92 protein-coding genes, 1 pseudogene and 2 riboswitches (2 of these 95 cut by a window edge) are annotated in these 115,343 nt (G+C 69.6%); of the genes and pseudogenes, 55 read left to right on the forward strand and 38 right to left on the reverse strand.

What is annotated here, in order from left to right; genetic code table 11:
• Positions 1-450, forward strand: partial view of a response regulator gene (locus L0984_RS01535; protein WP_017757829.1) — the 3' portion only. Its footprint begins 183 nt before the window's first position; only the last 450 of its 633 coding nucleotides appear in the window; its start codon lies beyond the left edge, outside the window; the stop codon is at positions 448-450.
• Positions 451-471: 21 nt separating this feature from the next.
• Here L0984_RS01535 and L0984_RS01540 read toward each other — a convergent pair whose 3' ends face one another.
• Positions 472-1,707, reverse strand: a complete 1,236-nt coding sequence (locus L0984_RS01540) for a TIGR03862 family flavoprotein (protein ID WP_234192020.1) — start codon at positions 1,705-1,707, stop codon at positions 472-474.
• A gap of 149 nt (positions 1,708-1,856) precedes the next feature.
• On the opposite strand from L0984_RS01540, the gene trxA reads away from it, so the two are divergent.
• From trxA to L0984_RS01640, 20 genes are all read left to right on the forward strand, one after another.
• Positions 1,857-2,189, forward strand: coding sequence for a thioredoxin TrxA (trxA, locus tag L0984_RS01545; protein ID WP_017757831.1), 333 nt, complete (start codon positions 1,857-1,859; stop codon positions 2,187-2,189).
• A 199-nt stretch (positions 2,190-2,388) separates the two neighbouring features.
• Positions 2,389-3,654, forward strand: a complete 1,266-nt coding sequence (rho, locus tag L0984_RS01550; protein WP_017757832.1) for a transcription termination factor Rho — start codon at positions 2,389-2,391, stop codon at positions 3,652-3,654.
• A gap of 226 nt (positions 3,655-3,880) precedes the next feature.
• Positions 3,881-4,669 (forward strand): class II aldolase/adducin family protein, encoded by a 789-nt coding sequence (locus L0984_RS01555; RefSeq protein WP_234192021.1) that lies wholly within the window; start codon positions 3,881-3,883, stop codon positions 4,667-4,669.
• A gap of 49 nt (positions 4,670-4,718) precedes the next feature.
• Positions 4,719-6,284 (forward strand): ABC transporter substrate-binding protein, encoded by a 1,566-nt coding sequence (locus tag L0984_RS01560; protein WP_234192022.1) that lies wholly within the window; start codon positions 4,719-4,721, stop codon positions 6,282-6,284.
• A gap of 19 nt (positions 6,285-6,303) precedes the next feature.
• Positions 6,304-7,275 carry an ABC transporter permease gene (locus L0984_RS01565; protein WP_234192023.1) on the forward strand — a complete coding sequence of 324 codons (972 nt, stop codon included), beginning with the start codon at positions 6,304-6,306 and terminating at the stop codon, positions 7,273-7,275.
• A 22-nt stretch (positions 7,276-7,297) separates the two neighbouring features.
• Positions 7,298-8,143 (forward strand): ABC transporter permease, encoded by an 846-nt coding sequence (locus L0984_RS01570; protein ID WP_076504710.1) that lies wholly within the window; start codon positions 7,298-7,300, stop codon positions 8,141-8,143.
• Positions 8,140-9,795 carry an ABC transporter ATP-binding protein gene (locus L0984_RS01575; RefSeq protein ID WP_234192024.1) on the forward strand — a complete coding sequence of 552 codons (1,656 nt, stop codon included), beginning with the start codon at positions 8,140-8,142 and terminating at the stop codon, positions 9,793-9,795. The genes L0984_RS01570 and L0984_RS01575 overlap by 4 nt, the downstream gene beginning before the upstream one ends.
• Complete coding sequence (locus tag L0984_RS01580; RefSeq protein WP_234192025.1) at positions 9,792-10,724, forward strand: 2-hydroxyacid dehydrogenase; 933 nt, start codon at positions 9,792-9,794, stop codon at positions 10,722-10,724. Before L0984_RS01575 ends, L0984_RS01580 begins: the two co-directional genes overlap by 4 nt.
• Before the next feature lie 28 nt (positions 10,725-10,752).
• Positions 10,753-12,114: an aspartate aminotransferase family protein gene (locus tag L0984_RS01585; RefSeq protein WP_234192026.1), complete on the forward strand. Its 1,362-nt coding sequence runs from the start codon at positions 10,753-10,755 to the stop codon at positions 12,112-12,114.
• 14 nt (positions 12,115-12,128) lie between these two features.
• On the forward strand, positions 12,129-13,181 hold the full coding sequence (locus tag L0984_RS01590; RefSeq protein ID WP_234192027.1) for a histone deacetylase family protein: 1,053 nt from the start codon (positions 12,129-12,131) through the stop codon (positions 13,179-13,181).
• A gap of 43 nt (positions 13,182-13,224) precedes the next feature.
• A complete protein-coding gene (locus L0984_RS01595) occupies positions 13,225-14,148 on the forward strand; it encodes a DMT family transporter (RefSeq protein WP_234192028.1) in 924 nt (307 codons plus the stop codon).
• Positions 14,145-14,834, forward strand: coding sequence for a GntR family transcriptional regulator (locus L0984_RS01600; protein WP_234192029.1), 690 nt, complete (start codon positions 14,145-14,147; stop codon positions 14,832-14,834). Before L0984_RS01595 ends, L0984_RS01600 begins: the two co-directional genes overlap by 4 nt.
• Before the next feature lie 42 nt (positions 14,835-14,876).
• Positions 14,877-15,905 carry a histone deacetylase family protein gene (locus L0984_RS01605; protein ID WP_234192030.1) on the forward strand — a complete coding sequence of 343 codons (1,029 nt, stop codon included), beginning with the start codon at positions 14,877-14,879 and terminating at the stop codon, positions 15,903-15,905.
• 75 nt (positions 15,906-15,980) lie between these two features.
• Positions 15,981-16,580 carry a hypothetical protein gene (locus tag L0984_RS01610; protein ID WP_234192031.1) on the forward strand — a complete coding sequence of 200 codons (600 nt, stop codon included), beginning with the start codon at positions 15,981-15,983 and terminating at the stop codon, positions 16,578-16,580.
• Complete coding sequence (locus L0984_RS01615) at positions 16,481-17,515, forward strand: phosphotransferase (RefSeq protein WP_234192032.1); 1,035 nt, start codon at positions 16,481-16,483, stop codon at positions 17,513-17,515. Before L0984_RS01610 ends, L0984_RS01615 begins: the two co-directional genes overlap by 100 nt.
• A 22-nt stretch (positions 17,516-17,537) precedes the next feature.
• Entirely contained in the window at positions 17,538-18,812 is a 1,275-nt protein-coding gene (locus L0984_RS01620) for an aspartate aminotransferase family protein (protein ID WP_234192033.1), read from the forward strand.
• A 14-nt stretch (positions 18,813-18,826) separates the two neighbouring features.
• Entirely contained in the window at positions 18,827-20,131 is a 1,305-nt protein-coding gene (locus L0984_RS01625) for an ArgE/DapE family deacylase (protein ID WP_234192034.1), read from the forward strand.
• 125 nt (positions 20,132-20,256) lie between these two features.
• A complete protein-coding gene (locus L0984_RS01630) occupies positions 20,257-20,520 on the forward strand; it encodes a type B 50S ribosomal protein L31 (RefSeq protein ID WP_017762274.1) in 264 nt (87 codons plus the stop codon).
• Between the two features lie 139 nt (positions 20,521-20,659).
• Complete coding sequence (locus L0984_RS01635) at positions 20,660-22,396, forward strand: hypothetical protein (protein ID WP_234192035.1); 1,737 nt, start codon at positions 20,660-20,662, stop codon at positions 22,394-22,396.
• Positions 22,393-23,736 carry an MATE family efflux transporter gene (locus L0984_RS01640; RefSeq protein ID WP_234192036.1) on the forward strand — a complete coding sequence of 448 codons (1,344 nt, stop codon included), beginning with the start codon at positions 22,393-22,395 and terminating at the stop codon, positions 23,734-23,736. Before L0984_RS01635 ends, L0984_RS01640 begins: the two co-directional genes overlap by 4 nt.
• A gap of 27 nt (positions 23,737-23,763) precedes the next feature.
• Here L0984_RS01640 and L0984_RS01645 read toward each other — a convergent pair whose 3' ends face one another.
• The gene (locus tag L0984_RS01645) at positions 23,764-24,186 is read right to left on the reverse strand and encodes an FKBP-type peptidyl-prolyl cis-trans isomerase (RefSeq protein WP_234192037.1); all 423 of its coding nucleotides are present in this window, start codon (positions 24,184-24,186) and stop codon (positions 23,764-23,766) included.
• 192 nt (positions 24,187-24,378) lie between these two features.
• Between L0984_RS01645 and L0984_RS01650 the strand changes: the two genes are divergently transcribed.
• The 4 genes from L0984_RS01650 to L0984_RS01665 all read left to right on the forward strand — a co-directional run bounded on the left by L0984_RS01650 (position 24,379) and on the right by L0984_RS01665 (position 28,209).
• Positions 24,379-25,779, forward strand: a complete 1,401-nt coding sequence (locus L0984_RS01650; protein ID WP_234192038.1) for an ethanolamine ammonia-lyase subunit EutB — start codon at positions 24,379-24,381, stop codon at positions 25,777-25,779.
• A complete protein-coding gene (gene eutC, locus L0984_RS01655; RefSeq protein WP_234192039.1) occupies positions 25,776-26,615 on the forward strand; it encodes an ethanolamine ammonia-lyase subunit EutC in 840 nt (279 codons plus the stop codon). The genes L0984_RS01650 and eutC overlap by 4 nt, the downstream gene beginning before the upstream one ends.
• A gap of 299 nt (positions 26,616-26,914) precedes the next feature.
• Positions 26,915-27,529, forward strand: coding sequence for a peroxidase-related enzyme (locus L0984_RS01660; protein WP_234192040.1), 615 nt, complete (start codon positions 26,915-26,917; stop codon positions 27,527-27,529).
• 104 nt (positions 27,530-27,633) lie between these two features.
• Entirely contained in the window at positions 27,634-28,209 is a 576-nt protein-coding gene (locus tag L0984_RS01665) for a biliverdin-producing heme oxygenase (RefSeq protein WP_234192041.1), read from the forward strand.
• Positions 28,210-28,252: 43 nt separating this feature from the next.
• Here L0984_RS01665 and L0984_RS01670 read toward each other — a convergent pair whose 3' ends face one another.
• Positions 28,253-29,971, reverse strand: a complete 1,719-nt coding sequence (locus L0984_RS01670) for a phosphoethanolamine transferase (protein ID WP_234192042.1) — start codon at positions 29,969-29,971, stop codon at positions 28,253-28,255.
• Positions 29,972-30,017: 46 nt separating this feature from the next.
• Positions 30,018-30,716, reverse strand: a complete 699-nt coding sequence (locus tag L0984_RS01675) for a phosphatase PAP2 family protein (protein ID WP_234192043.1) — start codon at positions 30,714-30,716, stop codon at positions 30,018-30,020.
• A 102-nt stretch (positions 30,717-30,818) separates the two neighbouring features.
• On the opposite strand from L0984_RS01675, the gene L0984_RS01680 reads away from it, so the two are divergent.
• On the forward strand, positions 30,819-31,514 hold the full coding sequence (locus tag L0984_RS01680; protein ID WP_114804582.1) for a winged helix-turn-helix domain-containing protein: 696 nt from the start codon (positions 30,819-30,821) through the stop codon (positions 31,512-31,514).
• A 116-nt stretch (positions 31,515-31,630) separates the two neighbouring features.
• A complete protein-coding gene (locus L0984_RS01685) occupies positions 31,631-32,965 on the forward strand; it encodes an ATP-binding protein (protein ID WP_234192754.1) in 1,335 nt (444 codons plus the stop codon).
• 2 nt (positions 32,966-32,967) lie between these two features.
• On the opposite strand, the gene L0984_RS01690 is transcribed toward L0984_RS01685, so the two are convergent.
• Positions 32,968-33,390, reverse strand: coding sequence for an acyl-CoA thioesterase (locus L0984_RS01690; protein ID WP_234192044.1), 423 nt, complete (start codon positions 33,388-33,390; stop codon positions 32,968-32,970).
• Between the two features lie 161 nt (positions 33,391-33,551).
• Between L0984_RS01690 and L0984_RS01695 the strand changes: the two genes are divergently transcribed.
• Entirely contained in the window at positions 33,552-35,255 is a 1,704-nt protein-coding gene (locus L0984_RS01695; RefSeq protein WP_234192045.1) for an electron transfer flavoprotein-ubiquinone oxidoreductase, read from the forward strand.
• Between the two features lie 86 nt (positions 35,256-35,341).
• Here the strand turns inward: L0984_RS01695 and L0984_RS01700 are convergent, their stop codons facing one another.
• Positions 35,342-36,643: an MFS transporter gene (locus L0984_RS01700; protein ID WP_234192046.1), complete on the reverse strand. Its 1,302-nt coding sequence runs from the start codon at positions 36,641-36,643 to the stop codon at positions 35,342-35,344.
• 281 nt (positions 36,644-36,924) lie between these two features.
• Here L0984_RS01700 and L0984_RS01705 point away from each other — a divergent pair, with 281 nt between their 5' ends.
• The 6 genes from L0984_RS01705 (at position 36,925) to gcvP (ending at position 44,815) form a co-directional block, all read left to right on the forward strand.
• Positions 36,925-37,899, forward strand: a complete 975-nt coding sequence (locus L0984_RS01705) for a TRAP transporter substrate-binding protein (RefSeq protein WP_234192047.1) — start codon at positions 36,925-36,927, stop codon at positions 37,897-37,899.
• A 79-nt stretch (positions 37,900-37,978) separates the two neighbouring features.
• A complete protein-coding gene (locus L0984_RS01710; RefSeq protein WP_234192048.1) occupies positions 37,979-38,473 on the forward strand; it encodes a TRAP transporter small permease in 495 nt (164 codons plus the stop codon).
• Positions 38,470-39,747, forward strand: a complete 1,278-nt coding sequence (locus tag L0984_RS01715; RefSeq protein WP_234192049.1) for a TRAP transporter large permease — start codon at positions 38,470-38,472, stop codon at positions 39,745-39,747. Before L0984_RS01710 ends, L0984_RS01715 begins: the two co-directional genes overlap by 4 nt.
• 22 nt (positions 39,748-39,769) lie before the next feature.
• Positions 39,770-39,867: riboswitch (glycine riboswitch) on the forward strand.
• 12 nt (positions 39,868-39,879) lie between these two features.
• Positions 39,880-39,987: riboswitch (glycine riboswitch) on the forward strand.
• Between the two features lie 42 nt (positions 39,988-40,029).
• Positions 40,030-41,175, forward strand: coding sequence for a glycine cleavage system aminomethyltransferase GcvT (gene gcvT / locus L0984_RS01720; protein ID WP_234192050.1), 1,146 nt, complete (start codon positions 40,030-40,032; stop codon positions 41,173-41,175).
• A gap of 180 nt (positions 41,176-41,355) precedes the next feature.
• The gene (gcvH, locus tag L0984_RS01725; protein ID WP_017757696.1) at positions 41,356-41,736 is read left to right on the forward strand and encodes a glycine cleavage system protein GcvH; all 381 of its coding nucleotides are present in this window, start codon (positions 41,356-41,358) and stop codon (positions 41,734-41,736) included.
• A gap of 181 nt (positions 41,737-41,917) precedes the next feature.
• The gene (gene gcvP, locus L0984_RS01730; protein ID WP_234192051.1) at positions 41,918-44,815 is read left to right on the forward strand and encodes an aminomethyl-transferring glycine dehydrogenase; all 2,898 of its coding nucleotides are present in this window, start codon (positions 41,918-41,920) and stop codon (positions 44,813-44,815) included.
• 89 nt (positions 44,816-44,904) lie between these two features.
• On the opposite strand, the gene L0984_RS01735 is transcribed toward gcvP, so the two are convergent.
• Complete coding sequence (locus L0984_RS01735) at positions 44,905-45,339, reverse strand: winged helix-turn-helix transcriptional regulator (protein WP_234192052.1); 435 nt, start codon at positions 45,337-45,339, stop codon at positions 44,905-44,907.
• 109 nt (positions 45,340-45,448) lie between these two features.
• Here L0984_RS01735 and L0984_RS01740 point away from each other — a divergent pair, with 109 nt between their 5' ends.
• From L0984_RS01740 to L0984_RS01755, 4 genes and pseudogenes are all read left to right on the forward strand, one after another.
• Positions 45,449-46,066 (forward strand): FMN-dependent NADH-azoreductase, encoded by a 618-nt coding sequence (locus tag L0984_RS01740; RefSeq protein WP_234192053.1) that lies wholly within the window; start codon positions 45,449-45,451, stop codon positions 46,064-46,066.
• A gap of 4 nt (positions 46,067-46,070) precedes the next feature.
• The gene (locus L0984_RS01745) at positions 46,071-46,724 is read left to right on the forward strand and encodes an NAD(P)-dependent oxidoreductase (RefSeq protein WP_234192054.1); all 654 of its coding nucleotides are present in this window, start codon (positions 46,071-46,073) and stop codon (positions 46,722-46,724) included.
• A 148-nt stretch (positions 46,725-46,872) separates the two neighbouring features.
• Positions 46,873-47,785 (forward strand): annotated as a pseudogene (locus L0984_RS01750) (oxidoreductase).
• Between the two features lie 29 nt (positions 47,786-47,814).
• The gene (locus tag L0984_RS01755) at positions 47,815-48,450 is read left to right on the forward strand and encodes a DsbA family oxidoreductase (RefSeq protein ID WP_234192055.1); all 636 of its coding nucleotides are present in this window, start codon (positions 47,815-47,817) and stop codon (positions 48,448-48,450) included.
• Positions 48,451-48,483: 33 nt separating this feature from the next.
• On the opposite strand, the gene L0984_RS01760 is transcribed toward L0984_RS01755, so the two are convergent.
• The 3 genes from L0984_RS01760 to L0984_RS01770 all read right to left on the reverse strand — a co-directional run bounded on the left by L0984_RS01760 (position 48,484) and on the right by L0984_RS01770 (position 50,024).
• Positions 48,484-49,338 carry an alpha/beta hydrolase gene (locus tag L0984_RS01760; RefSeq protein WP_234192056.1) on the reverse strand — a complete coding sequence of 285 codons (855 nt, stop codon included), beginning with the start codon at positions 49,336-49,338 and terminating at the stop codon, positions 48,484-48,486.
• Positions 49,339-49,437: 99 nt separating this feature from the next.
• Positions 49,438-49,635, reverse strand: a complete 198-nt coding sequence (locus tag L0984_RS01765; RefSeq protein WP_234192057.1) for a YgaP family membrane protein — start codon at positions 49,633-49,635, stop codon at positions 49,438-49,440.
• A gap of 41 nt (positions 49,636-49,676) precedes the next feature.
• The gene (locus L0984_RS01770; protein WP_234192058.1) at positions 49,677-50,024 is read right to left on the reverse strand and encodes a carboxymuconolactone decarboxylase family protein; all 348 of its coding nucleotides are present in this window, start codon (positions 50,022-50,024) and stop codon (positions 49,677-49,679) included.
• A gap of 119 nt (positions 50,025-50,143) precedes the next feature.
• Between L0984_RS01770 and L0984_RS01775 the strand changes: the two genes are divergently transcribed.
• Entirely contained in the window at positions 50,144-50,455 is a 312-nt protein-coding gene (locus tag L0984_RS01775; RefSeq protein ID WP_234192059.1) for an ArsR/SmtB family transcription factor, read from the forward strand.
• Positions 50,456-50,468: 13 nt separating this feature from the next.
• Here L0984_RS01775 and L0984_RS01780 read toward each other — a convergent pair whose 3' ends face one another.
• Positions 50,469-51,368, reverse strand: a complete 900-nt coding sequence (locus L0984_RS01780; protein ID WP_234192060.1) for a LysR family transcriptional regulator — start codon at positions 51,366-51,368, stop codon at positions 50,469-50,471.
• Positions 51,369-51,495: 127 nt separating this feature from the next.
• Between L0984_RS01780 and L0984_RS01785 the strand changes: the two genes are divergently transcribed.
• The gene (locus L0984_RS01785; protein ID WP_234192061.1) at positions 51,496-52,767 is read left to right on the forward strand and encodes an alpha-hydroxy acid oxidase; all 1,272 of its coding nucleotides are present in this window, start codon (positions 51,496-51,498) and stop codon (positions 52,765-52,767) included.
• Here L0984_RS01785 and L0984_RS01790 read toward each other — a convergent pair.
• The 6 genes from L0984_RS01790 to L0984_RS01815 form a co-directional block, all read right to left on the reverse strand.
• Entirely contained in the window at positions 52,739-54,847 is a 2,109-nt protein-coding gene (locus L0984_RS01790) for a hybrid sensor histidine kinase/response regulator (protein WP_234192062.1), read from the reverse strand. The two genes, L0984_RS01785 and L0984_RS01790, sit on opposite strands and share 29 nt — an antisense overlap.
• A 153-nt stretch (positions 54,848-55,000) precedes the next feature.
• On the reverse strand, positions 55,001-55,921 hold the full coding sequence (locus L0984_RS01795) for a DUF2894 domain-containing protein (protein WP_234192063.1): 921 nt from the start codon (positions 55,919-55,921) through the stop codon (positions 55,001-55,003).
• Positions 55,922-55,935: 14 nt separating this feature from the next.
• Positions 55,936-56,604 (reverse strand): OmpA family protein, encoded by a 669-nt coding sequence (locus tag L0984_RS01800; RefSeq protein ID WP_370645868.1) that lies wholly within the window; start codon positions 56,602-56,604, stop codon positions 55,936-55,938.
• A 145-nt stretch (positions 56,605-56,749) separates the two neighbouring features.
• Positions 56,750-59,758, reverse strand: a complete 3,009-nt coding sequence (locus tag L0984_RS01805) for a DUF802 domain-containing protein (RefSeq protein WP_234192064.1) — start codon at positions 59,756-59,758, stop codon at positions 56,750-56,752.
• On the reverse strand, positions 59,755-60,486 hold the full coding sequence (locus L0984_RS01810; RefSeq protein WP_234192065.1) for a DUF3348 family protein: 732 nt from the start codon (positions 60,484-60,486) through the stop codon (positions 59,755-59,757). The genes L0984_RS01805 and L0984_RS01810 overlap by 4 nt, the downstream gene beginning before the upstream one ends.
• A gap of 171 nt (positions 60,487-60,657) precedes the next feature.
• Complete coding sequence (locus tag L0984_RS01815) at positions 60,658-61,908, reverse strand: hypothetical protein (protein WP_234192066.1); 1,251 nt, start codon at positions 61,906-61,908, stop codon at positions 60,658-60,660.
• Between the two features lie 182 nt (positions 61,909-62,090).
• Here L0984_RS01815 and L0984_RS01820 point away from each other — a divergent pair, with 182 nt between their 5' ends.
• The 5 genes from L0984_RS01820 to L0984_RS01840 are packed head-to-tail and all read left to right on the forward strand — an operon-like array spanning position 62,091 to position 70,201.
• Positions 62,091-63,701, forward strand: a complete 1,611-nt coding sequence (locus L0984_RS01820; RefSeq protein ID WP_255697169.1) for an efflux transporter outer membrane subunit — start codon at positions 62,091-62,093, stop codon at positions 63,699-63,701.
• Positions 63,702-63,722: 21 nt separating this feature from the next.
• Positions 63,723-64,958: an efflux RND transporter periplasmic adaptor subunit gene (locus tag L0984_RS01825; RefSeq protein WP_234192067.1), complete on the forward strand. Its 1,236-nt coding sequence runs from the start codon at positions 63,723-63,725 to the stop codon at positions 64,956-64,958.
• The gene (locus L0984_RS01830; RefSeq protein ID WP_234192068.1) at positions 64,955-68,131 is read left to right on the forward strand and encodes an efflux RND transporter permease subunit; all 3,177 of its coding nucleotides are present in this window, start codon (positions 64,955-64,957) and stop codon (positions 68,129-68,131) included. Before L0984_RS01825 ends, L0984_RS01830 begins: the two co-directional genes overlap by 4 nt.
• Positions 68,131-68,826, forward strand: coding sequence for a heavy metal response regulator transcription factor (locus L0984_RS01835; protein ID WP_234192757.1), 696 nt, complete (start codon positions 68,131-68,133; stop codon positions 68,824-68,826). The genes L0984_RS01830 and L0984_RS01835 overlap by 1 nt, the downstream gene beginning before the upstream one ends.
• A 4-nt stretch (positions 68,827-68,830) precedes the next feature.
• Positions 68,831-70,201 (forward strand): heavy metal sensor histidine kinase, encoded by a 1,371-nt coding sequence (locus L0984_RS01840; protein ID WP_234192069.1) that lies wholly within the window; start codon positions 68,831-68,833, stop codon positions 70,199-70,201.
• 215 nt (positions 70,202-70,416) lie between these two features.
• Here the strand turns inward: L0984_RS01840 and L0984_RS01845 are convergent, their stop codons facing one another.
• From L0984_RS01845 to L0984_RS01865, 5 genes are all read right to left on the reverse strand, one after another.
• Positions 70,417-71,664 carry a porin gene (locus L0984_RS01845; RefSeq protein ID WP_234192070.1) on the reverse strand — a complete coding sequence of 416 codons (1,248 nt, stop codon included), beginning with the start codon at positions 71,662-71,664 and terminating at the stop codon, positions 70,417-70,419.
• Positions 71,665-71,944: 280 nt separating this feature from the next.
• Positions 71,945-73,390 carry a carboxylesterase/lipase family protein gene (locus tag L0984_RS01850; protein WP_234192071.1) on the reverse strand — a complete coding sequence of 482 codons (1,446 nt, stop codon included), beginning with the start codon at positions 73,388-73,390 and terminating at the stop codon, positions 71,945-71,947.
• 58 nt (positions 73,391-73,448) lie between these two features.
• Entirely contained in the window at positions 73,449-74,441 is a 993-nt protein-coding gene (locus L0984_RS01855) for a Bug family tripartite tricarboxylate transporter substrate binding protein (RefSeq protein WP_234192072.1), read from the reverse strand.
• A 60-nt stretch (positions 74,442-74,501) separates the two neighbouring features.
• Positions 74,502-75,191, reverse strand: a complete 690-nt coding sequence (locus L0984_RS01860; RefSeq protein ID WP_234192073.1) for a TetR/AcrR family transcriptional regulator — start codon at positions 75,189-75,191, stop codon at positions 74,502-74,504.
• 169 nt (positions 75,192-75,360) lie between these two features.
• Positions 75,361-76,284 (reverse strand): LysR family transcriptional regulator, encoded by a 924-nt coding sequence (locus tag L0984_RS01865; RefSeq protein WP_234192074.1) that lies wholly within the window; start codon positions 76,282-76,284, stop codon positions 75,361-75,363.
• Positions 76,285-76,418: 134 nt separating this feature from the next.
• On the opposite strand from L0984_RS01865, the gene L0984_RS01870 reads away from it, so the two are divergent.
• The 6 genes from L0984_RS01870 to L0984_RS01895 all read left to right on the forward strand — a co-directional run bounded on the left by L0984_RS01870 (position 76,419) and on the right by L0984_RS01895 (position 83,866).
• A complete protein-coding gene (locus L0984_RS01870) occupies positions 76,419-77,630 on the forward strand; it encodes an MFS transporter (protein WP_234192075.1) in 1,212 nt (403 codons plus the stop codon).
• A 92-nt stretch (positions 77,631-77,722) separates the two neighbouring features.
• The gene (gene dkgB / locus L0984_RS01875; protein WP_234192076.1) at positions 77,723-78,538 is read left to right on the forward strand and encodes a 2,5-didehydrogluconate reductase DkgB; all 816 of its coding nucleotides are present in this window, start codon (positions 77,723-77,725) and stop codon (positions 78,536-78,538) included.
• Positions 78,539-78,817: 279 nt separating this feature from the next.
• Complete coding sequence (locus tag L0984_RS01880; RefSeq protein ID WP_234192758.1) at positions 78,818-79,816, forward strand: LysR family transcriptional regulator; 999 nt, start codon at positions 78,818-78,820, stop codon at positions 79,814-79,816.
• Between the two features lie 228 nt (positions 79,817-80,044).
• Positions 80,045-81,586 carry an AMP-binding protein gene (locus tag L0984_RS01885; RefSeq protein ID WP_234192077.1) on the forward strand — a complete coding sequence of 514 codons (1,542 nt, stop codon included), beginning with the start codon at positions 80,045-80,047 and terminating at the stop codon, positions 81,584-81,586.
• A 14-nt stretch (positions 81,587-81,600) separates the two neighbouring features.
• Positions 81,601-82,815, forward strand: a complete 1,215-nt coding sequence (locus tag L0984_RS01890) for an acyl-CoA dehydrogenase family protein (RefSeq protein WP_234192078.1) — start codon at positions 81,601-81,603, stop codon at positions 82,813-82,815.
• Positions 82,816-82,879: 64 nt separating this feature from the next.
• A complete protein-coding gene (locus L0984_RS01895; protein WP_234192079.1) occupies positions 82,880-83,866 on the forward strand; it encodes a tripartite tricarboxylate transporter substrate binding protein in 987 nt (328 codons plus the stop codon).
• 178 nt (positions 83,867-84,044) lie between these two features.
• On the opposite strand, the gene L0984_RS01900 is transcribed toward L0984_RS01895, so the two are convergent.
• The 4 genes from L0984_RS01900 to L0984_RS01915 form a co-directional block, all read right to left on the reverse strand.
• Positions 84,045-85,187, reverse strand: a complete 1,143-nt coding sequence (locus L0984_RS01900; protein ID WP_234192080.1) for a zinc-binding dehydrogenase — start codon at positions 85,185-85,187, stop codon at positions 84,045-84,047.
• Positions 85,188-85,426: 239 nt separating this feature from the next.
• A complete protein-coding gene (locus L0984_RS01905) occupies positions 85,427-86,950 on the reverse strand; it encodes a tripartite tricarboxylate transporter permease (RefSeq protein WP_234192081.1) in 1,524 nt (507 codons plus the stop codon).
• A gap of 16 nt (positions 86,951-86,966) precedes the next feature.
• Positions 86,967-87,392, reverse strand: coding sequence for a tripartite tricarboxylate transporter TctB family protein (locus L0984_RS01910; protein ID WP_114804351.1), 426 nt, complete (start codon positions 87,390-87,392; stop codon positions 86,967-86,969).
• Between the two features lie 369 nt (positions 87,393-87,761).
• On the reverse strand, positions 87,762-89,783 hold the full coding sequence (locus L0984_RS01915) for an ATP-dependent DNA helicase (protein ID WP_234192082.1): 2,022 nt from the start codon (positions 89,781-89,783) through the stop codon (positions 87,762-87,764).
• A 172-nt stretch (positions 89,784-89,955) separates the two neighbouring features.
• Between L0984_RS01915 and L0984_RS01920 the strand changes: the two genes are divergently transcribed.
• Positions 89,956-90,783, forward strand: coding sequence for a PP2C family protein-serine/threonine phosphatase (locus tag L0984_RS01920; RefSeq protein WP_234192083.1), 828 nt, complete (start codon positions 89,956-89,958; stop codon positions 90,781-90,783).
• Between the two features lie 119 nt (positions 90,784-90,902).
• Here the strand turns inward: L0984_RS01920 and L0984_RS01925 are convergent, their stop codons facing one another.
• From L0984_RS01925 to L0984_RS01955, 7 genes are all read right to left on the reverse strand, one after another.
• Complete coding sequence (locus L0984_RS01925) at positions 90,903-91,574, reverse strand: hypothetical protein (protein ID WP_234192084.1); 672 nt, start codon at positions 91,572-91,574, stop codon at positions 90,903-90,905.
• A complete protein-coding gene (zapE, locus tag L0984_RS01930; protein ID WP_234192085.1) occupies positions 91,571-92,677 on the reverse strand; it encodes a cell division protein ZapE in 1,107 nt (368 codons plus the stop codon). Before zapE ends, L0984_RS01925 begins: the two co-directional genes overlap by 4 nt.
• A 1-nt stretch (position 92,678) precedes the next feature.
• A complete protein-coding gene (gene lpdA, locus L0984_RS01935; RefSeq protein ID WP_234192086.1) occupies positions 92,679-94,106 on the reverse strand; it encodes a dihydrolipoyl dehydrogenase in 1,428 nt (475 codons plus the stop codon).
• 160 nt (positions 94,107-94,266) lie between these two features.
• Positions 94,267-95,532 (reverse strand): 2-oxoglutarate dehydrogenase complex dihydrolipoyllysine-residue succinyltransferase, encoded by a 1,266-nt coding sequence (odhB, locus tag L0984_RS01940; protein ID WP_234192087.1) that lies wholly within the window; start codon positions 95,530-95,532, stop codon positions 94,267-94,269.
• Between the two features lie 107 nt (positions 95,533-95,639).
• The gene (locus tag L0984_RS01945; RefSeq protein WP_234192088.1) at positions 95,640-98,513 is read right to left on the reverse strand and encodes a 2-oxoglutarate dehydrogenase E1 component; all 2,874 of its coding nucleotides are present in this window, start codon (positions 98,511-98,513) and stop codon (positions 95,640-95,642) included.
• A gap of 210 nt (positions 98,514-98,723) precedes the next feature.
• Positions 98,724-100,625 (reverse strand): propionate--CoA ligase, encoded by a 1,902-nt coding sequence (locus tag L0984_RS01950; RefSeq protein ID WP_234192089.1) that lies wholly within the window; start codon positions 100,623-100,625, stop codon positions 98,724-98,726.
• A gap of 150 nt (positions 100,626-100,775) precedes the next feature.
• Positions 100,776-101,378: an isochorismatase family protein gene (locus L0984_RS01955; RefSeq protein WP_234192090.1), complete on the reverse strand. Its 603-nt coding sequence runs from the start codon at positions 101,376-101,378 to the stop codon at positions 100,776-100,778.
• Between the two features lie 257 nt (positions 101,379-101,635).
• Here L0984_RS01955 and L0984_RS01960 point away from each other — a divergent pair, with 257 nt between their 5' ends.
• On the forward strand, positions 101,636-102,316 hold the full coding sequence (locus L0984_RS01960; protein ID WP_234192091.1) for an alpha/beta hydrolase: 681 nt from the start codon (positions 101,636-101,638) through the stop codon (positions 102,314-102,316).
• A 60-nt stretch (positions 102,317-102,376) separates the two neighbouring features.
• Here L0984_RS01960 and L0984_RS01965 read toward each other — a convergent pair whose 3' ends face one another.
• Entirely contained in the window at positions 102,377-103,489 is a 1,113-nt protein-coding gene (locus L0984_RS01965) for a PQQ-dependent sugar dehydrogenase (RefSeq protein ID WP_234192092.1), read from the reverse strand.
• 219 nt (positions 103,490-103,708) lie between these two features.
• Between L0984_RS01965 and L0984_RS01970 the strand changes: the two genes are divergently transcribed.
• Positions 103,709-104,251 carry a C40 family peptidase gene (locus tag L0984_RS01970; protein WP_234192093.1) on the forward strand — a complete coding sequence of 181 codons (543 nt, stop codon included), beginning with the start codon at positions 103,709-103,711 and terminating at the stop codon, positions 104,249-104,251.
• A 111-nt stretch (positions 104,252-104,362) separates the two neighbouring features.
• On the opposite strand, the gene ilvD is transcribed toward L0984_RS01970, so the two are convergent.
• The 4 genes from ilvD to aceE all read right to left on the reverse strand — a co-directional run bounded on the left by ilvD (position 104,363) and on the right by aceE (position 112,671).
• Positions 104,363-106,222 carry a dihydroxy-acid dehydratase gene (ilvD, locus tag L0984_RS01975; RefSeq protein ID WP_234192094.1) on the reverse strand — a complete coding sequence of 620 codons (1,860 nt, stop codon included), beginning with the start codon at positions 106,220-106,222 and terminating at the stop codon, positions 104,363-104,365.
• 174 nt (positions 106,223-106,396) lie between these two features.
• Complete coding sequence (gene lpdA, locus L0984_RS01980) at positions 106,397-108,226, reverse strand: dihydrolipoyl dehydrogenase (RefSeq protein WP_234192095.1); 1,830 nt, start codon at positions 108,224-108,226, stop codon at positions 106,397-106,399.
• 12 nt (positions 108,227-108,238) lie between these two features.
• The gene (gene aceF / locus L0984_RS01985; protein ID WP_234192096.1) at positions 108,239-109,912 is read right to left on the reverse strand and encodes a dihydrolipoyllysine-residue acetyltransferase; all 1,674 of its coding nucleotides are present in this window, start codon (positions 109,910-109,912) and stop codon (positions 108,239-108,241) included.
• A gap of 44 nt (positions 109,913-109,956) precedes the next feature.
• A complete protein-coding gene (aceE, locus tag L0984_RS01990) occupies positions 109,957-112,671 on the reverse strand; it encodes a pyruvate dehydrogenase (acetyl-transferring), homodimeric type (RefSeq protein WP_234192097.1) in 2,715 nt (904 codons plus the stop codon).
• 191 nt (positions 112,672-112,862) lie between these two features.
• Between aceE and L0984_RS01995 the strand changes: the two genes are divergently transcribed.
• On the forward strand, positions 112,863-115,343 hold the 5' portion of the coding sequence (locus L0984_RS01995; protein WP_234192098.1) for a PAS domain-containing sensor histidine kinase. 114 nt of this gene lie beyond the right edge of the window; the window shows 2,481 of its 2,595 coding nt (coding positions 1-2,481); the start codon lies at positions 112,863-112,865; its stop codon lies beyond the right edge, outside the window.

The following is a 115,343-nucleotide window of genomic DNA, read 5'->3' on the forward strand; positions in this document are numbered from 1 at the left end:
GGGCTGGACGTCCTGGCCGACCTGGTGGAGGCCGGCTCGACGGTCAAGGTGCTGGTGTATTCGGGCGAGCCGGAACAGCAGTACGCCGTGCGATGCCTGCGTGCCGGCGCCTACGGCTTCCTGTCGAAGGCGTCCGACCCGCGGCTGCTGGTCACGGCCGTGCGCATGGTGGGCCAGGGCCAGAAATACCTGAGCCCCGAGGCCACCCAGTTGCTGGCCGACACGGTGGCCCGCCCCGACGCCGAGGCGCCGGCCCACCAGTTGCTGTCGAACCGCGAACTGGAGACGCTGGTGCGCATCGCCTCGGGCAAGACCATGGCGGACATCGCGCGCGAGTTCATGCTCAGCCCGAAGACCGTCAACGTCTACCGCATGCGGGTGCGCGAGAAGCTGCACCTGAACAACGATGCGGCGCTGACGGCCTACGCCATCCGCAACCAGCTGATCTGAGACAGCCGTGGAGCGGCCAGGTCAGGCCTGGCGCCGCAACCAGGCCGAGGCGCCTTCGGCCGCAACCACGCCGCTGGCCATGCAGGCGTTGAGCAGATAGCCGCCGGTGGGCGCTTCCCAGTCCAGCATCTCGCCGGCGCAGAAGACGCCGGGCAGCCCGCGCAGCATCAGCCCTTCGTCGAGGTCGTCGAAGCGCACGCCGCCGGCGGTGCTGATGGCCTCGTCGACCGGGCGGGGCCGCAGCAGGGTCAGCGGCAAGGCCTTGAGCGTCGCGGCCACGCGTGCGGCATCCTGCATGGCCGCCTTGTCCAGCACCTCGTGCAGCAGCGCGGAACGCACGGCATCGAGGTTGAGCCGGCTCTTGAGATGGCTGCCCATGGAGCGGCTGCCGCGCGGATGGGCCACCGCGGCCAGCACGCGTTCGGGCGTCCAGTCGGGCAACAGGTCCAGGGTGGCCGTTGTCTGGCCGATGGCCGCGATCTCGTCGCGCAGCAGGGCCGAGGCCGCATAGACCAGGCTGCCTTCCACGCCCGTGGACGTCACGACGAACTCGCCCTTGCGGCGGAAGTGGCGGCCATCGCGGTCCCGCACGTCGAGCACCACCGACTTGAGCGGCTGGCCCGCGAAGCGCTCGGCGAAGAAGGAGGTCCAGGCCACGTCGAAGCCGCAGTTGGCCGGCCGCAGCGGCGCGGCGGTGACGCCACGCGCGGCCAGCGGACCGACCCACGCCCCGTCCGAGCCCAGCCGCGGCCAGCTGGCGCCGCCGCAGGCCAGGATGAGTGCATCCGCACGCACCGTCGTCCCGCTCTGCGGCGTGTCGAAGCGCAGCGCACCGTCGTCCTGCCAGCCCGTCCAGCGATGGCGCATGTGCAGGCGCACGCCGCTCGCACGCAGCCGATGCAGCCAGGCGCGCAGCAGCGGCGCGGCCTTCATCTCGCGCGGGAAGACGCGGCCCGAGGTGCCGACGAAGGTCTCGATGCCCAGCGCGTGCGTCCAGGCGCGCAGCGCATCGGCATCGAAGCGGCGCAGCAGCGGCTCGACCTGCGCACGACGCTCGCCATAGCGCGAGGCAAAGGCATCGAAGGGTTCGGCGTGGGTGAGGTTGAGGCCGCCGCGGCCGGCGAGCAGGAACTTGCGGCCCACGGAGGGCATGGCGTCGTAGAGGTCGACGGTGCAGCCGGCGGCGACGAGGCGCTCGGCCGCCATCAGGCCGGCCGGGCCGCCGCCGATCACGGCCACATTCGAAAGCTTGGTCATCGGCCGCATTGTCGCGTCGCGTGCCTCGGCTATCGGCGGCATAGCCGCAGCCTGCCACGCCGCACAGGCCTTTCTGTCACAATGAAATCAACCTTTCGCCGCTCCCTGCGAGCATCCCTTTCACCGCGAACGTAGCCAAGGCAGACATCATGGCCAGCGAACTCATCAAGCACATCTCCGACTCCTCCTTCGAAGCCGACGTCCTGCAGTCCGACAAGCCCGTGCTGGTCGACTACTGGGCCGAGTGGTGCGGCCCCTGCAAGATGATCGCGCCCATCCTGGACGAGGTCTCCAACACCTACGACGGCAAGCTGCAGATCGCCAAGATGAACGTGGACGAGAACCGCGAGATCCCCGCCAAGTTCGGCATCCGCGGCATCCCCACGCTGATGCTGTTCAAGAACGGCCAGCTCGCCGCCACCAAGGTCGGCGCCATGAGCAAGGCGCAACTCACCGCCTTCATCGACCAGCAGCTCGCCTGATCGCCTCCTGCTCCAAATGAAAAGGCCGACGCACCCTTGCGCCGGCCTTTGTTTTTTCCTGTCATAATTCCTGGCATTCGCCGGCCCCAACACAAGGGCACGGTTCGAGTCCAAGGCTTCCGGGGCATCTCTCTCGCCCTGACGCAAGCCCCCCTCCTCTCCCACCGTCACCAAGCATCTCCGCCCGCGGGGCCATTCCATGCACCTGAACGAACTCAAGGCACTGCACGTCTCCGAACTCCTGAAGCAGGCCGAAGCGCTCGAGATCGAAAACGTCGGCCGCATGCGCAAGCAGGAGCTGATGTTCGCCATCATCAAGAAGCGGGCGAAGGCCGGCGAGCAGGTGTTTGCGGACGGCGTGCTGGAGATCCTGCCCGACGGCTTCGGCTTTTTGCGCAGCCCCGACACCAGCTTCACGGCCAGCACCGACGACATCTACATCAGCCCCAGCCAGGTGCGGCGCTTCAACCTGCACACCGGCGACATGATCGAGGGCGAGGTGCGCATTCCCAAGGACGGCGAGCGCTACTTCGCGCTGACCAAGCTGGACAAGGTGAACGACGGCGCGCCCGAGGCGAACAAGCACAAGGTGATGTTCGAGAACCTCACGCCGCTGTTCCCCAAGGAGCAGATGAAGCTGGAGCGCGACAACTTCAAAAGCGAAGAGAACATCACCGGCCGCGTGATCGACATCATCGCTCCCATCGGCAAGGGCCAGCGCGCGCTGCTGGTGGCGCCACCCAAGAGCGGCAAGACGGTGATGATGCAGCACATCGCGCACGCCATCGCCGCCAACTACCCCGAGATCCACATGATGGTGCTGCTCGTGGACGAGCGCCCCGAAGAAGTGACCGAGATGCAGCGCTCGGTCAAGGCCGAGGTGATCGCCTCCACCTTCGACGAACCCGCCGCCCGCCACGTGCACGTGGCCGAGATGGTGATCGAGCGCGCCAAGCGCCTGGTCGAGCTCAAGAAGGACGTGGTGATCCTGCTGGACTCCATCACCCGCCTGGCCCGTGCCTACAACAACGTGGTGCCCTCCTCCGGCAAGGTGCTGACCGGCGGCGTGGACGCCAATGCCCTGCAGCGGCCCAAGCGCTTCCTGGGTGCGGCTCGCAACGTGGAAGAAGGCGGCTCGCTCACCATCATCGGCACCGCGCTGGTGGACACCGGCAGCCGCATGGACGAAGTGATCTTCGAAGAGTTCAAGGGCACCGGCAACTGCGAAATCCACCTCGACCGCCGGCTGTACGAAAAGCGCGTGTTCCCGTCCATCCAGCTCAACCGCTCGGGCACCCGCCGCGAAGAGCTGCTGCTGGCACCCGAGGTGCTGCAGAAGACCCGCATCCTGCGCCAGTTCATGTACAACATGGACGAGATCGAGTCCATGGAGATGGTGCTCAAGAGCATGAAGGCCACCAAGACCAACGTCGAGTTCTTCGACATGATGCGCCGCGGCGGCTGATTAGCCGGCCTTCCGCCCCCCTCCGAAACGCCGCGCCTTGCGCGGCGTTTTTCATTGGTGCGCGCGCTTCTTGACGGTGCGCCCGCGCACCACGCCACCTCACCCGCGCCCCCGCGTAGCCAGCCTTTCACGCCCCGTACTGAGGGAAATCAAGGATCTGCGAGCTGGCACGCATCGTGCGTAATGTCATCTGTCGACAGCTGACAGTAATTGACGGAGCGTTGTGATGCTGATGCAGGACCTGACCCCCAAGACCTTTTCCGATGCCGAGCGCCAGGTGCGCGAGGACCTGGCCGCGGCCTACCGACTGGTGGCGCACTACGGCATGGAGGACAGCATCTACACGCACATCTCCGCGCGGGTGCCGGGCACCGAAGGCGAATTCCTCATCAACCCCTTCGGCATGCTGTTCCGCGACATCACGGCCTCGTCGCTGGTCAAGATCGACACCGAGGGCCGCATCCTGGAGCCCTCGCCCTACGACGTGAACCCCGCCGGCTTCACGATCCACAGCGCGGTGCACATGGCCCGGCACGACGCCATGTGCGTGCTGCACACCCACACCGTGGCCGGCGTGGCCGTGTCCTCGCTCGCCTGCGGGCTGCAGCCGTGCAACCAGTGGGCGCTGCAGTTCCACAACCGGGTCGTCTACCACGACTTCGAGGGCATCGCGCTGGACCACGGCGAGCGCGAGCGCCTGATCGCCGACCTCGGCCCCACGGCCCGCGTGCTGATCCTGCGCAACCACGGCCTGGTGACGCTGGGCCGCACGGTGGCCGAGGCCTTCATCCTGATGCACAACCTGGAGCGCGCCTGCCGCGTGCAACTGGCCATCCAGGCCAGCGGCCAGCCGATCCATCCGGTGCCCGAGGAAGTCTGCGAGCTCACGGCCCGCCAGTACGAAAGCGGCGACAGCAACCGCCTGCCCGGCGCCACCGACCCCGATGCGCGCGAATGGCGCGCCCTGCTGCAGCGGCTGGAGCAGCCCACGGCCGCCGCCTCCTTCCGCGACTGACCCCATCCCCCACCAACGCCAACTTGCGCTGACTGAAAGGAAGCCTGACATGCAACGTCGTCGACTCATCCAACTGGGCGCCACCGGCCTGGGCGTCTCCATCGCGGGCGTGCCGCTGCACCTGCTGGCGCAGGAAAAGCGTAGCGGCACCATCAACGTGCTGGTGCAGCCCGAGCCGCCGGGCCTGATGCTGGGCATCGTGCAGAACGGCCCCACGCAGATGATCGCCGGCAACATCTACGAAGGCCTGCTGCGCTACGACGAGAAGCTTGATCCGCAGCCGCTGCTGGCCACCTCGTGGACCGCCAACAAGGAAGGCACGGTCTACACCTTCAAGCTCAAGCCCAACGTGAAGTGGCACGACGGCAAGCCCTTCACCTCGGCCGACGTGGTGTTCTCGGCCGACGTCTTCCTGCGCAAGACGCATGCGCGCTTCCGCGCCAGCCTGCAGCAGATCGACACCATCAAGGCGCTGGACCCGCTCACCGTGGAGTTCACCCTCAAGCAGCCCTTCGGCCCCTTCATGGGCATCTTCGAAACCGGCACCATGCCGATGATCCCGAAGCACATCTACGAGGGCACAGACTTCCTGACCAACCCGGCCAACGCCACGCCCATCGGCACCGGCCCGCTCAAGTTCAAGGAATGGGTCAAGGGCTCCTACATCCAGCTGGTGGCCAACGACCAGTACCACCAGCCGGGCGTGCCCAAGGTGGAGAACGTGTATTTCCACGTCATTCCCGACGCGGCCTCGCGGGCCGCGGCCTTCGAGTCCGGAAAGATCGACATCGCCCCCGGTGGCTCGGTGGAGTACTTCGACGTGGCACGCCTGTCCAAGCTGCCCGGCGTGGAGGTCACGACCAAGGGCTGGGAGTTCTTCGCGCCCCATTCCTGGCTGTGGATCAACAACCGCAAGGCGCCGATGGACAAGGTCAAGTTCCGCCAGGCGGTGATGCATGCCATCGACCGCGACGCCATCGCCAAGGTGGCCTGGCAGGGCTACGCCAAGGCGGCCACAGGGCCCTTCAACAGCCATATCAAGTTCTACAGCGAGGACGTGCCCAAGTACCCGCGCGACATCGCCAAGGCCAAGAAGCTGCTCGACGAGGCCGGCTACAAGGGCGAGACCCTGCGCCTGCTGCCCCTGCCCTACGGCGAGACCTGGCAGCGCCAGGCCGAGATGGTGCGCCAGCACCTGGGCCAGGCCGGCATCAAGATCGAGATGACGCCCACCGACGTGGCCGGCTGGAACCAGCGCCTCAACGAATGGGACTACGACCTGGCCTTCACCTACGTCTATCAGTACGGTGACCCGGCCCTGGGCGTGGCCCGCAACTACACCAGCAGCAACATCGCCAAGGGCTCGCCCTTCAACAACGTCGAGGGCTATTCCAACCCCAAGGTCGACGAGCTGTTCGCCGCCGGCGCGGTCGCGGCCGACCCCGAGAAGCGCAAGGCCCTCTACCTCGAAGTGCAGAAGCTGCTGCTGGAGGAAGCGCCCGTCGCCTGGCTGCACGAGATCAACTTCCCCACGCTCTACCGCAGCAAGGTGAAGAACCCGGTGAGTTCGGGCATCGGCCTGAACGACAGCCTGGGCCGCGCCTCCATCGGCTGAGCACGCAGCGCACGCACCCATGAAACGCCTGCAGTTCATGCTCACCCGTGTGGCGCAGGGCCTCGTGGCCCTGGTGCTGATCGCCACCGTCAACTTCATGCTGGTGCGTGCGGCGCCCGGAGACCCGGTGTCGGTGATGGCCGGCGAGGCCGGCGCCTCCGACCAGCAGTTCGTCGACCAGCTGCGCCGCGAGTTCGGGCTGGACCAGCCGCTCGGCACGCAGCTGGCCACCTACCTGGGCCATGTGGTTCGGCTGGACCTGGGCTTCTCGTACCGGCAGCAGCAGCCGGTGGCCAAGCTCATCGCCGACCGACTGCCGGCCACGCTGCTGCTCACCGGCAGCGCCTTCGCGCTGTCGCTGATCTTCGGCGTTGTGCTGGGCGCGCTGGCGGCGCGCAAGCCGGGCTCCTGGCTCGACAGCGCCATCACGGTGGTGGCGCTGGTGTTCTACGCCACGCCGCTGTACTGGCTGGCCATGATGGCGGTGCTGCTCTTCACCGTGCAGATGAACTGGCTGCCGGGCTTCGGCTACATGACGGTGGGCTCGGGCCTCTCGGGCCTTTCCCTGGCCTGGGACATCGCGCAGCACCTGGTGCTGCCCTCGCTGACGCTGGCCCTGTTCTTCATGGCCGTGTATGCCCGCATGACGCGCGCCTCGATGCTCGAAGTCGCGCAGATGGATTTCGTGAAGACCGCCCGCGCCAAAGGCGTGAAGCCCGGCCGCATCCAGCGCGCGCACATCCTGCGCAACGCGCTCCTGCCGGTGGTGACGCTGGCGGGCATCCAGGCCGGCAGCATGATCGGCGGCGCGGTGCTCACCGAGACTGTCTTCGCCTGGCCTGGCATCGGCCGACTGATGTTCGATGCCCTGCTGCAGCGCGACTACAACCTGCTGCTGGGCTGCTTCCTGGTGACGGCCGCCATGGCCATCCTGTTCAACCTGATCACCGACCTGGTCTATACCCTGGTCGATCCGCGCATCCGGCTGTGACGCCGACAAGGAGCCCACGGCAATGAACAACTCCGGTTTCTGGCGGCGCTTCTGCCGCAACAAGGGCGCGGTCTTCGGCCTCGTGGTGCTGGTGCTGCTGGCGCTGATGGTGGCCTTCGGCCCGTTGCTGGCCACCAACGACCCCTGGGACATGGTGCAGTCGCCCTTCCTGCGGCCCGGGCAGGAAGCCGGCTTCCTGATGGGCACCGACACCATGGGCCGCGACATCTTCTCGGGCGTGGTGCGCGGCGCGCGTATCTCGCTGCTGATCGGCGTTGTATCCACCGTGGTGTCGCTGCTGATCGGCGTGGGCCTGGGCGCCGTGGCCGGCTACTTCGGCGGCTGGATCGACGCGGCGCTGATGCGCTTCACTGAGCTGTTCCAGGCCGTGCCCAGCTTTGCGCTGGCCCTGGTGCTGGTGGCGATCTTCCAGCCCTCGGTGGGCTCGATCGTGACGGCCATCGCGCTCGTCTCGTGGCCACCGGTGGCGCGTCTGGTGCGCGGCGAGTTCCTCACGCTGCGCCAGCGCGACTTCGTGGCGGCGGCGCAGCTGGCAGGCCAGTCCACGCCGCGCATCATCCTCACGCAGATCCTGCCCAACGCCACCTCGCCCATCGTGGTGATGGCCTCGCTGATGATCGCCTCGGCCATCCTGCTGGAGAGCAGCCTGAGCTTCATGGGCCTGGGCGACCCCAACCAGATGAGCTGGGGCTACATGGTGGGCACCGCCCGCACCGTGCTGCGCCAGGCCTGGTGGATGGCGGTGTTCCCGGGCCTGGCCATCGTGCTGACGGTGCTGGCGCTGAACCTGGTGGGCGAAGGCCTGAACGACGGACTCAACACCCGGCTGGGAGGCCGCACCCGATGAACGCCCTGCTCAAGCCGCTGCCCGAACCCGAGGCCGAGGACGCCGTGCTGCGCGTCGAGGGCCTGGACATCTGCCTGCCGCCCGGCGGCGACCGCTCGCTGGCCGTGAAGGGCGCCAGCTTCGACCTGCTGCCCGGCCGCACACTGTGCGTGGTGGGCGAATCGGGCTCCGGCAAGTCGATGATCGCCAACGCCATCATGGGCCTGCTGCCCAGGCCGCATGTGGCGCCGGTGGCCGGCCGCATCCTCTTCGAGGGCACCGACCTGCTCACGCTCACCGAAGCCCAGATGCGCGAGCTGCGCGGCCGGCGCATCGGCATGGTGTTCCAGGAGCCGATGACCGCGCTCAACCCGGTGATGCGCATCGGCGACCAGCTGGCCGAGGTCTTCGATTCGCACCTCACGCTGCCGGCTGCCGAGAAGCGCCGCCGCATCGTGGCCGCGCTGGCCGACGTGGGCCTGCCCGACCCCGAACTGCTGGCCGACAGCTACCCCTTCCGCCTGTCGGGCGGCCAGCGCCAGCGCGTGATGATCGCCTGCGCCCTGCTGCTGGAGCCGCGCCTGCTGATCGCCGACGAGCCCACCACGGCGCTGGACGTGACCACCCAGGCGCAGATCCTCACGCTGATGCGCGAGCTGCAGCAGCGCAAGGGCACGGCCCTGCTCTTCATCACGCACGACTTCGGCGTGGTCTCCGAGATCGCCGACCACGTGGTCGTGATGCAGACCGGCGTGGCCGTCGAAGCCGGCCCGGCGCACGAGGTGCTGATGCACCCCAAGCACGAGTACACCCGCAAGCTGATCGCCGCCATCCCGCAGGGCCGCCTGCGCGAGCCGGCCGCGGCCACGCAGGAGGACTACGTGCTGCAGGTGCAGGACCTGCGCAAGACCTACGTGAGCGGCGGCGGCCTGTTCAGCAAGGGCCGCCGCGTCGAGGCGGCCAAGGGCATCGGCTTCCAGCTGCGCCGCGGCGAGACGCTGGGACTGGTGGGCGAATCGGGCTCCGGCAAGTCGACCGTCGGCCGCTGCATCGTGGGGCTGGAGCCCTTCGACAGCGGGCGCGTCCTGTTCAAGGGCAAGAGCCTGCTTTCCGGCGCGGCCATGCGCCGTCAGACGCAGGGCAAGGTGCAGATGGTCTTCCAGGACCCGTATGCCTCGCTCAATCCGCGCCACCGCATCGGCCCCACGCTGGCGGCCGGGCCCATCGCCCAGGGCGTGCCCAAGGCCGAGGCCATGGCCCGCGCGCTGGAGCTGCTGCGCCTGGTGGGCCTGGGCCCCGAGGCGGCCGATCGCTATCCGCACGAGTTCAGCGGCGGCCAGCGCCAGCGCATCGGCATCGCCCGCGCCCTGGCCATGGAGCCCCAACTGCTGGTGGCCGACGAGCCCGTGTCGGCGCTGGACGTGTCGGTGCAGGCGCAGGTGCTGCAGCTCTTCGCCGAGGTGCGCGAGCGCTTCAAGCTGGCCATGGTCTTCATCACCCACGACCTGCGCGTGGCCGGCGAGATGTGCGACCACATCGCCGTGATGCAGCGCGGCGCCGTCGTCGAATACGGCCCGGCCGCCCAGGTGCTGACCGACCCGCAACATCCCTACACCCGCATGCTGATCGAGGCGGTGCCGCGCCTGACGGCCGAGAAGGAGCCCATCCGTTGACCACCATCGCCCTCTTGAGCGCCAACTTGGACATGGGCTACCTGCTGCCCGCCTTCCGCGCGGAGTTTCCCGATGCCGAGCTGCGCACCATGGACGACCTGGGCCCACTGGACGCCATCGACGCGGCCGTCTGCTGGGCTCCCCCTGCGGGGTTGATGGCGCGCATGCCCAGGCTGGCGTTGATCCAGTCGCTGGGCGCCGGCATCGACCACATCACGGCCGACGCTGCCCTGCCCGACGTTCCGGTGTGCCGCATCGTCGACACCGACATGGCCTCGGGCATGGCGGCCTACGTGACCTGGGCCGTGATCCACGGCCAGCGCCACATGGGCCGCTACCTCGCGAGCGCGGCGGCCGGGCGCTGGGAGGAAGCGTCCGTCCAGCCACCGCGCGCCCACCGCGTCGGCATCGCCGGCCTGGGCACCCTGGGGCTGGCCTGCGCCCGCGCCCTGATGGCGCTGGGCTACAGCGTCCGCGGCTGGAGCCGCAGCCCGCGCGAGGTGCCTGAGGGTCTCGCCTACTTCCACGGCGCAGCGCAGCAGGCCGAGTTCCTGGCCGGCTGCGACACGCTGGTGTGCCTGCTGCCGCTCACCGAAGAAACAGCCGGCATCCTGGGCCGCGATCTCTTCGCACAACTGCCGCGCGGGGCGCACCTGGTCAATGTGGGCCGTGGCGCCCACCTGGTGGAGACCGACCTGATCCCGGCGCTGGACGCCGGCCACCTGGGCGCCGCCACGCTGGACGCCTTCGTGCAGGAGCCGCTGCCGGCCGAGCACCCCTTCTGGCGCGACCCGCGCATCGTGGTCACGCCCCACATCGCCACCCGCACCCAGCCGGCCGTCATCGCCCGGCAAACCCGCCTGAACCTGGAACGCATCCGCGCCGGCCAGGCCGCCGAAGTCGCCGTGGACCTCCAACGCGGCTACTGAGACGAACGAGCCAAGAGAAACCCAGACCATGAACGCCCGCACCCCCAACGCCGCCGCAGACGTCGCGGCCCATCTGCATTCGTACACCAACCTCGCCACCCACGGCCAGGTGGAGCCGCTGCTCATCACGCGCGGCGACGGCATCCATGTGGAGGACGAATCCGGCCGCCGCTATATCGAGGGCATGTCGGGCCTGTGGTGCGCCTCGCTGGGCTTCAGCCATCCGCGGCTGGTGCAGGCCGGCATCGATGCGCTGCAGACGCTGCCGTACTACCACACCTTCAACCACCGCAGCAATCCGGCCGCGGCGCAGCTGGCCGAGCGCCTCCTGGCGCTGGCGCCGGTGCCGATGGCGCGCGTGTTCTTCGCCAACTCGGGCTCCGAGGCCAACGACTCGGCGGTGAAGATGATCTGGTACTACTTCAACGCCATCGGCAAGCCGGCCAAGAAGAAGATCATCGGCCGCGACCGCGCCTACCACGGCGTGACGGTGGCCTCGGCCAGCCTGGGCGGCCTGGCGGCCAACCATGCGGACTTCGACCTGCCCATCGATCGCATCCTGCGCACCGGCAGCCCGCACCACTACCGCGACGCGCTGCCCGGCGAGTCGGCCGAGGACTTCGCCACCCGCCGCGCCGACGAGCTGGAGCAGTTGATCCTGAACGAGGGCCCGGACACCGTGGCCGCCTTCTTCGCCGAGCCGGTGATGGGCGCGGGTGGCGTGATCGTTCCGCCGCCCACCTACTTCGAGAAGATCCAGGCCGTGCTGCGCAAGTATGACGTGCTGCTGGTGGCCGACGAGGTGATCTGCGGCTTCGGTCGCACGGGCGAGATGTTCGGCTCCACCACCTTCGGTATGCGGCCGGACATCCTCACCTGCGCCAAGTCGCTGTCCTCGGCCTACGTGCCGATCTCGGCCGTGATGGTGTCGCAGCAGATCCACGAGGCCATGGCCGCCAACAGCGGCCGCATCGGCACCTTCGGCCATGGCTATACCTACTCGGGCCATCCCGTGGCGGCGGCCGTGGCGCTGGAGACGCTCAAGGTCTACGAGGACGAAGGCATCCTGGCCCGCACCCGCGCACTGGCGCCACGCTTTGCCCAGGGCCTGGCCACCCAGGCCGAGCGCCGCATCGTGGGCAACATGCGCGCCGTGGGCCTGATCGGCGCGCTGGAGCTGATGCTCGACGGCGCCGCCCGCACGCCCTTCGACCCGGCGCTGAAGGCCGGCTACCAGGTGGCGCAGTACGCGCAGGAGGAAGGCCTGATCGTGCGCGCCATGGGCGACACCGTGGCCCTGTGCCCGCCGCTCATCATCACGCCGGCCGAGATGGACGAGATGTTCGCCCGCCTGGGCCGCGCGCTCGACCGCTTCGAGAAGACGCTCTGAGCGAGGCCACGACGATGCAGGCCTTCTTCTGCCCCGACCAGCTGCTGCACCAGCCGCAGCAGTACATGCGCATCGGCCGCATCCACAAGCCGGCCGACCTGCCCGCCCGCGCCGAGGCGCTGCAGGCCACGCTGCAGGCCCATGGCATCGCCGTGCAGGTGCCGGCCGACGCCGGCCGCACGCCGCTGGAGGCGGTGCATGCGCCGCACTACCTGGACTACCTGGCCGGCGCCTACGAAGGCTGGCAAAAGCTCGCCCGCCCCGGGCTGGAGCCGGGCATCGAGGTGCTGCCCAACCTGTCGCCCTACTACGGCGTCGCGCCCGGCGAACGGCGCCCGCCCTGCCCCAGCCCCTCGTTGCTGGCGCAGACCGGCTACTACGTGGGCGACCTCGCCTCGCCGCTCGGGCCGCACAGCTGGCGCTCCATCCTGCGCTCGGCCCACACCGCGCATGCGGCAGCGATGGCTGTGGCCGGCGGCGAGCGGCTGGCCTATGCGCTGTGCCGCCCCTCCGGCCATCATGCGCACCACGACCGCGCCAGCGGCTTCTGCTACGTCAACAACAGCGCCGTGGCGGCCGAGGCGCTGCGCCAGCACTTCGGCAAGGTCGCCGTGCTGGACGTGGACGCCCACCATGGGGACGGCACGCAGAACATCTTCTATGCCAGCGCCGAGGTGCTGACCGTCTCGACGCATGCCGATCCGGCCGGCTACTTTCCCTTCTACACCGGCTATGCGCACGAGCGCGGCGCCGGGGCCGGCGAGGGCTTCAACCTCAACCTGCCGCTGGCCCATGGCAGCGGCAATGCCGAGTTCATCGCGGCGCTGGACCAGGCGGTGGCCGCCATCGAGCGCTTCGCGCCCCAGGCGCTGGTGCTGCCCATGGGCTTCGACACCTACCGCGACGACCCGATCAGCGTGCTGCGCCTGGACTTCGACGCCTACCGCGCCGTCGGCGAACGCCTGCGTGCGCTGGCCCTGCCGACGGTCATCGTGCAGGAAGGCGGCTACATGGTGGAGGCGCTGGGCCCGGGGCTGGCGGCGCTGCTGGCCGGGCTGAATCCGTGATCGCTCGCCAAGCCCAGTCGCAAGCGCTGCCGGGATCTGGCCGATGAGCGCCCTGGCCGCCACGGCCTCGCCGCTGCCCAACTGGCGCCACGGGCCGGGGGCGGGTGTGCTGCTCTTCCTGGGTGCGCTGCTGCTCTTCGCCTTCTACGACGCCTTCGCCAAGCAGATGGTCGCCAGCCATGCGCCGGTGGTCGTCAACCTGTCGCGCTACGTCTGCATCAGCACCGTGGGCCTAGGCCTGCTGCTGCGCCACGGCCAGTTGCGCTTCTGGCGCCAGCCGCACCAGGGCCTGCTGCTGGCGCGAAGCAGCATGCTGGCCCTGGTGGCCACCTGCTTCATGACGGCGCTGGTGACCATGCCGCTGGCCGAGGCCACGGCCATCTACTTCACGGCGCCGCTGCTGATGGTGGCGCTGGCGCCCAGCCTGCTGGGCGAGCGGGTGCGCCGCGCCCAGTGGCTGGCCGTGGCGGGCGGCTTCGCGGGCATGCTGCTGATCGTGCGGCCGGGGCACGATCTGCCGCTGGCGGGCACGCTGCTGATGGCCGTGTCGGCCGCAGGCTATGCGCTGTTCCAGGTCTTCACGCGCCGGCTGTCTGGCGTGGTGCCGGCACCGGTGCAGTTCGCGCATACGGCCTTCGTCTGCCTCGCCGTCACGCTGGTGCTGGCGGCACTTTCAGAGGACGTCCAGGTCCCGCCCTGGCCGCAGGCCCTGGTGCTGCTGGCGGGCGGCCTGGCCAGCGGCGGTGCGCAGTTGCTGCTGCTGGCGGCCTTCCGGCGCACCCAGGCCTCGACGCTGGCGCCGCTCAACTATGTGCAGTTGCTGCTGGCCGTGCTGATCAGCGCCTTTTGGTTCCAGCGCCCGCCCGATGGCCTGGCGATGGCGGGCATGGCCTGCATCGCGGTGGCCGGTGTGTATCTGGCACGATCCGCCGCAACGCCACGACAACGACATCCGGAGACTGCGTGAACGCCGCCCTGCCCACATCCGCCCCCGCCTTCGCCTCGATCCAGGCGCCCGACCTGGTCGGGCTGATCCAGGCCGAGCTGCAGCGGGCCATCCTCGAAGGCCGCATCGGTCCCGGCGACCGCGTGGTCGAGGCCGAACTGGCCCGCCAGATGGGCGTGAGCCGCGCGCCCGTGCGCGAGGCGGCGCGCCGGCTCGAAAGCCTGGGCCTGCTGGTTTCGCGCCCGCGTCACGGCTTCACCGTGCGCACGGTCAGCACCAAGCAGATCGACGACCTCTATGCCGTGCGCATCACGCTGGAGGTGATGGGCGCCACGCTGGCCTGCCGCCACGCCAGCGACGCGCAGCTCGATGCCATGGCCGGCCGCGTGGACGACATGGTCGCCCGCGCCGCCACACTGAGCCAGGCCGAGCGCGTGACGCTGGACCTGGACTTCCATGCCGCGCTCTGCGCCCTGTCGGGCAACGACTACCTGCAGCAGCTCTTCTCCAACATGGTCAACGAGGTACGCATGTTCCTCGCGCTGACCGAGGACAGCTATGGCGACCCGGCCTCGCTGGCCCAGACGCACGAACCCATCGCCAACGCCCTGCGCCGCCGCGACGCGCCGGCCGTCGAGCAGGCGCTGCGCTTCCACCTGGAGGACGCACGCGAGCATGTGGCGCGGCTGCGGCTGGCCACGCGCTGAACCTTCTTTTTTGTCTCTTGCTGCCCTGACGTCCCACCGCCCATGAAAGTCATCTACAGCGACCGCCACGTCGGCCACGATCCGCAGCAGTTCATCGTGCGCGGCAAGTTCAAGCGCAGCAACGAGCAGCCCGAGCGCGCCCATCTGCTGCTGCAGGCCGCACGCGAGCAGGGCCACGAGGTCGTCGCCCCCGAGGACCACGGCCCGGGCCCACGCGCGGCCATCCACACGCCGCAGTACCTGCGCTTCCTGGAGACGGCCTGGGCGCGCTGGCAGCAGCTGGACGATCCCTCCTTCGAGGTGATCCCCAATGTGCATCCCTTCCCGGGCCAGCCCTTCACCTATCCCGACAGCCTGGTCGGCCAGGCGGGCTACCACCTGGGCGACATGGCCTGCTCGCTGGGCCAGCACACCTGGGAGGCCGCCGTCTGGTCGGCCCACACGGCCACGCATGCGGCGCAACTGGTGCTGGACGGCGAACGCGCCGCCTATGCCCTGTGCCGTCCGCCGGGCCACCATGCCTATGCCGACCGGGCGAACGGCTTCACCTACCTCAACAACGCCGCCATCGCCGCGCAGCACCTGCGCCGGCGCTTCGACCGCGTGGCCATCGTCGATGTGGATGTGCACCACGGCAACGGCACGCAGGGCATCTTTTGGCGCCGGCGCGACGTGCTCACGGTCTCGCTGCACGGCGATCCGCATTTCTGCACGCCCTTCTTCACCGGCCATGCGCACGAGCATGGCGAGGGCGATGGGCTGGGCTTCAACCTGAACGTGCCGCTGGCGCGCGGCACCGACACCGAGGCCTACCTCGTCGCCCTGCGCAGCGCCCTGGACGCCGTCCGCGCCTATGCGCCAGGCGCCGTTGTGGTGGCACTGGGGCTGGACGCCCACGAGCACGACCCCTACCGCGCGCTGGCCGTCAGCACCGAGGGCTTCGCCCGCATCACCGGCGAGATCGCCCGGCTGGGCGTGCCCACGGTGCTGGTGCAGGAGGGCGGCTACCTGTCGCCCGACCTGGGGCCCAACCTGCGCAGCGCGCTGGGCGGTTTCGAGGCGGCGGCATGAGCCTGCAAGCGCCGCCGACCGCCCAGCCCGTTCGCCCTGCGCCCGAAGCGCCAGACGGTCCCCAACCCGTTTGCCTTGCGCCTGAAGCACCCGACAGCCCTCAACCCGTTCGTCCTGAGCCTGTCGAAGGGCGAAACGGCGCGCTGGTCGATGTGCCCCGGCTTCGACAGGCTCAGCCCGAACGGACAGTGGGCGATCCACTGCCAACAAACCCCGATCTCCAACCCGTTCGCCCTGAGCCTGTCGAAGAGCGAAACGGCGCACCGGCCGCTGCGCCCCGGCTTCGACAAGCTCAGCCCGAACGGACAGGGGGCGATCCATTGCAAACGAACCCCGGCCTCCCACCCGTTCGCCCTGAGCCCGTCGAAGGGCGAAACGGCGCACCGGCCGATGCGACCCGGCTTCGACAGGCTCAGCCCGAACGGACGGGGAGCGATCCACTGCAAACAGACCCCGCTTCCCAACCCGTTCGCCCTGAGCCTGTCGAAGGGCGAAACGGCGCGCCGGCTGATGTGCCCTGGCTTCGACAGGCTCGGCCCGAACGGACGGGGAGCGAAGACGACGCTTTCGAGCAGTTGCCCGAAGCTGCCGTCCTGTGCGCGCCTCCAGCGCCGGTCGGCCTGGACGACGCCACATCACTGCTTCGACGCCACTACGGACTCGCGGGCTCCCTGACGCCGCTGGGCGGCGAGCGCGATGCCAACTTCCTGGTCCAGCCTGCGGATGGCGGCGCGCCACGCATGCTCAAGGTTTCGCACCCGGTCGAGAGCGCCGTCGTCGCCGACTTCCAGACGCAGGCGCTGCTGCACCTGGCCGCGACCGCGCCGGACCTGCCGGTGCAGCGCCTCCTGCCCATGCGCAGCGGCGCGTTCTCTGCGGTGGACACCACGTTGGGCGACGCCCCGCGCGTCATCCGCCTCTTCAGCTACCTGCAAGGCCTGCCCCTGCCCAAGGCCCCGCCCACTCCGGGGCGGGCCGCCCATGCGGGCGCGCTGCTCGCGCGGCTGGATGCCGCCCTCGCCGGCCTGTCCCATCCCGCGGGCGAATTGCCCCTGCCCTGGGACCTTCAGCGCGCCCTCGGCACCCGCAGCCTGCTGGCGCATGTGGACGACCCCGCCCGCCGCGCGCTCGCCCAGGCGGCGCTGGACCGATTTGCCGTCGACGCGCTGCCGGTGCTGCGCACACTGCCGCGCCAGCCCATCCACAACGACTTCAATCCCTCCAACCTGCTGGTGGCCCCGCAGGCGCCCGAGCGCCTGGTCGGCATCCTGGACTTCGGCGACATGGTCGCCGCACCGCGGATCGTCGACCTGGCGGTCGCGGCCTCTTACCAGCTGGACGCGCAGGCGCCCGCCGAGAGCATCGCGGCCTTCGCCGGTGCGTACCACGCGGTCACGCCGCTTTCGACGCAAGAGCGGACGCTGCTGCCAATCCTGGTCGCCACGCGCCTGGCCATGGTGGTCGCCATCAGCGGCTGGCGGGCGGCGCGGGAGCCGGCCAATGCGGCGTACCTGCTGCGCAACAACGGCGCCTCCTGGGCACGACTGGCGGCGCTGGCTGCCCTGCCTGCCGCCGCGCTCGACGACGCGCTGCGCCACGCCTGCCCCTGACTCGCCTCTACGCGCCCTGCCCATGCCCGCCACCACTGCCGACCTGATCGAACGCCGCGCCCGTCTGCTCGGCCCCAGCTACCGCCTGTTCTACGACGAGCCGCTGCACCCGGTGCGCGGCGAAGGCGTGTGGCTGTTCGACGCCGAGGGCCGCCGCTACCTGGACGCCTACAACAACGTCGTCTGCGTCGGCCATGCACATCCGCAGGTGGTCGAGGCCATCGCGCGGCAGGCCGCCACGCTCAACACCCACACGCGCTACCTGCACGAGGGCGTGCTCGACTATGCCGAGCGCCTGCTGGCGACGATGCCCGCCGAACTGGGCCATGCCGTGTTCACCTGCACCGGCAGCGAGGCCAACGACCTGGCGCTGCGCATCGCCCGCACCCACACCGGCGGCGAGGGCGTGATCATCACGAGCTTCGCGTACCACGGCGTCACCGCCAGCCTGGCCGAGGCCTCGCCCTCGCTGGGCCGCTATGTGGAGTTGGGCCGCGCGGTGCGCACCGTGCCCCCACCGGATGGTGACGACCTGGACGCCGAAACGCTGGGCCGGCACTTTGCGGATGGCGTGCGCCGCGCCATCGCCGACCTGCAGGCCGCCGGCATCCGGCCCGCCGCGCTGCTGGTGGACACCGTCTTCTCCAGCGACGGCATCTTCACCGGCCCACGCGGCTTCCTGCAGGAAGCCGTCGCCGCGATCCGCGAGGCCGGCGGCGTATTCATCGCCGACGAGGTGCAGCCCGGCTTCGGCCGCACCGGCGAGGCCTTCTGGGGCTTCGCCCGCCACGGCGTGGTGCCGGACATCGTCACGATGGGCAAGCCCATGGGCAATGGCCATCCGGTCGCTGGCCTGGCCGTGCGGCCCGAGGTGATGGCGGCCTTCGGCCGGCAGTGCCGCTACTTCAATACCTTCGGTGGCAATCCGGTCTCGATGGCGGCTGCAAGCGCGGTGCTCGACGTGCTCCAGGACGGTGGGCTGCAGGCCAACGCGCAGGCGGTCGGCGACCATCTGATGGCGGGCCTGCGACAACTCGGCGAAAAACATGCGCTGATCGGCCAGGTGCGTGGCGCGGGCCTGTTCATCGGCGTCGAACTGGTCACCGACCGCGCCCGCCGCACGCCGGCCACAGCCGAGGCAGCGCGCGTCGTCAACGGCCTGCGGCAGGCCGGCGTGCTGCTCAGCGCCACGGGCGAAGCGGCCCACATCCTCAAGCTGCGGCCGCCCCTGGTCTTCGAACGCGCCCATGCCGACCTGCTGGTGCAGACGCTGGACGACGTGCTGGCCCGACTCTGAATCTGGAACCGCCCATGGCTGCCATCCCGACCCCCGACCAACTGCGCGACGCGGCCCAGGCCCTGACGCCCTGGATGATCGACACGCTCAGCGCCTTCGTCGCCGCGCCCAGCCCCTCCGGCGCCGAGCAACCGGCTGCCGACTTCCTGGAAGGCCTGATGCAGGACATGGGTCTGGACTGCGAGCGCATCGTTCTCGACAGCCGGCAGATCGAGGGCTTGGCCCTGTTCTCCTGCCCCTGCGATCCGGACGGCGGCCGGCACAACCTGCTGGCCCGCCACCTGCCGCCGGCAGGCACGAAGGGCCGCTCGGTGCTCTTCAACGGCCACCTGGACGTGGTGCCGACCGGCCCGGAATCGCTCTGGACCACCGGCCCCTACCTGCCGCGCGTGGAAGACGGCTGGCTCTACGGCCGCGGCGCCGGCGACATGAAGGGCGGCATCGTCTGCGCGCTGGCCGCGCTCCGGTTGCTGCGCACGCTGGGCTTCACCCCGGCCGGCACGGTCGGCTTCAACGCCGTGCTGGACGAAGAGAACACCGGCAACGGCACGCTCGCCACCCTGCATGCGCTGCAGACCGCCCGGGCCAAGGCGAAGCTCACCGACTTCGACGCCGTCATCATTCCCGAGCCCTTCGGCGAGACGCTGATGAGCGCCCAGGTGGGCGTGAGCTGGCTGTTCGTCACCCTCACCGGTCGGCCCGCCCACGTCGCCTACATGGGCCAGGGGCTCAACCCCATCGAGGCGGCGATGGCGATCATGGCCGACCTGAAGGAGCTGGAAGCCGAGTGGAACCGGCCCGAGAACCGCCACCCTGCCTTCGCCGACGTGGCGCACCCGGTCAACTTCAACCTGGGCCGGATCGAGGGCGGGGAATGGAATTCCTCCGTGCCCTGCACCTGCACGCTGGGTCTGCGCATCGGCTACTACCCCGGCATGGACCCGGCGGACGTGGAGGCCCAGGTCGGCGCGCGCATCCGCGCCAAGGCCCACGCGCTCAACCCAGCCCTGGTGGTCGAGATCGACGCACGCGGCCACCGCTCGCCCGGCTGCGTCTACGACCTGGAGGCGCCCGCCATGCGCACGCTGGCCGACGCCCACGAGAAGATCGCCGGTCAGCGGCCTGCGCGCCTTGCCTGCACGGCCACCACCGATGGCCGGCACTTCCGGCTGATGAGCGACATCCCGGTGACCAACTACGGGCCCGTCGCGCGCCACATCCACGGCATCGACGAGGCCGTGTCCCTCGAAAGCATGCAGCGCGTGACGGCCGCCATGGCCCAGTTCATCGTCGACTGGTGCGGCGTGGTGAAGGCCTGAATGCCCCGTCGCGCCCTGCACTGGCGCTCTGTGAACTGCCGCGCTAGAATCGAGGGCTTTTCGCGGCAAGTGCTGGCACGATGGTTGTGCACAGTGGCTCCCGCATCGACGCTCAAGGAATCACCATGGCCAAAGAAGGCATCCATCCCGACTACCGCGAAGTCCTGTTCCTGGACCTGTCCAACGGCTTCAAGTTCGTCACCCGCTCCTGCGTGAACACGCGCGAGACCGAGACCTTCGAAGGCAAGGAATACCCCCTGTACAAGCTGGACACTTCCAGCGAGTCGCACCCCTTCTACACCGGCACCCAGAAGTCGGTGGACAACATGGGCGGCCGCGTCGAGAAGTTCCGCAACAAGTTCGGCAAGAGCGCGCTGTCCTCCAAGTAAGCCGTCTTTGCACACAGCGCCGCCCCGTGCGGTGCACCGAGGGCAGCCCGGATCTCCGTGCTGCCCTTTGTTTTTTCTCCCATGCGCCGCCCGATGATCCGGGCCGCACGCCCGCCCGCCAGACCGTGAGCCCCGCGCATTGAGCCCCCCCAATCCCGCCATCGTTGCCCAGAACGCCGTGCGCCGCCTGCCCCGAGCGGCGCTGTTGCTGCTGTGTGCCGCCTACCTGATGCCCGGCCTGCTCGGCCGGGGGCCGTGGAAGAGCGCGGATGTCGCCTCCTTCGGCTACATGGCGGCGCTGGCCGAGGGCGGCGGCGGCTTGGCACGCTGGCTCGATCCGCTGCTGCTGGGCCTGCGGCCGGAGATTCCGGCCCTGCTGCCCTACTGGATCGGGGCCTGGGCGATCCAGCTCTCGCCCTCGTGGCTGCCGCCGGACTTGGCGGTGCGCATCGTGTTCGCGTTGATGCTGTGGTGCACCTTCACCGCCACCTGGTACGCGGTCTATTACCTGGCACGGACGCCGCGGGCCCAGCCGGTGGCCTTTGCCTTCGGTGGCGAGGCCCGGCCGACCGACTATGCGCGCGCGGTGGCCGATGGCGGCCTGCTCGCGCTGATCGCCAGCCTGGGCCTGGCCCAGTTGGGCCACGAGACCACACCGGCGCTGGCACAGCTCTTTTTCGCCTCGCTGCTGTTCTATGGCGCCGCGGCGCTGCCCTATCGGCGCGCGGCGCCCCTCACCGCCTTCGGCATTGGCGCGCTGGGGCTGTCGCTGAGCGGTGCGCCCTCCATGGGCCTGATCCTGAGCGGTGGCTGCGCGGTGCTGGCCTGCCGCGAATGGCTGCTCGGCCAGCGTGAGCCCGACGGCGACGCCAGCCCGGTGTACGACAGTACCGGCGTCCTGGGGCTGGCGGCGCTGGCGTTGATCGGGGCAGCCGTGGCGGCAGCCCTGGGCCAGTTCCACTGGAACCTCTCCCTGCCCGGCAGCGACCCCAACGAGCGCCTCATCGCCGAGGCGCGCGGGCTGCTCAAGCTCTTCCTGTGGTTCACCTGGCCCGCCTGGCCGCTGGCGATCTGGACGCTGTGGCGCTGGCGCCGGCAACTGACGGCCCGGCATGTGGCGCTGCCGCTCGGCTTCATGCTGGCGGCGTCGTTCTCGACCATCTTCACCGACTTCGGTGAACGCTCGCTGCTGATCGGCCTGCCCGCCTTCGCCACGCTGGCGGCCTTTGCGCTGCCCACCTTCCGGCGCAGTGTCTCGGCGCTGATCGACTGGTTCACCCTGCTCTTCTTCAGCGGCGTGGCGCTGTTCATCTGGGTGTACTGGATCTCGCTGCACACGGGCGTGCCCGCCAAGCCGGCGGCCAACGTCTACCGCCTGGCGCCGGGCTTCGTGCCCGACTTCTCCTGGATCGGCTTCGGCCTGGCGCTGGCCGCCACCATCGCCTGGGCCTGGCTGGTGCGCTGGCGCACCGGGCGACACCGCGCCGCGCTCTGGAAGACGATGGCCCTGCCCGCCGGTGGCGCCGCGCTGTGCTGGCTGCTGCTGATGACCCTGTGGCTGCCGCTGCTCGACTACGCCCGCAGCTACGAGCCCCAGGTGCGCGCCCTCTCGCAACGCATGGGCGCGCAGCCCGGCTGCGTGGACGAGCTGGGCCTCAACCGCGCCCAGATCGCCGCACTGCGCCACCACGGCCGCATGGCGCTGCAACCGCTGGCCGACGGCAGCCAGTGCACCTGGCTGCTGGTGCATCCGGACTACCTGTTCAGCCTGCCCAACCGGGTCCGCATGGCCGACTGGCATTTCGAGGGCACCTTCCGCCGGCCCACCAGTCCCAGCGACGACCTGCTGCTGTTCCGCCGACAGGCACCGCAGTGAGCGAGCGGCGCCTCATCGCCCGCCACGCCGGCACGGTGCTGGTCGGCCAGATGGCGACCATGGCCTTCGGCGTCACCGACACCGTGGTCGCCGGTCGGTTCGATCAGGAGGCGCTGGCGGCGCTGTCCATCGGCGCGGCCATCTTCATCAGCGTCTTCGTGGCGCTGACCGGCACCCTGCAGGCCCTGCTGCCGGTCTGGGCCGAGCTGCACGGCGCCGGCCGGCGCGAGGCCATGGGCCGCTCGGTGCGGCAGGCGCTGTACCTGTGCGCGGCCGCCACGGCGGTCGGCGCGACGCTGCTGCTGTCGCCCGGCCCGCTGCTGGCCTGGACCGAGGTGCCGCCCGCCATGCGCGGCGCGGTCGGCCAGTACCTGGCCGTGCTGGCCGCGGCCCTGCCGGCGGCGCTGCTCTTCCGCATCTACGCCACCCTGAACCAGTCCATCGGCCGGCCCAGCTTCGTCACCTGGCTGCAGGTCGGGGCACTGGCGGTCAAGGTGCCGCTGTCGATCTGGCTGACCTTTGGCGGCCTGGGCGTGCCGGCGCTTGGGCTGATGGGTTGCGCGCTCGCCACGCTGACCGTCAACTGGCTGATGCTGGCCGTTGCGGTGTTGATGCTGCGCCACCGCCCCGAGTACCAGCCCTATCGCCTCTGGCGTCGGCCCGAGCGGCCGGACTGGCCGCAACTGGGCACCTTCGCCCGGCTGGGCGTGCCGGCGGGCTTGTCGGTGATGGTCGAGGTGAGTTCCTTCACCTTCATGGCGCTGTTCATCGCGCGCCTGGGCAGCACGGCCACGGCTGCGCACCAGATCGCGTCCAACCTCACCGCCGTCGCCTACATGGTGCCGCTCTCGCTGGGCCTGGCCACCAGCGCCCGGGTCGGCTACTGGATGGGTGCCGGGCGGCCGGACCAGGCGCGGCGCGCCTGCTGGCAGGGTCTGGCCATGGCAGTGCTGGCCGCGTTGATGATGGCCGGCCTGCTGCTGGCCTTGCGCGGCACCATCGTCCAGTTCTACACGCGGGAGGCCGCGGTGGCCCATCTGGCCGCGGGGCTGCTGGTGGCCTGCGCCGCCTACCACCTGGCGGACGCGATGCAGACGCTGTGCATCTTCGTGCTGCGCTGCTTCCGCATCACGGTGGCGCCCCTGCTCGTGTATTGCGCCCTGCTGTGGGGCGTGGGGCTGGGCGGCGGCTACCGGCTGGCCTACCACGGCCTCGGGCCCTGGCCGGCGCAGCATTCGCCGCTGGCGTTCTGGATCATGGCGGCCGCGGCATTGGGCGCCGCGGCGTTGATCCTGCTGGCCCTTCTGCGGCTTGCGGTGGGCCGGGCAGGCCGCCGCTGAGCCGGCGCGTCGGCGGGCCGCCGGGGCTCAGCGGCCCTGGATGCCCAGCAGCTCGACCTCGAAGTTCAGCGTGGCATTCGGCGGGATCACGCCGCCCGCGCCGCGGCTGCCGTAAGCGATGGCCGGCGGGCACACCAGCTTGGCCTTGCCGCCCACCTTCATCTTCTGCAGGCCCTCGGTCCAGCACGGGATCACGCGGTTGAGGGGGAACTCGGCCGGTTGGTTGCGGGCATAGGAGCTGTCGAATTCCTTGCCGCTGTCCGGGAAGGTGCCGCGGTAGTGCACCCGCACCGTGTCGGTCGCCGAGGGGCTGGGGCCGGTGCCCTCCTTGACGCTCTGGTAGACCAGCCCGCTGGGCGTGGTGACGGCGGCGCCCTGGGCGTGAACAGCGCCACAGGCGACGAGAAGGGTGGCGGCAGCAGCGCCGAGGGCACGCGAAACGATGGTCATGGGCTCTCCCGAGGTGGAAAAGCGGCGGATCATAAGCCGCGCCCCTGACGCGCCCTGCGCCCCCGCCGCAGCAGGTCGGGCCGCGCGCGGGCCCGGAACCTGCATCGCTTGTCCTACCCGGTAGCCGGGCGGCGAGCGCGATCATGCGTCGGTCTCCCGCCACGGCCGGCCCCTCGCCCACCGACACCGCCCATGCGCTACCGCACGACGATCCAGCATCAGGTCTTCGACTTCGGCGATCTCCGCCAGGTGATGGCCTGCGCCAGCCCCGCGCGCTCGGGCGACTACCTGGCCGGCGTCGGCGCCGCCACCGCGCAGCAACGCATGGCGGCGCGGCATGTGCTGGCCGACACGCCGCTCGGGCAGTTCCTCAGCGAGGCGCTGGTGCCCTACGAAGAGGACAACATCACGCGGTTGATCCTCGACGGCCATGACGCGGCCGCCTTCGCACCGGTGGCGCATCGCACCGTGGGCGATTTCCGCAACTGGCTGCTGTCCGATGCGGCGGACACCGCGACGCTGACCGCGCTGGCGCCCGGGCTCACGCCGGAGATGGTGGCCGCCGTCTCCAAGCTGATGCGCAACCAGGACCTGATCGCCGTCGCCCGCAAGTGCCAGGTCACGACCCGCTTCCGCAACACCCTTGGCCTGCCCGGCCAGCTGGCCGTCCGGCTGCAGCCCAACCATCCGACCGACGATCTGCGCGGAATCGCCGCCTCCACCCTGGACGGGCTGCTCTATGGCGCGGGCGATGCGGTGATCGGCGTCAACCCCGTCTCGGACAGCTTGCCGGTGCTCGAGCGGCTCCAGCACATGCTGGCCGAGGTCATCGAGCGCTTCGCCATTCCCACCCAAAGTTGCGTGCTCACCCATGTGACCCACACGATGAAGCTCATGGAGCGCGGCGCGCCGGTGGACCTGGTCTTCCAGTCCATCGCCGGCACCGAAAAGGCCAACCTCTCCTTCGGCGTGACGCCCGAACTGCTCGACGAGGCCTGCGACGCCGCCCGCGCGCTGGGCCGCGGCACGCTGGGCGACAACGTCATGTACTTCGAGACCGGCCAGGGCAGCGCGCTGTCGGCCAACGCGCACCATGGCGTCGACCAGCAGACCTGCGAGGCGCGGGCCTATGCGCTGGCGCGGCGCTACCGGCCGCTGCTGGTCAACACCGTCGTGGGCTTCATCGGGCCGGAATACCTGTTCGACGGCAAGCAGATCATCCGCGCCGGCCTGGAAGACCACTTCTGCGGCAAGCTGCTGGGCCTGCCCATCGGCTGCGACGTCTGCTACACCAACCATGCCGAGGCCGACCAGGACGACATGGACACGCTGCTGGTGCTGCTGGCCACGGCCGGCCTCACCTTCCTGATCGGTGTGCCGGGGGCGGACGACGTGATGCTCAACTACCAGAGCACGTCCTTCCACGACGCCCTCTTCCTGCGCGACACGCTGGGCCTGGCCCGGGCACCCGAGTTCGAGGCCTGGCTGCAGCGCATGGGCATCACCGGCGCCGATGGCCGGCTGCAGCCAGGCAGTGCACCGGCGCTGCAGCAGGGCATGGCGCGGCTGCGCCTTCTGGGAGCCTCCGCATGAACGCCCTGCCGACCGATCCGGTCCAGGCCGGCACAGGAAACGGCCCGGCGGAAGACCGATCCTCCCCGCCCGTCACGCCCGACGCCTGGCAGGCCTGGCGCGCCGCCACGCCCGCCCGGCTGGCCCTCGGGCGCGCCGGCAGCGGCATGCCCACCGACGAGACGCTGCGCTTCGGCTGGGCGCATGCCATGGCGCGCGATGCCATCCATGCGGCGCTGGACGCCGACGCGCTCGCCCGATCGCTCGAAGAAGACGGCTGGTCCGTCCTGCGGGCCCGCAGCCAGGCGCCCGATCGGGCGACTTACCTGCGCCGGCCCGACCTAGGACGCAGCCTGGACCCGGCCGACGCCGAGGCCCTGCGCGGGCGCCCGGAACGGGGATGCGATCTCTGCCTAGCGGTGGGCGATGGCCTGTCGTCGCTGGCCATCGAGCGCCATGCGCGACCGCTCCTGGCTGCCCTTCGCGCGCAGTTGCCGGCCGGCCTGCGCATCGCACCCATCGTCGTGGCCACGCAGGCGCGCGTCGCGTTGGCCGACGAGGTGGGCGAGGCCCTGGGCGCCCGCCTCGGCGCGATCCTGATCGGCGAGCGGCCCGGCCTTTCCAGCCCGGACAGCCTGGGCATCTACCTCACCCACGAACCGCGACGCGGGCGTCACGATGCGCAGCGCAACTGCATCTCGAACGTGCGTCCGGAGGGCCTGGGCTACGAGGCAGCCGCCTTCAAGCTCGGCTGGCTGGTGCGTGAAGCGCTGCGCCGCGGCCTGACCGGCGTTCAGCTCAAGGACGAGAGCGACGACGCGGTGCTCGACGACGACCGCCTGCCGCGCATCGACTGATGCAGAGCCTTGTCCGGCGCCTCAGCGCAGCAGGCTCAGGCCATGCGCGATGCCGACGGCAAGGCCGCCGGCATTGATGACGAGACCGAGGAGGCGACGGGGAGCGGTGATGGCGGTGTTCATGGCCGTCAATGCTAGGCAGCATGCCCTTTGCTGTGAATTCGAACGTCCTCATCGCAGCCATAGCCAACGCCGCAGGCCATGCGCCCCGGCGCAATCCGCGCGAGCACGGCCCCGGTCTGCGCTGCCTATGATCGAACGCTGGACCACACAGCCCACCAAGACAGGAGACATCCGCCATGAGCCAACGCTACCCGCTTGCCGAACTCGACCAGGTCCCCGAAGACATCCGTGCCCGCATCCTGGCCGTGCAGGAAAAGGCGGGCTTCGTGCCCAACGTCTTCCTGGCGCTGGCCCGCCGCCCCGCCGAGTGGCGTGCCTTCTTCGCCTACCACGATGCACTGATGGAGCCCGAAAGCGTGGGCCGCGCCAGCGCGCTCAGCAAAGGCGACCGCGAGATGATCGTCACCACCACCAGCGCGGCCAACCAGTGCCTCTACTGCGTGGTGGCGCACGGTGCGCTACTGCGCATCTACGAGAAGAAGCCGCTCGTGGCCGACCAGGTGGCCGTCAACTGGCGCAAGGCCGACATCTCCGAGCGCCAGCGCGCCATGCTGGCCTTTGCGATGAAGGTGTGCGAGCGGTCGCACGAGGTCGACGAGGCCGACTTCGCCGCCCTGCATGCCCACGGCTTCGACGACGAGGACATCTGGGACATCGCCGCCATCACCGCCTTCTTCGGCTTGTCGAACCGGCTGGCCAGCTTCAGCGGCATGCAGCCGAATCCGGAGTTCTTCCTGATGGGTCGGGTGCCGCGCGAGAAGCCGGCCGACAAGCCCGCACGGCCGGGGTGAGATGGCCGCCTGCCTATGATGGCCGGCTGCCTTTCCTGTCCTCCATGATTCCTGCGCCTCCCCCCGCTCCAGCCGCTTCCCCATCGGCTGCAGCCACCGACCCTTTGCAGCGCCTGCGCGACGCGACGTCCGCCCTGCACGCCCGGCTCGACACCGGATTGCCCATCGCACGCGAGGGTGCCGGCCCCGCCGACTACCTGCGGCACCTTGCCCTGCTGCGCAGTTGGGTCGGCGTTCTCCAGGAATCGGGCGCCCGCGGCCCGCGCCTGGCAGCGGAGCGAGACGCCCTGGAGGCGGAATTGGCCGAATGCCAGCAGCGGCTGGGTCTGCAGGCGCCGCGCATCGCATTGGCGGCGACACCTGATCCCGTCTTCCAGGCCGACGGTGCGGAATGGGGACTGGCCTATGTTCTGGAAGGCTCCCGCCTGGGCGGTCAGGTGCTGCACAAGCGGCTGGCGCCGGCCATGGCACCCCTGTCGCTGGACTACCTGCGCGGCGCAGGCTCCGCCACGGGTGCGCGGTGGAAGCACTTCGTCGCCGAGCTCCAGACCGCACTGCAAGGCGCCGCCCGGCAAGAGGCCGCGGCGGCAGCGGCGCGCCGCGCCTTCGAACTCCTGCTGCGGTGCCACGAGGCGCTGCAGACCGGCTCGCCCGAACCGGCCTGCTCTGCTCGCGGCTGAAGAGGCCCACTGGTGATCCCAGGGCGAGGTCGCCCTGGAGGAATCAACCGGCCGACGCCTGCCGGCACCCTTCGAAGGCGTCCAGTGTGGGCTTGTAGGTGGGGCTCTTCACGTCCACCAGGCCCATGACGGTGTGAAAGAGGTTGTCGTGAGTCAGCGGCATGTCCACCGACTTGCGCAGGCAGGCGTCCTGCACACCGGTGCGCCCGCCGAGCCCGCCATCGAGCCAGGCCACGAAGGGCACATGCTTCTGAACGTCCGGCGCAAAGGCATAGGGCACGCCGTGCAGGAAAAGGCCGTACTCGCCCAGCGATTCGCCATGGTCGCTGAGGTAGAGCATGCCCGTGTCGAAGCGGCTGCGGCGGGCCTGGAGCCAGTCGATGGCCTCCCCCAGGAAGCGGTCCGTGTGCGCGATCGAGTTGTCGTAGGCATTGATCAGCTCGCTGTGCGCGCAGTCGGACAGCGTCACCGTGCGGCACTCGGGCTGGAAGGGCTTGCCGTCCGGCGGCGAGCGGCGGAAGTAGGCGGGGCCGTGACTGCCGATCTGGTGCATCACCAGCACCACACCGCGCGCCACACGCTCGGGCGGCAAGGCCGCGATGCGCGCGTCCAGGCCCTTGAGCATCACGTCGTCCAGGCATTCGTCGCCGCTGCACAGCGTGGGGTGGGCCGCAATCTCCTTGGCGTCGTTGGCCTCGACATGGGGCACGCGCTCGCACACGCCCTTGCAGCCGGACTGGTTGTCGATCCAGAGCACGGCCAGCCCGGCCGCCTGCACCACGTCGAGCAGGTTCTCGTAGTCCTGCTTGCGGCCTTCGTAGCCCTGCTTGCCCAGGTGCGAGAACATGCAGGGCACGGACGCCGCGGTGTTGGTGCCGCAGGAGCGCATGTCGTGGAAGCTCACCACCTTGCGCGCCTTGAGCTCTGGCGTGGTGTCGCGGGCATAGCCGTTGATTCCGAAGTGGTCGGCGCGCGCCGTCTCGCCCACCACCAGCAGCAGCAGGCGCGGGCGGCTCTGCCCCGCATAGCTGGCGCCCAGCGCCGCGCCACCGGAAATCGGCACCAGCTTGCGGCTGCGATGCAGCAAGGGCCGCGTGGCCGCCATGCCGAAGGAATACACGCTGGCCAGCGGATTCATCATGTAGCGCAGATGGGGCTGGTTGCGCATGAGCGGTGCCAGTTGCCGCGACATGAGCATGCCGCCGCCCACGGTCGTGGCCACTGCCGCGACAAACAGCACCGCATTGCGCCACAGCGCACGCAGCGGCCGTTGCGGGATCACCGGCACGCACCAGAGCCACCAGATCGCGGGCACCGCCACGGCCAGCACCCGCAGCGCCATCGTCAGGCTGAGCAGATCGCGCGCCTCGCCCGGATCGGTCTGCAGCACGTTGAGCGCCATGGACGGGTCCATCACCATCCGGTAGGTGGCCATGTAGTGCTGCACCACCGCGGCCACCACCACCAGCAGCATCCACAGCGGTTTCATGAAGCGCGACCAGGCCGTGAGCGACAGCAGCGCCACCAAGCCCCCTCCCAGCAGCCAGGCCATACCGACGATGTTGGGCATGTAGAGGCTGGGGGCGCGGCCGAGCTCGGCGAGTTCCATCCACAGCGGCCAGTTGGCGGCCAGCAGCAGGTAGGCGGTGAGCACCAGGACGATCGTGCGCGGCGAGCGCGCGCGCAGCAGCCAGCCGCGGGGACCCGCAAAGTCGGGCGCGGAATACGCGCCCAGACGCGGCGCGGGAGAGATCAACGGCATGCCGACAGCGTAGGTGTCGGCACTGAAGTCACCCTGAACCTCTTCTTCAGGCTGCGTTCAGTTTGGCGTCAGTTGCGCGCCGGCGCCGGCCCGTCATGGCCATGTCCACTGCCCAGCCGGCCATCCAGCATGCCCAGCCGCTCCACAGCGTGTGGCTGAGAAAGTGCGCGCCACGCAGCTGCTGGCCGACGCCCAGCACCAGGCCAGCCACGACGGCCGCCAGGAGCCATCCGCGGGCGAATCCCGGCGAATGCCGCCGCCACACGAACCAGCCGCCGACGAAGCCGAAGGCCGCCGAGGCATGGCCCGCCGGAAAGCAGTGCCCCGGCCCGCCATCGGCCACGCCCCAGCGCCAGTGCGAGACATGCTCGGCCACGCCGCCGAAGACGCGCAGGTCCCACGGACAACTGGTCAGGCTGAACTTCTTGAGCAGGGTGACGGCGCCGACGGCCGCCAGCACCGACAGCACCAGCTGCCAGCGCTCGGGGCGGGACAGCCGGCGCCAGGGGCCCATGGGCAGCCACACGGCAGCCAGCATCCCCAGCACCAGGACCCAGCTGAGCGTCTTGCCCCCTTCGTGCATCAGGCTGGCCAGTGCCCAGTTGCTGCGCAGCGGAAAACCGAAAGGCGTGCCCGGCAGGCTGGCCAGCCACAGGTCGCCACCCCCCAGGTCCCAGCCGACGAGGGCCGCGGTGACGGCCAGTGTCGGCCAGAGGGGGGAAACGGAACGGGAAGACGCATCCATGGGCGGCGCGCAGCCTAAGCCCGGGCCGTGAATGCAGCCTGAAGCGGCCACCTCGGCGGCGGGCGCCGGCCCCGGACGGTGCCCCGCACTAGACTCCGCCCCATGCGCATCCTTCTCGTCGAAGACGACCTCAACCTCGCCGACGCCGTCTGCAGCTACCTGCGTGCGAAGGCCTTCATCGTCGACGCGGTGCCCAGCCTGGCGGGCGCGCGCGCGGCGCTGGCCAGCGCGCGCTATGCCGCGGTGCTGCTCGACCTGCACCTGGGCGACGGCGACGGGCTGATGCTCATGCCCGGCCTGCGCACCCTGCCCGAGCGGCCCATCGTCATCGTGCTGACGGCCCGCGACCAGGTCAGCGACCGCATCCGGGGCCTGGATGCCGGCGCCGACGACTACCTGACCAAGCCCTACGACCCCGCCGAACTGCTGGCCCGGCTGCGGGCCGTGGAGCGCCGGCGCAGCAGCGTCGAGTCGGCCACCGTGCGCCTCGGCTCGCTCGAGATCGACCTGGGCAACGACCAGGTCCGCGTGCACGGCGCGCCGGTCACGCTCACGCAGAAGGAATGGGCACTGCTGCGCGTGATGGCCAGCCGCCCCGACCGCATCCACAGCCGCGAGACCCTGCTCGATGCGCTGTACGGCTTCGACGACGACACCGACAGCAACACCCTGGAGGTTTTTGTCAGCCGGCTGCGCCGCAAGCTGGGCCGGTCGCACATCCAGACCTTGAGAGGCCTCGGCTACCGCCTGGTTCCAGGAGACGACGCGCCCGATGCGGGGCCGGAGACGGGCGCGTGACGACCCGCCCGGCCGCTGCCGAAGGCACTTTCACGCCGGGCGATGCCGTCAGTGGCGAGCGGCGGGTCCGCCCCGTCTCCGTTGCGGGCGCTCGCGCCGGCAGTGACACCGAAGGCATGCACAAACCCGGGCGCACATCGCTGGCCGCGCGCCTCACGCGCACACTGATCCTCTCCGTCGGCGCCATCTGGCTGCTGTGCGTGCTGGCCGTCGTCTGGTATGTGGACCGCGAGATCAGCTTCAACTTCGACAACGAACTGGTCGAGGTGTCGCACCGAATGTTCGACATCGCCGTGGAGCAGTACGACAGCCTCTCCGGCGGCAAGAAGCCCGAGCAGCCGCTGGTGGCGCCCGCGCCGCTGTTCATCCAGGACGAAGTGGTCTACCAGATGGTCGATGGCGGCACGCGACTGCTGCTGCATTCGTCCAACGCGCGGCCCGACTACTTCGACGTGCCGCTCGCGCCGGGCTTTGCCGACACGCCGGACTGGCGCATCTACACCGTCCGGCATCCGACGCGCGACCTCTTCCTGCAGGTGGCCGATCCCATCTCCGAGCGGCGCGAGGCGGTGGACCGCACGCTGTTCGGCCTGATGGTGCCGCTGATCACCGCCCTGCCGCTGCTGGGGCTGGTGCTCTGGCGCATCGCCCGGCACGAACTGCGGCCGTTGCAGACGCTGGCGGACGAGATCGCCAGCCGCAGCAGCACCGACCTGCGGCCCATCGAACTGGCGGGCCTGCCGCACGAACTGCGTTCGGTGTGCGACGACGTCAACCACCTGCTGGAGCGGCTGGCCCAGGCCCTGAACGTGGAGCGCGCGCTGGCCGCGAATGCGGCGCACGAGTTGCGCACGCCGCTGGCGGCGGCCCGCCTGCGCCTGCAGACTGCGCTGGACCACGGCCTCTCGCGCCAGGACGTGCAGGCTGCGCTCGATTCGCTGCGGCAGCTGAGTCACCGGGCCGAGAAGCTGCTGCAGCTCTCGCGCGCCGAATCGGGGGCTGCGCTGGCACGGCGGCCGGTCGACCTGGTCAAGCTCGCCGGCGCGGTGGCCGAGGAGTTCTGGCAGGACGCGCGCGCCGCCGAGCGGCTCACCCTGCATGTGCCCGAGGAGACGATGTCCCCCGTCCAGGGCGACGTGGACGCCCTGGCCATCGGCCTGCGCAACCTGATCGAGAACGCGCTGCGCTACGCCCCCGAGGGCGCGGTCGAACTGGAAGTGGTCGCGCCCCGCACGGTGCTGGTGCGCGACAGCGGCCCGGGCGTGGCACCCGACAAGCTGCAGGCGCTGCGCGAGCGCCACGTCCGGCAGACCGACGACCGCACCGGCTATGGCCTGGGCCTGTCCATCGTCACCACGATCGCCGAGCACCAGGGGGCCGAGCTGCAACTCCTGTCGCCGCCCCCCGGCCGCGCGCGCGGCTTCGAGGCGCGGCTGTCGATGCCGGGCTGAACTCAGCCGCCGACCAGGGCGCGCAGCCAGTCCGGCAGGGGCTTGGCCTTCTGCGCCGGAAAGTCCACCCAGATGGTCGTGGCGCCACCCGCGGCGCAGATCACATCGGGCGCCTCGGCGCGGGCCATGGTGGCCCAGCTCTCGAAGGTGGTGCGCGCCGGATCGCTCACGTACATGCGCAGCAGCACGTCGCCGGGGTACTCGATCTGGCGGTAGAAGTTGCAGAAGGCATTGACGATCACCATGCCCTCGCCCTTCGGATCGGGCTGGAAGCCGATGGAACGCATCCAGTCGATGCGGGCCGTCTCCATGTAGCGGAAATAGGTACCGTTGTTGAGATGGCCCATGGCGTCCATGTCGCCCCAGCGGACGGGGATGGCCATCTCGTAGACCAGCTTCTTCTGTTCGGGAATCTCGATGCGCATGGCGGCCCATCGTAGGGCCGTCCGCGGGAGCCGCGGGAGCGGTATCTCCCCGGGCCGGCGTCGCGCATGTGACCAGGGGCTGACCTCTAGAATGCGCAGTGCTTCACGGCGCGCCAGCCCCACGGCCGCGCCTCCTCGAACCCATCCTCCGATCCCACCCGATGACACAAGAAGAGATCCTCGCCCAGTTCGGCCCGCGCGAAGCCATGGAGTACGACGTCGTCGTGGTCGGCGGCGGCCCCGCCGGCCTCTCGGCCGCCATCCGCCTGAAGCAGCTCGCCGCGCTCAACGACAAGGAGATCTCGGTCGTGGTGCTGGAGAAGGGCTCGGAGCCCGGCGCGCACATCCTGTCGGGCGCCATCATGGACCCGCGCGCGCTCACCGAGCTGATCCCCGACTGGCAGGCCAAGGGCGCGCCGCTGAACCAGCCGGTCACGGCCGACACCTTCCTGCTCATGAGCGAAACGGGCGCCACCCGCGTGCCCAACTTCATGCTGCCGCCCAACTTCCACAACGAGGGCAACTACATCGTCAGCCTGGGCAACGTGGTGCGCTGGCTCGCCGCGCAGGCCGAGGAACTGGGCGTGGAGATCTTCCCCGGCTTCCCGGCCGCCGAAGTGCTCTACAACGACGACGGCTCGGTCAAGGGCGTGGCCACCGGCAACCTGGGCATCGGCAAGGACGGCGAGCCGACCGAGAACTTCCAGCTCGGCATGGAGCTGCATGCCAAGTACACGCTGTTCGCCGAAGGCGCGCGCGGCCACCTCGGCCGGCAGCTGATCAACCGCTTCAAGCTCGACGACGGCCGCGACCCGCAGAGCTACGGCATCGGCATCAAGGAACTGTGGGAGATCGACCCCGCCCGCCACGAGCCCGGCCTGGCGATCCACACCGCCGGCTGGCCGCTGCCCAATGACACCTACGGCGGCTCCTTCGTCTACCACGCCGAGAACAACCAGCTGATCATCGGCTACGTGGTGGGCCTGGATTACCAGAACCCGCACATGAGCCCCTTCGAGGAGTTCCAGCGCTTCAAGACGCATCCGAACATCCGCTGGTACCTCGAAGGCCAGGACCAGGGCCTCAAGCCCGCCAAGCGCATCTCGTACGGCGCGCGCGCCATCACGGCCGGCGGCCTGCTGTCGCTGCCCAAGACGGTGTTCCCGGGCGGCGCGCTCATCGGCTGCGAGGCCGGCTACCTCAACGCCAGCCGCATCAAGGGCAGCCACGCCGCCATCAAGACCGGCATGCTGGCCGCCGACGCCGCCTTCGAGGCGGTGCAGGCCGGCCGCCAGTTCGACGAACTGGCCGCCTACCCCGAGGCCTTCGAGAAGAGCTGGCTGCACACCGAGCTGTACAAGGCGCGCAACTTCAAGCAGTGGTTCAAGAAGGGCCTGACGGTGGGCACGGTGATGACCGGCATCGAGCAGTTCGTGCTGCGCGGCCACATCCCCTGGACCATCCACCGCACAGAGGCCGACCATGCGCGCCTGAAGCCGGCGGCCGAGTGCAAGAAGATCGTCTATCCCAAGCCCGACGGCAAGCTCACCTTTGACCGCCTGAGCTCGGTGTTCATCAGCAACACCAACCACGAAGAGAACCAGCCGGCGCACCTGACGCTGAAGGACCCGACGGTGCCCACGCGCATCAACCTGCCCCAGTACGCCGGCCCCGAGAGCCGATACTGCCCGGCGGGCGTGTACGAGTTCGTGCCGGACGAGGCGGCGGGCGGCGGCAAGGAGCGGCTGCAGATCAACGCGCAGAACTGCGTGCACTGCAAGACCTGCGACATCAAGGACCCCACGCAGAACATCGTGTGGGTCACGCCCGAAGGCGGCGGCGGCCCGAACTACACGGGCATGTAAGCAGCAAGGGCGCCGTCGGCGCCCTTCTTCTTTTTGGCAGGTTCACGGCCCGCGCGGCAGGCCGCCACTGCCTGCACCCACGAGCCTCAGGCGCGCACCGGCACCTGCTGCGCCTGCTCGGCCCGCGCGTCGTGGCCGACCAGCAGCACCAGCACGAAGGCCAGCACCGACAGCAGCGCCAGGAACATCACGGCGAACACGTCGTTGCCCATGCGGTCGCGCAGCATGCCGAAGATCGTCGGGCCGATGTAGCCGCCGAGGTTGCCGATGGCGTTGATCCAGGCGATGCCCGCCGCCGCAGCCACGCCGCTCAGGATGGCGGTGGGAAAGGTCCAGAACACCGGCAGCGCGCTGAAGATGCCGAAAGCGGCCAGCGTCACGGCCGCCATCTTGGGCACCGGCGCCGCGATGTTGGCCGCAGCGACCAGCCCGACGAAGATGCAGGCCAGCGGAATCAGCAGGAAGGCCTTGCGCTCGCGCCGGGCGTCCGAGGCGCGCGACCAGAACAGCATGGCGATGGCGCCCACCAGATAGGGGAAGGCGTTGACGAAGCCCACCTCCACATTGCCCAGGCCGCCGAAGCCCTTGATGATCTGCGGCAGGAAGAAGCCCAGGCCGTACAGCGGCACCGTGATGCCCATGTAGATGAAGCCCATGGCGATGACGCGCCAGTTGCGTAGCGACTGCGTCCACGAGATGGCATGCAGCGCCTCGCGGTTGCGGCGCTCGGCGGCCAGCGTGGTGGTGAGCCACTGGCGCTCCTCGCCTGTCAGCCACTTGGCGTCGGCCGGCCCATCGGGCAGGTAGGCCAGCACCACGCCGGCCAGCACCAGCGCCGGCAGCGCCTCCAGGATGAACAGCCACTGCCAGCCGTGCAGGCCCATCGCGCCTTCCATGTTGAGGATGTAGCCCGAGATGGGCGAGCCGATGACGGTGGAGATGGGCACCGCGAACATGAACCAGCCCACGATGCGCGCCCGGTACGCCGCCGGGAACCACAGCGTCAGGTAGAAGATGACGCCGGGAAAGAAGCCCGCCTCTGCCGCGCCCAGCAGGAAGCGCACGAGGTTGAAGCTGGTGGCGCCGCCCACGCCGGCCTGGATGGCCGACAGCAGGCCCCAGCTGAGCATGATGCGGGCGATCCACCGCCGCGCGCCGAAGCGCTCCAGCGCCAGGTTGCTCGGCACCTCGAGCAGGAAGTAGGCGACGAAGAAGATGCCGGCGGCACTGCCGAACACGGTGCTGGTGAAGCCCAGGTCCTTGGACATCGAGGCGCCCGCGAAGCCCAGGTTGACCCGGTCCAGGTAGGCGATGAAGTAGCTGACCATGAGCAGCGGCAGCAGCCGCCAGCTCAGCTTGGACACGGTGCGCCGTGCGATGTCTTCCATGCGTTGTCTCCTCTTGTCGTCGGATGCGCGGCCGCGCGCTTGCTGCTGCGGGCGCCTCGGACAGTATGGGCGCGCAGCGCGCCCGGCGTGCGGATGGCGTCAGCCCTCGGTCAGCCCCCGGAAGCGGCCTGTCGCCTGCACGACCGGGCGACGCGGTGTGCGCGGATGCCGCGTCCGTGAAAGTCCCGACTCGGTGAGCGGGGGTCGCGGGGCATAGTCAGCATCCCTTCAGGCGCTGGGCAATCCAGCCGCCTTGCTGCAGCGAATCAGGAGACTTCCCCATGAAACTCACCCGCCTGGCCGCCGGCCTCGCCCTGGGCCTCGGAATGGCTTGCGCCGCGCTGGCGCAGACCACCATGAAGATCAGCATCTCGGTCGCGCAGAACTCACACCAGGGCGTGGCCATCGACACCTTCGCCAAGGAAGTCGAGAAGCGCACCAACGGGCGCTACAAGGTCCAGACCTTCTACAACGGCGCCCTGGGCGGCGAACGCGAATCCATCGAGGCGGTGCAGCTGGGCACGCAGGAGCTGGCCTTCTCGTCCACCGGCCCGGTGCCCAACTTCGTGCCCGAGACCAAGATCCTCGACGTGCCCTTCCTTTTCCGGGACAAGGCCCACGCGCGCGCCGTGCTCGACGGCCCCATCGGGCAGGACCTGCTCAAGAAGTTCGACGCCAAGGGCTTCAAGGCGCTGGCGTGGGCGGAGAACGGCTTCCGCCACATGACCAACAGCAAGCGCGACGTGAAGGCCCCCGAGGACCTCAAGGGCCTGAAGATGCGCACGATGGAGAACCCGGTCCATATCGCCGCGTACAAGACCTTCGGCATCATCACCACGCCGATGGCCTTCCCCGAGGTCTTCACCGCCCTGCAGCAGGGCACGGTGGACGGCCAGGAGAATCCGCTGCCCGTGATCATCTCGGCCAAGTTCGACCAGGTGCAGAAGCACCTGTCGCTCACCGGCCACGTCTACTCGCCCTGCATCTTCGTGATGAACAAGGGCGTGTTCGACAAGCTCGCACAGGCCGACCAGCAGGCCTTCCTGGACGCCGCCAAAGAAGCCACCAAGGCCAACCGCGCCCGCGTGGACGAGGACGACGCCCGAGGCGTGGCCGACCTGCGCGCCAAGGGCATGACGGTGATCGACAACCTCGACAAGGCCAAGTTCGTGGCAGCGCTCGCACCGGCCCAGGCGCAGTTCGAGAAGGACTTCGGCAAGGCCAACCTCGACCGCATCCGCAACTACCAGCCCTGACCGCGCCCAGGCATCACGCCTGCGCCTTCGGCCCGCCCCCCGCCGGCGGGCTTTTTCATTGCGATTGAGCACCTGTGAGATGAAAGACAAGTTCCTGGCCTTCGAGCGCCGGACCACCGCGCTGTCCATGGCGCTGGCCTGCCTGATGCTGGTGGTGGCCGCGTCGCTCGGCATGTTCCAGATCGTCACCCGCTTCGTGCTGGAGCAGCCGGCGGAATGGAGCGAGATCCTGATCCGCATCAGCCTGATCTGGATGGTGTTCCTCGGCATTCCCATGGCCTTCCGCCAGGGGGCAATGGTGAGCGTGGACGTGCTCTACCGCTGGAGCCCGCCTGCGATGCGGCGGCTGCTCGATGCGGTGGTCAGCCTCGCGGCGCTGGCACTGATCAGCGTCATCCTGTGGTGGGGCTTCGACTATGCGATGCGCGGCCGGGTGCAGTCCATGGCCGGATTGGAGAGCCTGTCGATGGTGTGGGCCTACCTCGCCCTGCCTGTGGGGGCCGTCTTCTCCATCGTCGGCATCGTGGGCAATTACCTCGATCCCAAGCGGCTTGAACTGGAGACCGCGCAATGACGCCCATCATGGTCGGCACGATGGTGCTGTGCTTCGCGCTCTCTGTGTCGGTGGCGGTGTCCATCGGCCTGGCGTCCATCGTCGGCATCCAGGTCAACGGCGCCAACATGCTCATCTCCGCCAAGGAGATCTTCAACTCGATCAACAAGTTTCCGCTGGCGGCCATTCCCTTCTTCATCCTGGCCGGCAACCTGATGGAGACGGGTGGCATATCGCGCCGGCTGGTCGAGTTCGCCAAGAGCATCGTGGGCGGCGTGCAGGGCGGCCTGCCCATGACCTGCGTGCTGACCTGCATGATCTTCGCGGCGGTCTCCGGCTCGTCGGTGGCCACCACCTTCGCCATCGGCGCCATCCTGATCCCGGCGCTCATCAAGCATGGCTATCCCACCAACTACGCCGCCGCCCTGCAGGCGACGAGCGCCGAGCTGGGCGTGATCATTCCGCCGTCCATCCCACTGATCCTGTACGGCGTGAGCGCCGAGGTGTCCATCGGCGAGCTGTTCATCGCGGGCTTCGGCCCGGGCCTGCTCATCAGCGGGGCGCTGATGCTGTTCGTCTGGGCGTATTGCAAATGGAAGGGCTGGGGCAAGAACGACGGCGACGGACGCATGCCCTTCGGCCGTGCGCTGTGGCAGGCCGGCTGGGCCCTGCTGATGCCCGTCATCATCCTGGGCGGCATCTACGGCGGCGTGTTCACACCCACCGAGGCATCGGCGGTCGCGGTGTTCTACGCCCTGGTGGTGGGCCTCGTCATCTACCGCGAGATCCGCCTTGCGGACCTCTACGCCATCCTGCGCAAGTCGGTGCTGTCGTCGGCCGTGATCATGTTCATCATCGCCAACGCCGGACTGTTCGCCTTCCTGATCACCCGCGCCGGCGTGCCCGAGGCCATCGGCCACTGGCTCGAAGCCGTGCTGCAGTCGCCCACGATGTTCCTGCTGGGCGTCAACGCCGCCCTGTTCGTCATCGGCATGTTCATCGAGACCAGCGCGGCCATCATCGTGCTGGCACCGATCCTCGCGCCCGTGGCCCAGCACTTCGGCATCGACCCGGTGCACTTCGGGCTGATCATGGTGGTCAACCTGGCGCTCGGCATGATCACCCCACCCTTCGGCGTCAACCTGTTCGCCGCCTGCACGGTGGCGCGCATCTCGCTGGACAAGATCGTCACCCGGCTGATCCCGTTCATCCTCGTGGTGCTCGCCTGCCTGATGGTCATCACCTACGTTCCAGGACTCTCGCTGGGCCTGCGCGACCTGGTGTACGGCCGCTGAGCGGCTTTCTTCCACTACACTGCGCGCTTCGTCAGGAGAGAGCCCCGCGCGACGGGGCCGCCGAAGGCGCAGGACTCCAAAGAGTTCCGAACGCTCAGGCAAAAGGACTGGCGGCACGCCCCGTGTTCGGGGCGTTTCCCTGCTGGAGAGAGGCGTCGCGGCCCAGGTCGCGCGTCCACCGAAGGAGCAAGCCCCCATCGCGGGGTGAATCTCTCAGGTAAAGCGGACAGCCGGGGTGGACCACGACAGCCGTCGTGGCGCTGTACACCCCGTGAGATGTCCATGTCCGCTGCTGCTTCCTCTCCTGCCGCCCCCCTTCTCCACACCGCGCTGCACGGCCTGCATGTCGAGCTGGGCGCCCGCATGGTGCCCTTCGCCGGTTATTCGATGCCGGTGCAGTACCCCGCCGGCCTGATCGCCGAGCACCGCCAGACCCGCACGGCCGCCGGCCTGTTCGACATCTCACACATGGGCCAGTTGCGCGTCTCGGGCCCCGAGGCCGCCGCGGCGCTGGAGACGCTGATGCCGGTCGACGTCATCGGCCTCGCCCCCGGCAAGCAGCGCTACGGCCTGCTGCTGGACGAGGCGGGCGGCATCCTCGACGACCTGATGTTCTTCAACGAGGGCAGCGACTCCTTCTTCGTGATCGTCAACGGCGCCTGCAAGGCGGCCGACATCGCCCACATCCAGGCCCGCATCGGCCAGCGCTGCACGGTGCAGCCCCTGCCCGACCACGCGCTGCTGGCGCTGCAGGGCCCGCAGGCGGCGGCCGTGATGGCGCGCCTGGCGCCCGGCAGCGAGCGCCATGTGTTCATGACCGGCGGTGCCATGGCCATCGGCGGCATCCCGGCCTTCGCCACCCGCAGCGGCTACACCGGCGAGGACGGCTTCGAGATCTCCGTGGCCGCCGCCGATGCCGAGCGGCTGGCCCGCCTGCTGCTGGCCCAGCCCGAGGTGGGGCCCATCGGCCTGGGCGCGCGCAACTCGCTGCGGCTGGAGGCGGGCCTGTGCCTCTACGGCAACGACATCGATACCACCACCACGCCGGTCGAGGCCGGGCTCACCTGGGCGATCCAGAAGGTGCGACGCACCGGCGGCGAGCGCGCAGGCGGCTTTCCGGGGGCGGACAAGGTGCTGGCCCAGCTCGATGGCGACGAGCCGGTCACCCGCCGCCGTGTTGGTCTGATGGCGCTGGAGCGGGTGCCCGTGCGCGAACACACCGCCCTGCATGTGCCCGGCGGCGCGGCCATCGGCGAAGTGACCAGCGGCCTGCTCGCACCCACCGTGGACAAGCCCATCGCCATGGGCTACGTCGATGCGGCCCATGCCGCCGTCGGCACCCGCATCGACGCGCTGGTGCGCGGCAAGCCGGTGCCGATGGAGGTGGTGCCCATGCCCTTCGTGCCGGCGCGCTATTACCGCGGCTGAACCACGCCCGCCGTACGGCCCTTCGAGCACGCTTCGAGCCATGCCGCACGGCATCCCCACCGTCAGACAAATGCCGACGCGCCTGCGCCCCGGGCGTACACGCAGCCGCCCCGCCCTGCGCTGATACTCGTCGCTCGACCTTTTCCTTCAATCCCCCTCTTCTTCTTTCAGGAGCCCCGCATGACCATTCACTACTCCAAGGACCACGAGTGGATCGAGATCGCCGACCACGAAGCCGCCACCGTCGGCATCACCGTGCATGCGCAGGAAGCGCTGGGTGACGTGGTCTTCGTCGACCTGCCCGAGGTGGGCAAGACCTTCAAGCAGGGCGAAGTGGCCGGCGTGGTCGAGTCCGTCAAGGCCGCAGCCGACATCTACATGCCCGTCACCGGCGAAATCGTCGAAGTGAACGAAGCGCTGCGCGCCGACCCCTCCCTGGCCAACAGCGACCCGATGGGCGCCGGCTGGTTCTTCAAGGTGCTGCTGCAGGACAAGGACATGGCCGAGTTCGACCAGCTGATGGACGAGCCGGGCTACGCCAAGTTCACCGAAGGCGCCTGAGCCCTGCGCTGGCGCGTCCGCACCGACGCGCCGGCGTGACTCCCTCTCCCTCTGGGAGAGGGTTGGGGTGAGGGGCCACGGCCTGTCCTCCACCGCCTCGCTTCCATTGCCCTCAGGCCCCAGCTCCCGTTTCGCGAGAGCGCCCCGCTTCTTCTTCCCCTCACCCTGCCGGCCCGCTGCCATGAGCTCTTCCGCCCCGTCCCTGCGCGACCTCGAGAACCCCACCGAATTCATCGCCCGCCACATCGGCCCCGACGCCGAAGCCGAGGCGCGCATGCTGGCGAGCGTGGGAGAAAGCTCGCGCGCCCAGCTCATCGACAGCATCGTGCCGCCCTCGATCCGCCGCAGCCAGCCGATGCAGCTGCCGCCGGCCGTGACCGAGGCCGAGGCGCTGGCCGAGCTGAAGGCCATCGCCGCCAAGAACCAGCGCGTAAAGAGCTTCATCGGCCAGGGCTACCACGGCACGCACACGCCGGGCGTCATCCTGCGCAACGTGCTGGAGAACCCCGCCTGGTACACCGCCTACACGCCCTACCAGGCCGAGATCAGCCAGGGCCGCATGGAGGCGCTGGTCAACTTCCAGACCATGGTCACCGACCTGACGGGCATGGCCATCGCCAATGCCTCGATGCTGGACGAGGCCACCGCCGCCGCCGAGGCCATGACCCTGGCCAAGCGCAGTGTCAAGAGCAAGAGCAGCCGCTTCGTGGTGGCCGGCGACGCGCACCCGCAGACCATCGAGGTGATCCAGACCCGCGCCGCGCCGCTGGGCATCGAGGTGGTGCTGGCCAATTCGCTGCAGGAATGGAACGAGCTGCTGGCCGGCGACTACTTCGCCGTGCTGGCCCAGTACCCCGCCACCAGCGGCCGCATCGACGACCTGCGCGCCGACGCCGAGCTGATCCACGGCAAGCAGGCCGCGCTGATCGTCGCCACCGACCTGCTGGCCCTGACGCTGATCGCGCCGCCCGGCGAATGGGGCGCCGACATCGTGGTCGGCAGCACCCAGCGCTTCGGCATGCCCATGGGCGCCGGCGGCCCGCATGCCGCCTTCATGGCCTGCCGCGACGAGTTCAAGCGCTCGCTGCCCGGCCGCCTGGTGGGCGTGAGCGTGGACAGCCACGGCGCGCCCGCCTACCGCCTGGCGCTGCAGACGCGCGAGCAGCACATCCGCCGCGAGAAGGCCACGTCCAACATCTGCACGGCGCAGGTGCTGCCGGCCGTCGTGGCCAGCATGTATGCGGTCTACCACGGCCCCGCCGGGCTGACGCGCATCGCGCGCCGCGTGGCGGCCTACACCGCCATCCTGGCCGCGGGCCTGAAGCAGCTGGGCGCACCGCTGCGCGAGGTGCCCAGCTTCGACACGCTGTCGCTGCACACCCAAGGCCAGACCCAGGCGATCGTAGCGAAGGCGCTGTCGCTGGGCCTCAACCTGCGCGTGTACTTCGGCGAATACCTCTGCATCGCCCTGGACGAGACCACGACCCGCGCCGACCTGACGCTGATCTGGCAGGCCTTCGCAGCCGACGGCCAGGCGCTGCCGCGCGTGGAGGACTTCGAGGAGAACATTCCCTCGCTGATCCCGGCGCAACTGCAACGCAGCAGCCCCTTCCTGACGCATCCGGTCTTCAACACGCACCACAGCGAGACGGCCATGCTGCGCTACATCCGCAGCCTGTCCGACAAGGACCTGGCGCTGGACCGCAGCATGATCCCGCTGGGCAGTTGCACCATGAAGCTCAATGCGACCAGCGAGATGATCCCCATCACCTGGCCCGAGTTCGCCGACGTGCATCCCTTTGCGCCCGCCGGGCAACTGGCCGGCTATGCCGAACTCGATGCGCAGTTGCGCGAGTGGTTGTGCCAGGCCACCGGCTATGCCGGCATCAGTCTGCAGCCCAATGCCGGCAGCCAGGGCGAGTACGCTGGCCTGCTGGCCATCAAGGCCTGGCACGAGAGCCGCGGCGACAGCCACCGCAACATCTGCCTGATCCCCTCCTCCGCGCACGGCACCAACCCGGCCAGCGCGCAGCTGGCGGGCATGCAGGTGGTGGTGACGGCCTGCGACGCCAACGGCAACGTCGACATCGACGACCTGAAGCGCGCCTGCGAGAAGCATGGCGACAAGCTCGCCTGCATCATGATCACCTACCCCAGCACGCATGGCGTCTTCGAGACGCGGGTGAAGGAGCTGTGCGAGATCGTGCATGCCCAAGGCGGCCGCGTGTACGTGGACGGCGCCAACATGAACGCCCTGGTGGGCGTGGCGGCGCCGGGGGAGTTCGGCGGGGACGTGAGCCACCTGAACCTGCACAAGACCTTCTGCATTCCCCACGGTGGCGGCGGCCCCGGCGTAGGTCCGGTGTGCGTGGTGGAAGACCTCGTGCCCTTCCTGCCCGGCCATGCGACGGGCGGCATGCCGGCGACCGTGGGGGCGGTGTCTGCGGCGCCCTTCGGCAATGCGGCCGTGCTGCCGATCAGCTGGATGTACATCCGCATGATGGGCGCCGAGGGCCTGAAGCAGGCCACCGAGACGGCCATCCTCAACGCCAACTACATCAGCGCGCGGCTGGCCGACCACTACCCCACGCTCTACGCCAGCGCCAACGGCCATGTGGCCCACGAGTGCATCCTGGACTTGCGCGGCCTGAAGGAGAGCAGCGGCGTGATGGCCGAGGACGTGGCCAAGCGCCTGATCGACTACGGCTTCCATGCACCGACACTGAGCTTCCCCGTGGCCAACACGCTGATGGTGGAGCCCACCGAGAGCGAGCCGCTGGCCGAGCTGGACCGCTTCATCGACGCCATGATCGCCATCCGCGGCGAGATCCGCCGCATCGAGGAAGGCGTGTGGCCGCGCGAGGACAACCCGCTGAAGAACGCCCCGCACACGGCGGCCACGCTGGCGGCGACCGACTGGGCGCATCCCTACTCCCGCGAGGTGGCAGCCTTTCCGCTGACCTCTCTCAAGCAGGCCAAGTACTGGCCGCCGGTCGGGCGCGTGGACAACGTCTATGGCGACCGCAACCTGTTCTGCAGCTGCGTGCCGGTGAGCGAGTTGCAGGACGAATCGGCCTGAGCGGGGCTGCGTCGGCCTGATTCGGCCGACGATCCGCGCGGTCCTGCGTTGCCGCCGGATCAGACAAGCCCTGACGGCCCAGGGCTTGCCTACCGACGCTGGTACACCACGCCCTGAACCAGCACATGGTCCGGTTCCGGCGCCTCGTCGAAGCGCTTGTGGGCCTCGGCGATGGCGGCCTGGTTCTGGTCCGCCCAGTTGACCAGCGCCATGACCGGCGTCAGCAGCGTTCTTCCCAAATCGGTGAGCTCGTAATCGACGCGGGGAGGAATCGTCGGATACATCGTCCGTGTCACCAGTCCGTCCCGCTCCAGCCCACGCAGGGTCAGCGTGAGCATCCGCTGCGAGATGCCGTCGATGCCCCGCTTCAATTCGTTGAAGCGCCGCGAGCCATCGGCCAGCAGGGCGACGATGTAGAGGCTCCACTTGTCGCCGATGCGATCCAGGATTTCGCGGGTGGCCACACAGCCGCCCGTGTCGGGCGCAGGGGTGGTTGCAGGGAGCTTGCGGGAACCCGGTGACATGCGTGTGCCTTCTTGTGAGGAGATGGCAGGAACCATAGCATCCTTCGTACGAACTGGTAATTCAGGTTTGTCGGATTACCCAGTTCTCTTTAAGTACTTAGGAGCCGCCATGAGCCATGTCCTGCTTGTCACCTCCAGCCCCCGAGGGGCTGAAAGCCTGTCCACCCGCTTCGCCACCGAAATCGCCGAAGGCCTCCAGGCCCGCTCGGGCGGCGCGTTGACCGTGCGCGACCTCGCGGCGAATCCGCCGCCGCACATCACGCCGGCCTACATCCAAGGCCGGATCACGGCACCGGACCAACGCACCCCAGACCAGGCCGAGGCGGTGAAGCTCGCCCAGGCCTTCGTCGACGAGCTGAAGGCCGCCGACGTGATCGTGCTCGGCTCGGGCATGATCAACTTCGGTCTGCCCTCCCCGCTCAAGGCGTGGTTCGATCACATCACCTGGCCCGGCGTGACCTTCGGCTATGGCGACGCCGGACCCAAAGGGCTGCTGACCGGCAAGAAGGTCTATCTCGTGGCCGCGGCTGGCGGCGTGTTCTCGGAAGGGGCCTGGGCACCGTTCGACTTTCAGACGCCCTATCTGCTGCACCTGCTCGGCTTCATCGGCCTGACCGACGTCGAGGTGGTGCGCGTCGAGGGCACCGTGTTTGGCCCCGATGCGGCGAAGGCCGCCATCGCCAACACCCAAACAACCATCGCCGCCCTGCTGGCGAAGGCGGCGTGATCCCATGGCCGTCAAAAAGACCGTCGCGCTGTTCGGTGCGACCGGGCCGACCGGCAGGCACCTCATCGAGGAAGCCCTGAAGCAGGGCTACGCGCTGTCGGTCTACACGCGCGACGCCAGCAAGCTCGCAGCATTCGCGGGACGCATCGACATCGTGGTCGGCGACCTGCAGGATCAGCGTGCCATTGCGACATGCGTCCAGGGGGCCGATGCGGTCATCAGCGCCCTGGGGCCCAACAGCCTCAAGACGCAGGGCGACAAGCCGGTCATGCATGGCCTGACCCACATCATGGCCGCGATGAAGCACGCGGGCGTGCGCCGTCTGATCCAGATTTCGACGGCGGCCTACCGCGATCCCAAGGACGGTTTTGCCTTGAACACCCGTGCGTCCGCACTCTTGTTCAAGCTCATTGCGCGCAAGGGCTACGAGGACATCCAGGCCACTGGCGAATTGATCGCCAACTCGGACCTGGACTGGACGCTGGTCCGCATTCCGAACCTCCAGGACGGCCCCGCCAGTGGTGGCGTGGACGTGGGCTGGTACGGCAAGACCCCACTCGGCATGAAGCTATCCAGGGGCAATCTGGCGAAATTCCTGGTCGACCAGGTGACCGACCGGCAATTCCTTGGTGCCGCGCCGGGCATCGCCAACCATTGACGCGGGAACGGCTCGATGACTTCCGGACGAACGCGCCCATGACCCTCTCCGATACACGCCCTGCACAAGACAAGCCGGGTTGCCAATCGACCAGTCCATCTGAAGGTCTTCTCGTGAAGATCGACCCAGCCCTCCCGGAGCGCACGCCATGAGCGGATTCACCACGGCCGACGTCCCCGACCAATCGGGCAAGACCTTTGTCGTCACCGGCGCCAACACCGGGATCGGCTTTGAAATCGCGAGCGCGCTGGCGGCCCGCGGCGCCAGGGTGCTTCTCGCATGCCGTGACGAACAAAAAGCGGAAGCCGCCATCGGCCGGATCCATCGAAAGACCCCCGAGGCGCATCTGGCATTCCTGCCGCTCGATCTCGCAGACCTGGCGAGCGTGCGCAACGCCCGCAAGACTGGCGCAGAAGGAGCCGCGCATCGACGCGCTCATCAACAACGCGGGCGTGCAGGGGCCGAAGCGGAGGCACACGACGCAAGGCTTCGAGCTGACGTTTGGCGTCAATCATCTCGGCTGCTTTGCGTTCACCGTGCTCCTGCTGCCCAAGCTCGCGGAAACACCCGGCTCGCGCATCGTGGCCACGAGCAGCGGCCTGCACAGGAACGCGAAGATCGAATGGGACGATCTCGCTGCGCAGCAGCGCTATCAATGGATGCCGCGCTACGCGGCCAGCAAGCTCGCGAATCTGCTGTTCATCTTCGAACTGGATCGGCGACTGCGGGCGGCGGGCCTGCCCGTGACGGCCGCGGCCTGCCATCCGGGCCTGGCTGGAACCCACCTCGCGCGCGACAGTTGGTGGGGCGACATCGCCATGTCATTGATCGGCCTGCTCTTCAACACGCCGGCTCAGGGCGCGTGGGGTGCGTTGCAAGCGGCAACCGGCCCCGTCAAGCCGGGCGGCTATTACGGCCCGACGAAGTTCTCCGAACTCCGAGGCCCCTCGGGCGAGTGCACACCGTCTGCGGATGCGCGGAATCCGGAACTCGCCAGACGACTGTGGGACCTTTCGGTTCGACTGACCGGGATCGATGCCGACTCGCTCTCGCACACATGAAACCAACATCGGATCAAGAGGACATGGTCATGCAGATCGACCTCTACACGGAAATCACCTGCCCGTGGTGCATCGTCGGCCACCACCGCCTCGACAAGGTGCTGGCGGAGCGCTTCCCCGATCTGGCCGTCGATATCCGGCAGCATCCCGTCCTGCTGCTGCCGGACGCGCCGGCGGATGGCCTCTACATCCCCGACCTGCTGCGCTCGCGCTACGGCATCACCGATCCGAAGCTCGCATTTGCTCGGCCGGAGGGCGAGGCACGCGCTTCCGGCTTCGATCTGGATCTCGGTCGCCAGCTCTGGACCTATCCGACCCAGGCTGCGCATGCCCTGATCCTGGCCGCCGCCGGGCGCGACACGCAGCACAGGCTCGCCGTGGCGATCACCGACGCCTACTTCATCGGGGCGAAGAACATCGCCGATGCCCAAGTGCTGGCCGACATCGCGGTCGACCATGGGTTCGAGCGCGATCAGGCCCGCGCCATCGCCCGCGACCCTGGACAGCATCGGCGCGTCGAACAGGAGGCGGCCAAGTCGGCCAAGGCGGGCGTCCGCTCGGTGCCGCATTTCGTCTTCGGTGGAAGCATCGCGATCAACGGAGGCCGCAGCGAAGCCGAGATGGTTGCGGCCATCGAGATGGCATTGGCCGGTCGCGCCAGCTGATGCGGCTTCTGCGGCGACTCGGCCGACCACGTCTCAGCCGCCGATCGTGCGATCCAGGAAGCCCACGATCCGCGCCGTCACCTCGTCGCGGTTCGTCTCGTTCAGCAACTCGTGCCGGGCCTGCGGGTACAGCGTCAGTTCCACATCCTTGACGCCTGCATCCCGATAACGCCGCGCCACCAGTTGCAGCGCCGCGCCGCCACCGGCGATGGGATCGGCGTCGCCCGAGAGGATGAGGATCGGCAGGTCGGGCCGGATGCCGGCGAGCACGGCGGGATCGGCCGCGCGGGCCAGCGTCTCGATGCCCGTGAAGGGCTCCGGCACGAAGCCGCAGGCGGGGTCGGCGCAGTAGCGGTCCACCTCGGCCGCATCGCGGCTCAGCCATTCGAAGCCGGTGCGGTGCTCGAAGCCCTGGTTCAGCGAACTCAGGTCCACCGGTCCCGGCGCGGTCATCATCGCCACGATGCCGGAGACCTCGGTCGAGCCCAGCAGCACCGCCGCATCCACCTCCCGCGAATGGTCGAGCAGGAACTGCTGCGTGGCGAAGGAGCCCATGCTGTGGCCGATGAGCGCGAGCGGCAGGCCGGGATGGTCCTGGCGGATGCGGTGGTTGAGTTGCAGCAGGTCGTCCACCCAGCCCGGCCAGCCGTCCCGGCCCCAATGGCCATAACGGCCTTGCGCCGTGCGGCCCGATCCGCGGCCATCAGGCGCATAGACTAGGTAGCCCGCGGCGGCCAGCGCCTCGCCGAAGCGGCGGTAGCGCCCGCCATGCTCGCCCAGCCCATGCTGGACCTGGACGATGCCGCGCGGCGCGCCCTCGGGCGACCAGCGCCAGGCCTGGATGCGGATGCCGTCGCGCGAGTTGAACTCGATGCTGTCTTCTGTCATGGAACGTCTCCTGGATGAGGGCAACGGACCATTCTAGGAAGCGGCCCCGGCCGGGCCGGACGCGCCGGCGTCAGCGCGTCGAGCGCGCGCCGGCCGCCCTCAGCGCGACGAATTGGCCGGACAGGTGCGCAGGCCCAGCAGCGTGTAGGCCGGGCAGAAGCGCAGCAGCCCCGTGGCCAGCGGCACCACGCCGATCCAGCCCCAGGCACCGATCACACCGGCCAGTGCCAGGCCGATGAGCACGAGGCCTGCCACGATCCGCAGCACGCGGTCCAGGGTTCCGACATTGGGGGTCATGAGTGCTCCTTGACGAGTGAGATGAAAGAAGGCTTTGCGGCTCACGCGGAGGCCGTGGAGAACTGGCGGAAGGCCTCCACGGCACTGGCGGCGTACATGGCGGACGGCCCGCCGCCCATGTAGACGGCCACGCCCAGCGCCTCGTGCACCTCGGCCTCGGTCGCGCCCAGCCGGGCCAGCGCCTTGGTGTGGAAGCCGATGCAGCCCTCGCAGTGGGCCGCGACGCCGGCGGCCAGCGCGATCAGCTCCTTGGTCTTGGCACTGAGCGCGCCCTCGGCCATGGCGGCCTTGCCCATGTCGGCGAAGCCCTTCATCACGCCGGGCACGGTCTGCCGCAAGGGCACGAGTTGCGCGGAGATGTCGTGGGTGATCTGTCGGTAGTCGGTCATGGCGGATTCCTGCCCGGCGGGGCCGGCCACGAAGCCGTGACACTCGACCCTGCGCAAGATCGATCATATTAGTGAGTTCTAATATTTAGTCGCCCGGCCCTGCAGCGTTCGCACCATCCATGACCCACATCAACCCCGAGCACGCCCTGCTCCAGGAAGGCGCCCAGCGGGCCGCCGCCTTCCTGCGTGCGCTGGGCAATGAATCCCGCCTGCTGGTGCTGTGCCTGCTGGGCAAGCACGGCGAGCTGTCGGTGGGCGCGCTGCAGGCGGAGGTGGGCCTGGGCCAGTCGGCGCTGTCGCAGCACCTGGCCCGCCTGCGCGAGGACGGCCTGGTCGCCAGCCGGCGCGAGGGCCAGACGGTGTACTACCGCATCGACGATCCCCGGGCCGGCCGCATGATCGACCTGCTGGCCGAGCTGTTCTGCCCCTGAGCGCCTGGGAGCCTCAGAAGAAGGGCCCGGGCACGTCGAAGTCCGCCGTCTCCAGGCAGGCCTGCCGCAGGGCCGCCACCAGGGGCCTCGGATCGTCGTGGCGGAAGTGGAAGCCGTAGTCCAGCGTCGCCAGCGGCTCCGTGGCGGCCAGGCGGCAGAGCACGCCGCGCTGCACCAGTCCGTCGGCCAGCCCGCGCGGCAGCATGCCGATGCCCTGCCCCGCCGCCAGCAGACCGGCCACCGCGCCCCACTGGCTGCAGCTCAGCACCGCGCGCGGCCGGGCGCCGGCGCGGGCCATCCAGCCGTCCTGCAACTGCGTGACGCCGGAACCGCGCGGCAGTGCGACCAGCGTGTGGCGCGACCAGACCTCGGCATCCAGCCGCTCGATGCCGGCCGCGAGCCCGGCCGAGGCGCACCAGACGAAGGCCGCCTGCCCGATGGGCACCGCACTCAGCGCCGGCCGCGAGGCGGCACCCGAGATCACGGCGCCGTCCAGCTCGGCCTGCTCGACGCGCCGGGCCAGGTGCGCGCCGATGTCCACCTCGATGCGCAGTTCCAGCGCCGGATGCCGCGCCCGCAACCAGGCCACGGCGCGCGCCAGCCAGGTCATGGACGCGAGCTCGCCCGTGCCCAGGTGTGCAGTGCCGCCCAGCGCCGCGCCGGGCCCCACGGCCGTCCGGGCCTGCTCGGCGCGCTGCAGCAGGTCGGCCGCCAGCGGCAACAGGCGCTGACCGGCCTCGGTGAGCCGGGCGCGATGGCCCGCGCGGTCGAACAGCGGCGCGCCAAGGGCCGACTCCAGCTCGGCCAGCCGCTTGGAGAGCGACGACACGCTCAGATGCAGCCGCTCGGCTGCCAGGGCGAAGCTGGCGCAGGTCGCGGCCCAGTAGAAGGCTTCCAGTTGCTTGAGCGTCACTTGTTCGATTTCAGTGGAATGGGCTGAACCGGATTATTCGCTTTCACTCACGCGCGGGACTGCCTAAAGTCCAGCCTCATCGCCCGCGCGCCGATCCGGCGCAAGCCGACAGCTTCACCCTCTGCCCATGACCCAGCCCTCGACACCCGCCGCCGACGCCGGCCTCGCCCCACCCCCCGCCACCGCCCCGGCACCGGCCCACGACCCGTGGCGCGCCTTCAGCGGCGGCGCCGCGCGCGGCCCGCTGGCCGAGGTGCTGGCCCTCGACGACTTCCAGCGGCTGGCCGAGCGCCGCCTGCCGCGCGCCATCTACGGCTACGTCGCCGGTGCGGCCGAGACCAACAGCAGCCTGGACGACAACCGCCGCGCCTTCGCCGAATGGGGCTTCGTGCCGCGCGTGCTGGCCAACGTGTCGCAGCGCGACCTGGGCACCGAGCTCTTCGGCCGCCGCCACAGCGCGCCCTTTGGCATCGCGCCGATGGGCATCGCCGCGCTCTCGGCCTACCGCGGCGACGAGGTCATGGCGCGCGCGGCGGCCCGCGCCGGCATCCCCTACGTGCTGAGCGGCAGCTCGCTCACGCCCATGGAAAAGGTCATCGCCGCCGGCCCCGGCAGCTGGTTCCAGGCCTATCTGCCGGGCCAGCCCGAGCGCATCGACGCCCTGCTCGACCGCGTGGAGCGCGCCGGCTTCGAGACGGTGGTGATCACCGCCGACGTGCCCGTGGCCGGCAACCGCGAGAACAACATCCGCGCCGGCTTCTCCACCCCGCTGCGCCCCAGCCTGCGCCTGGCCTGGGACGGCCTGAGCCATCCGCGCTGGACGCTGGGCACGCTGCTGCGCACGCTGGCCGACGGCATGCCGCACTTCGAGAACTCCTTCGCCGAGCGGGGCGCGCCGGTCATCTCGCGCAACGTGGAGCGCGACTTCTCCAAGCGCGACCACTTCGACTGGTCGCACATCGCCCGCATCCGCCGCCGCTGGCGCGGGCCGCTGGTGGTCAAGGGGCTGGTCTCTCCGCAGGACGCCGCGCTGGCACGCCAGCATGGGGCCGACGGCATCGTGCTCTCCAACCATGGCGGGCGGCAGCTCGACGGCGCCGTCTCGGCCCTGCGCACGCTGCCGGCCGTGATGGACGTGGCCGGCGACATGGCCGTGATGATGGACGGCGGCATCCGCCGCGGCAGCGATGTGCTCAAGGCGCTCGCGCTGGGCGCGCGCTTCGTGTGGGTGGGCCGGCCCTTCAACTTCGCGGCGGCAGTGGCGGGCGAGGCGGGCGTGGCCCATGCCATCCAGCTGCTGTCGGCCGAGGTGGACCGCAACCTGGCCATGCTGGGCGTGACGCGGCCGGGTCAGCTCTCGCGCGACCTCCTCATGCCGCGGGGTCCGGTGCCGGTGTGACGGGCCAGGCCTGCTGCAGGCGCCGCAGCTCGCTGGTGAGCTGGTGCACCGAAAAGGGCTTGGTGAGCACCGCCATGCCCGGCTCCAGTTGGCCGTCCTTGAGCAGCGTGTTCTCGGCATAGCCGGTGATGAAGAGCACCGGCAGCGCCGGCCGCAGGCTGCGTGCCGCGTCGGCCAGCTGCCGGCCGTTCATGCCACCGGGCAGGCCCACGTCGGTGATCAGCAGGCGCACCTCGGGCGACTGGCGCAGCATCGCCATGCCGGCCAGCGAGTCGGCCGCTTCCAGCACCCGGCAACCCAGGTCGCGCAGCGTCTCGGCGACGATCTGGCGCACGGCCTCCTCGTCCTCCACCACCAGCACGGGCCAGTCGGCCTGCGCAGCCAGGTCGGGCACGGCCTGCGTGCCAGTCGACGCCACGGGCACCGCGCCCTCCACGGCGCGTGGCAGGTGGATCGACACCACCGTGCCCTGCCCCACTTCGGACGCGATGCGCACCTGCCCGCCGGACTGGCGCGCAAAGCCGTAGATCATCGACAGCCCCAGCCCCGTGCCCTGCCCCAGCGGCTTGGTGGTGAAGAAGGGGTCGAAGGCCTTGCCCAGCACGTTCGCCGGCATGCCCACACCGTTGTCGGTCACGCGCAGCAGCAGGTAGTCGCCCTCGGGCAGGTCGTGGGTGCGGGCGGCGGCGCCGGCCAAGTGCACGTTGAGCGTCTCGATCAGCACCTGCCCGCCATCGGGCATGGCGTCGCGGGCATTGATGCACAGGTTGAGCAGCGCGTTCTCCAACTGCGAGGGATCGACCAGCGCCGGCCAGGACGCGGTCTGCGCATGCGTCACGATGTGCACCTGCGGGCCCACGGTGCGCTGGATCAGCTCGACCATGCCGGCCACCAGCTCGTCCACCTGCGTGGGCCGCGGCGCCAGCGTCTGCCGTCGGGAGAAGGCCAGCAGCCGGTGCGTGAGCGCGGCCGCGCGGCGCGTGGCGTCCTGCGCCGTGCGGATGTAGCGGGGCAGGTGCCCGGGCTGGTTCTGCCGCAGCCGGATCTCCATCAGCTCCAGCGCGCCGGACACCGCCGCCAGCATGTTGTTGAAGTCGTGCGCCAGGCCGCCGGTGAGCTGGCCGATGGCCTCCATCTTGCGGGCCTGGTGCAGCGCCTCCTCGGCGGCCTCCAGCTCGCGGGTGCGCTCGCTCACCGCGTCCTGCAGGGCGTCGCGCGAGCGGCTCAGCACTTCGCGCGCGTCGATGATGGCGTCCATCTCGGTGCAGATGCCCACCCAGGCCATGGCGCTGTCGGCCTCGCCCATCACCGGGTGCGCGCGTGACAGCCACCAGCGGTAGCCCTCGCTTGCGCCGCGCATGCGGAACTCCGCCTCGTAGGGCATGCGCGCGTTCACCGCGCGCTGCCAGGCGTTCGACAGCGCCGGCAGGTCGTCCGGATGAACGAAGTTGCTCCAGCCGTCGCCCAGGAAGTGCTCGCGCGGCTGGCCGCTGAAGGCCGTCCAGCGCGGGCTGACGTAGCGCACCAGCCCGGCCCGGTCGGCCGTCCAGACGAAGCCGGGCAGCTCGTCGAGGATGCGTCGCTGCTGCTCGGCCTCGGCCGCCAGCTGCTGCTGGGCCAGCACACGGGCCGTGGTCTCGGTGGTGAAGCAGAACACGCCTCGCACCACGTCGCCGTCGTAGATGGGCGAGTACGAGTACGACCACCAGGTCTGCTCCTCGCGCCCGTAGCGCGCCATGGTGATGGGCACATCGACGAAGCGGCTGGCCTGGCCGGCCAGCGCCTGCTCCAGCGGGCCGCGCACGGCCTCCCAGGCGTCGGACCACAGCACGGGCAGCGACTGGCCCAGCGCGCCCTCCATCCGCGGCCCGAGGATCGGCCGGTAGGCGTCGTTGAAGAAGAAGGTCAGCGCGTCGCCCCAGACCAGGTACATGCTCTCGGGCGAATTGAGCATGAGCCCGAGCGCATTGCGCAGCGCGCCCGGCCATTGCTCCGCGGGCCCGAGCGGCGTCGCGGCCCAGTCATGGGCCCTCACCGCCGCGCCCATGGCGCCGCCGTCGACAGGAAGGGGGGAATTCATCTGCGCTGTGATCTGGTCAGGGCCCGTCGGCAAGACGGCGGGCGGTGGCCGCCGGGGCGACGGCCGACATTGTCGCGAACTGTGAATCGAAGCCTGCGAATCGCCCTGCTTTTCCGTCATCCCGCGCGGCAAGCGGCGCCGGCCTGCAGGCGTTCAACGGCCCCGCGCCGACTTGCGGCGCGGTGTCGCGGCGCGCAGCTCGCCCTTGACGGGCGGCGGCGGGGGCGGCGACTGCAGCTGCTCGATGGACAGCAGCGCATCCACGTGGCCGACGAAATGCTCCAGGTACCCCGGCGACAGCTGCTGCATCAGCGCCAGCGCCCGGTGGACCAGATGGTGGGAGTTGAGCGGCCCCGCCTGCGCCGGCACCTGGGCGGTGGCCTCGCGCAGCCGCTGCTGCGCCGACAGGCGCGACCAGGTGCCGCGGAAGCGCCGCAGGGCCTTGAGTTCCGGCGGGCGGGACTGCCCCTCGGCCGTCGCCAGCAGTGGGGGGCCGTCCTCGGCCGCGCCACGGCCGCGCTGCCCCAGCGCGTCGGCCAGCTGGCCCAGCGCTCCGCGCGGCGCCGTCGCGGCCGGCGTCGCCACTGCGGCCACTGCGGCCGTCGCGGCCGTGCCCCTGCCCGCGGCCGCGCCGGAAAGGGCCGGCGGACGGGAAGGCAGCGGCGCCCGCGCGGCCGTGTGGGCCGGCGCTGCCGCACGCGCTTCGCCGGCCGGGCCGGGCCACGCCGTCAGCTTGGTGGCGTACCGGTCGAAGGCCGCCTCCAGGCGGGGCAGCAGCAGTTGCTGGATCCGCTGCGGCTGCCCGGCGGTGCGCCGTGCCAGCGCGTCCATCGCGAGGAAGGCGGCGGGATCGGCCCGGTCGGCTCCGGCGTCGCGCCAGGCGGCAAGGCGTGCCTGCAGCGCGGCCATCGCCGATGCAGGTACCAGTGCCGTTGCCGTTGCCGTTGCCAGTGCAGCGGGCACATCGTCGGCAGAGTCCGTCTCCGCCGCGCCAGGCAGGGCAGCGGCGCCCACCGGCGTCTCCGAGGAGGCACTCGGCCGTGGGAAGGCATCGTCGGGCAGGACGTGGGCCATGACGCCGCTCCGGATCAGGGCTTGGCCGCGGCCTTGCCGGCCTCGGTGCGGGCGGGGCGCGGCATGGGCGCCATCTCGACCCGGCGATTGCGTGCGCGGCCGTCGGCGTCGGCATTGGAGGCCACGGCCTGCTGCGAGCCAAAGGCGGCGGCGAACACCGCGTCGGCCGGAATGCCCTCGTCGATCAGCGCGCGGGTCACGGTCAGCGCGCGCTGGGCCGACAGCTCCCAGTTGTCGGCGAAGCGGCGGCTGTCGCCACGCACCTGTCGGTCGTCGGTGAAGCCGCTGACCATCAGGATCTCGCCGCGCTCGCGCAGGTAGCGGCCCAGCGGGCCGGCCAGGGTCTTGAGCAACTGACGGCCTTCGGGCTGCAGCTCGTCGGAGGCGAAGGCGAAGAGCACGCTGCCGCTGATGCCGATGCGCCCGTCCGCCAGCGTGACGCGACCGGCGGCCAGCGGGCCGGCCAGGGCCTGCTCCAGCGTCTGCAGCCGGCGGGCAGCCTGCTCGCGCTGCTGCACCTCGGCCTTCAGGCGGTCGGCCAGTTCCATCTGCATGCCCATCGCCGCCACCAGGATCAGCGCGAAGGCGCCCAGCACACCGGCCATCAGGTCGCCAAAGACGGCCCACACCGGCACCGAGGGCTCGGCGCCGCCGTCGACGAGGTCGTCGTTCAGGGCTGCCATGGCGCGGCTCCGTGGGGCATGCCTTGCTCCCTCCCCCCCTGGGGGAGGGCTGGGGTGGGGGCCCACGGCGCTTCGGTGACCGCCTGCGTCGCGCCGGCCCCCATCCCTGCCTTCCCCCAGAGCGGGAAGGAGTTGGAACGGCCGGTCACGCGGCGGCCTCCACCCCGCGCTGGGCGGCCAGGTGCTGCAGGTCGTCGATGATCTGTTTCTGCGCGCCGATGCTCAGCTCGATCACCTCGCGGGCCTGGGCCACGTAGTAGTCCAGTTGCTCGTCGCTGCGGGCCAGGGACTTGGTCAGCGCCGTCTCGATGCCCTTGAGTTGCGTCAGCAGCTCGCCGTTGGCCTGGCCGAAGAGCTGCACCGCTCCGCCGAAGGCCTCGCCCAGGCTGGCCACTTCGACCGCGCTGGCGCCCAACTGCGTGCCGGCCTCGTCCAGGCGCGCGGCCTGGGCGTCCAGCGCTTGGCCGAAGCGCTCGACCTGGGCCTGCAGCGTCTCCCCAAACTGGCCGCTGGCGCGCTCCATCAGGCCGGCGGTGGTGTCCACCAGCGCGTCGATGGCGCCGCGCTGCTCGGTGGCCTGGCGGTTGAGCGCCTCCAGCAGCGTGCCCAAGGTCTGCATCAGGCGCTCGCGCTCCTCCAGCGTGGCCTGGTCGCGAGCCATGCTGTCGCTGATGCGCTCGCGCAGTTCGCCCATCACCTCGGCCGCGGCGCGCGGTGCCTCGGCGGCGGCCTGCACCAGCTGGCCGATCTCGGCCAGGGTGCGCCGGGCCTGCGCCTCCATCTGCGTGCTCATGTCGGTGGCGGTGCGCGCCAGTGCGGCGCCGGCCTCGCGCAACTGGCCGGTGGCCTGCTCGCCGGCCGCCTCCCACTGCGTGCGCAGGGTGACGACGGTGGCTTCCAGGGCGCCGGTCCAGGCCGCCTGACGCTCGGCCTCCTGCGTGGCGCGCTGCTCGATCTGCGCCAGCGTGCGCTCGGCCTGCGTCTGGGCGGTGCTGCCGATGTCGATGGCGGCCTGGCGCAGCTGTTCGCCCACCTGCTGCCATTGGCCCACGGCCTCGCCGGTGGCGCGCTGCAGGCCTTCGGCGACCTGGCCGGTGGCCTGCTGCAACTGGCCGGCGGCCTGGCTGCTGGCCAGGGCCAGGGCCTCGGCGGCGCCGGTGCTGGCGCGTTCGAGCTGGCCGGCGATCTGGCCGCTGGCGCGCTCCAGCTCGGCGGAGGCGGCGCGGCCGGCCTGCAGCCATTGGTCGGCGGCGGCACTGCCGGTCTGCTGCCACTGCTCGCGCAGGTTGGCGGCCATGGTCTCCAGGGCGGCCGTCCACTGCTGGAGGCGGCCGTCGTCCAGCGCGGCGCGGCGTTCCATCTCGGCCAGGGTGCGGCGGGCTTGCTCTTCGGCATGGCCGCCCACCTCGGCGGCGGTGTGGCGCAGGGCGTCGCCCAGCTGCTGCCACTGGCCGGCGGACTCGGCGCCGGCGGCGCGCCATTCCTCGCGAAGAGCGGTGGCGGTGGTCTCGAGCGCGGCGCGCCAGTCGGCCAGGCGGCTTTCGTCGGCGGCGGCGCGGCGGTCCAGGTCGGCCAGCAGGCGCTGGGCCTGGGCCTCGGCACCGGCGGTGATGTCGCGCACGCTGCGCGACAGGGTCTCGCCGACGGCCTGCCATTCGCCGGTGGCCTGGGCACCGGCCTGCTGCCATTGCTGGCGCAGTTCGTCGGCCAGGCTGCGCAGCGCGCCGGTCCAGGCGGCCAGGCGCGTGTCGTCCTGGGCGGCCAGGCGGCTCTGCAGGTCGGTGTGGGCGGCAGCGACGCCGTCGCGCAGGGCGACAGCCTGGCTGGCGAAGCCTTCGGCGGCGCGCTGCAGCGCGGCCTCGTGGCGAACGGCCATCTGCTCGGCACCCGCAGCCTGCTGGGAGAGGGCCTCCGCCCAGCGCTGGCCCAGGGTCTCGGACTGGCGGTCCAGCCGCGCGGCCAGGTCGTCGGCCAGCGCCAGGCTGTGCTGCTGCGTGTGCTGGGTGAAGCGGGTCAGGGCCTCGTCCAGCGCCGCATCGCGCTGCTGGGCATGGCCGGTGAAGCGGGCGAGCGCCTCGTCGAAGGCGCGGCTGCCCGTGGCCTGCGCGGCCTGCTGTTCGGCCAGAGCGCTGCGCCACAGGCCGGCGACCTCGGTGGTGGCCTGGCCGAAGCGCTCGGCCACGCCGTCGAGCTGGCGGCGCACCTGCTCGGCCATGACGGTCTGCAGGCGACCGCTTTCCTGGGCCAGGCCGGCCAGCGTGGCCTCGATGGCGGGCTGGATGGCGGCACCGCTCAGGCGTGCGCCCTCGGCCACGCTCTCCTTCAGGCTGCGCTCGACCGAGGCGGCCAGCGCGGCATAGGCCGACTCGGCCTGGGTGTGGAAGCGGGCCTGGTCGGCGGTGAGCCGCTCGTTCAGGGCCTGCTGCTGGCGCTCCAGCGCTTCCATGCTGGCCTGCAGCCGCTCGACCAGCGTGGGCAGCAGGCCGGCCTGCTGCTCCATCAGCTTGAGCGAGGCCTCGCGGTGGTGCGTGGCCGAGAAGGCGCGCAGCGGGCCGGCGATGGCGGCGTCCAGCTGCTGGCCCACCTGCACCCGCTCGCGGCGGGCCAGCGCGGACATCAACCCCAGCGCCGCCGAGGCGGCCACGCCGGCCACCGAGGTGCCGAAGGCCAGGCCCAGCCCGCGCACGGGGGCCGACAGCGCATCGCGGATGCCCTGCAGCTCGGTCGCGCCGGTGAGCGCGGCACCGGTGCCGTCCAGCGTGACGACCATGCCCATGAAGGTGCCCAGCATGCCCAGCAGCACCAGCAGGCCGGTGATGTAGGGCGCGAGCGCGGGTCCGGGCAAGGCGACGCGGCCGCCTTCGATGCGCTGGCGCACGGCGCCCTGCAGCGCGGGTTCGACCGGGGCCAGCCAGGCCTGGCGGGCATCGGCCGGCGCGCTGTCCATGCTGGCGAGTGCCGCCGCCAGCGTGCGGGTGGCGCGGTCGAAGCGCAGCAGCTCCACGCCGCCCACGAGGTAGAACACGCCGATCAGCACCATCACCGCCAGCGCGAGCGGCTGGCGGCCCAGGTAGCCGGCGCCGACCCACAGCACGGCGGCCAGTCCGGCCGCGAACACGGCCCAGAGCAGGGCCTTGGCAAACAGTCTCTTCATGCGTCCTTGTTTCCTGGTGTGGCCACGGCGGGCGCAGCGGCGCCCGGCGGCCGGAGGGCTTCGAGCAGGGCCAGCGCGGGCTGCAGGCGCAGCTCCAGCTCGGCCATCAGCACGGTGTGCAGGTCCTGGCGGAAGGGTTCCTGCCAGCTTTCGTCCTCGGGCCCATGCGCCTCGGCGAGGCGGCGGAAGTGCTTTTCGAGCATCGGCGCCACGCCGGCCATGAGCCGGTCTTCATGTAGGCCCAGGGTGTGGGCCATCACGGCATCGACGGCGGCGAGCCGCGCCAGTTCGGGCGAGCGGGCCGCCACCACGGCGCGCAGCCGCTCGCGCAGCAGGCCGATGGCCATCTCCATCGCCTGCTGGCGCGCCAGGTAGCGCTGCCGGTAGGGCGAGAAGCCGATGCCCTGCTCGAAGGTGGAGCGGCCGGCGGCGGCGGCCTCCTTGGCATGGCCATGGGCCAGCACGGCGCGCACGCGCTCCACCTCGGCCTGCTCCTGCGGCCAGGGATCGTCGGTGGTGGAAGGGGCGCCGGCAGCGCTCGGGGCCGGCAACGGCCGTTCGAGGGCCGCTGACAGCGAGATGGCGTCCGTCCAGCCGAGCCAGTGGCTCAGGCGGTCGGCGAAGGCGTCTCTGGAATCCCGGACCTGCGCCCGCGGACCGGCAAGGCCGGCCAGCAGTCGCACAAGCGCCGCACCGGTCAGGCCCGTGCGCACGGTGGTGAGCGCCATGGGGGTTGCCGGGTCGAAAAACCGCGCAGTCTACACCGGGGAATCTGCGGCGGGGCTAGACGACTGGAGCGCTGCGTGTCGTCTCAAACAGCGGATTTGCGCGTAGGCTGGTATCGGCGGAGCATGCTCCGTCGCCGACGGTACAGGGGCGCCCACCGACTGGACCGGCGGTCAGGAAGATCCGATTGCTTTCAAAATCTTTGCCCCCAGTTGGCGGGTGTTCAGGTCCTTGCCTTGGCCATTAACTGTCGACACTCCCAGTTCGCTAGCCAGTTGCCTCAGTACAGGCCGGGCCGGCTCAATCACCACACCATCCCTCTCGACTTCAATCGTGCCACTTGGCAACCGCCGAATGACAAAGCCGCGGATTTCAGCCTCCAGCTCGGCGCCGACGACGGGCTCATAAGAGACCTCTTCACCTGGGGGAAGCAAAGCAACGATGGCATCAAGAGCTTCGTGTGTGCGGTGCCCCCATTGGTTAGAGATGGCATACGTCCTGCCGTCTTTAAAAAACAATTCTCCTTCACCCATGAAGTAGCGCTCTCGGGACTTGCCAGAAGCCTGCTCGAGTTGCTCAGCTTCGAGTTCCCCCGCAGCCGAAGCAAATAGTGCGTCCTCCCGCCACGGAACTGCTTGAGCAACGTGGGGCGGCGATATGCCTCTTTTTAAAGCTTCTCTCACGATCATGAATACCAATCGCCGCTTAGGCAGATTTGGATAAATGACATCGCCAATGCTTAAGTCGTAGCGGGTGGTGTCGCGCGTCTGGCGATCTGCCGCCACCTGCTCTTGAGTTTTCTCCCTAAGAGCCACCTGATACTGCTCCGCGGCAGGCAACGGGATGATCTGTTGAATATCCAGAAAAACGCGGTCTTCCACGCCATAGGGACGCATCTGAATACAACGAATATCCAAGCCCTGCTTATTCAACCAGAGGACGGTCGTCGTAACTTCAGCGGTGAAATCAGCGGCGGCTAGGACGATGCGAACCTCGTTAGACAAGGCAACAGCACCGTCTGGCTGCTCCAAGAATAAGCGTATTTGAGTCTCAGGATCGTCGGTTGACCCGTTCGCCCGTAGGTATTTGCGATGTGCTTCCACGGCTTGCTCAAACCTCATTGCCGAAACCATGGCTGCATATCGAATTGCTTGAAGCTCCATGTGCACACTCGCGTCGCGCTTGAGTTCCACAACGACAAGCCGGGCTTGATCGTCCAGACACAGCAAATCGATGCGGCGGTTCGCGTCCACCCAATCGCTGAACTCTTCTGCCAGCACCATCGTTCTTACACCAGGCGTTATTGCCTCGATTCGCAATCGCAAAGCGCGCTGAATGTTCTCACGTTCACGAACGCCCAATTGCGTAAACGAAGCCTGGGCTATTTCCGCCAGACGGTTGTCACTGAGTTCGTAAAGAGCCATGCACTCACCTGTTCCTCTTCTTACATGCACCGCTTTGAGCATATCTGCAGTAACAGCAAGATCCGTGTACCAGCGCAAGGCTTCCTTGAATTTAGGAAGCTGCAGCCGTCCCTGACAGCTTTGTCATCTTGCCGTCAGCGAGGCGTCGGCACACGGCGCCCACAGTGGCTGCCGTGTCTGCCATGCTGCCCATGCCTTCCTTCGACCACGACCGCTTCCCGCGCCGCGAGCGCCCTGCCCTTGCACGGCGGCGCTCGCCCAAGCTCCCGCTGACCGCCCTGTGCGCCGCCCTGCTGATGGCGGGCTGCGCCGTCGGTCCCGACTACCAGCCGCCGCCCGTGCCCAGTGGCGCCAGCCAGGCCGCCTTCAAGGAAGACGGCCCCTGGCGCCCCGCGGCGCCGAAGGCGGCCGATGCCGACTCACCGTGGTGGAGCCAGTTCGGCGATCCGCAGCTGAATGCGCTGGTCGCCCAGGCCATGACGGCCAGCCCCACGCTGGCCCAGGCCTCGGCCACCTACCGGCAAGCGCAGGCGTTGGTGGACGGCGCCTCGGCCGGCTTCTTCCCGACCGTGGGCGCGAGCGCTTCGGGCGGGCGCGGGCGCAGCAAGAGCAACGGCACCTCGGTGCTGGGCGACACCCATGCCTGGTCGCTGCAGGCGGCCTGGGAGCCGGACTTCTTCGGCAAGGTGAGCCGCGGCGCCGAAGCGGCGGCCGACAGCGCCCAGGCCAGCGCCGCCGACCTGGCCGCCGCCCGGCTCACGCTGCAGGCGGCCGTGGTCAACGATTACATCCAGCTGCGTCTGGACGACCGCCAGAAGGCGCTCTACGCCCGCACCGTGGCGGGCTACCGCGATTCGCTGCGGCTGGCGCAGGCGCAGTACCGCGCCGGCACCGCATTGCGCTCGGACGTGGCGCTGGCCGAAAGCAACCTGGCCTCGGCCGAGGCTCAGGCCATCGACATCGACCTGACCCGCCGCCAGCTGGAGCACGCCCTGGCCGTGCTGCTGGGCAGGACGCCCGGCGAGTTCTCGCTGCCGCCGCTGACCGAAGAGGCGCCCTCGCCCCTCGCCCTTCCGGTGACGCCGCCCGGCCTGCCCTCGCAGCTGCTGGAGCGCCGGCCCGACATCGCGGGCGCCGAGCGCCGCGTGGCGGCCGCCAACGCGCAGATCGGCGTGGCGACGGCCGCCTACTACCCCGACTTCACGCTCAGCGCGAGCGGGGGCTTCTCGGGCGCCGGCCTCACGGCCTGGGCCCGCACGCCCGACAAGGTGTGGGCGCTGGGCTTCGCGCTGGCCGCGTCGATCTACGACGGCGGCGCCCGCAGCGCCAAGGTGGCCCAGGCGCGCGCCGCCTTCGACGGCGCCGCGGCCGGCTACCGGCAGACGGTGCTGGCCGCCTTCCAGGACGTGGAGGACAACCTGGCCGCCCTGCGCGAGCTGGCCCGCGAGCGCGAGGCCCAGAACCGCGCCGTGACGGCCGCCCGCGACTCGCTGCGCGTGGTGCTGAGCCAGTACCGCGCCGGCACCGCCAACTACACCACCGTCGTCACCACCCAGGCACTGGCGCTGACGGCCGAGCGCAGTGCGCTGCAGCTCGAAGGCCGGCAGTACGCCGCCAGTGTGGCGCTGGTCAAGGCGCTGGGCGGCGGTTGGGGCGCGGGCCAGTTGCCCGCCATTCCCCACGCCAGCGACGCGGCCGACGCCACGCCCGCCGGCACGCCTGCCGCGACGCCCACGGCGGCGTCGCCCCCCTCCGCCGAAATCGCCGCCTCCGCCGGCCCCGCCACGCGCTGATCCGTCTTTCCGTCGAACGCCATGTCCTTCCCCCATTCCACACCCCTCGTCCCCCGCCGCGGCCGCACGGCCGGTGCGGCGGTCGCCACCGTCGCCCTGCTGATCGCCGCCTGGCATCCCGGAATGCACCGCGACGCGCACGCCGCCGAGCCCGCCAAGGCGCCGCCCGCCGTTCCCGTGCGCCTGGCCACCGTCCAGCGCAAGGACATGCCCCTGGCCATGACCGGCATGGGCAGCGTGCTGCCCATGGCTTCGGTCACCGTCCGCACGCGGGTGGACGGCCAGTTGGAGGCCGTCAACTTCAAGGAAGGCCAGGACGTGAAGGCCGGTCAGGTGCTGGCGCGGCTCGACGCCCGCGCCCTGCAGGCGGCCCTGGCCCAGGCCCAGGGCACGCTGGCGCGCGACAACGCGCAGCTGACCAATGCCCGCGCCGACCTGCAGCGCTACACCGAACTGCAGCAGCAGGACGCCGCCACACGCCAGCAGCTGGACACCCAGGCCGCCCTGGTGCGCCAGCTCACCGCCACCGTGCAGAGCGACACCGCCGCCGTCTCGGCCGCGCAGGTGCAGCTGAGCTACGCCACGCTCGCCGCGCCGCTGTCGGGCCGCATCGGCGCCCGGCTGGTGGACCCCGGCAACATCGTCCATGCCACCGACGCGGCCGGCCTGCTGGTCATCAACCAGATCGATCCCATCGCGGTGCAGTTCACCCTGCCCGAAAGCGCCTTCCAGGCCATCAACACGGCACTGCACGGCACCGCGCCGCTGCAGGTGCAGGCCATCGACCGCGCCACGCACGAGGTCCTGGCCACCGGCGAGCTGACGCTGCTGAACAACCAGATCGACGTCACCACCGGCACCATCGCCATGAAGGGCCGCTTCGCCAATCCCGACCACAAGCTGTGGCCCGGCCAGTCGGTGGATGCGCGCCTCGTGCTGGGCCAGCAGCGCAATGCGCTGACCGTGCCGGTCGCCGCCGTGCAGCGCGGGCCCAACGGCCTGTTCAGCTACGTGGTCGACGCCGAGGGCAAGGCCCGCGTGCAGGCCATCGAGGTGGGCAGCAGCGAAGGCAACACGGCCGTCGTCACCAAGGGCCTGAATGCCGGTGACCGCGTGGTGACGGACGGCCAGTTCCGGCTGGCCCCCGGCACCGCCGTGCGCGAGGCCAAGGAAGGCGGCGACGCCAAGGGCGCCGACAAGCCGGCCGGCGCCAAGGCCGCAGACACCGCCAAGGGCGGCCAGGGAGCCGCCTCGTGAGCATCTCCGCCGCCTTCATCCGCCGGCCCATCGGCACCTCGCTGCTGGCCGTGGCACTGCTGCTCATCGGCCTGGTGGCCTGGCCGATGCTGCCGGTGGCACCGCTGCCACAGGTGGACTTTCCGACGCTGCAGGTCACCGGCCGATTGCCGGGCGCCAGCCCCGAGACCATGGCCTCGAACGTGGCGCAGCCGCTGGAGCGGCAGTTCTCGCTGATCCCCGGCCTGTCGCAGATGACGTCGACCAGCTCGCTGGGCCTGACGCAGATCACGCTGCAGTTCGACCTGGACCGCAACATCGACGGCGCCGCGCTGGACGTGCAGACCGCCATCAACTCGGCCACCGGCCAGTTGCCCAAGAACCTGCCCAGCCCGCCGAGCTTCCGGAAGATCAACCCGGCCGACGCGCCGGTGCTGATCCTCGCCGTGCAGTCGCAGGTGCTGCCGATGACGCAGGTGGACGACTATGCCGAGAACATCCTGGCGCAGCAGATCTCGCGCATCGAGGGCGTGGGCCTGGTCAACGTGTTCGGCCAGCAGAAGCCGGCCGTGCGCATCCAGGTCGATCCGGCCAAGATCCGCGGCCTGGGCCTGAGCCTGGAGGACATCCGCGGCGTGATCGCCAACACCACGGTGAGCGCGCCCACCGGCACGCTGGACGGCGCCTCGCAGGCGATGAACGTCTACACCAACGACCAGCTGCTCAAGGCCGCGCCGTGGAACGACATGGTGCTGGCCTACCGCAATGGCGCGCCCATCCGCGTGCGCGACGTGGGCGTGGCCGTGGACGGGCCCGAGAACGCCAAGATCGCCGCCTGGGCCTTCCCGGGCAAGGCCGAGCCCGAGGGCAGCCACATCGAGCCGGGCCAGGCAATTTCGCTGGCCATCACCAAGATGCCGGGCGCCAACGTGATCGACACCGTGGACCGCATCTTCGCGGCGCTGCCCAAGCTCAAGGCCTCGATCCCGCCGAGCGTGACGGTGAGCACCATCATCGACCGCACTCAGACCATCCGCGCCTCGGTCAAGGACGTGGAGTTCACCCTCGTGCTGTCGGTGGCGCTGGTGGTGGCGGTGATCTTCGTCTTCCTGCGCAGCCTGACCGTCACGCTGATTCCCAGCGTGACCGTGCCGCTGGCCCTGCTGGGCACGGCCGCCGTCATGTACGTGTTGGGCTATTCGCTCGACAACCTGTCGCTCATGGCGCTGACCATCGCGGTGGGCTTCGTGGTGGACGACGCCATCGTGATGCTGGAGAACATCTACCGCCACATCGAGGACGGCATGCCGCCGATGCAGGCGGCGCTGCAGGGCGCGCAGGAGATCGGCTTCACCATCGTGTCGATCTCGGTCTCGCTGGTGGCGGTGTTCATTCCGCTGCTGCTGATGGGCGGCATCGTGGGCCGGCTGTTCCGGGAGTTCGCGGTGACGGTGACGCTGACCATCGCCGTGTCGGTGGTGGTCTCGCTCACGCTCACGCCCATGCTGTGCGCCAAGTTTTTGAAGAACCCGCATGGCGACGGCGCCCACGCGGCGCCCAAGCACGGCAAGCTCTTCGACCTGTTCGAGCGCGGCTTCGAGGCCATGATCGGCGGCTACCGCCGCGCGCTCGAAGTGGTGCTGCGTCATCCCTTCATCACGCTGCTGAGCTTCATCGCGACGGTGGCGGCCACGGTGGCGCTGTTCATCGTGATTCCCAAGGGCTTCTTCCCGCAGCAGGACACGGGCTACATCTTCGGCACCGCAGTGTCCGGGCAGGATTCGTCGTCCGAGGCCATGCATGCGCGCATGCTGGCCCTGGCCGACATCGTGCGGCAGGACCCGGACGTCACCGCCTTCGGCCTGCAGGCCGGTGCCAGCACCTTCAACTCGGGCAACTTCTTCATCGGCCTCAAGCCCAAGGAAGACGGCCGCACCGAGACGGCCGACGAGATCATCGGCCGCCTGCGGCCCAAGCTGGCGCGCGTGCCGGGCATCACGCTCTACATGCAGGCGGGGCAGGACATCAACGTCGGCGGCCGGCTGGCGCGCACGCAGTACCAGTACACGCTGACCGACACCGACCTGGGCGAGCTCGACACCTGGACGCAGCGCATCACCCAGCGGCTGCAGCAGCTGCCGGCCCTGACCGACGTGAGCTCCGACCAGCAGAACGCCGCGCCCATGGCCAGCCTGACCATCGACCGGCAGCGGGCCTCCAGCTTCGGCATCACGCCGGCGCTGATCGACGCCACGCTGTACGACGCCATCGGCCAGCGCCAGGTGGCGCAGTACTTCACCCAGCTCAACAGCTACAACGTGGTGCTGGAGGTGACACCCGCGCTGCAGCAGGACCCGAGCCTGTTCGACCGCCTGTTCATCACCTCGCCCATCAACGGCCAACAGATCCCGCTGTCCACCTTCGTGAAGGTGGACACGACGCGCACCAGCTACCTGGCCGTGAACCACCAGGGCCAGTTCCCGGCGGCGACCATCTCCTTCAACCTCAAGCCCGGCTTCGCGCTGGGCCAGGCGGTGCAGCAGATCCAGCAGGCGCAGGCCGAGATGGGCGTGCCGCCCACGCTCACCGGCAGCTTCCAGGGCACGGCACAGGCCTTCAGTGCGTCGCTGCGCACGCAGCCCTACCTGATCCTGGCGGCGCTGATCGCGGTGTACATCGTGCTGGGCCTGCTGTATGAGAGCTACATCCATCCGCTCACCATCCTCTCCACCCTGCCCTCGGCCGGCGTGGGGGCGCTGCTGATCCTGATGGCGGGCGGCTACGATCTGAGCGTGATCGCGCTCATCGGCATCATCCTGCTCATCGGCATCGTCAAGAAGAACGGCATCATGATGGTGGACTTCGCCCTGCATGCCGAGCGCGACCGCGGCATGAGCCCGCGCGACGCCATCTTCGAGGCCTGCGTGCTGCGCTTCCGACCCATCATGATGACCACCATGTGCGCCCTGCTCTCGGGCCTGCCGCTGATGCTGGGCCACGGCGCCGGCTCCGAGCTGCGCCGGCCGCTGGGCTATGCCATGGTGGGCGGGCTGCTGCTGTCGCAGGTGCTCACGCTCTTCACCACGCCGGTGGTCTACCTCTACCTCGACCGCGCCCACTACTGGTATGTGCGCCGCAAGGCCACGCGTGCCGCCCGCGCCGCCACGCCGCGGCTGGAGGCCGCCCAGCCATGATGCGGGTGCTGATCGTCGAGGACGAGCGCAAGACGGCCGACTACCTCAGCCAGGGCCTGACCGAGCAGGGCTGCACGGTGGACGTCGCCTACGACGGCATCGACGGCCAGCACCTGGCCCTGCACCACGACTTCGACGTCATCGTGCTCGATGCGATGCTCCCGGGCCTGGACGGCTTCGAGGTTCTGCGCTCGCTGCGCGCCGTCAAGGGCACGCCGGTCATCATGCTCACCGCCCGCGACGGCGTGGAAGACCGGGTGCGCGGCCTGCAGGGCGGCGCCGACGACTACCTGGTCAAGCCCTTCTCCTTCATCGAGCTGCAGGCCCGGCTGCAGGCGCTGACGCGCCGCGGCCGCGCGCAGGAGCCCACGCTGCTGCGCGTGGGCGACCTGCAGATCGACCTGATCAGCCGCCGCGCCCTGCGGGCCGGCCAGCGCATCGACCTCACGGCCAAGGAATTCGCGCTGCTCACCCTGCTGGCGCGGCGCCAGGGCGACATCCTGTCGAAGACGGCCATCGCCGAGCAGGTGTGGGACATGAACTTCGACAGCAACACCAACGTGGTCGAGGTGGCCATCAAGCGCCTGCGCGGCAAGATCGACCTGCCCTTCGCCCAGCCGCTGCTGCACACCGTGCGCGGCATGGGCTATGTGCTGGAAGAGCGCGCACCCGGTGCCGCCAGCGGCGACGACTGAGGACATGCGCCGCGGCTCTATCGCCCTGCGCCTGGCGCTGATGTTCACCGCCGTGGCAGTGTTCATCTTCGCGCTGCTGGGCGTGGCGCTGCTGCAGGTGCTGCGCCACGAGCTGCGCCGCCACGAGCGCGAAGAGGTGCAGAGCCGCCTGGAAGACGTGCGCTACATGCTGGAGCATGGCCGTTCGACGCAGTTGGGCGTGCGGGTGCGCGAGAAGATCGCCGCGCTCGAAAGCCGCAACGGCGAGGTGCGCTACTGGATGTGGAGCGAGGCGCCCGCCTTCCGCTGGGCCGATGGCGCCCAGGCCATGACCGACTCCTTGAAGGACGAGGACGGCGTGGTCGAACTGCCCATCGGCCCCAACGGCCGCCCCATGGCGCTGATGTCGGCACGGCTTCCGGCCAACGACGTGCGGCCGGAGGTGCAGCTCATCGCCGGCGTGAGCGGCGCCGCGCCGCGCCAGACGCTGCACACCTTCGAGGCCGCCATGGCCCTGCTGGCCCTGACCGGCGCGGGCGTGGCCGCGCTGCTGGGCTATTGGGTGGCCCGCGTCGGCCTGCGGCCACTGCAGCGGCTGTCCGCCGAAGCCCAGGGCATCGGCCCCGACAACCGCGGCCAGCGCCTGCAGTTGCCGGCCCTGCCCATCGAGCTGACGGACATGGGCCAGTCCTTCAACGCCGCGCTCGACCGGCTGGACGGCGCTTACCGCCAGCTGGAGACCTTCAACGCCGACGTGGCCCATGAGCTGCGCACGCCGCTGGCCAACCTGATCGGCCAGACCCAGGTGACGCTGGCCCGCGAGCGCGACGCCGCCGCGCTGCGCGAGGTGCTGCAGTCCAACCTGGAGGAGCTGGAGCGGCTGCGCTCCATCGTGGCCGACATGCTCTTCCTGGCCCGCGCCGAACAGGGCGAGCGCGCGCGCCGGCTGGTCGACGCGCCGCTGGCGCTGGAAGTGGCCAAGACGGTGGATTTCTTCGACGTGCTGCTCGACGAGGCCGGCCTTCATGTGGACATGCAGGGCGACGCCATCGCGCCCATCGAAACCGCCCTCTTCCGCCGCGCGCTGAGCAACCTGCTGCACAACGCCATCCAGCACTCCTCGGGCGGCGACGTGATCGGCGTGCGCATCGAGCCGCTGGCCGGCGGCGCGCGCGTGAGCGTGAGCAACCCCAGCGCGCCCCTGGCGCCCGAGGCGCTCGCGCGGCTGTTCGACCGCTTCTACCGCGGCGACAGCTCCCGGCCCAACAGCGGCGAGAACCATGGGCTCGGCCTGTCCATCGTGCGCGCGGTGGCCGCCATGCATGGCGGGCAGGTGTTCGCGCAGTGGGCCGAGGGCGAGATCACCGTGGGCTTCACCGTGGCGCCCCGGCGATGAAAAAGGCCCGCACGCAGGCGGGCTGAAGTGAACCTGCAGGAGGTCCCTGGAGTCTTGCGGCTCGGGCGTGGACAGGGTCCGCGCCCGGCGGGAGACATCCCGCATGGGCAGACATGCCGCCATGCAGGATGGTGGCGGGCCCTGCGGCCCGTCCCCCGGACATCGTTGCCGAATGCGCCAGCAGGCCGCGGCGTCCGGGGCGGCTTGCGTCAGGCTCAGAAGGAGTGACGCACGCCGAACTCGTAGCCGGTCGAACTCTTGGCCTGGTAGCCCACGCCGGTCAGGCCGGCCGGGATGGCGGGGGCCACGAAGGCGGGGCCGCCGACCGTGACGTTGGCGCCGTTCTTGTTCGTCACGCGCGAGACGGTGGCGTACAGGGCGGTGCGCTTGGACAGGTTGTGCTGGTAGCCCAGGGCGAACTTGTTGGCTTCGCGCTTCTCGGGCTGGAACAGGGCCGCGCTGTCGTTGTCGTAGCGCACGTTGGCATACGACGCGCGGATGATGCCGGCACCCACGGGCACGCTCACGCCCAGCAGGTAACCCTGCGTCTTCACCGTGGGGCGCACGGTCAGCACGCCGGCCACGTAGTCGCGGGCCAGCAGTTCGCGGTCCAGCTCGCGGCGCGAATACTCGCCGAAGAGCTTGGCGATGCCGAAGTCCCAGGTGGCGCCGAGGCTGAAGATCTTGTCCTTGAAGCGGCGGTCGGTCAGCACGCTGATCGTGTCCTTGCCCTTGTTGGCGCCGTCCACGTTGTCCAGCTGGCCATAGGCCAGGGCCACGTCCAGCGGGCCGTTGGCGTAGCCGACGCGGGCACCGGCGTAGCGGCCTTCGTCGGAGTCGCGCTGGTTCAGGCCCAGGGGCGAGATGCTGGCGCGCTCGGCCATGCCATACATCACGTTGCCGTAGACGCCGGCCAGGCCGGCGGGCAGGTAGTACTGCAGCGCATTGCTGACGCGGCCGTGGCTGTAGGCCGAGGCGATGAGCGAACCGCCGACGCCCACGGCGCCGAAGGGATCGAAGGTGTCGTCGTTGACCTTGGCGGGCGAGTTGTCGCGGCCCAGGCGCACTTCACCGAAGCTGCCGGCCAGGCTCACGGTGGAGCGGCGCTGGAAGTTCAGCGCGCCACTGGCAGCGCCGGTGCCGTCGTCGTTGTTGAGGGCACCTTCGAGCCAGAAACTGGCGCTCAGGCCGTTGCCCAGGTCCTCGACGCCCCGGAAGCCCAGGCGGCTGGAGCTCAGGCCCGAATTGCGCAGCTCGGTGCGGCTGGCCTCGACCGACTGCGGCAGCAGCGCGAGCGAAGGGTTGACCAGCGTGGCCAGCGTGGGATTGGTCAGGACCAACTCGCCCTTGTTGCTGGTGTGACTGACGGCGGCGTCGAGCACGCCGAACAGGGTGACCGTCGACTGCGCGGACGCGGCGCCACACACCACCATGGCGGCCAGTGCCGCGAGACTCTTTTTCATGCGTTGAACTCCAGATGAAGCGTTTTGCTTCTCTTGACGGAAGCGGTTGGAAGCGCCCAGAAGGCCTGGGCTGAACGCGAGTCTGCAACGCCAAAAAGTCTCCCAAATTACATGGTATTAACCCTTAATTTCCAGTACTTTTTCGTGGATTCATCGCGCTTTCACCCCTGTCTGACAGCGGACTGACCGAAACGTAGGCCACGTCAGCCGCACGTTCATTCATGTACGCAGCGAATAGGACAGGGCCCAGAAGTGCTGCCACGCCCGGTACTCGCTGATCTCAGGGCGCCGCTGCCGCACCGCGCTCGCCGAAAACCTGCACGCAGGGCAGTTCCGGCTTGTGCGCGGCCCAGCCCGGATCGCCGGTCTTCGCGAAGCGCAGCCAGGCCTGCTGCATCTGCTGCGACAACGCACGCGGAGGCGAGGTGCCCGCCAGCTCACGCGCCGCCGCGTTGTCGAAGTTGCCGAACACGAAGGGCAGCTCGACGCCATGCGCTGCGCCCAGTTGCTCGTCGAAACCGGGCGACGGCCAGACGAAGCGGTAGCAATGGGCCGAAGCCGCGCGCGTGGCCGCCAGCTGTGCCAGCGCCGCCGCGGGCGCGGCGTAGTGGTAGTCGGACTGCAGGGCGCACAGGCGCTCGCCGGGTGTGCCCGCCTGCGGCGCAGGCAGCGCCACGCCGGCGCTGCGGGCGAAGTCCTCCACATCGGCCTCGGTGATGCGCGTCAGCCCGCCGCCGGGCACGTGGTACAGCCGCATCTCGTCGGCGTTGTGGCCCACCAGCAGTTGCAAGGGCGAGGGTTGCTGCCACGCCGTCTGCAAGGCCTGCAGGGGCGGCGCCACCAGCATCCGACCGTCGAGCACCGGCCGAAGCGGAAAGAGATGGCGACTCGCCAGCCCCATCGTCCGGCGCAGGCCGGCGTCCTGTGTCAGCCGCTGCACTGCACGCAGCAGCGGGGCCAGCCGCGCCTGGGCCAGGGCGGCCCGATCGGGCGCCACGCTGGCCAGTTCGCAGATGGCCGCAAGGGCGGCCTGGGCCTCTTCCACCGTCTGGCAAGCCACGCTGGGACTTTGCAGGATGACGCGCTGGAACAGCCCGCGGGCCTCGGGCAGGCCCATCAGGCAGGCGATGGCACCCGCCCCCGCCGATTGGCCGAAGACGGTGACCTGCCCGGCATCGCCGCCCCAGGCGCCGATGTGGTCCTGCACCCAGCGCAGGGCCATCAGCTGGTCGAGCAGCCCGCGGTTGGGCGGCGCATCCGGCAGGTACGCGAAGCCGTCGATGCCCAGCCGGTACTGGATGGAGACGAACACCACACCCTGCCGCGCGAAGGCCGCGCCGTCGTACAGCGGCTCTGACGCGCTGCCGCGCACGAAGCCGCCGCCATGCACCCAGACCATCACGGGCAGGTGCGCGTCGGCCGGCGCGTCGGGCGCGTCGGGCGCGTCGGGCGCCCAGATGTTGAGCGACAGCGCATCCTCGCCGCCCACCGGATCGGCGTCGGGCGCGGCATGGCGCGGCCAGTGGGGAAAGGCGGGGCCGAAGTCGACCGCCTCGCGCACGCCCTGCCACGGCGCAACGGCAACGGGTGGCGCGAAGCGACGCGTGCCAAAGGGCGGCAGCGCGTAGCGGATGCCCTTGAAGACGCGCAACCCGGCCTCCCGCCGGCCACGAAGGCGACCGCCGTGCGAAAGCTGCACCTCGGGCGCGTCGCGCGCTTCAGTCACGCTCGCCATTGCGCAGGGCGCTCGGGCCTCGTGCCAATCTTGCGACGCGGTCCTTCGCTCATTCGGTGGCCAGGCCCAGCTTGTCGATGAGCGGCCGCCACACCGCGGCGTCGCGCGCAGCCCAGGCGCGCACATCGGCCGGCTTGGAGGCCGTGAGCGTCACGCTCATCGTCTGCAGTCGCTGGAGGTACGACGCATTGCTGCGGCAGCCCTCGCTGACCGCATTGAGCCGCGCCAGCAGTTGCGGCGGCGTGCCGGCCTTGGCCACGATGGCGATCCACGAGGGCCGGGCCAGGTCGGCCGCGGCCGGCAGCAGTTCGGCGATGATGGGGACGTCCGGCATCAGCGCGGAGCGCTGGTTGTCGAAGACCGCCAGCGCCACCAGCTTGCCGGCCTTGACCTGGGGAGCCGCGGTGCCGCCGACCAGCGTCATGGCCTGGATCTGATGGCCCATCAGCGCCGCCATGCCTGCGCCCTCGCCCACGAAGGGCACATGGGTGCCGGCCACGCCCAGCTTGTCGAGCAGGGCCGCGGTCAGCAGGTGCGCGGGGCTGCCCTTGCCGGGCGAGCCGAAGTTCAGCCCACCGGGCGTGGCCGCCGCCAGCTTCTGCAGATCCGCCAGGCGGGCCACGCCCTCGCCGGCGGGCACGGTCAGCACCAGGGGCGAGGTGCCCAGCACGGCCACGCCGTCGAAGTCGGCCGACGGGTCGTAGGGATGCTGGCGGTAGGTGTAGGGCGTGATGCTCATCTGCGACATGCCGATGCTCATCAACGTGTACCCGTCGGCCGCCTGGCCCTTGAGCGCGCTGACGGCCAGGATGCCGTTGGCGCCCGGCCGGTTCTGCACGACGACGGGCTGGCCCAGCGCCTGCGCCGCGCAGTCGGCCCAGACCCGCGTCATGGCATCGGACCCGCTGCCCGGCGGCTGCTGGGCGATCAGCTGGATGGGCTTGGTCGGGTAGGCGGGCGCCTGCGCGCTGGCGACAGCGGCAATGAAGAGCGAGCCGAGGCCGGCCAGGGCGGCAAGCCGCCGGCGAAGGGAAATCTGCACGGTGTCTCCTGAGGTCTTGTGGGGGATCGGGGAAGGCAGCGGACGTACTGCGTCCAGGGGTCAACCGGGGGACGCGCGGCGGCGGCCGGGCCTGGCACTGCGCGAAGGTGGCTTGGCGGCCGGTGCCGCGCACCGCGCCGCGATCAGTTCCGCCAGCAACGCGAGCTGGGCCGAGGCGGAGGCAGAAGGCGGCGTGCGGCCGTGGCCCTCGAAGAGCTGCAGCAGGCCGAGCCCGCGCAGCGTCGAAAACACGAGGCCCAGCAGCGCCTCGCGGTCCGGCTGCGCCGCCAACTCGGGAAAGGTGGCGAAGAAGCCCTGCGACAGCTGCGCATCGAGCGCATCGCGCTGCCGGGCAATGTGGTCCAGCACCTCGGGCTGGCCGCGCGAGCCCAGGTAGATGTTCCAGGCCACCAGGAAGCGCGGCTGGGCATAGACCAAGGTATGGAGCGTCTGCAGGAAGCGCGCGGCTCGCTCCTGCGCGCCCAGCGCGACAGGCGGCCAGAACTCGCCGGCGTCGATGTGGCTGCGCAACAGCTCGTCGAGCACCTGCATCATCAGCACGGCCTTGGACTCGAAGTGGTGCTGTACCGCGCCAGAGGTCAGCCCCGCGCTGCGGGCCAGCGCGTGGATGGACATCTGCCCGAAGCCCTGCTGCCCGATCAGGTCGATGGCCGTGCTGATGAGGTGCTGGCGCGTCTGCGCGCTGCGCTCGGCATGGGAGCGGCGGCCGGGGCGTGACGATGCGGTCATGGAAGCGCCTTCGGATGGGTCAGTCGCACAAACGCCGCGGAGGTCGGCCACTGCGGCTGGCCTGCATTCACATTTTGCATTTCGAGCGTAATGTATTTGTGCGCCGAGGAGCCGCACCTTGGGGTATGCCCGCGTGCCCCCGGGCCGGCACGCACGAGCGCCGGTGCGTTCAGCGTTGCTTCGACGCCCTTTCCGCAGCCATCGGCGCGTCCGGCCAGTGGGCAGCCAGGTGGTCGATGAAGGACGCGATCCGCGCCGTGAGCGGTGTGTTGCGGTAGTACACCGCCTGCACGGCCTGCCGCACGTCGCGCGTGAGCCGCGGAAGCACCGGCACCAGTCGGCCTTCCGCAATGTCGCGCGCGGTCAGGAAGTCGGCCAGGCAGGCGATGCCCGCCCCCTCCAACGCCAACTGGCGCAGCGTCTCGCCGCTGGAGGCGGCCAGCGCGGGCTCGATGTGCAGCGGATGGCCTTCGGCATCCGCCACCGGCCATTCGTTCAGGCTGCTCGGCTGCGTGAAGCCCAGCAGCGTGTGCCGCGCCAGGTCGGCCACCCGGCGCGGCGTGCCGGCCGCGGCCAGGTAGTCCGGCGACGCCAGCAGCCGCAGCGCACTGCTGCCCAGCGGCCGCGCATGCAGCGTGGAGTCGCGCAGGCGGCCGATGCGGATGGCGACGTCCACGCGGTGCTCCAGCAGGTCGATCAGGCCGTCGTGGCTATGCAGCTCCAGCGTCACGTCCGGATAGCGCGCGCGGTAGCCGGCGACCAGCGGCACCACCACATGCAGCATGAAGGGCGAGGCGGCGTCCACCCGCAGCCGGCCGGCGGGGCGCTCGCGGCGGGCGGCCATGTCCTCTTCGGCGGCATCGACGCTGGCCAGGATGGCCCGCGCCCGCGCCAGGAAGGCGGCGCCCTCCTCCGTCAGTTCGAGCCGCCGCGTGGTGCGCCGCATCAGCGTGGTGCCCAGCTTCTGCTCCAGACGCGCCAGCGTGCGGCTGATGGCGGAGACGGTCATGCCGAGCTGATCGGCCGCCCGCGACAGCGCGCCGGTGTCGACCACGGCGGCCAGGGTCTGCATCTCGTCCAGCGTCGTCTTCATTCTTGATTCCAGATCAAAAGTGTTTGGTTTATAGACGGGTTTTTCGCAAGAGCGGATCGCAGGAGACTGGCGGCCTTCCAACGTGTTCGACCTGTTCGAACTGCTTGTGCGGCCCCGGCCGCGAGGTGCCTTCCATGCCCATTGCCCTGTTCGCGCTGACGCTCAGCGCCTTCGCCATCGGCACGACCGAGTTCGTGATCGTCGGCCTCATCCCCACCATTGCCGCCGACCTCGGCGTGACGCTGCCCTCGGCCGGGCTGCTGGTGAGCCTCTATGCCCTGGGCGTCGCCGTCGGCGCGCCGCTGCTCACCGCGCTGACGGGCCGCCTGCCCCGCAAGGCGCTGCTGCTGGGGCTGATGCTGCTGTTCACGCTCGGCAACCTGGTGGCCTGGCGTGCGCCGGGCTATGAGTCGCTGATCGTGGCGCGCGTGCTCACCGGCCTGGCGCACGGCGTCTTCTTCTCCATCGGCTCGATCATTGCCGCCAGCGTGGTGCCGAAGGAAAAGGCGGCCAGTGCCATCGCCCTCATGTTCACCGGCCTCACCGTGGCGCTGGTGACCGGCGTGCCGCTGGGCACGCTGATTGGCCAGCACCTGGGCTGGCGCGCCACCTTCCTGGCCGTGGCCGGCCTGGGCGTGGTCGCGGTGCTGGGCAGCGCCGTCTTCGTGCCGCGCAATGTGCCGCACAGCCCGCCGGCCGCCCTGCGCGAGCAGCTGGCCGTGCTGGCCCAGCCGCGGTTGCTGCTGGTCTATGCGATGACGGCGGTGGGCTACGGCGGCTCCTTCATCGCCTTCACCTTCCTGGCGCCGCTGCTGCAGCAGGTGACGGGCTTCTCGGCCACTGCCGTGAGCGGCGTGATGCTGGCCTACGGCCTCTCGGTGGCCGTGGGCAACCTCTGGGGCGGCCGGCTGGCCGACCGGCTGGGGCCGGTGCCGGCGCTGCAACGCATCTTCCTGGGCCTGGCGGCGGTGCTGGGCGTGCTGAGCCTGACGGCGCCGCATCCCGTGCTGATGGTGGTCACGGTGCTGGCCTGGGGCGCGGTCGCCTTCGGCAATGTGCCGGGTCTGCAGGTGTACGTGGTGCAGCAGGCACAGCGCTTCAGCCCCAAGGGCGCGGACGTGGCCTCGGGCCTGAACATCGCGGCCTTCAACCTGGGCATCGCCGGTGGCGCTGGACTGGGCGGCCTGATCGTCGAGCGCTTGGGCCTGGTGCACACCGCCTGGATCGGCGCGCTGGTGGTGCTGGGCGCCTGGGCGCTCACCACCTGGGCCGGCCGCCTGGACCGCCGCGACGCGCACGGCCGCGCCGCCGCCCGCCAAGCCGGCGACGACTGCGTCGCCTGCTGACGCACGGCGCCGTCGTCGGCCGCCAGCCGCGCATCGTGGGGGCGGCTAGGCTTCATCGCAACCCTTCAAACCTGTCACGAGGACATCCCATCATGAGCATCCCCGCCCCCATTCCCGCCTTCGGCCTGGGCACCTTCCGCCTCAAGGGCCAGACCGTCATCGATTCCGTCCGCAATGCGCTCGACCTGGGTTATCGCGCCATCGACACCGCACAGATCTACGGCAATGAGGCCGAGATCGGCCAGGCCATCGCGGAATCCGCCGTGCCGCGTTCGCAGCTCTTCCTGACCACCAAGGTGTGGGTCGACAAGCTCGGCGCCGACGCGCTGATCCCCAGCCTGAAGGAGAGCCTGCAGAAGCTGCGCACCGAGCAGGTCGACCTGACGCTGATCCACTGGCCCTCGCCCGGCCGCGCGGTGCCGCTGCGCGAGACACTGGAGGCGCTGGCCGAGGCGCAGAACCAGGGCCTGACGGCGCAGTTCGGCGTCTCCAACTTCACCATCGCGCTGCTGCAGCAGGCCATCGAGCTGGCCGGCAAGGGCGCCATCGCCACCAACCAGGTGGAGATCAGCCCCTACCTGCAGAACCGCAAGCTGGTCAACTACGCGCGCATGCAGGGCGTGCACCTCACGTCGTACATGACGCTGGCCTATGGCAAGGTGCTGCAGGAGCCCGCCCTGGTCGAGATCGCGCAGCGCCACGGCGCCACGCCCGCCCAGGTGGCACTGGCCTGGGCGCTGGCACAGGGCTTCTCGGTCATTCCGTCGTCCACCAAGCGCGAGAACCTGGCGTCCAACCTCAAGGCGAAGGACCTGAGGCTCACGTCGGAGGACATGGCCGCCATCGCATCGCTGGACCGCAACGAGCGGCTGGCCAATCCCGAGAGCCTGGCACCCGCCTGGGACTGACGCACCACCACGCACACGGCGGATGAGCCCCTCTCCCCTCGCGGGAGAGGGGTTGGGGAGAGGGGGTGGGCGAACCCCAAGCCGTTGACCAGCGGACGCCGTCGCCCCCTCTCCCCGACCCTCTCCCACAAGGGGAGAGGGAGCCAAGCCGTCAGCTCGGCGGTCGCAGGGCGCTGGATGGGCAGTGGCAGGTCGCCAGATCGGCATCGGCAGGTCGGCAGAGCTCCTCCGAGTGGCCGCGCGCGCGACATCGGGCCTGCAGCTATGCTGCCCCTCCCCATGGACCTGCGCAGCCTCCGCTACTTCATCGCCGTGCTCGAAGCGGGCAGCCTGTCGCGCGCGGCGGCCACGCTCTACATCGCGCAGCCGGCGCTGACGGCGCAGATCAAGAAGCTGGAGGCCGAGCTCGACACGCAACTGCTGGAGCGCTCGCATGCCGGCGTCACGCCCACCTCCGCGGGCCTGCAGCTCTACGAGGACGCGCGCCGCCTGCTGTCGGACGCCGAGGCCATGCGCGACCGCATCCGCCAGCTGCCGCAGGGGCCGGAAGGCTCGGTGACCATCGCCCTGCCCTTCCTGCTGGCCTCGCTGCTGATGGGCCCGGTGCTGATGGCCCTGCGCGAGACGGCGCCGCGGGTGCGGGTCTTCGTGCTCGACGACCTGAGCCTGATGGTCAAGAAGGCCATGCTGGACCGGCGCGCCGACTTGGGCATCCTGGTCGACACGCCGGCGGTCGAGGGGCTGGATTGCCGGCCGCTGGCCCGCGAGGCGATGTTCGTCTGCGGCCAGGATGCCGATGGCCGCGTGCGGGCGCTGCTGCAGCCCGCTTCGCCCAAGGGCCGGCGCAAGGCCGGCACGCCACCCATCCGCCCCACGCTGGATTTCGACCATGCGGCCCGCCTGCCGCTGGTGCTGCAATCGCGCCGCTTCTCGATCCGCCGCAGCGTGGAGGAAGCCGCCGCCGCACGCGGCACCGCGCTGCACATCGCCCATGAGCATGACTCGGCGCGCGTGATCCGCTCGCTCTACCTGCATGGCGCGGGCTTCACCTTCACGCCCGCCTGCGCACTGCACGACGCGCCGCCCGCCCGCCCCGACTGGGTGGTCGCCCGCGTGGTGCAGCCCGAGCTGGTGCGCACCTACAGCCTGGCCCTGCCCGCGGGCCGCGTGCGCGACGCGGCCACCCAGGCGGTGATGGACGCCCTGCTGCTGCAGGCGCGGCACCTGATCGACGACGGTGCATGGGAAGCCGAATGGCTGCACCGCGCGAGGCCCTGAACGGCTGAACGCGGATCGCCCGCGCTGCGCCGGCCCGGCCGTGTGCCCCGTTGGAGGCCATCACTTGCATTGATGCCCCGGCATCAGCAAACGGTATTTCCGCGATGACCGGCCTTCTGGAACAGTGACCGACACCGCCGTAGGGCATGCAGCCCCCGCGGCAGCCGGTCGAGATTCCAGGAGACAGCCATCAACAACGCCAGCCTTTCCGCGGCCAACATCCGTCCTGTGACGAACGTGGCCACCCTCGTCGCCCGCAGTGCCCGTGCGCACGCGCGGCAGATCGCCGTGCGCAGCGCCAGCCGAAGCCTCACCTATGCCGAACTGGAGCAGCGGGCCAGCCGCCTCGCCCACGCGCTCCTCGCCCTGGGCCTGGTGCGCGGCGACCGCGTCGGCATCTACCTGCCCAACTGCCCGGAGATCGTCGAGCTGGAGCTGGCCTGCTACAAGGCCGCGCTGGTCAAGGCGCCCTTCAACGCACGCCTGTCGCCGGCCGAGGTCGGCGAGGTGGCGGCCAACAGCGAGGCCACGCTGATCGTCACCACCACCGAGCGGGCCGAGGCCATCCGCCCGCACCTGCGCGGCACGCCGCGGCTGGTGCTGCTCGACGCCCCGGGTGACGAAGGCTATGAAGGCCTGCTGGCGCGCGCCAGCGACCGCTTCGAGGCGGTGCCGGTGCATGCCGACGAGCTGGCTGTCCTGCACTACACCTCGGGCAGCTCGGGCGTGCTCAAGGCCGCAATGCAGACCTTCGGCAACCGGCTGGCGCAGCTGCGCAAGTTCCTCATCCGCAGCGAAGGCATGCGCAGCGGCCATTCGCTGGGGCTGGTGGGGCCGATCACCCATGCCTCGGGCATGCAGATCGTGCCCGCGCTGTGCAGCGGCGTGCAGATCCGCATCTTCAACGGCTTCGAGCCCGGCCGCTTCCTGGCCGACATGCGGGCCGAGCGCATCACCCACACCTTCATGGTGCCGACCATGATCAACATGCTGCTGGCCGAGCTGGAGGGCCAGTACCGGCCGCTGCCCGACCTGCAGCGGTTGGGCTATGGCGCGGCGCCCATGGCACCCGCGCGCATCCTGCGGGCCATGGATGTGTTCGGACCCGTGCTGTCGCAAGGCTACGGCGCGGGCGAGACCACATCGGGCGTGTGCGCCCTCAGCACCGAGGACCACCTGCATGCCCGCGCCGCGCGGCCCGAGCGCCTGGCCTCCTGCGGACGTCCCTTCCTGGAGTGCGACGTGCAGATCCTGGACGACGCGGGCGAGCCGGTGGCCACGGGCGAGATCGGCGAGATCGTGGTCGGCGGCGACGACATCTTTGCCGGCTACTGGCGCGCACCCGAGCTGACGGCCGAGGTGCTCAAGAACGGCCGCTACCACACGGGCGACCTGGCCCGCATGGACGAGGACGGCTTCGTCTACATCGTGGACCGCAAGAAGGACATGGTCATCAGCGGCGGCTTCAACGTCTATCCCTCCGAGGTCGAGGCCGTGCTCTACCAGCACGAGGCGGTGCAGGACGCCTGCGTGTTCGCCATTCCCGACGACAAGTGGGGCGAAGCGGTGGCGGCGCATGTGGTGCTCAAGCCGGGCCGTCCCGCGGACGCGGCGCTGATCGATGCCTTCTGCAGCGCGCAGCTGGCCGGCTTCAAGCGCCCGCGGCACATCGAGTTCGTCGCTGCGTTGCCGCGCAACCCCAATGGCAAGGTCATGCGCCGGGCGGTGCAGGCGCCGTACTGGCAGGGCCAGTCGCGGATGGTCAATTGAAGAGGGCCGACGCCATGACGAACACCCCCCTGTCCGCCCCGCTGTTCCGCGGTCCCTTCGAGGGCAGCGAACGCGCTGCCGAGCTGATCGCGCGCATCCAGGACTTCCTGCACGGCGAGCTGGCCGAACTGGCGCGCGAACACCAGCTCGACCATGAGCACAGCCCCGACCGCGCCCTGCTGCGCCAGGTCTGGCGCCGCTCGCACCAACTGGGCTTCTACGGCCTCACGCTGCCGGAGCAACTGGGCGGCCTGGGCCTGTCGGTGCTGGACCACGTGCTGGTCAAGGAAGCCATCTACGCCACCGGCTCGCCCTTCGCGCCGCATGTGCTGGGCGAGCTGAGCGGCCCGCCGCGCGTCGGCGCACTGGTGCGCCATGCGACGCCTCAGCAGATGGCGCAATTCATCCTGCCGGTGGCGCAGGCGGAGATGGCGATCTGCTTCGCGCTCACCGAGGCCGAGGCCGGCTCGGACGCCGGCGCGGTGCAGACCCGTGCGGTTCGCGAGGGGGACGACTACGTCCTCACCGGCCGCAAGCGCTTCATCTCCGGCTCGCCGTTCGCGGATGCGGCGGTGCTGATGGCATCGACCGCGCCGGAAGGCAGCGCGCAGCGCGAGGTGACGGCCTTCTTCGTCGACCTGCGTGCGCCCGGCGTGCGCGTCGAGTGCAACTACAAGACCATGGCCGGCCAGAGCAGCACCGGCGACATCGTGCTTGAAGGCTGCCGCGTGCCCGCCGCCCAGCGCATCGGCGAACCGGGCCGCGGCCTGGCTTTGGCCCTGGGCCGCATCACCGTCAATCGCCTGCTGCATTGCCCGGCGATGGTGGGCCTGGCCCAGGTGGCGCTGCGCGACGCGCGCGACTACGCGCTGCAGCGCCAGCAGTTCGGCCGCGCCATCGCGCAGTTCCAGGCCATCCAGCACATGCTGGCCGAGGCCGCCACCGAACTGGCTGCGGCACGCGCGCTGATGATCGTCACCGCCCGCCAGCTCGACGCCGGCGGCGATGCTCGGGCCGAGGCCTCGATGGCCAAGCTTTTCTGCTCGGAGACCGCCTTCCGCGTGGCCGACAAGGCGGTACAGGTGCACGGCGGCGAAGGCATCGTGCAGGGCCGGCGCGTGGAGTTCCTGTTCCGCATGCTGCGCATGTACCGCGTGCTCACCGGCACCAGCGAGATCCAGAAGAACACCATCGCCAAGGAGCTGCTCGCGCCCGACACCGCCGCCTGACGCCCGGCACCCCGCCGACGCTGTGGACGCCGGCCTTCAAGAAGCACAAAAGGAGACAAGCAAGATGACCGACATGAACCGCCGCCGCCTGGTGGGCGCCGGCCTGGCCGCCGCCTTCGCGCCGCTGGCTGCACCGCTGGCGCGCGCTGCGGAGCCCTACCCCAACCGCCCCATCAAATGGGTGCTGCCCTACCTGGCCGGCACCGGCCCGGACAACACGGCGCGCATCCTGGCCGAGGCCGTCGGGCCGGCGCTGGGCCAGAGCGTGGTGATCGAGAACCGCGGCGGCGCGGGCGGCAACATCGGCGCCAAGCTCGTCGCCCGCGCACCGGCCGATGGCTACACCTGGATCTATTCGGCCGCACCCATGGCGGCCAATATGTTCATGTACAAGAGCCCGGGCTTCGATGCGCTCAAGGACTTCCGTCACATCATGCGGCTGACCAGCGCGGACGTGGTGCTGATCGTGAATGCCGACTCCGACATCCGCAGCGTGGACGATCTCGTCCGGCAGATCCGCGCCCGGCCCGGCAAGGTGGAGTACGCCTCGGGCGGCGTGGGCACGCCCTCGCACCTGGGCGTCGAGATGTTCCTGGACGCGATCAAGGGCAGCGCGCTGCACGTGCCCTACAAGGGCGCGTCGGAGCTGTGTACCGCGGTGCTCGGCAATCAGGTGGTGTTCGGCGCGCCGATCCTGGCCGTGGCCTATCCGCAGATCCAGGCCGGTCGCCTGCGCGCGCTGGCCGTGACCGGTCCGCGCCGCAATGCCGTGCTGCCGCAGGTGCCCACGCTGGCCGAGGCCGGCGTGCCCGGCGTCGAGCTGACCTCGTGGGGCGGCATCTCGGTACCGGCCGGCACGCCCGATGCGGTGGTCGAGCGCATCCAGGCTGCCTTCGCGCAGGCGCTCAAGCAGCCGCGCGTGATCGCCCAGTTGCAGGAGCAAGGCGGCCAGGTGGACATCCAGGAAGGCAGCGCCTATGTGGACGGCTTCAAGCGCGAGATGCGCTCGACGCAGGCCATGATGAAGAAGGTCGGCCTCGAACCCCTCTGACCTCCGAGGAGCCTCCGAGACGCCAAGAGCCCTCGGAGATGCAGGAAGCCCCTCTCCCCTCGCGGGAGAGGGGTTGGGGAGAGGGGCTGGGCGAACGCCCAAGCCGTTGACCAGCGAACGCCGTCGCCCCCTCTCCCCCACCCTCTCCCGCAAGGGGAGAGGGAGTAAAACCTGCGACTCAGCGCGACGGATCGATCAGCACCTTCGCGCCCGTGTTGCGCGCGCCATAGAAGGCGATGGCATCGGCACTCAGTGCGCCCGCCAGCGACACGGTCCGCGCGTAGTGGCTCGCAAACGTGGTCTTCAGCTCGGCCGCGACGCGCGCACGCAGCGCCTGCGCCGCCGGCTCGCCGATCTTCTGCAGGAAGGGAAAGAGCAGCCAGCCGCCCACGCCCCAGGCCATGCCGAAGCTGCGGTGGATCTCGGTGGGCCGCGTGTCCAGGCCGCCGTACAGATAGACCTGCTTGTGCACCGACGAGCCGTAGCGGCTGTACTCGCTGGGCGTGCGCCGCGCGATGGACGCTTCCATGCACTGCAGGATCTGGCCGGCCAGCGTGCCGCCGCCGGTGGCGTCGAAGCCGATGGTGGCGCCCGTGGCCACCAGCGCCTCGGTGAGCTGGGCCATGAAGTCCGGCGCGCTGCTGTCGCACACATGCATAGCGCCCTGCCCGCGCAGCAGCGCCGCCTGCTCGGGCTTGCGCACGATGTTCACCAGGCCGATGCCGTCTTTCAGGCAGATGCGGTTGAGCATCTGGCCCAGGTTGCTGGCGGCGGCCGTGTGCACCAGTGCCGTGTGGCCCTCGCGCTTCATGGTCTCGACCATGCCCAGCGAGGTGAGCGGGTTGACGAAGCAGGAGGCGCCGTCCGCCGCCGTCGCATCCTCGGGCAGCACCAGGCACTGGGCGGCCGCCATGGTGCGGTACTGCGCATACATGGCGCCGCCGATCAGGGCCACCGTGCGACCCAGCAGCGCCCGCGCGGCCGGCGACGAACCGGCCGCCACCACCAGGCCGGCGCCTTCGTTGCCCACCGGCAGGCTCTGGCCCACGCGGGCGGCCATGGCGGGCATGGCGCGCTCCGGGATGCGCGCCGTCACCACGGGGCGCTCCGCGCTGCCGGAGACCTGCACCGTCGAAAGGTCCGCAGGGCCGAGCAACAGGCCGATGTCGGAGGGATTGATGGGCGTCGCCTGCACGCGGATCAGCACCTCGTCGGCGCCAGGTTGCGGCACGGGCACCTCTTCCAGGCTGATCCGCAGCGTGCCGTCGGCCTGGACGAGCGAACGCAGTTGCAGGGCGGTGGCGGGGAGGGTTTCGGGCATGGGCGTCTCCGGAAGAGGGATCAAGGCGCCGCAGCGGATGGCAGCGGGCGACGGGGCGCCCATTGTGGGTGCCGCCAGCGAGCGCCGCTGTCGCGGGGCCATCAGAGCGGCACCGGTGTCATCGCGGGGATCGGCCCGCGCGAGGATGTGGACCTCGACCCGTCCGCAGGCACCGTGCGGCCCGGCCCAAAAAGCAGAAGGGGCCCGAAGGCCCCTTCTGCAGTGGATTGCACGCGCGCTCAGGCGGTCTCGTGCGCCGCCGGCAGTGCGGCGGCTCCGTTCTTCTGCTTCTTCGTCTTGATGAAGAAGGTGACGGTCTGCCACACGATGAACACGCCGATCAGCGACAGCAGCGTGCCGCTGATGGGCCGGTCGAAGAAGATGCCGAAGCTGCCGCGGCTCAGCAGCAGCGTGCGGCGGAAGTTCTCTTCCAGCATCGGGCCCAGGATGAAGCCCAGCATCAGCGGCGCAGCGTCCAGGTCGAACTTCATGAACAGGAAGCCCAGCAGGCCGAAGGCGGCGGTGATGTACAGGTCTTCCAGGTTGTTGTTGACGCTGTACGTGCCGATGCAACAGAAGAACAGGATGCCCGGGAAGAGCACGGCATACGGGATCTTGAAGACCGACAGCCAGTAGCGCACCAGCGGCACGTTCAGGATGATCAGGAAGCAGTTGCCGACCCACATCGAGGCGACCAGGCCCCAGAACAGTTCCGGGTGACCGGCGATCATGTTCGGGCCGGGCTGGATGCCCTTGATGATGAAGGCGGCCATCATCAGCGCCATCACTGCGTTCTCGGGGATGCCGATGGACATCAGCGGGATGAAGCTGGTGCGGGCGGCGGCCTCGTCGGCAGCGGCCTGGCCAGCCACGCCTTCGATACAGCCGGTGCCGATCTCGTGCTTGTACTTGCTGACCTTCTTGTCGATGGCATAGGCCGCGAACTGGGCGATGGCCGGGCCGCCGCCGGGCAGGATGCCCAGGAAGGAGCCGATCACGGAGCCGCGCAGGGCGCTGGGGATGATCCGCTTGAACTCTTCCCAGGTGGGCATCAGGTGGATCTTGCCGTTGAAGGGCGAGCGCTCTTCACCGCTGTCGAGGTTCTTGGTGATCTCGGCGATGCCGAAGCAGCCCAGCGCGATGCTGACCAGGCCCACGCCGTCGGCGAGGAAGGGCAGGTCCATGGTGTAGCGCTGCACGCCGCTGTTGACGTCGGTGCCGATCTGGCCGAGCAGCACGCCGATCAGGCACATGGCCAGGCCGTTGAGCAGGCTGCCGGTGGTCACGAAGCTCACGCAGACGAAGCCCACCATCATCAGCGCGCAGTAGTCCGCGGGGCCGAACAGGAAGGCCACCTCGCCCAGCTTGGGCGCCAGGAAGGTCAGCACGACGATGGCCACGGTGCCGCCGATGAAGCTGGAGAAGCCGGCCGTGAACAGCGCCAGGCCCGTCTTGCCCTTGAGCGTCATCGCGTAGCCGTCGATACAGGCCACGATCGAACTCGCGTGAGGGATCTTCATCGTGATCGCCGACACGCTGTCGCCGTACTGCGCCCCGTAGTAGATGCCGGCCAGCATGATCAGCGCGCCGGTGGTGTCGATGGAGTACGTCAGCGGCAGCAGCAGGCTGATGGTGGCCAGCGGGCCCAGGCCGGGCAGCAGGCCCACCAGGGTGCCGACCACGCAGCCGATGGCGCAGTACATCAGGTTGTGGATGGTCAGCGCGTGCTCGAAGCCGAACGCCAGGTTATGGAGAGCTTCCATGGTGTGCAGGCTCCGATCAGTACAGGGGAAGGTTCAGGCCCAGCAGCTTCTGGAAGCCGAAGGCGAAACCCACGAGCACCACCGCCACCTTGACGTTGCGTACCCAGGAATACTTGCCGCTGGCCGCCAGCGACGCGATGAAGACCATGACGACGATGCCCACGGTCATGTTCACGTAGGTGGACACGAGCGCGAAGGTACACAGGCTGGCCAGGATGATCGCGATGTTCTTGAAGTTGACCGACATCGGGATCGGCTTGACGAAGCGCGAGCGGATCACGGTGATGATCCCGATGGCCAGCAGCATGCCGCTGACCATGGCCGGGAACAGGCCCGGGCCGGCATGCGCGAAGCTGCCGATCTGGTAGTTGAAGGCCGGCACGCCGAACAGCAGTGCAAGCGCGATGAGGAACAGGCCTCGGTTGAGGTTGCGATCGTTCATAAGGGGAGGCGAAGCGTCGTCATGTTGATGTTGTGGATCGGTTGGTCCCTCTCGCGCCGGGGGATCCGGCGGGGTGCCAATGTCTCCTTTGCAGCCGCAGCTGCTGGGGCGGAGGGGATGCTCCGGCTGCCACACTGATCGGAATCTGACCGACTGCAGAGGGGAATTACGTACCGGAGGGCCCCTGCGGCGCGCAGGCGTCGCATCGGTGACTTTTCCTCCGGGTTAACACGAAGAAGCGGCTACGCAAATACACGTAGACGCCCGTTTTCCCGGGCTTCGCCGGGTCATCGACGGCGACCGAAATACCCATGAAAAAAGCCGCCCGAAGGCGGCCTCTGGAATATGGGCGCGCGGCCTTTTGTCTGTTCAGCCGGGGGGCTGCGTCAGGTCATCGAGCGCCTGCTCGAAGTCGGCCTCGGCCGCCAGCCGACGCATCGGCGGAAGCGCGGCGAGCAGCCGGCGGCCATAGCCCATGGACACCAGGCGCGTGTCGCACACCACCAGCACGCCACGGTCGCTTTCGCGCCGGATGAGCCGGCCCGCTCCCTGCTTGAGCGCCACGGCCGCCTCGGGGATGGAGTAGTCGCCGAAGCCGCTGCGGCCCTGCGCCTCCAGCCGGCGCGTACGCGCCTCCACCAGCGGATCGCCGGGCGGCGGGAAGGGCAGCTTGTCGATCACCACCAGTTGCAGCACATCGCCCGGCGCGTCGAAGCCTTCCCAGAAGGAGGCGGAGGCCACCAGCACGCAACCGGCCGCGCCCGCGTCGGCGCCCGCGCGGAAGCGCTCCATCAGCACGCGCTTGGGCCACTCGCCCTGCACCAGCACATCGACGTCGCTGCCGGCGGCGCGCAGGCGTTCGCGCAGGCCGTCGCCGATGCTGCGCAGCGCGCGCAGCGTGGTCGTCAGCACCAGCGTGCGGCCACCCAGCCGCAGCGCGCCCTTGGCCGCCAGCGCCGCCACGGCGTCCGGATGGCCCGCATCGGCCGGCCGCGGAAACTGCCGCGGCACATAGAGCGCGGCCTGCTGCGCATAGTCGAAGGGGCTGGCCACGCGCAGCACCTGCGCTTCGTCCAGGCCGCACGGCTCGGTGAACCAGCGCAGTTGCGGGTCGTCGCCCAGCGTGGCCGAGGTGAAGATCCAGGCACGGCTGCGCGACTCGCCGCCCTGCTCCTGCGGGGCCGGCGCCGGGCGGTCGGCCTTGAGCACGCGTTTGCGCACCGCATCGGCGATGTCCAGCGGTGACTGCACGAGTCGCAGCTGGGTGCCGATGTCCACCCAGCGCACCGCATCGGGCGGGCAAGGCTCGGTCAACAGGCCGGCCCGCTCGACCAGCAGGCCGGCACGCTCGGCCAGGCGGACGAAGTCGGGGGAAAGCTCGCTGACCGTGTCCAGCGCGACAGCGGCGTCTTCCGCGGCGCGCCGCAGGGTGTCCAGGCCAGCCTGCCACTGGGTGGCGCCGATGCCTTCGGGGGCGGCGCCGTTCCAGCGCAGCTTGGCGCCAGGCCAGCCCTTGCCGGCCACCATGCGCAGTTCGCGGGCCGCGTGCTCCAGCTTGCCGGCCACGTCCTGCCAGTCGGCCAGACCGCGGGCCTGCTGCAACCCGGCGGCGAGCAGGTCGCGCGCAAAGTCCAGCACCTGCCCGGTACCCAGCTGCAGGCCCAGGAACTGCACGCCCGTCTCGTTGAGTTGGTGCGCCTCGTCGAAGATCACCACGCGCACGCTGGGCAGCAGCTCGGCCATGCCCGACTCGCGCACCGCCAGGTCGGCGAAGAACAGGTGATGGTTGATGACCACCACGTCCGCCGCCAGCGCCTCGCGCCGGGCCAGGTTGACGTGGCAGGCCTTGAACTGCGGGCACTGCTGGCCCAGGCAGTTGTCGCGGGTGGAGGTGACCAGCGGAATGACCGGCGAGCGCTCGTCCAGGCCCGGCAGTTCGGCCAGGTCGCCGGTGCGCGTGGTGAGCGCCCAGCGCTCGACCTTGGCCAGCGCATGGGCCACGCCCCGCTCGCCGCCGGCGTCATGCCGGGCCTGGCCCATGCGGTGCAGACAGAGGTAGCTGCCCCGGCCCTTGAGCAAGGCGGTGCGCAGCGGCAGGTTGAGCGCCTCCAGCAGGCGAGGCAGGTCGCGCCCGAAGAGCTGGTCCTGCAGGGCCTTGGTGGCGGTCGACAGCAGCACCCGCTCGCCGCTCAGCAAGGCCGGCACGAGGTACGAGAAGGTCTTGCCCACGCCCGTGCCCGCCTCCACCACCAGTTGCCCCCCTTCGGCCACGGTGTGGGCGATGGCAAGCGCCATCTGCGTCTGGCCGTCGCGCACCCGGAACTGGTCCGCCGCCTGCGACAAGGCCCCGCCGTCGGCGAAGACATCCATCACCTCGTCAGCGAGCGCCATCTAGCCCTTCCTCCCGGTCGACGGGGGCCTGGGCGTCGCTCCTGGCAGACACAAGCTTTCGACAAAGGAGAAACTGTGAATTGTGTTTAACGGTGTCACTGGATCGCTCGATAATGGGTGTCAGACAGCCACATAGCCTTCTCGTTGGCGCGCCGCGGCGCCGACCGCGCCAATGCCTCACACCGGTTTCCGATTGTCCGCTGCCACGGGTCTCCACCAGGGAGACCGGCCTTACCAACAGGATCAGGTCGCCCTGATCGGGCATCCCCAGCGCCCGGGCTGCCTCCTCGCGGTGGTCGCCGACGGCATGGGCGGCCGTAGCGGCGGCCGCAAGGCATCGGAGCAGGTCATCATGACCGCGCAGCAGCTGTTCGCCCGCTATGCACCGGGCACGGACGATCCGGACCGGCTGCTGCGCCAGCTGGTCGACGAAGCCCACACCGTGATCCGGCTGACCGCCCTGTCGAGCGAACAGGAGCCGCACAGCACCGTGGCGGCCTTCCTGCTCGACCCCGATGGCCGGGGCGCCTGGATCCACGCCGGCGATTCGCGCATCTACCTGTTCCGCCGCGGCCGCCTGGTGCGCCGCACGCGCGACCATTCCTATGTCGAGGTGCTGGTGCAGCGCGGCGAGCTGGACGAGGACGAGGCCTTGCGCCATCCGAAGGCCAACATCCTCGTGGGCTGCCTCGGCATGCAATCCACCCTGCCGCCGATGGACCTCGAGGCCATCGACGGCGTCCAGCCCGGCGATGCGTTGATGGCCTGCTCTGACGGGCTCTGGCACTACTTCACGCCCGAGGAGTTCGGAGCGGTCATCGCGCGATACCCGGCCCGCGCAGCGGCCGAGATGCTGGTGAACGAGGCGCGCCGCCGCGCCGGCGGGGCGGGCGACAACCTGTCGCTGATCCTGGTGAAGGTGGAGGAACTGCCCGGCAAGCCGGCCACGCCCTCCTCCGCCGCGCTCGACGCGTTCATGGACAGCAGCCCGCAGCGCTGAGGGCGGCCGCCGATACGGCGGCTTCAGCCGCTCGCCGCCAAACTGGCGGCTCGCCCTGGGACCTGGTGGCTTTGCCTCCTGGGCAGGCGCACCCACATCACGCCCGCGCCAGCGCGGATTCAGGGCTTGACCGCCGGATCCGGCAGCGGCGCCGCCGGCGGCTTGGGGCGCTCGGCATTGCGGCGCTGGGCGTCTGTGCGGCGCTGCTCGGCGTCGACCTGCCGACGCTCGTAACGTTCGCGCTCCGCGGCATCCTGGGTGCGCCGCTGGGCCCGCTCGGCCGCCTTCTCGGCCTGTGCCTTCTGCCGGTCCTCGAACTGCTGCCGGCGCTGCGACGCCTGCGCGGCGGTGGCGGCCCGGCTGGCTGCATGGTCGGCGTTGCGCTGCTCGCGGTCCTGCTGAGCCTGCCGGTTCCGGTCGCGTTCCTGGGGCAGGTCGCGCGCAGGCGGGTTGGCCTGTTTGTCCTGGATGCGGCGCAGGGCGTCTTCGCCTCGTTGGCGGCGCTCCGCATCATTGAGCACGGCTTCACGCCGCTTGAGCCCATCCAGCGTCTCGCGGTGCAGACGGCTCTCGGCATTGAGGCAGTCATCGACGGCGAAGCGCTGGTAGCACTGGGCCCGGCGGGCCGAGTAGCGCAGCTCTTCGGCCTTGCGCTCGACGCCGATGCGCTCGCGTTCGTCGGCCGCCTGTGCCGAGCCGGGCTTGGCCGGCGGCACCGCGGATTGGGCCAGCACGGCGCCCGCCGGCACGGCAACCAGCATCAACGCGACAAGGCGAAGGGAAAAGCTCATGTAAGGCGGGTGTCCACGGTACGGCGCTCCAGCGCCAGGAACTCGGCCGACTGCATTTCGTTCAGTCGCGAGACGGTGCGTGGAAACTCGTGCGCCAGCGGCCCTTCGGTGTAGAGCTGCTCCGGCGGCACCGCAGCCGAGAGCACGAGCTTCACCCGTCGATCGTAGAACACGTCCACCAGCCAGGTGAACCGGCGCGCTTCCGAGGCCATGCGCACCGGCATCTCGGGCACGTCGGACAGCAGCACGGTGTGGAACTGGCTGGCAATCTCCAGGTAGTCGTTCATCGAGCGCGGGCCGCCGCACAGCGTGCGGAAGTCGAACCACACCACGCCGCCGGCACGACGCCGGGCGCGGATCTCGCGCTGCTCGATGTTGAGCACCGGGTTGTCGTCGCCCTTCTCCGCCAGCTTGTCGAAGATCTTGCGCAACTCCTTCTCGGAGCCGCTGTCGTTGGGCGTGATGTACAGGCGCACCTGCTCCAGCGTACGGCGCCGGTAGTCGGTGCCGTTGTCCACGTTGATGACCTCCAGCCGGGCGTTGAGCAGGTCGATGGCCGGCAGGATGCGGTCGCGGTGCAGCCCGTCCGGATAAAGGTCGTCGGGCTTGAAATTGGAGGTGGTCACGAAGCCCACCCCGTTGTCGAACATGGCCACCAGCAGCCGATGCAGGATCATCGCGTCGGTGATGTCGGCGACGTGGAACTCGTCGAAGCAGATCAGCTTGAAGCGCTTGGCGATGCGCTTGCCCAGCTCGTCGAGCGGGTTCTGGATGCCCTGCAGGTCCGCCAGTTCGCGGTGCACCTCGCGCATGAACTCATGGAAGTGCAGGCGCGTCTTGCGGTTGATGGGCACCGCATTGAAGAAGCAGTCCATCAGGAAGCTCTTGCCGCGCCCGACGCCGCCATACATGTAGACACCGCGCGGCACGGCCGGGCGGTGGATCAGCTTCTTGAAGGCGTTGGAACGCTGGGCCTTGTACTCGGCCCACTCGCGGGCGCAGCGGTCCAGCGCGTCGACCGCGCGCAGTTGCGCGGGATCGGCGGTGTAGCCGCGGCCCTTGAGTTCGGCCTCGTAGGCCTCCTTGACGGACGGGAGCGCCAACTCAGAAGTTCAGCGTGCGCTTGTCGACGGCCAGCGCGGCTTCCTTGGTCGCTTCGGACAGCGACGGGTGCGCGTGGCAGATGCGGGCGATGTCCTCGGCCGAGGCCTTGAACTCCATCGCGACGACCGCTTCGGAGATCAGCTCGCTGGCCATCGGGCCCACGATGTGGACGCCGAGGATCTCGTCGGTCGTGGCGTCGGCCAGGAACTTGACCATGCCCGTGGTGTCGCCCAGCGCGCGTGCCCGGCCGTTGGCCAGGAAGGGGAAGGTGCCGGCCTTGTACTTGACGCCATCGGCCTTGAGTTGCTGCTCGGTGCGGCCGACCCACGCGATCTCGGGGCTGGTGTAGATCACCCAGGGGATGGTGTTGAAGTTGACGTGCCCGTGCTGGCCGGCGATGCGCTCGGCCACGGCCACACCCTCTTCTTCCGCCTTGTGCGCCAGCATCGGGCCGCGCACCACGTCGCCCACGGCCCACACGTTGGGCAGGCTGGTCTTGCACTCGTCGTCCACCACGATGGCGCCGCGGTCGTCCAGCTTCAGGCCGACGGCCTCGGCATTCAGGCCGATGGTGTTGGGCACGCGGCCGATGGAGACGATCAGCTTGTCGGCTTCCAGCTTCTTGGCTTCGCCCTTGGCATCGGTGTAGTCGATGGTGACGCCGGCGTTGGTCTTGGCGACCTCGCCCACCTTCACGCCCAGCTCGACCTTCAGGCCCTGCTTGTCGAAGGCCTTCTTGGCTTCCTTGGCGATCTGCTCGTCCACGGCGCCCAGGAAGGTCGGCAGACCTTCAAGAATCGTGACGTCCGCGCCCAGGCGGCGCCACACCGAACCCATTTCCAGGCCGATCACGCCGGAGCCGATCAGCGCCAGCTTCTTGGGCACGGCACCAACGCGCAGCGCGCCGTCGTTGGAGAGCACGGTCTCTTCGTCGAAGGGCACGCCGGGCAGCTGGCGGGCATTGGAGCCCGTGGCCACGATGATGTGCTTGCCGACCAGGGTCTCTTCAGCGGCGCCGGCGACCTTGATCTCGTAACCGCCCTCGGCTGCCTTCACGAAGGAGCCGCGGCCATGGAAGAAGCTGACCTTGTTCTTCTTGAACAGGTACAGGATGCCGTCGTTGTTCTGCTTCACCACGCCGTCCTTGCGGGCCAGCATCTTGGCCACGTCCATCTTGACGTCGGAGGCCGTGATGCCGTGCTCGGCGAAGTGCTTGTTGGCGTGCTCGAAATGCTCGGACGACTGCAGCAGTGCCTTGGAGGGAATGCAGCCCACGTTGGTGCAGGTGCCGCCCGGGGCCGGGCCGCCCTTGCCGTTCTTCCACTCGTCGATGCAGGCGGTGTTGAAGCCCAGCTGGGCCGCGCGGATGGCAGCGATGTAGCCGCCGGGGCCACCGCCAATGACGATGACGTCGAATTGCTTGGACATGATTTTTTGCTTGAGTCGGCTCACCACGAGGCTGGCATGCAAAGGCAAGCGCAGCGAAGCCCGTTCACGTGCACCCGCGGAACCGGCTTTGCCGGGCCGCCGGGTGCGCCCCCTCAAGGGGGGATTCGGCTACACGCAGTGAGCAAGAAACGGGGGTGGATCAAATATCGAACAGCAGGCGCGAGGGATCTTCCAGCGCTTCCTTCATCGCCACCAGGCCCAGCACGGCTTCGCGGCCGTCGATGATGCGGTGGTCGTAGCTCATCGCCAGGTAGTTCATCGGACGCACCACGATCTGGCCGTTCTCGACCACGGCACGGTCCTTGGTCGCATGCACGCCCAGGATGGCCGACTGGGGCGGGTTGATGATGGGCGTCGACAGCATGGAGCCGAAGGTGCCGCCGTTGGAGATGGAGAAGGTGCCGCCGGTCATCTCGTCGATGGACAGCTTGCCTTCCTGGGCCTTCTTGCCGAACTCGGCGATCTTCTTTTCGATGTCGGCAAAGCTCATCTGATCGGCGTTGCGCAGGATCGGCACCACCAGGCCGCGCGGCGAGCCGACGGCGATGCCGATGTCGAAGTAGCCGTGGTAGATGATGTCGTTGCCGTCGACCGAGGCGTTGAGCACCGGGTACTTCTTGAGGGCGTGCACGGCCGCCTTGACGAAGAAGCTCATGAAGCCCAGCTTGGTGCCGTGCTCCTTGGTGAAGGCGTCCTGGAACTTCTTGCGCAGATCCATCACCGGGGCCATGTTCACCTCGTTGAAGGTGGTCAGGATGGCGTTGGTGGACTGCGACTGCAGCAGGCGCTCGGCGATGCGGGCGCGCAGGCGGCTCATCGGCACGCGCTCTTCGGGGCGGTCGCCCAGGTTGGCGGCGGCGGGTGCGGCAACTTGCGGCAGCGAGGTCTTGGGCGCGCCGGTCGGGATCTGCACGGCGGGCGCCTTGGCGGCGGTGGCGCCACCGGCCACGGCCGACAGCACGTCGCCCTTGGTCACGCGGCCGTCCTTGCCGGAGCCAGCGACGTCGCTGGTCTTCAGGCCGTTGTCGGCCAGCAGCTTGGCGGCGGCGGGCATGGCCACGTCGGACTTGGCACCACCGGCGGCGGGGGCAGCAGCAGCCGGGGCCGATGCGGCGGGCGCAGCAGCGGCGGCAGCCGGTGCGGGGGCAGCGGCGCCGGCCTTGCCTTCGGTGTCGATCTTGGCGATCAGCTGGTCGGCGACGACGGTGGCACCGTCGGCCTGGACGATCTCGGCCAGCACGCCGGACGCGGGCGCCGGCACTTCGAGCACGACCTTGTCGGTCTCGATCTCGATCAGGATTTCATCGGCCGTGACGGCTTCGCCGGCCTTCTTCTTCCACTGCAGCATCGTGGCTTCGGCCACGGACTCGGACAACTGGGGAACCTTGACTTCAACGATGGACATTTTTATGGACTCTGCTTATTCGAGGGAAACACGCCCACGAACGACAAAAAAATGGGGCGCGCAAGAACAGGAGGCCGGCGCAACGCACCGGCCTCCGTGGCGGGGACTTACTTGGTCAGGACGAAGCCCTTGAGCTTGCCGAAGGCACCGTCGACGAGGGCCTTCTGCTGCTCCTGGTGCAGGTGGGCGTAACCCACGGCCGGCGACGCGGAGGCGGCGCGGCCGGAATAGCCCAGCTTCTGGCCGTCGAGCATGTTCTCGTGGATGTAGTGCTGCACGAAGAACCAGGCACCCTGGTTCTGGGGCTCGTCCTGGCACCACACGATGTCCGCCGCGTTGGGGTACTTCTTGACCTCGGCCGCGAAAGCCTTGTGCGGGAACGGGTACAGCTGCTCGACGCGGATGATGGCAACGTCGTCGGCGCCCTTCTCTTCGCGCTTCTTGGCCAGGTCGTAGTAGACCTTGCCCGAGCAGGCGACGATGCGCTTGACCTTGTCGGCCTTCAGCTCCTTGACGTCGGGGATGACCGTCTGGAAGCCGCCCTTGATGAACTCCGACACCGGCGAGGTCGCGTCCTTGTTACGCAGCAGCGACTTCGGGGTCATGATGACCAGCGGCTTGCGCAGGTTGCGCACCATCTGGCGACGCAGCAGGTGGAAGATCTGGCTGGCCGTCGTGGGCTGCACCACCTGGATGTTGGTGTCGGCCGACAGCTGCATGAAGCGCTCCAGGCGGGCCGAGCTGTGCTCGGGGCCCTGGCCTTCGTAGCCGTGCGGCAGCATCAGGGTCAGGCCGTTCAGGCGGCCCCACTTCACCTCACCCGAGGCGATGAACTGGTCGATCACCACCTGGGCGCCGTTGGCGAAGTCGCCGAACTGGGCTTCCCAGATCACCAGGGTGTTCGGGTCGTTGGACGCATAGCCGTATTCGAAGCCCAGCACCGCCTCTTCGGACAGGATGGAGTCGATGACGACGAACGGTGCCTGGTTCTCGGCCACGTTCTGCAGCGGCACGTAGGTGCCCGTGTCCCACTTCTCGCGGTTCTGGTCGTGCAGCACCGAATGGCGGTGGGTGAAGGTGCCGCGGCCGCAGTCCTCGCCCGACAGGCGCACCGGGTAACCGCTCGCCACCAGCGAGGCGAAGGCCATGTGCTCGCCCATGCCCCAGTCGACGTTGACGTCGCCGCGGCCCATGGCGGCGCGGTCGTCCAGCACCTTCTTGACCAGCGGATGCACCGTGAAGCCTTCCGGCACGGTGGTGATCTTCTCGGCCAGGCGCTTCCACTCGGCCAGCGGCAGCGCGGTCTCGGCGGCGTCGGTCCACTTCTTGTTGGCGAAGGCGCTCCAGTCCACCGCGTACTTGCGCTTGAAGTCGGTGAGCACCGGGTCGACGGTGTTCTTGCCGGCATCGAAGGCCGCGCGCTGGGCCTTGACCATGTCGTCGCCGAGCGTCTCGCCCAGGCCTTGGGCCGCCAGCTTGTCGGCGTAGAGCTTGCGCGTGCCGGGATGGGCGGCGATCTTCTTGTACATCAGCGGCTGGGTGAGCGAGGGGGTGTCCTGCTCGTTGTGGCCCAGCTTGCGGAAGCAGATGATGTCGACGACCACGTCCTTGTTGAACTCCTGGCGGTATTCCAGGGCCAGCTGCATGCACAGCACCACGGCTTCGGGATCGTCGCCGTTCACGTGCAGCACGGGCGCCTCGATCATCTTGACGACGTCGGTGCAGTACAGCGTGGAGCGGCTGTCGCGCGGATCGGAGGTGGTGAAGCCGATCTGGTTGTTGATGACGATGTGGATCGTGCCGCCGGTGTAGTAGCCGCGGGTTTCGGCCAGGGCCAGCGTCTCCATGATGACGCCCTGGCCGGCGAAGGCCGCGTCACCGTGCACCAGCACGGGCAGCACCGAGGCGCCGCGCTTGTCGCCACGGCGGTCCATGCGGGCACGCACCGAACCCTCGACCACCGGATTCACGATTTCCAGGTGGGACGGGTTGAAGGCCAGGCTCAGGTGCATCGGGCCACTGGGCGTGGTCACGTCCGAGCTGAAGCCCTGGTGGTACTTCACGTCGCCGCTGGGCAGGTCTTCGGGGGCGGTGTGGTCGAACTCGGCGAACAGGTCCTTGGGCGCCTTGCCCAGGGTGTTGACCAGCACGTTCAGGCGGCCGCGGTGGGCCATGCCGATCACGATTTCCTGCACGCCCTTGGCGCCGGCACCGTTGACCAGTTCGTCCATGGCGACGATGAAGCTTTCGCCGCCTTCGAGCGAGAAGCGCTTCTGGCCGACGTACTTGGTGTGCAGGAAGCGCTCCAGGCCTTCGGCAGCCGTCAGGCGTTCGAGCACGTGCTTCTTCTTCTCGGCGCTCAGCTTGGGGTTGGTGCGTGCGGCTTCGAGCTTCTGCTGCCACCAGCGCTTCTGCGCCTGGTCGGTCATGTACATGTACTCGACGCCGATGGTGCCGCAGTACGTTTCGCGCAGAGCGTTCAGCAGGTCGCGCAGCGACATGGTGTCGCGGCCGAAGAAGGTGTTGCTGGTGTTGAAGACCGTCTCGAGGTCGGCGTCGGCGAAGCCGTAGAACGACGGCTCCAGTTCGGGAATGGCCGGGCGCTCGGCGCGCTGCAGCGGATCCAAGTTGGCCCAGCGGGCGCCGACGTTGCGGTAGGCGGCGATCAGCTGCTGGACGGCGGTGCGCTTGCGACCCAGTTCGGAGTCGGCGCCACTGGCCTCGACCACGCGGGTGCCGCCCTGCTTGGCGCGCTCGGCGAAGGCATTGATGACAGGCTGATGCGGAACATCGCGGGAATCGCTTCCGTCCGACGCCGGCACGTGCTGGAGTGCATCAAAGTACGAGCGCCAGTTGTCGGGCACGCTGCCCGGATTGGCGAGATAGTTCTCGTACATCTCTTCGACATAGGGCGCATTGCCGCCGAAGAGGTAACTGTTGCCTTGGTAGGCGTTGTAGATGGACGCGGGGGAATCGCTCATGTTCCGCTGACCTCCGCTTCCCTTGGGGAAGCATTAGCTGGTTAAGAAAACCTTCCGCGACACGGCTGAACCGGATGGCGGATGCGACTGTGGCTGGGGAAGGGCCTGAGTACACTCGGGATTGTGCCACGCCGCACGCGCGCACTGCCGCGGTGATTCGGAACGCACCATTGTGCGCTTCGAATCTGACAACGGAACACGCCGCGAAGTTCAGCCGATCAGGCGCTGGATGGCCTGCAGGCTGGTCGGGTCGTCGATGGTGGTCAGGTCGCCGGGATCGCGCCGCTCGCACACGGCCTGCAGGGCGCGGCGCAGCAGCTTGCCGCTGCGCGTCTTGGGCAGTGCTGCCACGGAATGCACCCGTGCCGGCCGCGCCAGCGCACCCAGGTTGTCGGCGACGGTCTTCATGACCTCGCCCTCCAGCCTCAGGGCGGCGGCCTCATCGCCGACGCCGGCACGCGGCACGACGAACGCCACCGCGACCTGGCCTTTGAGCGCATCGGCCACGCCGACCACCGCCACCTCGGCGACGGCCGGATGGGCGGAAATGGCCTCTTCGATCTCGCGCGTCCCCAGTCGATGGCCGGCCACATTGATCACATCGTCCGTGCGGCCCAGGATGTAGAAGTACCCATCGGCATCGCGGATGCCCCAGTCGAAGGTCGAATAGACCTCGATGCCCGGAATGCTTCGCCAGTAGGTGTTGATGAATCGCTCGTCGTCGCGCCACACGGTCTGCATGAAACCGGGCGGCGTCGGCGACTCGATCACGACCACGCCCTTCTCGCCCGGCGTCGTGAGGTCCTCGCCGGTGGATTCGTGGACCAGCTTGACCTTGAAGCCGTACATGGGCACCCCGGGGCTGCCGAACTTGGTGGGCCGCTTCTCCACGCCATGGGCCACGGTCAGGATCGGCCAGCCCGACTCGGTCTGCCAGTAGTTGTCAATGATCGGCACGCCCAGGCCGTCGCTGATCCAGCGGGCGGTCGGCTCGTCCAGCGGCTCGCCGGCGAGGAACAGCGCCCGCAGGCTGGAGACGTCATGCTGGCGCAGCAACGCAGGATTCTGTTTCTTGAGCACCCGCACGGCCGTCGGCGCGGAGAACATCACGTTGACCTTGTACTTCTCGACCAGTCGCCACCAGATGGCCCCGTCGGGCTGGCCGTCCAGCCCCTGCGTGGGCAGCCCCTCGTAAACGATGGTCGCCATGCCCGCGATCAGCGGCCCGTACACGATGTAGCAGTGGCCGACCACCCAGCCGATGTCGCTGGTGCAGAAGTAGGTCTCGCCCGGGCTGGCCTGGAAGATGTGTCGCATGCTGGCAGCCAGCGCCACGGCGTAGCCGCCCACGTCCCGCTGTACGCCCTTGGGCCGGCCCGTGGTGCCGCTGGTGTAGAGCGTGTAGCTGACGTCCGCCGCGTCCATCCATTCGCAGGGCACCTCGGCCTGAGCATGGGCCGGCGCCAGCTCATCCATCCGGTGGTCGCGGCCCGGGACCAGGTCCATGGGCGCCAGGCCGCGGTCGGCCAACAGCACGGCCGACGGCTTGTGCGTGGCGAGCCGGATCGCCTCGTCTAGCAGCGGCTTGTACGCCAGCACCTTGCCGCCGCGCGAGCCGGCGTCGGCACTGACGATCACCTTCGGCTGCGCGTCGTCGATACGCGAAGCGAGCGACGCACTGGCGAAGCCGCCGAAGACCACACTGTGGATGGCCCCCAGCCGGGCGCACGCCAGCATGGCGAACACGGCGGGCGCGATCATGGGCATGTAGATCAGCACCCGGTCGCCGCGCCCCACGCCCAGGCTGCGCAGCATCGAGGCCATCTGCTGCACCTCGCGGTGCAGCTCGCCGTAGGTATAGGTGCGCTCGGTGCCGGTCTCGGTGGAGACGGCGATCACCGCCGGCGCATCCTGCCGCTGCGGCAGGTGACGGTCGATGGCGTTGTGGCAGAGGTTGGTGGTGCCGCCACCGAACCAATTGGTGAATGGCAGCCGGCTGCGGTCCAGGATGGTGGTCGGCGCATGGTGCCAGTCGATCAGCCGGGACTGCTCGGCCCAGAAGGCATCGGGCGCGTCGATGGAACGACGGTAGAACTCCTGATAGCTGCTCATGGCCTGCTTGTCTCCTGTTCGCTGGCGTCGAAGGTGCGCCTTGTGGACGGCAGCGGCCCGAAAGGGCAGCACCGCATTCGCGATTATTGGAGACGGCCTTGCGACAGGCTGACAGGGTGCACCCTCGTGCGCTCCCGCCGCCGCGCCGGATCAGCGGATCAGGGCCTGCAGTTCCTTGAAGGCCGGATGCTCGGCGCTGCGCAGCCACTCGAAGCCGACCATCTCGGTGGTGACGAGTTCGGCACCGGCGCCGGCGAGGCGGTCGAACGCGGCATCACGATTGCGTTCGGTGCGCGAGCTACAGGCATCGGTCACCACCCAGACCTCGAACTCATCCTCCAGCAGCTCCAGCGCCGTCTGCAGCACGCAGACATGGGCTTCGCAGCCGGCGATGACGATGCTGGCGCGCTCGGGTGCTGCGGCTTGCGGCTTCTGCAGGTGGCGCGGCAGGCTGCGCGCATTGCCTTGCACAGGCCGGGCCGGCGGACGCAGCCATTCGCCCAGGCCCTCGGCCACGGCACTGAACTGCATCTTGGCCATCACCCGGCGGCAATGGTCGCGCAACTCGGCCGGCATCTGACCCAGGCGGGAGGGGTTCTGTTCGGTGCCGAACACCGGCACATCGGCCAGTCCGGCCATCTGCGCGAGCCGCTGCGCATTGGCCAGGATCGCCTCCCCCTCATGGATGGCGGGCATCAGCCGGGGCTGGTAGTCGATGAGCAGGAGCTGGGATTGGTCGGCGTCGAGGAGCATGGGGCGCGAAGGAGAAGAAGCAGGACGGAAAAACAGGAGATGGCCACAATGGGCCGCATGCTGGCGATTGTCCCTCCCCCTGCCCGGTCTGTTGCGCCCCGCCCGCCTCTGCGGCAAGCCAGAGCGGCGAAATCCGCGACGGAGGGGGCAGCGCCATGAAGGCGCCGGTCCGGCGCCGAAGCGCCCTCGCCTGGGCCACCGCACTCCTCGCCGCGACGGGGCTGGCCGGCTGCAGTTGGTTGCCACGGACCGCCCTCGTGCCGTTGCCCACGGTGCGCGACGCCGGCGCTTGCGGCCCGGCCGACACGTTGATCGTGCTGCTGCCCGGCCGCGGCATGGCGCTGGACGAGTTGTCGAGCGAAGGCTTCATCGAGACCTTCCGCGCGGCCGGCCTTCGGGCCGATCTCGTCCGGGCGGATGCCCACATGGGCTACTACAAGGACCGCAGCGTGGTCGACCGGCTGCACGTCGACGTGATCGCGCCAGCGCGGGCGCAGGGCTACCGCCACATCTGGCTGGCCGGCATCTCGCTGGGCGGCCTGGGCGCGTTGCTCTATGCCGACGAGCATCCTGAGGAGGTCGACGGGCTTCTGCTCATCGCCCCCTACCTGGGCGAGCCCCAGACTGCGGCCGCGGTGGCCGCCCAGGGCGGCCCCGGGCGCTGGCGCCCACCGGACCAGACCGACGATGCCATCGGCGTGCGGGCCTGGACCTGCCTGCAGCGTTATGTCGGGCCCGGCGCAGTCCGCACGCCGCTCTACCTGGCCTTCGGCGTGGGCGACCGCCTGGCGCCCACACACCGGGTGCTGGCCCCCGCCTTGCCGCCGCAGCGCGTGCTGACAGCGCCGGGCGGGCACGACTGGCCAGCCTGGCGCCCGCTCTGGCAGCGGCTGCTGGCCCAGGCTCCGTTGCCGCGCTGCAGCGCGACGGCCCCCTGAGAAGGCCGCACTCGCCCGCCATCGCCCGGCGGGCCACGATGGCCCGGCGTCGTTTGGCGCTCACGGCTGCAGCCGGATCAGCTTGCCGTCGTCCTCGTCCGTCAACACGTAGATGAGCCCGTCCGGCCCCTGCCGCACGTCGCGGATGCGTTCGCGCGCGGACGCCAGCAGCTTCTGCTCGCCCACCACCCTGCCGTCCCGAATGTCGATGCGGTCCAGGTAGCCGAACTTGAGCGAGCCGACCAGGAGGCTGCCCTTCCACGCCGGCCCGTAGCGGTCACTGGTCAGGAAGGCCATGCCTGAAGGCGCGATCGACGGCGTCCACTGGTGCAGGGGCTGCTCCATCCCCTCCTGGGCCTTGATGCCCTCGCCGATGGGCGCGCCGCCGTAGTTGACGCCGTGCGTGATGACCGGCCAACCATAGTTGCGGCCCGCCTGGGCGATGTTGATCTCGTCGCCGCCCTGCGCGCCGTGCTCGTGGGTCCAGAGGCGCCCATCGGGCCCGATGGTGGCGCCCTGCATGTTGCGGTGCCCGTAGCTCCAGATCTCGGGCAGAGCACCGGGGCGGCCGACAAACGGGTTGTCGGCGGGTGCGCGGCCCTCGGCATCGACGCGGATGACCTTGCCGAGGTGGTTGTCCAGCCGCTGGGCGTCCGCGCTGCGCGAAAAGCGATCACCCATCGTCAGGAAGAGCTTGCCGTCCGGCGCCTGGGCGATGCGGCAGCCGAAGTGCGCCCGGCTCGCCACCTTGGGCCGTTGGCTGAAGAGCACGCGGACCTGCTCAAGCCGCCCCGCGTCGGCCGACAGCACGGCGCGTGCCAGCGCCGTGCTGTTGGTTCCCCCGGGGCCGGACTCCGCGAAGCAGAAGTACAGCGTGCGGTTGGCGGCGAATCCGGCATCCAGTGCCACGTCCAGGAGGCCGCCCTGCCCTTCGGCGGCAACGGGCGGCAGGCCCTCGACAGATGGGGCCATGTGGCCGTCGGCCCCGACCACCCGAAGGCGGCCCGGGCGCTCCGTGACGAGAAAACGCCCATCCGGCAGGAAGGCCAGCGCCCAGGGGTGCTCGAGGCCCGAGACGACGGTCTGCGGGCGCGGCGGCAGTTCCTGAGCGCTGCTCGCTCCAGCGCTCAAAGCCGCCAGCGCAGCGGCCAACAAACGGGCAGACAAGTTCATCGCAACTCCTTCACCAGATCGTGTTTTCCGACAACTATTTCACGCTGACAGGAGGAGCGGGCGGGAGGTTCAATCTACCTGGGGCAATGAAGAGCGCCGCTGTTACAACCGAATTTTTCAGCAATCGCTGAAAGCGCTTCAAAATCAATGACTTAAACCTGACTTCCAATTCGCGAAATTGGTTGACACGCCCAGATGTCGTCCATATCCTACGGGCCCATGCGAATTTTCGTCCTACCCGCTCTGGCCCTGCTCCTTGCCACCGCAGCACACGCTGCCCCAGCAACCGACCGGACGACGGAAATGGACAAGCTCCTTGCCGACAAGGGTCTGCTCGGCCGCGTCGAGCACGCACGTCAGGCGGTGGCCGACAAGACCTCCGACCTGGTGGTCAGCGCGATGAGCTTCCTGGGCGTGCCCTACCGCCGCGGCGGCAACAACGCCGAGACCGGTTTCGATTGCAGCGGCTTCGTCCGCGCCATGTACAACCAGACCATCGGCATGGTCCTTCCCCGCCGCGCCGAAGAGCAGGCGGCCGCCACCGAAAAGATCGACCGCAGCGAGCTCAAGCCCGGCGATCTGGTCTTCTTCAACACCATGCGCCGCGCCTTCAGCCATGTGGGCATCTACGTGGGCGATGGCAAATTCATCCACTCCCCCCGCTCCGGCTCGGAAGTGCGTGTGGAAGACATGAACCAGAGCTACTGGACCAGCCGCTTCAACGGCGCCCGCCGCGTGCTGTCCGAATCGGCGGGTGAATAAGCCGCACGGCTCTTTCCCTCCGAAGACAAAGCCCGCTCTCGCAGCGGGCTTTTTCATTCCTGGCGACGGCGGATCGTGGCGCGGCGTGGCCGCCGCGCCGGATCGCCAGCCTCAGTCTTCCAGCTTCGACAGGTCGCGCACGGCGCCCTTGTCGGCCGATGTGGCCAGCAGCGCGTAGGCCTTCAGCGCCGCGGACACCTTGCGCGGGCGGGGCTGTGCGGGCTTCCAGCCCTTGGCCTCCTGCTCGGCGCGGCGTTTCGCCAGTTCCTCGTCGCTCAGCAGCACGTCGATCGTACGGTTGGGAATGTCGATGCGGATGCGGTCGCCCGTGCGGACCAGGCCGATGGCGCCACCGGCTGCGGCCTCCGGCGAGCAATGGCCGATGGACAAGCCCGAGGTGCCGCCCGAGAAACGGCCATCCGTCAGCAGTGCGCAGGCCTTGCCCAGGCCCTTGGATTTGATGTAGCTGGTCGGATAGAGCATCTCCTGCATGCCGGGGCCGCCCTTGGGGCCCTCGTAGCGCACCACCACGACGTCGCCCGCCTTCACCTGGTCGTTGAGGATGTGCTCCACCGCCTCGTCCTGGCTCTCGACCACATGGGCCGGGCCCTCGAAGACCAGCAGGCTGTCGTCCACGCCCGCCGTCTTCACCACGCAGCCGTCCTTGGCGATATTGCCGGTCAGCACGGCCAGGCCGCCCTCCTTCGAGAAGGCATGGTCGATGCTGCGGATGCAGCCTTCGGCGCGGTCCATGTCCAGGCTGGGCCAGCGCGTGTCCTGGCTGAACGCGACCTGCGTCGGGATGCCGGCCGGGCCGGCCATGTAGAAGCGCTTCACGGCATCGTCGCTGGTGCGCAGGATGTCCCATTGCTCGAGCGCATCGCCCAGCGTGGGCGCGTGGATGGTCGGCACGTCCAGGTGCAGGCGGCCGGCGCGCGCCAGCTCGCCCAGGATGGCCATGATGCCGCCCGCGCGGTGCACGTCCTCGATGTGGTACTTGTTGGTGTTGGGCGCCACCTTGCACAGCTGCGGGACCTCGCGCGACAGGCGGTCGATGTCGGCCATGTCGAAGTCGATGCCGGCCTCCTGCGCGGCGGCCAGGATGTGCAGGATGGTGTTGGTGGAGCCGCCCATGGCGATGTCCAGCGTCATCGCGTTCTCGAAGGCCTTCTTGCCGATGGCACGCGGCAGCACGCTGGCATCGTCCTGCTCGTAGTGGCGCTTGGCCAGTTCCACGATCAGGTGGCCGGCCTTCTTGAACAGGCCCTCGCGGTCGGCATGGGTGGCCACCACCGTGCCATTGCCCGGCAGCGACAGGCCCAGGGCCTCCGTCAGGCAGTTCATCGAGTTCGCGGTGAACATGCCCGAGCAGCTGCCGCAGGTCGGGCAGGCCGAGCGCTCCACCTCGGCCAGGTCGGCATCGCTCACCTTGCTGTCGGCCGCCATCACCATGGCGTCGATCAGGTCCATCTTGCGGATCTCGATCTTGGCCGTGCCCGGTACCGCCAGGCGAACCTTGCCGGCCTCCATCGGGCCACCGGAGACGAACACGACCGGAATGTTCAGCCGCATGGCCGCCATCAGCATGCCGGGCGTGATCTTGTCGCAGTTGGAGATGCACACCAGCGCGTCGGCGCAGTGGGCGTTGACCATGTACTCCACCGAGTCGGCGATGACGTCGCGGCTGGGCAGCGAGTACAGCATGCCGTCGTGGCCCATGGCAATGCCGTCGTCCACGGCGATGGTGTTGAATTCCTTGGCGACGCCGCCGGCGGCCTCGACCTCGCGGGCGACCAGCTGGCCCAGATCCTTCAGGTGCACATGACCGGGCACGAACTGCGTGAAGCTGTTGGCGATGGCGATGATCGGCTTGGAGAAGTCATCGTCCTTCATGCCGGTGGCGCGCCACAGGGAACGGGCGCCCGCCATGTTGCGGCCGGCAGTGGAGGTCTTGGAACGGTAGGTGGGCATGGGTCGCTCTGTGCGCTCTCGTGAGGCAGGAATCGTCGGGGCCGGCATTGTCTCAGGCCCCACGCCACGACAACGGGCGGCGCGCCCATGGCAAAGCGGCCCGGCAGGACAACCCGAAGGTCGCCCGGCCGGGCCGCTGGACGCAGCCTCGAAGCTGCGCTTAAGCGCTGCCGATCAGCGCTTCTGCGGTGGCAGGTCGGTGCAGGTGCCGTGCGCCACTTCCGCCGCCATGCCGATGCTCTCGCCCAGCGTGGGGTGCGGATGGATGGTCTTGCCAATGTCGATCTCGTCCGCGCCCATCTCGATGGCCAGGGCCACCTCGCCGATCATGTCGCCAGCATGGGTGCCGACGATGCCGCCGCCCAGGATGCGGTGTGTCTCGGCGTCGAACAGCAGTTTGGTGAAGCCCTCGTCGCGGCCGTTGGCGATGGCGCGGCCCGAGGCCGTCCACGGGAACAGGCCCTTCTTGACCTTGACACCCTGCGCCTTGGCCTGGTCCTCGGTCAGGCCCACCCACGCGACCTCGGGGTCGGTGTAGGCCACGCTCGGGATCACGCGGGCGTTGAAGGCGGCGCTCGCCAGTTCCTTGTCGCCCTTCTGCTCGCCGGCGATGACTTCGGCCGCCACATGCGCCTCGTGCACCGCCTTGTGGGCCAGCATGGGCTGGCCGACGATGTCGCCGATGGCGAAGATGTTCGGCACGTTGGTGCGCATCTGGATGTCGACCGAGATGAAGCCGCGGTCGGTCACCGACACGCCGGCCTTCTCGGCGCCGATCTTCTTGCCGTTGGGCGTGCGGCCCACCGCCTGCAGCACCAAGTCGTAGACCTGCGGCTCCTTGGGCGCGCCCTCGCCTTCGAACATGACCTTGATGCCGTCCGGGGTCGCCTCGGCGCCCACGGTCTTGGTCTTGAGCATGATGTTGTCGAAGCGCGGCGCGTTCATCTTCTGCCACACCTTGACCAGGTCGCGGTCGGCGCCCTGCATCAGGCCGTCCATCATCTCGACCACATCCAGGCGTGCGCCCAGCGACGAGTACACCGTGCCCATTTCCAGGCCGATGATGCCGCCGCCCAGGATCAGCATGCGCTTGGGCTCGGTCGCCAGCGACAGCGCGCCGGTGGAGTCCACCACGCGCGGATCGTCCTTGGGCATGAAGGGCAGGTGCACCGCCTGCGAGCCGGCCGCAATGATGCAGTGGCGGAAGCGGATCACCTGCTTCTTGCCGGTGGTGGCCCGGCCCTCGCCGGTGCTCTCGTCCACTTCGAGGTGGTAGGCGTCCAGGAAGCTGCCGACGCCGCGCACGGTGGTCACCTTGCGCATCTTGGCCATGGCCGTGAGGCCGCCGGTGAGCTTGCCCACCACCTTGTTCTTGTGGGCCAGCAGCTTGGCACGGTCGACCTTGGGCGCGCCGAACTCCACGCCCAGGTCGGCGAAGTGCTTGACCTCGTCCATCACGGCGGCCACATGCAGAAGCGCCTTGGAGGGGATGCAGCCCACGTTGAGGCAGACGCCGCCCAGGGTGGCGTAGCGCTCGACCAGCACCGTCTTCATGCCGAGGTCGGCGCTGCGGAAGGCGGCGGAATAGCCGCCAGGGCCGGCGCCGAGCACGAGGGTGTCGCACTCGATGTCGACCTGGCCGCTGTAGCTGCCCGCAGGCGCTGGCGCCACGGCCGGCGCGGCTGGTGGGGGCGCAGGTGCCGCCTTGGGCGCCGCCGCAGCGGGCGCCGGCGATTCGGCCGGTGCGGGCGCCGCAGCAGTCGACTCGGCCGCGTCGATGGTCAGCACCACCGAGCCTTCGCTCACCTTGTCGCCCACCTTCACGGCCACCGACTTGACCACGCCGGCGTGGCTGGAGGGAATCTCCATCGATGCCTTGTCGGACTCGACGGTGATCAGCGACTGCTCGACCTTGATGTTGTCGCCGGGCTTGACCAGCACCTCGATCACGGCCACTTCGCTGAAGTCGCCGATGTCCGGAACCTTGACCTGTTGTTCGCTCATGCCTTGGTCTCCTTACAGCACGATGCGGCGGTAGTCCGTCAGCAGCTGGCCCAGGTAGGCATTGAAGCGGGCCGCGGAGGCGCCGTCGATGACACGGTGGTCGTACGACAGCGACAGCGGCAGCGTCAGGCGCGGCACGAATTGCTTGCCGTCCCACACCGGCTTCATCTGGCCCTTGGAAAGACCCAGGATCGCCACTTCGGGCGCATTGATGATCGGCGTGAAGTGCGTGCCACCGATGCCGCCCAGCGAGCTGATCGAGAAGCAGCCGCCCTGCATGTCGGCCGCCCCCAGCTTGCCGTCGCGGGCCTTCTTGGCCAGCTCGCCCATCTCCTGGCTGATCTGCAGGATGCCCTTTTTGTCGGCGTCCTTGAGCACCGGCACCACCAGGCCGTTGGGCGTGTCCGCCGCGAAGCCGATGTTGAAGTACTGCTTGTAGACCAGGGTGTCGCCGTCCAGGCTGGTGTTGAACTCGGGGAATTTCTTCAGGGCCGCGACCACGGCCTTGATGACGAAGGCCAGCATCGTGACCTTCACGCCCGACTTCTCGTTCTCCTTGTTGGTGGAGACGCGGAAGGCTTCCAGCTCGGTGATGTCCGCTTCGTCGTTGTTGGTGACGTGCGGGATCATGACCCAGTTGCGGTGCAGGTTGGCGCCGCTGATCTTCTTGATGCGCGACAGGTCCTTGCGCTCGACGGCGCCGAACTTCGCGAAGTCGACCTTGGGCCAGGGCAGCAGGCCCAGGGCCGCGCCATCGGCACTGCCGCCACCGCCGGCCGGGGCCTTGGCCGCCTGCGCCTTGGTCTGCGTGGCGCCGCTCATCACGGCCTTGGTGAAGCCCTGGACGTCATCCTGGGTGATGCGGCCCTTGGGACCGCTGCCCTTGACCTCTTCCAGCGGCACGCCCAGCTCGCGGGCGAACTTGCGCACCGAGGGCGAGGCATGCGGCAGGCCGGTGGCCGGCGTCTTGGTCGGGTCGTGCGCGGGCACGCTCGTGGCCGCGGGTGCGGACGCAGCTGCTGCCTGGGCAGGTGCAGGGCTGGCAGCGGCCTGAGCCGGCGCCGAAGCAGGCGCTGCCGGGCTGGCGGCAGGCGCGGCACCGGCCGCGCCTTCCATCAGGCCGATCAGGTCGCCGATGTTGACCGTGTCGCCCACCTTGACCTTGAGCTCCTTGATCGTGCCGGCGGCCGGCGACGGGATCTCCATCGAAGCCTTGTCCGACTCGACCGTGATCAGCGACTGCTCGGCCTTGACCGTGTCGCCGGGCTTGACCAGCACTTCGATCACGGCGACGTCCTTGAAGTCGCCGATGTCGGGCACCTTGATCTCGACCGGGCCGGACGCGGCCGGCGCAGCGGCGGGCGCCGGCGCGGGTGCGGCTTGCGGAGCCGGGGCAGGCGCGGCGGCCTCGGCAGGTGCCGGTGCCGCGGCGGCCGGGGCGCCCGCGCCCTCGCCTTCCAGGATCAGGACGATCGAGCCTTCCTTGACCTTGTCGCCGACGTTGACCTTCACTTCCTTGACCACGCCGGCGGCCGACGACGGAATCTCCATCGAGGCCTTGTCCGATTCGACCGTGATCAGCGACTGCTCGGCCTTGACCGTGTCGCCGGGCTTGACCAGCACTTCGATCACCGCGACTTCGTCGAAGTCGCCGATGTCGGGCACTTTCACTTCCACTGCTGCCATGTTCGTGTCTCCCGCCTTCGAGGCGTTTCAGTTCCGTGGGTGGATTACGCGTAGAGCGGGTTGATCTTGTCGGCGTTGATGCCGTACTTCTTGATGGCCTCGGCCACCTTGGCCGCCGGCACTGCGCCGTCTTCGGCCAGAGCCTTGAGCGTCGCGACCACGATGTAGTGGCGATTCACCTCGAAGTGCTCGCGCAGCTTGCTGCGGAAGTCCGAGCGGCCGAAACCGTCGGTGCCCAGCACCTTGTAGTTGCGGCCCTTCGGGATGAAGGGACGGATCTGCTCGGCATAGGCCTTCATGTAATCGGTGGAAGCGACCACCGGGCCCGTGGTCTTGCCCAGTTGCTCCGCGACGAAGGGCACGCGGGCCGTCTCGGTCGGGTGCAGCAGGTTCCAGCGGTCGGCGTCCTGGCCGTCGCGGGTCAGCTCGTTGAAGCTCGGGCAGCTCCACACCGAGGCGGCCACGCCCCAGTCCTTCTCCAGCAGCTCCTGGGCGAAGAAGGATTCGCGCAGGATGGTGCCGCTGCCCAGCAGCTGCGCCGTGGGCGCCTTGCTGTCCAGAGCCGGCGCCTGCTTGACCATGTACATGCCCTTGATGATCTGCTCTTCGGTGCCGGGCTGCAGGCCGGGCATCGCGTAGTTCTCGTTGAGCAGCGTCAGGTAGTAGTAGACGTTGTCCTGCTTCTCGACCATGCGCTTGAGGCCGTGGTGCAGGATCACCGCCACTTCATGGGCAAAGGTCGGGTCGTAGCTGACGCAGTTGGGAATGGTGTTGGCCAGGATGTGGCTGTGGCCATCCTCGTGCTGCAGGCCTTCGCCGTTCAGCGTGGTGCGGCCCGAGGTGCCGCCCAGCAGGAAACCGCGGGCCTGCATGTCGCCGGCCGCCCAGGCCAGGTCGCCGATGCGCTGGAAACCGAACATCGAGTAGTACACGTAGAACGGCACCATGATGCGGTTGTTCGTGCTGTACGAGGTGGCGGCGGCGATCCAGCTGGACATGCCGCCGGCCTCGTTGATGCCTTCCTGCAGGATCTGGCCGGCCTTGTCTTCCTTGTAGTACATGACCTGGTCCTTGTCGACCGGGGTGTACTGCTGGCCATGCGGGTTGTAGATGCCGACCTGGCGGAACAGGCCTTCCATGCCGAAGGTGCGGGCCTCGTCCACCAGGATGGGCACCACGCGCGGGCCCAGGGCCTTGTCGCGCAGCAGCTGCGTCAGGAAGCGCACGTAGGCCTGGGTGGTGGAGATCTCGCGGCCTTCGGCGGTGGGCTCGAGCACGGCCTTGAAGGTGTCGAGCGAAGGCACGGTGAAGCTCTCGTCGGCCTTGGTGCGGCGGTGCGGCAGGTAGCCGCCCAGGGCCTTGCGGCGCTCGTGCAGGTACTTCATCTCCGGCGTGTCGTCGGCCGGCTTGTAGAAGGGCAGATCGGCCAGTTGGCTGTCGGGGATCGGGATATTGAAGCGGTCGCGGAAGGCCTTGATGTCCTCGTCGCCGAGCTTCTTGGTCTGGTGGACCGTGTTCTTGCCCTCGCCGATCTTGCCCATGCCGAAGCCCTTGACCGTCTTGACCAGCAGCACGGTGGGCTGGCCGGTGTGGTTCTGGGCGGCGTGGAAGGCGGCATAGACCTTCTGCGAGTCGTGGCCACCGCGCTGCAGGTTCCAGATCTCGTCGTCGGTCATGTGCTCGACCATCTTGGCCGTGCGCGGATCGCGCCCGAAGAAGTGCTTGCGGACGTAGGCGCCGTCGTTGGCCTTCATGGCCTGGTAGTCGCCGTCGTTCGTCTTCATCATCAGCTCGCGCAGGGCACCGTCGTGGTCCTTGGCGAGCAGGGCGTCCCAGCCCTTGCCCCAGATGAGCTTGATGACGTTCCAGTTGGCGCCGCGGAATTCGCCTTCGAGCTCCTGGATGATCTTGCCGTTGCCGCGCACCGGGCCGTCCAGGCGCTGCAGGTTGCAGTTGATGACGAAGATCAGGTTGTCGAGGTTCTCGCGCGCGGCCAGGCCGATGGCGCCCAGCGACTCGACCTCGTCCATTTCACCGTCGCCGCAGAAGACCCAGACCTTGCGGTTGGCGGTGTCGGCGATGCCGCGGGCATGCAGGTACTTGAGGAAGCGCGCCTGGTAGATGGCCATCAGCGGGCCCAGGCCCATGGACACCGTCGGGAACTGCCAGAACTCGGGCATCAGCTTGGGGTGCGGATAGCTGGACAGGCCCTTGCCATCCACTTCCTGGCGGAAGTTGAGCAGTTGCTCTTCGCTCAGCCGGCCTTCGAGGTAGGCGCGGGCGTAGATACCGGGCGAGACGTGGCCCTGGATGTAGAGCAGGTCACCGCCGTGGCCTTCGGTCTCGGCGTGCCAGAAGTGGTTGAAGCCAGCGCCGAACATGCTCGCCAGCGAGGCAAAGGAACCGATGTGGCCGCCCAGGTCGCCGCCTTCGGGCGGATGGTGGCGGTTGGCCTTGACCACCATGGCCATCGCGTTCCAGCGCATGTAGGCGCGCAGGCGCTGCTCGATCTCGAGGTTGCCGGGGCTGCGGGCTTCCTGGCTGGGCTCGATGGTGTTCACGTAGCCCGTGTTGGCCGAGAAGGGCATGTCCACCGTGTTCTGGCGCGCGTGCTCGAGCAGTTCCTCGAGCAGGGCATGCGCCCGTTCGGCACCTTCGTTCTGGATGACGGCCGACAGCGCGTCCTTCCATTCCTGCATCTCTTGCACGTCAGCTTCGTTTGCTGCGGCGCCAGTGGGTTTCTCGGGGTTGGCCGACATCCGGGTCTCCTTGAATCGGTGTGTACGTGGCGTACGTTAATTGAGAGAGGAAGAAAGGCCGCATCGCGCGGGCGGCGCAGTGTCTCATAAAAAAATGGCGATTCCAAATGGTGCCATGGCGTTTCTTAATATGAAATTCATGCTGCTCTGCAGCAGAAATGGCCGGGCAGGCGCTCTTCTAAACTCGCGCGATGCGTTCCCCCCCCGAGCCCACCGCCGGCCATCCTCTCCCACTCGTGTCGTGGTGGCAACGCTGGTGGAAACGCCAGACCCCGCCGCTGCAGGACAGTGTGGCGATGCTGGTGCCGATGGCCGCAGTGCTGCTCTTCCTGGCCGCCATCGTGGCGGCCTTCTGGTATCTGCGGGCCGAGGAACTGGAGCGCGAACGCGAATCGGTGCGCCGCGACGTCGAATATGCACAGCAGCGGTTGCGCCTGCGCCTTCTGGAGCGGCAGGAGCAGCTGATGCGCTTGGCGCGCGACGCCAGCAACCATGAAGTCGACGCCATCGAGTTCACCAGCCGCGCCGAGTCGCTGGTCAGCCAGTTCCCGGAACTGCAGGCGGTCAGCTGGATCGACGACCGGCGGGTCTGGCGCGCCACCTATGCCTCGCCCAGCGTGCCGCCCGCGCAGCAGCACATGGCCGGCGACCTGCTGCGGCCAGGCGACATCGAGACCCACTACGCGCTCGCGCGCGAGTTGGCCCAGCCGGTCTACTCGCAGCCCAACGCCACGGGCGACCGCACGGCGCCGCTGCAGCTTCACATTCCCCTGTTCGACCAGGGCCTGTTCGCGGGCACGGTGCTGGGCGAGTTCTCGGTCGACGGGCTGCTGCGCTACGGCATCCCGCCCGAGGTCTCGGCCAAGTACGCCGTCTCGCTGCTGGACAGCACCGGCAAGCTGCTGGCCGGCACGACGACCAACAGCCGCAGCCCGGCCGAATCGCGGCCGCTGCCCTGGGCGGAGCCCACCAATGAATACGAGGTGCCCGTCTCGCCGGTCGGCAACAGCCTGGTGCTGCGGGCGCAGGCTTGGCGCACCTCGCTGGGCCTGATCGGCAACGGGCTCTTCTGGCTGGTGGCGGCGCTGTCGGTGCTGACCAGCGGCCTGCTGATGGGCACCTGGCGGCACACCCGCCGGCGCCTGGCCGCTCAACAGGCGCTGCAGGCCGAGACCAACTTCCGACGCGCGATGGAGAACTCCATGCTGACCGGCATGCGGGTGCTCGACCTGGACGGCAGCATCAGCTATGTCAACGCGGCCTTCTGCACCATGACCGGCTGGAGCGAGGAAGAACTCGTCGGCCGCAAGCCGCCCTTCCCCTACTGGCTGGAGACCGACACCGAACTCATGAACGAGCGCCTGGAGGAAGAGATCCACGGCCGGGCGCTGCCGGGCGGCTTCCAGGTGCGGGTGCGGCGCAAGAACGGCACGATCTTCCCGGCCCGGCTGTACGTGTCACCGCTGGTCGACGCCCACGGCCACCAGACGGGCTGGATGACGTCGATGACCGACATCACCGAGCCCACGCGCATCCGCGAGCAGTTGTCGGCCTCCCACGAGCGCTTCACGACGGTGCTGGAGGCACTGGACGCCTCGGTGTCGGTGGCGCCGCTGGGCAGCGAGGAACTGCTCTTCGCCAACAAGATGTACAGGGCCTGGTTCGGCTCGGACACGGTGGGTCACCTGGGCATGGTGGCGCAGGCCGGGGCCGCACCCTCGCCCAGCCACGGGAACGACCTGGACGACGTCGACCCGCTGGCCGGCCTGCCCACCGACGCGCTCACGGCCGCCCAGCTGGCCAACAACGAGATCTTCGTGCCGCACCTCAACAAGTGGCTGGAGGTGCGCTCGCGCTACCTGACCTGGGTGGACGGCCGCCTGGCGCAGCTGGTGATCGCCACCGACATCACCGCCCGCCGCGACGCCGAAGAACAAGCCGCCCAGCAGGCCGACCGGGCCCAGTCCGCCAGCCGCCTGATCACCATGGGCGAGATGGCCTCCAGCGTGGCGCACGAGTTGAACCAGCCGCTCGCCGCCATCAGCAACTACTGCAACGGCATGATGTCGCGCATCCGCGGCCAGCAGATCGACACCGAGGCCCTGTTGGGCGCACTGGAAAAAACGGTCAAGCAGGCGCAGCGGGCGGGGCAGATCATCCAGCGGATCCGCACCTTCGTGAAACGCAGCGAGCCCAACCGCACGCCCGCAGAGGTGGCCACGATGGTGAGCGAGGCGGTGGAACTGGCCGGCATCGAGCTCAAGCGCCGCAACGTGCGGCTCAACCACTATGTGGCGGCACGGCTGCCGACGGTGCATGTCGACCCCATCCTCATCGAGCAGGTGCTGGTCAACCTGATGAAGAACGCCGCCGAGTCCATCGACATGGCCCAGCGTCCTCCGGCACGGCGCACGGTCGAACTGCGCGTGGTGCCCCGCAAGGTCGAGGGCCACCAGGCCATCGAGTTCGCCGTCCAGGACACGGGCAAGGGCCTCGCCCCCGAGGTGATGGAGCGGCTCTTCGAGGCCTTCTTCTCCACCAAGGCAGAAGGCATGGGCATCGGCCTCAACCTCTGCCGCAGCATCGTCGAGTCGCACAAGGGCAGGATGCAGGCGGAGAACCTCTACAATGGGTCGGAGGTCGTCGGCTGCCGTTTCTCCTTCTGGATTCCA

The organism is Pseudacidovorax sp. NFM-22 (genome assembly GCF_021401245.1).
GTDB lineage: Bacteria > Pseudomonadota > Gammaproteobacteria > Burkholderiales > Burkholderiaceae_C > Xenophilus.

What these genes read in the sequence shown, in the direction of transcription:
- L0984_RS01540 (WP_234192020.1), bottom strand. Translation starts at nt 1,707, where the DNA reads ATGACCAAGCTTTCGAATGTGGCCGTGATCGGCGGCGGCCCGGCCGGC.
- trxA (WP_017757831.1), top strand. Translation starts at nt 1,857, where the DNA reads ATGGCCAGCGAACTCATCAAGCACATCTCCGACTCCTCCTTCGAAGCC.
- rho (WP_017757832.1), top strand. Translation starts at nt 2,389, where the DNA reads ATGCACCTGAACGAACTCAAGGCACTGCACGTCTCCGAACTCCTGAAG.
- L0984_RS01555 (WP_234192021.1), top strand. Translation starts at nt 3,881, where the DNA reads ATGCTGATGCAGGACCTGACCCCCAAGACCTTTTCCGATGCCGAGCGC.
- L0984_RS01560 (WP_234192022.1), top strand. Translation starts at nt 4,719, where the DNA reads ATGCAACGTCGTCGACTCATCCAACTGGGCGCCACCGGCCTGGGCGTC.
- L0984_RS01565 (WP_234192023.1), top strand. Translation starts at nt 6,304, where the DNA reads ATGAAACGCCTGCAGTTCATGCTCACCCGTGTGGCGCAGGGCCTCGTG.
- L0984_RS01570 (WP_076504710.1), top strand. Translation starts at nt 7,298, where the DNA reads ATGAACAACTCCGGTTTCTGGCGGCGCTTCTGCCGCAACAAGGGCGCG.
- L0984_RS01575 (WP_234192024.1), top strand. Translation starts at nt 8,140, where the DNA reads ATGAACGCCCTGCTCAAGCCGCTGCCCGAACCCGAGGCCGAGGACGCC.
- L0984_RS01585 (WP_234192026.1), top strand. Translation starts at nt 10,753, where the DNA reads ATGAACGCCCGCACCCCCAACGCCGCCGCAGACGTCGCGGCCCATCTG.
- L0984_RS01590 (WP_234192027.1), top strand. Translation starts at nt 12,129, where the DNA reads ATGCAGGCCTTCTTCTGCCCCGACCAGCTGCTGCACCAGCCGCAGCAG.
- L0984_RS01595 (WP_234192028.1), top strand. Translation starts at nt 13,225, where the DNA reads ATGAGCGCCCTGGCCGCCACGGCCTCGCCGCTGCCCAACTGGCGCCAC.
- L0984_RS01605 (WP_234192030.1), top strand. Translation starts at nt 14,877, where the DNA reads ATGAAAGTCATCTACAGCGACCGCCACGTCGGCCACGATCCGCAGCAG.
- L0984_RS01620 (WP_234192033.1), top strand. Translation starts at nt 17,538, where the DNA reads ATGCCCGCCACCACTGCCGACCTGATCGAACGCCGCGCCCGTCTGCTC.
- L0984_RS01625 (WP_234192034.1), top strand. Translation starts at nt 18,827, where the DNA reads ATGGCTGCCATCCCGACCCCCGACCAACTGCGCGACGCGGCCCAGGCC.
- L0984_RS01630 (WP_017762274.1), top strand. Translation starts at nt 20,257, where the DNA reads ATGGCCAAAGAAGGCATCCATCCCGACTACCGCGAAGTCCTGTTCCTG.
- L0984_RS01645 (WP_234192037.1), bottom strand. Translation starts at nt 24,186, where the DNA reads ATGACCATCGTTTCGCGTGCCCTCGGCGCTGCTGCCGCCACCCTTCTC.
- L0984_RS01650 (WP_234192038.1), top strand. Translation starts at nt 24,379, where the DNA reads ATGCGCTACCGCACGACGATCCAGCATCAGGTCTTCGACTTCGGCGAT.
- eutC (WP_234192039.1), top strand. Translation starts at nt 25,776, where the DNA reads ATGAACGCCCTGCCGACCGATCCGGTCCAGGCCGGCACAGGAAACGGC.
- L0984_RS01660 (WP_234192040.1), top strand. Translation starts at nt 26,915, where the DNA reads ATGAGCCAACGCTACCCGCTTGCCGAACTCGACCAGGTCCCCGAAGAC.
- L0984_RS01670 (WP_234192042.1), bottom strand. Translation starts at nt 29,971, where the DNA reads ATGCCGTTGATCTCTCCCGCGCCGCGTCTGGGCGCGTATTCCGCGCCC.
- L0984_RS01675 (WP_234192043.1), bottom strand. Translation starts at nt 30,716, where the DNA reads ATGGATGCGTCTTCCCGTTCCGTTTCCCCCCTCTGGCCGACACTGGCC.
- L0984_RS01680 (WP_114804582.1), top strand. Translation starts at nt 30,819, where the DNA reads ATGCGCATCCTTCTCGTCGAAGACGACCTCAACCTCGCCGACGCCGTC.
- L0984_RS01685 (WP_234192754.1), top strand. Translation starts at nt 31,631, where the DNA reads ATGCACAAACCCGGGCGCACATCGCTGGCCGCGCGCCTCACGCGCACA.
- L0984_RS01690 (WP_234192044.1), bottom strand. Translation starts at nt 33,390, where the DNA reads ATGCGCATCGAGATTCCCGAACAGAAGAAGCTGGTCTACGAGATGGCC.
- L0984_RS01695 (WP_234192045.1), top strand. Translation starts at nt 33,552, where the DNA reads ATGACACAAGAAGAGATCCTCGCCCAGTTCGGCCCGCGCGAAGCCATG.
- L0984_RS01700 (WP_234192046.1), bottom strand. Translation starts at nt 36,643, where the DNA reads ATGGAAGACATCGCACGGCGCACCGTGTCCAAGCTGAGCTGGCGGCTG.
- L0984_RS01705 (WP_234192047.1), top strand. Translation starts at nt 36,925, where the DNA reads ATGAAACTCACCCGCCTGGCCGCCGGCCTCGCCCTGGGCCTCGGAATG.
- L0984_RS01710 (WP_234192048.1), top strand. Translation starts at nt 37,979, where the DNA reads ATGAAAGACAAGTTCCTGGCCTTCGAGCGCCGGACCACCGCGCTGTCC.
- L0984_RS01715 (WP_234192049.1), top strand. Translation starts at nt 38,470, where the DNA reads ATGACGCCCATCATGGTCGGCACGATGGTGCTGTGCTTCGCGCTCTCT.
- gcvT (WP_234192050.1), top strand. Translation starts at nt 40,030, where the DNA reads ATGTCCGCTGCTGCTTCCTCTCCTGCCGCCCCCCTTCTCCACACCGCG.
- gcvH (WP_017757696.1), top strand. Translation starts at nt 41,356, where the DNA reads ATGACCATTCACTACTCCAAGGACCACGAGTGGATCGAGATCGCCGAC.
- gcvP (WP_234192051.1), top strand. Translation starts at nt 41,918, where the DNA reads ATGAGCTCTTCCGCCCCGTCCCTGCGCGACCTCGAGAACCCCACCGAA.
- L0984_RS01735 (WP_234192052.1), bottom strand. Translation starts at nt 45,339, where the DNA reads ATGTCACCGGGTTCCCGCAAGCTCCCTGCAACCACCCCTGCGCCCGAC.
- L0984_RS01740 (WP_234192053.1), top strand. Translation starts at nt 45,449, where the DNA reads ATGAGCCATGTCCTGCTTGTCACCTCCAGCCCCCGAGGGGCTGAAAGC.
- L0984_RS01745 (WP_234192054.1), top strand. Translation starts at nt 46,071, where the DNA reads ATGGCCGTCAAAAAGACCGTCGCGCTGTTCGGTGCGACCGGGCCGACC.
- L0984_RS01755 (WP_234192055.1), top strand. Translation starts at nt 47,815, where the DNA reads ATGCAGATCGACCTCTACACGGAAATCACCTGCCCGTGGTGCATCGTC.
- L0984_RS01760 (WP_234192056.1), bottom strand. Translation starts at nt 49,338, where the DNA reads ATGACAGAAGACAGCATCGAGTTCAACTCGCGCGACGGCATCCGCATC.
- L0984_RS01765 (WP_234192057.1), bottom strand. Translation starts at nt 49,635, where the DNA reads ATGACCCCCAATGTCGGAACCCTGGACCGCGTGCTGCGGATCGTGGCA.
- L0984_RS01770 (WP_234192058.1), bottom strand. Translation starts at nt 50,024, where the DNA reads ATGACCGACTACCGACAGATCACCCACGACATCTCCGCGCAACTCGTG.
- L0984_RS01775 (WP_234192059.1), top strand. Translation starts at nt 50,144, where the DNA reads ATGACCCACATCAACCCCGAGCACGCCCTGCTCCAGGAAGGCGCCCAG.
- L0984_RS01785 (WP_234192061.1), top strand. Translation starts at nt 51,496, where the DNA reads ATGACCCAGCCCTCGACACCCGCCGCCGACGCCGGCCTCGCCCCACCC.
- L0984_RS01790 (WP_234192062.1), bottom strand. Translation starts at nt 54,847, where the DNA reads ATGAATTCCCCCCTTCCTGTCGACGGCGGCGCCATGGGCGCGGCGGTG.
- L0984_RS01795 (WP_234192063.1), bottom strand. Translation starts at nt 55,921, where the DNA reads ATGGCCCACGTCCTGCCCGACGATGCCTTCCCACGGCCGAGTGCCTCC.
- L0984_RS01800 (WP_370645868.1), bottom strand. Translation starts at nt 56,604, where the DNA reads ATGGCAGCCCTGAACGACGACCTCGTCGACGGCGGCGCCGAGCCCTCG.
- L0984_RS01805 (WP_234192064.1), bottom strand. Translation starts at nt 59,758, where the DNA reads ATGAAGAGACTGTTTGCCAAGGCCCTGCTCTGGGCCGTGTTCGCGGCC.
- L0984_RS01810 (WP_234192065.1), bottom strand. Translation starts at nt 60,486, where the DNA reads ATGGCGCTCACCACCGTGCGCACGGGCCTGACCGGTGCGGCGCTTGTG.
- L0984_RS01815 (WP_234192066.1), bottom strand. Translation starts at nt 61,908, where the DNA reads ATGGCTCTTTACGAACTCAGTGACAACCGTCTGGCGGAAATAGCCCAG.
- L0984_RS01820 (WP_255697169.1), top strand. Translation starts at nt 62,091, where the DNA reads ATGCTGCCCATGCCTTCCTTCGACCACGACCGCTTCCCGCGCCGCGAG.
- L0984_RS01825 (WP_234192067.1), top strand. Translation starts at nt 63,723, where the DNA reads ATGTCCTTCCCCCATTCCACACCCCTCGTCCCCCGCCGCGGCCGCACG.
- L0984_RS01835 (WP_234192757.1), top strand. Translation starts at nt 68,131, where the DNA reads ATGCGGGTGCTGATCGTCGAGGACGAGCGCAAGACGGCCGACTACCTC.
- L0984_RS01840 (WP_234192069.1), top strand. Translation starts at nt 68,831, where the DNA reads ATGCGCCGCGGCTCTATCGCCCTGCGCCTGGCGCTGATGTTCACCGCC.
- L0984_RS01845 (WP_234192070.1), bottom strand. Translation starts at nt 71,664, where the DNA reads ATGAAAAAGAGTCTCGCGGCACTGGCCGCCATGGTGGTGTGTGGCGCC.
- L0984_RS01860 (WP_234192073.1), bottom strand. Translation starts at nt 75,191, where the DNA reads ATGACCGCATCGTCACGCCCCGGCCGCCGCTCCCATGCCGAGCGCAGC.
- L0984_RS01865 (WP_234192074.1), bottom strand. Translation starts at nt 76,284, where the DNA reads ATGAAGACGACGCTGGACGAGATGCAGACCCTGGCCGCCGTGGTCGAC.
- L0984_RS01870 (WP_234192075.1), top strand. Translation starts at nt 76,419, where the DNA reads ATGCCCATTGCCCTGTTCGCGCTGACGCTCAGCGCCTTCGCCATCGGC.
- dkgB (WP_234192076.1), top strand. Translation starts at nt 77,723, where the DNA reads ATGAGCATCCCCGCCCCCATTCCCGCCTTCGGCCTGGGCACCTTCCGC.
- L0984_RS01880 (WP_234192758.1), top strand. Translation starts at nt 78,818, where the DNA reads ATGGACCTGCGCAGCCTCCGCTACTTCATCGCCGTGCTCGAAGCGGGC.
- L0984_RS01890 (WP_234192078.1), top strand. Translation starts at nt 81,601, where the DNA reads ATGACGAACACCCCCCTGTCCGCCCCGCTGTTCCGCGGTCCCTTCGAG.
- L0984_RS01895 (WP_234192079.1), top strand. Translation starts at nt 82,880, where the DNA reads ATGACCGACATGAACCGCCGCCGCCTGGTGGGCGCCGGCCTGGCCGCC.
- L0984_RS01900 (WP_234192080.1), bottom strand. Translation starts at nt 85,187, where the DNA reads ATGCCCGAAACCCTCCCCGCCACCGCCCTGCAACTGCGTTCGCTCGTC.
- L0984_RS01905 (WP_234192081.1), bottom strand. Translation starts at nt 86,950, where the DNA reads ATGGAAGCTCTCCATAACCTGGCGTTCGGCTTCGAGCACGCGCTGACC.
- L0984_RS01910 (WP_114804351.1), bottom strand. Translation starts at nt 87,392, where the DNA reads ATGAACGATCGCAACCTCAACCGAGGCCTGTTCCTCATCGCGCTTGCA.
- L0984_RS01915 (WP_234192082.1), bottom strand. Translation starts at nt 89,783, where the DNA reads ATGGCGCTCGCTGACGAGGTGATGGATGTCTTCGCCGACGGCGGGGCC.
- L0984_RS01920 (WP_234192083.1), top strand. Translation starts at nt 89,956, where the DNA reads ATGCCTCACACCGGTTTCCGATTGTCCGCTGCCACGGGTCTCCACCAG.
- L0984_RS01925 (WP_234192084.1), bottom strand. Translation starts at nt 91,574, where the DNA reads ATGAGCTTTTCCCTTCGCCTTGTCGCGTTGATGCTGGTTGCCGTGCCG.
- lpdA (WP_234192086.1), bottom strand. Translation starts at nt 94,106, where the DNA reads ATGTCCAAGCAATTCGACGTCATCGTCATTGGCGGTGGCCCCGGCGGC.
- odhB (WP_234192087.1), bottom strand. Translation starts at nt 95,532, where the DNA reads ATGTCCATCGTTGAAGTCAAGGTTCCCCAGTTGTCCGAGTCCGTGGCC.
- L0984_RS01945 (WP_234192088.1), bottom strand. Translation starts at nt 98,513, where the DNA reads ATGAGCGATTCCCCCGCGTCCATCTACAACGCCTACCAAGGCAACAGT.
- L0984_RS01950 (WP_234192089.1), bottom strand. Translation starts at nt 100,625, where the DNA reads ATGAGCAGCTATCAGGAGTTCTACCGTCGTTCCATCGACGCGCCCGAT.
- L0984_RS01955 (WP_234192090.1), bottom strand. Translation starts at nt 101,378, where the DNA reads ATGCTCCTCGACGCCGACCAATCCCAGCTCCTGCTCATCGACTACCAG.
- L0984_RS01965 (WP_234192092.1), bottom strand. Translation starts at nt 103,489, where the DNA reads ATGAACTTGTCTGCCCGTTTGTTGGCCGCTGCGCTGGCGGCTTTGAGC.
- L0984_RS01970 (WP_234192093.1), top strand. Translation starts at nt 103,709, where the DNA reads ATGCGAATTTTCGTCCTACCCGCTCTGGCCCTGCTCCTTGCCACCGCA.
- ilvD (WP_234192094.1), bottom strand. Translation starts at nt 106,222, where the DNA reads ATGCCCACCTACCGTTCCAAGACCTCCACTGCCGGCCGCAACATGGCG.
- lpdA (WP_234192095.1), bottom strand. Translation starts at nt 108,226, where the DNA reads ATGAGCGAACAACAGGTCAAGGTTCCGGACATCGGCGACTTCAGCGAA.
- aceF (WP_234192096.1), bottom strand. Translation starts at nt 109,912, where the DNA reads ATGGCAGCAGTGGAAGTGAAAGTGCCCGACATCGGCGACTTCGACGAA.
- aceE (WP_234192097.1), bottom strand. Translation starts at nt 112,671, where the DNA reads ATGTCGGCCAACCCCGAGAAACCCACTGGCGCCGCAGCAAACGAAGCT.